The organism is Clostridium sp. 10cd* (genome assembly GCF_044336395.1).
Taxonomy (GTDB): domain Bacteria; phylum Bacillota_I; class Bacilli_A; order Erysipelotrichales; family Erysipelotrichaceae; genus Clostridium_AQ; species Clostridium_AQ innocuum.
Genome location: NZ_CP172347.1, coordinates 4262387 through 4377729 on the forward strand (window position 1 = coordinate 4262387; position 115343 = coordinate 4377729).

Consider the following 115343-nt stretch of genomic DNA (forward strand, 5'->3'; position numbering starts at 1 on the left):
TGCGGCGAAAGAAAGGTGGCTCCTGCCTGGGCAAGCATGGTGATATAGTCATCCGGATGCGTTACCATTAAATGACAGTCCAGCGGTACCCTGCTGACGCGGGCTACTGCTTTGACAAAATCCGGAGATAATGTAATATTCTTTACGAAATGACCATCCATAATGTCAATATGATAAAAATCCGCATGCAGATTCAGAACTTGAATCTGTTCTCTGATTTTCAATAAATCCATACACATGAGAGACGGACTGAACATAGGCTTCATACGTATATCCCCTTCAAGTAAACGTTTACGTATCCTCTTTTTTTAAAGCTCACCTACGTGAGCTCAGGTTGATTCCCTTACACAAAGAGAAACCGGTATGATAAATTCCTGCTTATCCAGCTCATGATGAATCCGCTTCAACAGCGCGTCTCCTGCCGCCTCCGCCATCAGCTCTGTATTTTGTGTAATCGTAGTCAGTGCCGGGTGACAGAACTGTGAAATGGAGACATTGTCAAAGCCGACGATTTTCACCTGATCGGGAACCTGAATATGCTGTGCATGCAATGCGTGCAGACAGGCCAGTGCCATATTGTCATTGGTCGCAAACACGCCGTCAAAGAAGCAGCCTTTCTGCATAAGCAGGTTAGTGACTGTTTTGAATACACTGGCATAATCGCTTTTCGTCATGATTTCCCAGGATTCCTGAAATGCTATCCCCGCTTCTTCCAGCGCTTCCAGGTAGCCGCTTCTTCTCTGCCGAATCGTGGACGCTTTCTTCTGATCTCTTAAAAACAGAATGCTGCGGCACTGCTTTTCGATCAATTCTCTGGCAGCAAGATATCCTCCCTGCCGATTATCGGAATGTACAAAGATGTGCACATCCTCCGGCTTTCGGTCAATATAGACGATCGGTATGGAAAATGCGGATTCCTGTATCGGATTTGCATTCCTTCCTGAGATATAAATGATACCCTCTACCTGCTGCTCCTTCAGATTGCGGATATGCAGCTGTTCGATTTCAATATCCTCATGGGAATCACATATCAAAACAGAATACTGATGTTTGAGAAAGAACAGTTCCAGGTAACGGATGATTCTCGCAAAAAATTCATTGGTGATATCCGGTACGATAACACCGATATTCCTGCTTCTCTGCGTCCGCAAGCCCTGTGCATTTTTATTAAGCTGAAAACCGCATTCCGCAATGACTCTGCGCACACGGGTCTCCGTTTCCTTGGAATAACCGCCCTTTTCATGCAGCACACGGGAAACTGTGGCGGTGGACACCTGCGCCAGACGTGCGATATCAATAATATTATATTTATGCTGTTCCACATCGACACCTCCTTTACGTAAACGTTTAACTAACACATGTATATCATAGCTAAAATAATAGTGGATGTCAATACAGAAGCAGCAGGAGAATGACGAAAGTACACCGCCCTTATGCTATGCGGACATATCATAAGGAAAACCGCTATATAAGAGAACATATAAACAAAGGAAGAAATGAGAGCTTGCAATATCGAGGCGTGTTTATTTCACAGCAGTATAGCCGTCGGGGTAACAAAATAGACCTGACAGACAGGATTCATCATTTTCAGCAATATGATTTACCATAGAATATCCCTGTCTGGTTTTATTTCTTGGGCTGTTTTACATGCAGTGTTTTCTGTACTAAAACAGTGCCACCAATTCTTTTTAAATGGACAGGTCGTATCATCATGAGAGCAAAAAGGAATCAGTGCATCACAAAGGATGAAACTGATCCTTTTGTCTTTGATGAAAAACAAGGTAAATAAGAACCGGAAATTGACAATAATACGGTCATGGATTTTAACGGTTGAATCTATTGCACAAAGCAGGAGCTGATTACAGTTAACACATTATACCTACTCCCGCTATTTTGTGTAGTTCAGCTCCTCTTTCTCTGCATATGCCCGGTATCCTTTATGCAGACAGCATGCATTGTTCTGCTTTCCAAGCAAAGACAGTATATTACATGAAGCAGACATATCACAGCTGCCATCAGTATCAGTAAATTCAGGCTTATCATGAACCATGCCAGGAAAAAGAGAAGCAATGCAAAAGAGAAGGCATGCAGCTTTATGCTTACCTCAATAACAGCGCACCTCTTCCAGTAGGAACGGCTGTGTGTGTCACATTTGCGAAAGATAAATTGCAAAAGCCGATCTGCACCCTTCCGGTATTGCATCAGCATCAGCTGTCCCGGAGTGAATTTCAGATTGGGAAACAGATTGCTCAAAACCATTTCCTGATGCAGCTTACGCCGCATGCATACCGGAAGGAGAATCCATAATCCGATGATGACACTCAGACAGAACAGCAATATCAACGGCCACAGAATGGCAAACGCCGCACTCCACGCTTTACCATTCAACATACAGAAGATGATAAAAACAGGAACAAGTCGCTTCGTAACATTGATAATCGTGATGGTCCCCATGGCTGCCAGATAGCCCTGTGAGGTTTTATAGCAGCCATAAAGAAAGCCTGTCAGATACAGCAGCTGTATACAGAGCAGAAAGGTGAGAAAAGGCGATGCGATTGTTTTCTGTATCACTGCATAAACACCAATACCGATAGCAGCGGCAGGGAGCTGGAACAGCAATAGTATACACAATTTGCAGAGATAGCTTTTACGGCAGGTAAGGGGAAAAGCCAGAAGCACCTGCCAGGAAAGCGGTGGTTCTTCTTCCCATGCAATCTGATAAACAATGCTGAGAAACAGAAAGGATACCAAGCATGCTGCAGCCTGTATCTGCTGATCCTGATATATACTGCCCTCTGTCACCGTAAAGCTGCTTACTCCACTGATGTAGATATAGGCAAGCAAAGCGGCAGGAATCAGATACTTCCATTTTCGGTTGCGAAGCATACGAAGCAGCTCATAGCGAATCATACAGCATCCTCCTCCGGCTGGAAATATTGCATGATTTTCCTATGGTCTTTCGTATCCAGAACCAGATGGTGACCATCCAATGCCAGCAGCCGATTCACAACAGGCAAAATGCCGGATGAGGTATGACTGGTAATCAGGAATACCGTGTTCTCACACTTTTTTGAAATCAGCTCACACAGACCTTCACTGCTTTTCGCATCTATGGCAACAAACGGCTCATCCATGATAATCATATCCGCATTGCTGAGCAGAATACAGGCAATCCCCGCCTTCTGTTCCTGTCCGGAGCTGCACTGGTCCATGCGCTGGTTTAGATAATCAATCGACAGTGCCTGCAGAACCTCCTGTACAGCTGCGTCCTGCACATCCAGATTTTTGCCATGAAAGCAGCGGTAAAAATATCGCAGATTTTCCAATACGGTTAAATGGCGATACAGAGGATGTTCATATGGCAGATATCCAATTGTCATTCCACCTCGTGAAAGGTTCCCGTAATCCGGCGGCAGAAAACCGCAGACTACATTTAACAGCGTACTCTTTCCTGCTCCGTTTTTCCCGGTCAGCAGTATACACCCGTCTCCCTGCTGTATCGTCAGATTCAAATCCTCTAAAATCCATTCCGTATCATAGGCATAGCCTACCTTATTCAGTGTGATCTGTTTCATTGCACACTCTCCTTTTTGTATACAGGGTACGTACCCTCCGTATCCCCATATAAAGCAAATAGTCCAGTGGACTTTCCAGACAGGAGGAAGCTTTCCCAATAACATAAAACACATGAACTAGCAGCATGGCACCAATCACGGCATATAACATATTTCCATTATCAAGCAGAAGCGTCGCAAGCATGACCTCCACAACAATAAATGAAGAAACATTGCGCTTATCGGGCTGCGGTTCCTGAACCTCTTCCCATGCTTCCTCCATTTCCCGATCCGCAGACTGAAGCAGCTCTGTATGTTCTTCCTCCAGTAAGGCTGCAATTCTTTGCATATAAAGATTTTGCAGCTCACACTGCGCAAGCTTTTTCTCCAGCTGTTCCTTCTGCATATCCAGCAGCTGCATATTTTTCTCCTGCAGCAGTTGTTCGATATCCGCAAGCGAAACATCCATTCTTCGCAATATTTTTATCCGCATTAGAATACGGACATGCTCCTGTGTGTAACAGCGATAGCCGTTCTCATCCCGTATAACCTGCAGCAATCCCTTTTTCTCATACAGATTGATTGCTTTTTTACTTAATCCGGTTGTATCCGCAATCTCCTGAATTCTCATATTCTATCACCTCATGTTTGAGGCTATTGTACAGCAGTCCCCAGGGGAACGGTCAATAGCTTATGCTTAATTTATACAAATTTAATAAAGTTTGCCTGAATAATTACAGAAAACAGGCATATTACCAGTAGACAGAGCGGCATCATGCAAGAATACAAAAATGTCTGTAAAAGAATCATCTCTTACAGACAACTGTGTGTTTCTCTTATAATACCAGAGAAGGTGCGCTGTATGCACGGCCAGCCATTTCATTATCCAGCATGTACAAACTCTTAGGATCTGTGCCGAATAATTCGAATTTCTTCACCATATCCTCTGCATTCTTTTCTTCCTCACCCTGTTCCTTTACAAACCAGTCCAGAAACTGCATCGTGCGATAGTCCTTCACCTCATGTGCAGCATCATAAATTGTATGAATCAGGCTGGTTACATAGCGCTCATGCTCCAACGCAAATTCCAGCGGATCCTTTAAGGCACTGCATACTTTATCCGGCTTATCCACCTGTTTCAGTGTGATGTGTTCCCCGTTATTCTGCAAATACTGCAGAAGCAGCATTGCATGATCGCGTTCCTCCTGCGTCTGAATCATGTACCAGTTGGCAAAGCCATCCAGCCCCTGCTCCTGATAATAGAGAGAGAAATCAAGATACAGATATGCGGAGTACAGCTCCTTGTTAATCTGATCATTCAGCAATTCGGATACTTTTTTATCAAGCATAATCATACCTCCTGTGTCTTATAGTATAAGTATACTCTGTATGGTTTGAATCCGGAAGTACCTTTTTACATTTTTTTACAATTTGTGACAGCTGTATGACTACTCCTTTGCGCGCTCCACCTTCAGCTTTTTGCCCTTGATGGTTTTCTGACGCAGCGCACGCAGCACCTGCAAGCCCTTACCATGCAGTATATCCACATAGGACTGATGATCCTGTACCTGGATGACGCCGATATCATCCCCGCAGACCCCTTCTATTTCGCAAATGGCACCAACGATATCCCCGGGGCGGATTTTCTTTGTCTTCCCTCCGCCAAGATACAGCTTCATCATATCCTTGCGCAGCTCCTTCCCTTTTTCCTCTTTTTGAGATTTCGGAATTCCCAGCTTTCTCAATGTCTCAGCGTCCGCAATAACAGCTTCAAGCTCACTGCTGTCATGAAACTCCAGTGCATTCCCCAGATATTCTTCCAGCTCCTGAAGGCGGAAATCATCATATTGTGAAACAAAGGATATCGCGGTACCGCTTCGATCCAGTCTTGCAGAACGGCCGATACGGTGTATGTAGGTCTCTTTTTTATTTGGCATATCGTAATTGATAATATGCGTAACATCCTGTATATCAATGCCTCTTGCGGCAACATCCGTAGCGGTTAGAATACGAAGCTTCCCTAAACGAAAGTCCTTCATATTTTCCAGTCGATCCTCCTGCAGCATACCGCCGTGCAGCTGATCGACACTGATGCCCTTATCATACAGCATACGGCATATTTCGCGAACATGCTCCTGTGTCTTTGCGAAGATGATACAGGATTCGGGAAGCTCCCTGCATAACAGCTTCAGCAGTGCCTGCGGCTTTTCGTGTTCCTTCAAACGGTATGCATAATGATGCATCTGCTCACTGACGGAGGTCTGCGACTCGATTTCCACAACTTCCGCCTGCTTCAGAAAGTCATGTGCAAGCTCCTGTATTTCCTGTGGCAGTGTTGCGGAGAACATGCAGACAGACGCGTTTTTTGGAAGACGAAAGAATATCTTCTGGACAGTTTCGATAAACCCCATATTCAGCATTTCATCCGCTTCATCGATAATGATATAGCGGATTTTTTCTGTTCGAAGGGTTCCCTGCTCCAGATGGTCAAGCACTCTTCCCGGTGTTCCTGCGACAACATGGGTCCGCTGCTTTACATCCTGTGCCTGAAAACGGAAAGGCTGCTTCCCGAATACGGCAGCCGTCTTAATGCGCTTATAGGCACCGATGTTATCAAATTCTCCCTTGATCTGCAGGGCAAGCTCTCTGGTCGGACTCAGTACCAAAGCCTGAGGTGAGCGTTCCTCCCAGATCAGGTCCTGTATGATAGGTATCGCAAAGGATGCGGTCTTTCCACTTCCAGTTCTGGATTTCACCAGAATATCCTTCTTTTCCAGCATGAGCGGTATGACAGCCTCCTGTACCGGCAGCGGACTTTGATAGCCCAGTGTATGCAGAGCCTCACAGATGGAGGCATCCAGCTTATAATCTTCAAATTTCATGTTTATCACCTATATGTTTCAGCTTTCCTACCTATTATACGGGATAACGTATGGAAACGCAAAGACAGTCTGCAGGAAATATTACAAAACTGTAATCTTGCTGTAAGCAGAAACACACGACAAACCAGTGTGCATACGATATAATGCAGATAGAAAGAAGGAGGAGATGGAGATGAAAAAGCTGTTGAGCTGGATTGGCACTGCACTCTGTTTGGCATTCTTTGGATATCATGCCTGAACATCTGATTTGACATCTTTCCTTTTTCATTGCAATAGGCGCCAAGAGGCGCTTTTTTTTGCTTACCTGTTTTCAGCCTTAATCAAATGAAGCAACAACCACGGCAGCTATGTAAAAGGAGAATGGCTGCGGATACTCATGTTGCTTTCTGATTCTGAATGAAATGCACAGGATTTTATATAAGATGTAAGGAACAGTATGATTATTGGTATTTGCTTAACAATAAAATCAGAATATGATGTTGTCTGTATGCGACGTTATACAGAACGAAATAAACGATTAGCCTGTCAATCAGCTAACAGGATTGTAAGCAAAGTGTAAGTAAATTCACACGACGAAGCAAAGTTCTTCCGGTATACTATAGGTGTAAGACAGGAGGGACGCTACCATGAATAAATTCATAGAAATTGCAGAAGCTATCGCATGTATCCTGTTTCTGGGATACCGTGAGGAAAACTTTATCCGATAACTTCCCACAGCAGTATCGCGCTGTGTAATATAGATCAGGCACCCTGCTGTTGCATGGGTGCCCTTTATATTTCTTTTACAGTTTCTTCTGAAGGCTGTATCTTTTCTGTTTCTGTAAGAATCGCGGAGTGCTCCCAGCGATGTCTGAGATAAATGGCTTGTGCCAGTATACATTCAAAGATATTGCTGAGCAGCATTGCCAGCCATATTCCTGTAATGCCAAGGCTCGTAAAGCGATGAAACAGCAGAATCATCGGAATGCGGAATGCCCAAAGACGCATCATGGATAAGATAAAGGTATAATTCGTATGACCGGAGCCATTGAACACGCCATCATTCAGGTTGATATACCATCCCATGAAAACACCGCACAGCAAGGCAAAAAATGCATATTCCTGTGTTAGCTCCATAAGCTGCGTAGATGCGTTTGGTACAAACAAGTGTATAAACGGTGTGATTACGAGCATTCCGATAATGGTCAGAGTAGATGAGAAAAGTGTTGACAGCTTCATCGCTGTATGAAATGCCTTTCGTGCACGCTCTGTATTGCCGGCTCCCAGATTCTGACCGACAAAGGTTGCCAGTACAGCTCCGATCGACATGACGGGAATATAGGCAAGCGTCACCATTTTTGCGCCGACACCGTATGCCGATATGGCAACAGCACCATAGTAGACGATATATTTGTTCATGATGACAAAGCCCAGATTTTCAAGAAACTGACCGCTTGCGGCAGGTATACAAAGCTTCAGTATGATTTTTCCATCCGCTGCATGAAACGGATATGCCCGAAAATCGATATGTACAGGAAAGGCTTTATCATGCAGACGCCGCCATGCAATCGGTACCATAACCAGCTTGGATACAACCGTGGCAATCGCAGCACCAAGGATACCGAAGTGAAAAACAAAAATGAATATCGGATCCATAATAGCATTCAGCAGGGAAGCGCACATATTCAGCTTTACACCGGATCGGCTGTCCCCCGCACTCTGTCGCATTGCCATATAGAGGTTCAGCATAAGAAGGCCGATATAGTCAAAGGAAATTCCGAGCAGATATTGATAACTGGCATCATAAATTTCCTTCGGGGTATCCAGCCAGCTTAGAATCGGATGCAGCAGAAGCAGTGTTCCTATGCTCAGTACAATGGCAAAGCCTATCGCAAAGTATAGAAGAGCAGTAGCGAAACGACAGGCATCCCCCTTTTGATTGGCCCCAAGCCGTGTGGATAGTAAAGCAATCGCAGCCGCACTAAGCCCCATGGCAACACTTTGTGCACACCACATAATAGGACCGACAAGCGAAACGGCGCCAACCTGAAGCTCACCAAGCTGTCCGACCCAGAAGGTATCAATGATATTGTAGAGGGAGTTGACCAGATTCAGCACGAACAGCGGTACAGCCATGCGCAGCAATGCCTTTGTCAGATTTCCCTGTAATATACCCTTTTCCTGCATCGGTATCTCCCCTTTCTGTATTGTTATATCATAGCATATTTTCTACCCTTCGCCTATAGATATAGAGGGGTGAAAAAATAAGAAGACGGTGTGTTTCATTCTTTTTCATAAATAAATGTTAAACAGTATGCTGCATGTGATATCCTTATAATGCGAGGTGAGTATATGAAAAAGGGTTATAGAAATAAGATAACGGATGTTAAAGGCGTCCGTGTCGGACATAAAACAATAGCGGCGGATAACGTACAGACCGGTGTTACGGTAATCCTGCCGACAGAGGGTGATATTTTTCGTGAGAAGCTGACAGCTTCATGCCATGTGATCAATGGCTTTGGAAAGACCGGCGGATTGATACAGCTGGAGGAGCTTGGTGTACTGGAAAGTCCGATCGCATTGACAAATACGCTGTGTGTGGGGACTGTTCAGCAGGCATTGGTGCGCTATATGCTGCAGGATCATCCGGAAATCGGTACGACGAGCGGCACTGTGAATGTAGTGGTTGGGGAATGCAATGACGGATATCTGAATGATATACGGGCATGCAGCATTCAGGAGTCAAATGTATATGAGGCGATTGCGGATGCAGGGAAGGATTTTGCACTTGGGGCTGTGGGAGCAGGTCGCGGTATGAGTTGCTTCGAAATGAAGGGAGGTATCGGTTCCGCGTCAAGAGTGCTGGAATTGAATGGAGAAGAATATACGGTGGGGCTTCTCGTCTTATCTAATTTCGGATTAAAGAATGATTATATCAAGGAAAACGTATCCTTTCATGATTCTGTGAAGGAACAGGTGGAGCAGGGCAGTATTATAATAATCCTGGCAACAGATATACCAATGTCCGACAGACAGCTGAAGCGTGTATGCAAACGTATGCCGGTGGCACTCGCCCGCCTTGGTTCACATCTGGGAAATGGCAGTGGCGATATTGCGATTGCCTTTTCCACAGCAAATAAAATTCCTCATTCCGCTGATTGCTCATTTATATCGCAAACTATTCTTCATGAGCAGCAGATTGACAAGGTTTTCCGTGCTGGCATCGAAGCCTGTGAGGAAGCGATACAAAGCTCTCTGGACGCTGCGGAAACGGTAGTCGGAAGAGAGGGCCATTGCAGGTATAGCTTAAAGGATACTGTAGCAAAAATGAAGAAAGGATAAGACCGTTAGTAAACAGTATCAAGAATGAGAAAGGGTGATGCCTGAAATTGCTTCACCCTTTTTGACTATGCATCTGCTATTGACATTTTGATGTACTTTTGCAGTTCTGAATCACAGCAATAGATATAGCACCCCTTCATCCCTCTTGTCATCAACGTGTAATACGTATTCAGTATAATCTGTCGTTCAATATGTTTTGCCTTCTCCGGATTCTCACGATACAGCTTTTTCAGCCCCTTTACAGAAGAATCCGTTTTCGCTCTTTGCCTGTAGTCAGTCACAAGCTCATTGTTTTCATAGCGAAGATCTTCACCAATAATAACTCCTACATAATCAAATTCAAGCCCCTGTGTAGTATGAATGCACCCTACTTGATGAACAGATCCCTGACTTATTGCATATGGATCACCAGCATCCAGATTCCAGCTCATTTTGAAATCACCAATTACAATGTCATCGTGATTCGGATCACTTCTACCGGCTTTTTCCCACTCCCAGCAGTATCCCGCCAATATTCTGGCTTTCCCTGATTCATCATTTTTTTCATAAATCATAGCTCTTAATTCATTTGGATCATCAATGACACGAAAATCAAAGCTGATATCCTTGAAATTGAAATTTGCTGTTTCTTCCAGCTGCAGCATATTTCTTATCCAGGCAAGATATCCATCCGATCCGTTACAGCGAAACTGTGAATGTAATTCATATTGTATAACCTCTGCATTTTGTAGCTGTGCCTGTTTCTGAAACTCGGAGATACTTCCAAAATCACGAAAATGAACACGCTGATAGGGATCGATAAAGAAAACGGTAAAGAGTGATGAACTTATCAGCTCCTGTATCTGGTTTTCACCTTTTTGAAACATACCTGATTTTTCTCGTAATCTATGCGCTTCATCCACAATCAAAAAATCATAATCATTTGGTTGCTGCTGATAAAATTTATCCGGTGCAGCGAACAGTGATTTGATTTTGTTTTTCTTCATTTTACCAGCAAGTCTATCTATATACACGTTGCGTGGAGCCGCATTCTTTGTTATATATTGTCCAAACATGTCTTCCTTCAGCAGATTCACCATCGCATTTACAGCAATCACGGACTTCCCTGTTCCTGAGCCGCCTTTTGCAATCATTACCCGTTTCCTTTTATCCTTTTGACACAATTTAGCCATATAAAGGATTTCTTCATAGACCACTTTCTGTGTATCTAGCATCGTAAATACCTGATTACCATCCAGCATAGAAGAAATGCAGTCCTGAAGGCTCTTGGAGGGTCGAATTCTGCCATTCTCTATTAGAAACAGCACCTCCTTACGATCCCCTTGTTTTAAATGCTTTTTGATAAATTCCCGCAGTCTAGGAATTTCTCCCTGTGTGAATAATGGTGATTTCTCAATACATGTATTGTAAATTGGATTTATGATATTTTGCTCTTTCTTTAAATCATAGTTATGCAGATATGCACAAGGGTACAGCTGTATGTCTTTTTTCCCTACTTCTTCGATATAATCATTCATATGCTGTACATAGGACCAGGCCTGATAACAGGGATGTACAACACGATGCACTCCTTTTCCCAGCGCTGTCATTACCTCGGTATTTATCAAATCCTCGCGGTTGAATACCGTTTCCACACGCTCCCATTGCTTTAGCTCGATGATAATAGCACTTGCCTTCCCATCATGATTATATCCGGACATAATAAAATCCACACGCTTGTTTGTTTTTGGAATATTATATTCAATAGCTACTCCGCAGGTATCCGGTATAGTAGGGTCATTCAATACCTTGTACATATATTGAAGTGAATTTTTCCACGAGGTTACTTCTTTTTTACTCGTATGGATGTGCATACGCTCATAAAGCTTTTCCTCTAAAAGATGAGGTATTTTATCAAGGTCCATATCCATTTTGAAATCATATTTTGTCCCTTCGTATATTAACATATTTAATTACCTCCATAAGTACAGGCTATTTTACCATTCTCTTACATTATACCTTAGTTATCAATTTATTCAATGAAACATTGATATTGACACGCCTTCATGTAAGCGCTATTATGGAATAGACAGGGGTGGGAGCATGAACATATTGGCACATATAAATAGCAATCAGGAAATGCAGTCATTACAGGAGCACAGCGAACATACCTTTACAGCGATTAAAGAATATGCAGCTGCAAGAGGTCTGACAAATTGCATGAAGCTGACTGCTTTTTTGCATGATTGCGGCAAGGCTTCCAGGGAATTTCAGAAGTACATAACAAAAGCAGCAATGGAAAATATATTTCTTCCCAAGGTTAATCATTCATCAGCCGGCGCGCAGATTCTGCTTGAGGTGTGCAGATCTTACAGTGATATGAGTGAGTGTCTGGTAAAACTCATGTTAGCAAATGCAATTGTTTCTCATCATGGGTTATGTGATTTCATAAATGTGCATGGTGATAATGCCTTGCGCAGCCGGTGTTATCCGAAAAAAGCATTGGATATGGAACACATTACCGCCTTTATGAATGACTTTATTTCCACAGAGGAATTGGAAAATCTTTTCCGTGCAGCGCATAAGGAACTTTCGGTCTATCTTGCAAATTTCATGAAGCAAAAAACGGCTCAAGATGCGAAGGACTATTATTTTTATATTGGAGCTTTACAACGACTTCTCATGTCTTTACTAATTCATGGAGATCGTGAAGATACTCGCAATTTCATGGAACACACACAAACAATCGTTTATACAGAAGATACTATATGGCAAGCAGCAACAGATAAGCTTGAGAGTCATTTAGCTGAGATAACTGCAAATTCCTCTTTCAATCCAATCAATGAATTGCGTGCCAGTATCTCTGATCAGTGTAAAGCATTTAGCAGCCATTCTCCTGGTATTTATCGTCTGTCCTGTCCAACTGGCTCAGGTAAAACGCTCGCATCACTTCGTTATGCTCTACATCATGCGAAAAAATACCATAAGAAGCATATCATTTATGTTGCACCCTTTAAGACCATATTGGAACAAAATGCGGAAGTGATGAAGCAATTTTTCAATGAAGATCTTGTTTTGGAGCATCATTCCAATATTATCCCATCTCAATATACAGATTATGATTACTACAGTTCCTCCTGGAATAAGCCCGTAATTTTGACGACAGCAGTTCGTCTGTTCGATGTGATGTTTAAAGATCGAACAACGGATGTACGCAGGTTTCATCAGTTAGCCGACTCTGTACTCATTATAGATGAAGCTCAGAAAATACCAGTTCAAACAATATCGATGTTTAATGAAATGATGAACTTTCTTGCTTATAATTGTAATACTACGGTGGTATTATGTACGGCAACACAGCCATTATTGGAAACTACCACCTATCCTATCAAGTTGGCTTCAGAATCTGAAATTGTAAAACAGACAAAGGAAATGCAGGAACAATTTAAGCGTGTCCATATAGAAGATGCCTGTCGCAGGGGCGGCTATTCAATTGCTGATTTATCAGATTTTATATTTCAAAAGCTGCAGCCCGGCTGCAGCATGCTGGTGATTGTCAATACAAAAGCAGAGGCACTAAATTTATATCGAGCTTGTGAGCAGCATCATGAAATAGACGGACTTCATCTATATCATTTATCTACTAGCATGTGTCCGGAGCATCGCCATCTTACATTGGAGGATTTAAAAGAGCATATGGAACAAAAAGATACTGTGTTGTGTATAGCGACTAATCTGATCGAAGCAGGAGTCGATATAGATTGTGATGTTGTCATACGTTCCCTATGCGGACTTGATAGTATTCTTCAGGCTGCTGGCAGATGCAATAGAAATGGTAAAAATTCAGAGTTAGGGACTGTCTATCTCATCAATTCCAATGAAGAACATATCGAAAAACTTAAGGATGTAAGAAAAGGACAGAATGAAACAGATATTTTATTATCACAACTACATGCTTCCAAAGAGGGAAACCGTGTGGATGAGCTTTTAACACTCCCCTTCATACGTCAGTATTATGATTCCTATTTGTTTGATCGCAGACAGGATACGGAATATTCAACAAAGATTGAGAATCGTAAAGTTTCCTTATTTGATCTATTTTCGCGAATAGGGAGTAAAAAGGAATCTGATGATCTTGCTCATCCTTGTCTGGGGCACGCATTAAAGAGTGCGGGAGAAAAATTTGAAATGATTGATTCTCAGAGTATTGGTGTTTTGGTTCCGTACAAAGATGGCGAGAAATTGATTAATCAGCTGAATAGTTCCATTAGCAATGCAGAAAAGTATGGACTGCTTGATAAGACACAGCGCTTTATGGTGAATGTTTATGAACACAAGTATAAGGAGCTGGAGAAGGAAGATATGATTTATCAGCTTGAGTTTAACGGCATGCTGGTTTTGAGGGATGGGTTTTATAAGAAGGATACAGGGTTGGAGGTTAGGAAGGAGTTAGAGGATATGTTTGTGTAAATAGAAAAAGGCATTTAGCCTTTCCTAAAACATAAATCATAAATACACAAATAAATTTAAATCCACAGTTTATAACTGACATACTTATTATATGGTCAATAATTTAATAAGTCAAAGAAAATAAAAACATAACAACATATCAAAAAATTACGAATCATTTCATATTTTCTTACATATATTTTCATCTTCTTATTAGTATAATTATTTGTTATAATAATGCCATAGGAAGCATGTAAGGGCTTTCTATATCCTGTGTTCAATCAAGATTTTTATTACAAATTAGGAGGTGTGAATCGTAAATCATGAAGAACTCTTGTAAAAGAAGAGATGAAGATGATGGCTATGTGCTACTACATAAAGGTTTTATGAATATAACCTTTAGAATCATTTATTGTTTAGTTGTTGCTCTCATCTACGTACTTTTTAAACTGCTTTAGATTTTAAATACAATATGATGTTATTTCATACATCATATTGTATATAAAATAAATTTATTAGAAAGAAGGTGAAAAAAATGGAAAAGAAAAACGAAATCACATTCTGCGTAAAAAGTAAATATGCTCTTTTTTCCGACCCGCTTAACCGTGTATCAGGAGAAAAGGTTTCTTATCAAATCCCAACATATGAAGCCTTAAAGGGAGTGGTTAAAAGCATTTACTTTAAGCCGACATTCAGCTGGTTTATTGATGAAGTTCGCATTATGAATGAGATTCAATTCACAACAAAAGGTATTCGACCAATCAATTACCACGGAGGTAATACTCTCTCCTACTACACCTATTTAACAGATGTTGAATATCAGGTAAAAGCACACTTTGAATGGAATCTACACCATGAAGAATTAGAACAAGATCGTAATGAGAATAAACATTGGTTAATCGCAAAGCGCATGGTAAATCGTGGTGGACGAAGGGATATATTTCTTGGTACGCGTGAATGTCAGGCGTATGTAGAACCATGTGAATTTGGTGAAGGAAAAGGTTTTTATGATGACCATACCATAGTGCCTTTCAGTACTATGGTTCATGGATTTATCTACCCAGACGAATGGGTTTGTGAAGAAGAAAAAGGCAAGCTGATTGCGACTTTTTGGACACCAGTCATGAAAAAAGGTATTATTACATTCATCCGACCTGAACAATGTGCAATCAGGCGTATTGTAGGAACCGGCGATATCAAGAGATTTGAAAAAGATATCAATTTTAAGAGTGTTGAACATGAGGAAGGAGGTGAATTGCATGAGTTGGGCGAGTAAATTACTAGAAACCTATGATATATGTCAGAGTGAAGTGGGCAAGGAAAGTGAAACAGGGATGTTATTACCGCTTAGCCACCTAACTACAAAAGCACAGATTGAAGTTGTTTTGGATGAAAACGGAAAATTTATCCATGCAATAGAAATCCCTAATGATGATGCCGTCACTGTCATTCCTGTGACTGAGGATTCAGCGAGTAGATCAAGCGGTATTACGCCTCATCCTTTACACGATAAGCTAATTTATATCTCAAAAGATTATGCAGAATATACTGGAAAACGAAACGATCCGCATGTTCTTGCACACCAAAGTCTTCTAAAACAATGGATAGATTCTTCTTACACCCACTCTAGCATTATACCAATCTATCAATATCTTGAACAAGGTACACTCATCTCTGACTTGATCTCCTGCGATATCTTAAAATTGAATGGAGAACAATTGGATAAGAAATATAAAATCCAGAAAACAGTTGTTCAAACAGAAGCTTTTGTCCGCTTTAAAATCAGAGGTATACAAAAACGAATTGTTGAACCATGGTGTGACAAAATGTTATTCGATGCCTACCACAATTTCTATACCAGTCAACATACCGACGAGGATCTCTGCTATATAACTGGTAAAATGATGTATTGCACAGAAAAACATCCTGCTAAACTTCGTCAAGGAAAAGATAAAGCTAAGTTAATTTCTACTAATGATGCAAACGGTTTTACATATCGCGGCAGGTTCGTTTCTAAAAAAGAAGCGATTTCCGTTGGATATGAAACATCTCAGAAAATTCATAATGCTTTGCGATGGTTGATACAAAAACAGGCATATAAGCAAAATGGACAAACGATTTTGGTATGGAATGCACACTGTGATAACATTATGACGGCATTCGCATTAGACGAAAGCTTATTTCCTGCTTTACCGGACAAAGTAGATACAGAAGAAGATTACGCACAACGTGTAAACAAAGCAATTGACGGTTATAGGCAGAATATCAGCGATCATAATGATAACATCGTCATCATGGCAATGGACGCTGCTACGATTGGTAGATTTTCAATAACCTATTATCAGGAGATAGATGCTTCTACATACTACAAACATCTACAGAACTGGTTCACATATTGTAGCTGGCCTCAATACTCAAAAGCTGATCATATGAGCGATGTAATGACTCCAATTCCCAGAGAAATCATTTCTTGTGCATATGGTACACTGCGTGGTGCATTCTTTGAAGTGGATGATCAGTTGATGACGCTGCAAATGGGACGCCTACTGCCATGTATTTCTGAAGGGAAACCTATTCCGGATGATTTTATCATTCGACTTAACAATCAGATAAAGACCATGTCAACGAATACGAAGTATAACTGGAATAAATGTATCGGTATACTGTGTGCAGTATTCAAAAAATACTGTTACGATAGAGAAGGAGTGAATTGGAGTGTGAATATTATGGAAAACAAAAAATTAGCTAAATCAAATATCCCCTATTTATTAGGAAGAATTCTTGCAATATATGATGCAATTGAACAATATGCTTTAAACATTCAAAAGGAAGATCGTCCAACAAATGCAATGCGTTTATACGCACCATTTCAAGAGCATCCGTTTGTAACGCTTACTACGCTAGATAAGAAAATCAGACCTTATGTTGAGAAACTAGGGAGAAAATGTGATTATCTTCTTTCAATGAAACAGGACTTAATGGAAGAGTTATATACAGAAATGGATATAGAAGCTGTAGAACACATCCAAAACTTAAATGCATATTTTGTCATTGGTTTTGATTGTCAGAGAAATGAAATCAAACGAATCAATACTGAAAGAAAAGAAAAAAATAAACAAAAGGAGGAGTCTAAATTATGACAGCATTCACAAACAAAGTAGATTTCGCAGTTATTTTCACAGTTAACAAAGCTAACCCGAATGGTGATCCACTTTCTGGCAATCAACCTAGAATTGATTTTAAGGGATTTGGAGAAGTATCTGACGTATGCATTAAACGGAAAATTAGAAACCGTCTGCAGGATATGGGAGAAAATATCTTCGTCCAATCTGATGAAAGAAGCAATGATGGATTCAAGAGCTTAAGTGAACGTGCTTCCAATAATAAGGAATTAAAAGCGGTTTTAAAGGATCGTGAAGCTTATGCTTCAGCTGCCTGTAAACAATGGACTGATGTCAGAGCATTTGGGCAGGTCTTCGCATTTAAAGCGAATAATGTTTCTGTAGGTGTAAGAGGTCCTGTTTCTATAAGAACTGCAGAAAGTATCAATCCAGTTGTAACAACCGATATGCAGATAACAAAGAGTGTAAATAGTGAGCCATCCGAAAAGCGTTCCTCTGACACTATGGGAATGAAGCACCGTGTTGATTTTGGTTTATATGTATGTAAAGGAAGTATCAATCACCAGCTGGCAGAAAAAACAGGCTTCAGTGAAGAGGATGCTGAGAAAATCAAAGAAGCTTTATGTTCCCTGTTCATGAACGATGCCTCCAGTGCAAGACCGGAAGGAAGCATGGAAGTTTGTAAGGTATATTGGTGGAAGCATAATTGTTTAGCAGGACAATACAGTTCAGCTAAAGTACACAATTCTTTAAAGGTTGAGGTAAAAAATGATGTGGATACGCCAAATTGCTTTGAAGATTTCACAATCACGTTATCTCCATTAGAAGATCTAGAACCAGAAATTTATGACGGAATATAGTGAAGACGAATTTTTAATGCTTTCAGGTATACAACATTTTGCGTTTTGCCGCCGTCAATGGGCACTCATACATATTGAACAACAGTGGGCAGAGAATTACCGTACGATAGATGGTCAGATTTTTCATGAGAATGCACATAATGGTGCATTCTCTGAAACAAGAAATGGAATACTCATTCGTAGAGGACTCTCTGTATTTTCAAGGACTATGGGTATTAGTGGTAATTGTGATATTGTAGAATTTCATCCATCAGAAGAAGGCATTTCTATTTCAAAAGATTCTAAGCGCTATCTCCCTGTTCCTATTGAATATAAAAGAGGAGAGCCTAAACAATATCAAGCTGATGACTTACAGTTATGTGCACAGGCAATGTGTTTAGAAGAAATGCTTTTGTGTAAGATTGAAAAGGGCTATCTATTTTATGGAGAAACAAGACGAAGAACTGAAGTGTTATTTTCTTCTGACATGCGCAGTACAGTCAAAGCATTTTGTGAAGAAATGCATAAACTGTATTTAAAGCAATATACTCCTAAAGTAAAAATATCTAAAAAATGCAATGCATGTTCTTTAAAAGATATCTGTCTTCCTAAACTGAATCAAAATCCTTCTGTTGATAAATACTTTGATAAATATTTAGGAGATAAAGGTATATGAAAAAACTTTTGAACACATTGTATATAACAACACCTAGGACTTATTTATCATTGGATGGTGAAAACATTATCGCCGCAAAAGAAGATAAATCTGTGTCGAGGTTTCCCTTACATAACATTGAAGGGATTGTTGGATTTGGTTTTACAGGCGTAAGTCCTGCTCTTATGGGTAAATGTGCAGATATGGGAATATCGTTAACATTTATGACGATGCATGGAAGATTTCTTGCTAGAGTTGTTGGAGAGGAACGTGGAAATGTCCTGTTGCGGAAAGAACAATTCAGAATATCTGAATCAAGCGATAAACGTCTTGCATATGCAAAAAACATGATAACAGCAAAGCTAATCAATTCCAGAAATATATTACTTCGTGCCAAACGAGATTATGGTATGAGAATAGATGTTGAAAAAATCGAAACAGCAGCTGAAGCAATCAGATTATCTGCAAATGAAGCTAGAAAAGCGGATTCTGCAGACTCTTTAAGAGGAATCGAAGGCAATGCAGCAAATTGTTACTTCCATGTATTTGATGATTTAGTTCTCCAACAGAAAAATGATTTCTATTTTCATGGTAGAAATAAACGACCTCCGCTAGATAATGTTAATGCTCTTCTTTCCTTTACCTATACACTTTTAGCAAAGGATGTCACATCAGCGCTTGAATCTGTTGGCTTAGATCCTTATGTTGGATTTTTACATACTGATCTTCCTGGACGCACCTCTTTAGCATTAGATTTAATGGAAGAATTACGCTCAATCCTGGCTGATCGTTTTGTTTTATCACTTATAAATATGAATATAGTAACTGCTGATGGATTTACAAAAACCGATAGTGGTGCTGTTTATATGGATGATACGACTAGAAAAGCGGTTCTGTCTTCATGGCAAAAGAAAAAACAGGAAACGATAAAGCATCCATTCCTTGATCAAAAGATAGAGTGGGGTTTGGTTCCTTACGTTCAGGCGCTATTACTTGCTAGAACAATTCGTGGTGATTTACCTGAATATCCACCGTTTTTATGGAAGTGATGAGAAATGCTTGTTATAATAACTTATGATGTCAACACCCAAAACAGCGCAGGTAAAAAAAGATTAAGGAACGTTGCTAAAGTATGTGTGAATTATGGTCAAAGGGTTCAAAATTCAGTTTTTGAATGTGTTATGGATCAAGCGAAATGCAGAGAGGTTAAACACAAGCTTACTGGATTAATTGATAAAGAACATGATAGTTTAAGATTTTACTATTTAGGTAACAATTACAAAAATAAAGTAGAACATATAGGAGTTAAGCCTAGCTTCAATGTTGAAGAAGATGTATTGTTTATATGAATTATTTTGCGCGAACCGTAAGCTCACATGAAACCCTTGGGAGGTTCGCGCCTTAAAATTGCGTTTTATCGCATTTTGTAACAGCTTTTTCATTTTCATAACATTCAATAGTTATGAAAAGAAATGATTTTGTTACAAACGTCTTAAAATGCAATAATTTTCACTGTCTAGCCTCCCTGAGGCTAGTGGATTTAAATTTCAATGTCAGCGATTGCTTTTTTTACAATTTTTCTGTCTAGCCTCCCTGAGGCTAGTGGATTTAAATATATAGATATGCGTAATTGTATCCATCATATTTGGTCTAGCCTCCCTGAGGCTAGTGGATTTAAATTACTTTTAGCAATCGTACAGATACCTGAATAATCTGAGTCTAGCCTCCCTGAGGCTAGACATTTTAAGCTTAGACAAAAAAAGCAAAGCACTCCTTCTAATGCTATATTTTATAAAATCCTACTTATTCTTCATATATGGTATGACTTTAGTAAATCATTGAAACCTCCAAAAAACCTTTATTTATCGTACTTTCGCAAGTTTTAAAAAGTATATACCATTGAATTTATCGTTTTCACGGAAAATTTAGTCTTTTATATGTGCCTATCTGTGAGGTGTAGTGTACCTGTATGTAATTGTATCGGATTACGAGTAAACCAACGAGGAAACGATAGAAATGAGACACTGTACATAAAGTTCCATCAATTACTGTTTTGCAAGTGAATCAGCGTTACTGCAAATTTATTAGCCATTTAAATCTGGATATTTTATTCTATAACGCATACAGTGATGAAGTACATGAAGGTTACATAAAAATATGTACAGAAAAAGAATATATTGATGTGTGTCTTCCTTTTTAAGTGCTTAAAAACTTAATGAGTGCAAAGCAGCATAAAGCTCCAATTGTACTTAATAATGTTCCTATTAAGTACTTTTCTTGAAAATGATTTTTATTATTATTGATATCCTTATATCTAACTAAAGTTTTTGCAGCAATAATAAAACCTATGGTAGAAATAGAATCAAAGATACATAATAAAAAAATTATAATTCTCTCTAAATATGCTATATACGTACCAATTTTTAACTCATGATTACTTTTCTCTTCTTTGAAGATAACTTTAAAGGCCAATGAAATCAATACGCCAGTTGGTTTCACTAATATTAATATCGCTAAAATTGATATTAAAGCCATATTGGATAATATGATTGTTAAATTCATATATGACGAACATAAATAAATAATGAATATATGTATAAACTGGTCACTGCAAAATATTAAGCACTCTTTTTCTTTGTATTTATTTTTCAGTTTAACAGAGCAAACATCGATTAACAGATGAGATAATGTGATTATTATCAATAAGGATACATTTATTTTAAAATAGATAAAAAGTAAAACAAAAGGTATTGAATAAATAATTGAATGTATCAGCATAAAAGTGTTTAAGTTTTCTTTATTCTTTGCTACTTCATCACTTTGCAAATAAAAATCTCCAACAACATGGAAAATAATAAATAATAACATATTATGCATTATCAAGTTCCTCAATCAGCCAACAAGCAACAGAAAAATCAATTTTTCTATTTTCATTTATATTTCCTAAGCGAATATGTTTATCAATATTTTGACGTGTAGTTCCTAATATATCTGAAATCTTTGTAGACATTCCCTTCTTCCATGTATTTTCCACTAACATATTACTATCCTCTAAAAGTTTGCGTAATGGCATAAAATATACTTGACCAATATCATTTGAAATAACTATGTTGTTTTTCAATTCTCCCTTAGGAGAACTTCCGATTCTTGCATAACTCAAAGACTGCACAGGTACTATATTAGCTTTCATCTCTAATATAAAATTTAATTGGTCTTTAAATTCAATGTACGAAACCATAATGTTTTCATCAAAAATTGGATATAATAATTCGGCAATTAATTTAACATTTTGTACATTCACCGATTGTTGTCTTTGAAGCAGCTGTGACGAGTATAACATTGCATTCAAATATTTATCCTTTTTTGTTTTCGTATTTATTCTAATTCCAAAACTATTTTTACCAGAAAAGCTTTCTATAGCATATCTAGCATTATGATATACTTCACCGTCTAATTCGGATGATTTCCAATTTTCATTATCAAATGCTAATTCTCCATATCCAATTCCTGCCCTAATTTTTACTGGATAACAAATCATCATGCAAAACCGAACACATAAATACGCTGCCAATGGTTCATAAAACAAGCCTTGAATTTCATCCCCTGCACTAAACATTAATGGTTTCTTTAAAGATTTATAAAATATTTTATTCAAGTACACAATAATACATTTCATAAATTCTTGGATTTCATTACGATTTTTATATTTCCTAGAATCAACTATGTCAATCATAATAGAACCATACTTTTTATTTGACAATGTCTTCACCTCTTAAATCAAGTATATAGTAAATAGACAAACAACGCAACCCAAATAGGTTGCGTTACTTTATTTATTAAGACGCATATGTGGGAACAGCAACACTTCCCGTATCGTCTGTGAATTTGTCAACAGCATCACCAGTCGGTCAATTCCCAATCCAACACCACCGGTTGGCGGCAGACCATACTCCAATGCCTCCACATAATCCGTATCCATCTCATTTGCTTCATCATCCCCCAGATCACGCAGCTTCAGCTGATTCTCAAAACGCTCTCTTTGATCAATCGGATCATTCAGCTCAGAGAATGCATTCGCATACTCATGCCCGTCAATAAACAGCTCATAGCGATCCGCAAATCTAGGATCCTGCGCATTCTTCTTCGCAAGCGGACTGATTTCCACCGGATGCCCATATACATATGTTGGCTGAATCAGCGTTTCCTCAACATACTTCTCAAAAAACAGATTGATAATATGTCCGACACTGTTATGCTTCTTCTCAACCTCAATATCATGCTCCTTCGCAATTGCACATGCATCCGCAAAGCTCATTTCCTGCCAGAAATCAACACCGCATGCTTCCTTGATACCATCCACCATATGTAATCTCTTAAACGGTGCCTTCAAAGAAATCGTCTTATCCTGCCACTCGATTTCTGTCGTTCCGCATACCGTCTCTGCCACATGATTCAACAGACCTTCCACCAGATCCATCATCCCGCTCAGATCAGAATATGCCACATAGGCCTCCACCGTTGTAAACTCCGGATTGTGTGTAGCATCCATTCCCTCATTACGGAATAATCTGCCAATCTCATATACACCCTCAAGGCCACCGACGATCAGTCTCTTCAAAGGCAGCTCTGTTGCGATACGCAGATAAAACGGCATATCCAAAGTATTGTGATGCGTCACAAACGGTCTTGCACTCGCTCCACCCAGAATCGGCTGCAGCACCGGTGTCTCCACCTCAACCAATCCTTCACCGTCCAGATAATTTTGAATAGCACGGATAATTCTAGGTCTTGTCAATGCGATACGCTTGCTGTTTTCATTGGTAATCAGGTCCACATAACGGCGGCGGAAACGCTCCTCTACATCCTGTAAGCCATGATACTTCTCAGGCAGTGGGCGCAGTGCCTTCGTCAGATGCGTATACACCTCGGCCTTTACAGAAAGCTCTCCATGATTTGTCTTCATGACCTTTCCTTCAATTCCTACAATATCTCCAAGATCCGACTTCTTGAACACCTCATAGGCCTCTTCACCGATAACATCCTTACGAACATAAATCTGAATCTGTCCGTCGATATCCTGAATATGCATGAAGCCGGCCTTTCCCTGACGTCTCTTCGTCATGATACGTCCCGCAATTTTCACTGTCAGATCTTTTTCTTCCAGCTCTTCCTTCGTACAGTCTTCATATGCTGCACGTATTTCTCCGGATTTGTGTGTTCTCTGATATGCATGCCCGAACGGCTCGATGCCCATGGCACGCAGATCTTCCATTTTCTGTCGACGGATAACTTCCTGTTCAGTTAACTTTTCCATAATCTGCTCCTTTTCTATTTCCATATAAAAAGCTCTCTTCCAACATAGGGACGAGAGCTTCATCGTGGTACCACCCTAATTCGCCGGCAGGTTTCCCCGCGCAGCCTTAGTGACTGTGTTTCAAGTCTCTTCGTAACGTGAAGGAAACGTCCTGATCGGAAAGCTCCAAGTCTTTATTTCCTGCAGGTTCCACTGCTGCACTCTCACCAAACGTGCATACTCTCTGAAAGCTTTCACAAACAGTACTCTCTTATCACAGCCATATTTACGATTATGATTATATAGACAAACCCTGCCTTTGTCAATCGAAAACTCCTTAAAATTACCGATAAAACAAGGCTTTCCATGATTCCTTCCTTATGGTGAAAGGTTTACGAATACCATGTGGATGACAAGCCCTTCAAATGCTTCAGCACTTCATACAAGCCCTTCAGCTATCGCTGTCGGCACGCCATTTCAAGAATATGCAGCTTCCCCGTTACCGGCATCAAAGTGCTTTGTCATCCACCTGATCCAGATAGCTGCGCACTGCCTTCATGACATCCTTTAAGCACCCATCCGCAAATGGAACCTTCAGATTCGCTGCCGCAACGATTTGCGTGAATGTCTTCGTTCCACCAATCTGACAGATGCGATAATAATCCTCAAATGCGTTTTCATCCTTCTGATACAGACGATACCAGAACTGCAATGCACACACCTGTGCCAGTGTATAATCAATATAATAGAACGGTGTCATAAAGATATGACTCTGACGGAACCACCATCCTCCATTCTCCAGAAATTCACAGTCCGTATAATCCTTATGCGGCAGATACTGTTTTTCCAATCTTCTCCAGGTCTGCCGTCTTTCCGCCGGTGTCATTTCCGGATGCTCATACACCTCATGCTGGAAATGATCCACCAGAACGCCGTAAGGGATGAACTTAGCGGCTCCGCCAAGATGAAGGAATCGATACTTGTCCGCATCCTCCTCAAAGAAGGTCTCCATCCACGGCCATGTAAAGAATTCCATACTCATAGAGTGAATTTCACAGCTCTCATAGGTTGGCCAGATACACTCCACCGGTCGGATTCCCATGGAAGTAAACACCTGGAAGGCATGCCCTGCCTCATGAGTGAGAACCTCCGCATCATGGCTTGTCTTATTAAAATTACTGAAAATAAACGGAGAGCGATCTTCGGCAAACACGGTGCAATAGCCTCCGCCTGCCTTTCCCTTTTTACTGTCAAGATCCAGCAGGTCATGCTCCACCATGAAATCAAAGAACGTTCCACAGCGTTCATCCAGCTCATGATACATTGTGTTTGCGCGTGCAATCATTTCCTGTGTATCGTATTTCGGTGTCGGGTTGCCGCTTGCAAATTCGTATTTTTCATCGTATACGTGCAGCCTGTCATAGCCTAAACGTTCCCGCTGCCGTTCATATAATGCATTGCATAACGGTACAACATCCTCCAGAACCTGCCGGCGGTAATTTGCCACATCCTCCTGCTTGTAATCAAAGCGGCACTGCAGCATATATGCCAGCTCAACATAATTCTTATAGCCCAGCTTTTTCGCCATGCGATCGCGTACCTTAACCATGCGGTCATATAAATCATCAATCTCATCCTGGTGTGACTGCATCCATCCCCAGTATGCCTGGGTGGCACGTTTACGAATGTCACGATCATCACATTCCATCTTTACACCAAGCTCTGATAGAGTATAGATATCACCATCGAAGGGAATCTGTGCACTGGCTATCAGCTTCTGATAACTGCTCTGCAAACGGTTTTCCTCCTGCAGCTCTTCGATTATTTCATCACAAAAGCTCTTCTGTGCAAACTCCGCAAGCAGGAAATAGGTTTCCGGAACATCCTTTTTCAATTCCTCCGCAAACGGTGAAGCCAGCACCTCTTTGTCAAACGCCGTTGTCAGGGACTTCATCTTCGGCATTGCCTCGTCCCAGTAATCGTTTTCCTTCTGATAAAAGGCATCGTTTGTATTGATCGTATAGCGGACATAACAGATATTATACATCGTATCCAGATGCTCAAATGCCCGTTTCCCCTCATCAAATGCTTTCTTGAAGCTTTGATAGTCCTTTGCTTCCTTCAGCCTGGTGCCTGCCTGCTGCATTGCCTCTGCATAAGCCTCATAGCTGTAACGCTCATAGTTATAATCCTTAAATTTCATGCTATCACCTCATCAATCATTATACGAGATATTTCATGTAAAAGATATCCAAACAATGTGAAAATATGTCTCTTTCCTTTTGTTTATTGAATATGTACACACATATACTGATCCCTTCGTGCAAATGAAGAGCGTATTGACCATGGAAAACCACGGCGGTTTTCAACAGAAAAACAGGAATACATGCTGGGACATTATTCCCATATACCTCCTGATGATAAAATTGTCAGCAACTAAGGTATATGGATAAAAGATCTGATTCTTCCATACCGCAATGTAAAAAGAAAAACCGTCTGAAACGGATGGCATAACAAAGCACAGCGATATCTACCCGGCTATGAAGCACCACCTCAACGGTTCCCCTGTTTATACTGTTCCTGTATTCTCGCATACTCTGCTTCATATGCGGATAATATGCTTTGCATTTCCTCGTAGGTTTCGATTTTGCTCAGCTGATCCTTGAGCTGATGGCTCTTTGGCAGCCCCTTCACATACCATGCAGCATGTCCGCGCATTTCTCGAATACCGACGAATTCACCCTTCAGATTACACAGGCGTTTTGCGTGCAGTCTGGCCATTGCGAACGTTTCCTCCAGCGTTACCTCCGGCATATGCTTACCGCATTCCAGATAATGGGCAATATCCTTGATCAGCCAGGGATCCCCCAAAACACCGCGGCCGATCATGACAGCATCACAGCCGGTTTCCTTCAGCATCCTCTCTGCATCCTCACCGCTTCGCACATCCCCGTTCCCCATTACGGGAATGGATACGGCTTCCTTCACCTTTTTAATATAGGACCAGTCTGCACAGCCCTCATACATCTGTTTTCTGGTTCGTCCATGCACAGCAAGTGCCTGCACTCCGACAGACTCCAGACCGCGGGCAAGCTCAAGACAAGTAATCTGATCCATATCCCAGCCAATCCGCATTTTTACGGTAACCGGTTTTTTCACACTCTGAACAACCGCCCTGCTCATTTCCACAGCATGATCAACATCCTTCATCAGGGCGCTTCCCGCAAAGGATTTCACAATTTTTGTGACAGGACATCCCATATTGATATCAATGATATCACAATCGGTTTTTTCATCCAGAAATTTTGCGGCATATACCATTGTCTCTATATCATGTCCGAAAATCTGCATGGCCAAAGGATGCTCCTGTTCCTCGACATCCGTCATACCTACTGTTTTTTCATTATCATAATACAGCGCCTTATCCGAAACCATCTCTGTATAAATAAGACCGGCACCAAATTCCTTGCAGATTACACGAAAGGCAGGATTGGATATCCCTGCCATCGGTGCGATTACCACCTGATTCGGTATTACAATATCTCTGATTTTCCAGCTGTTATTTGGCATGTGCATCCATAAACCTTTCCAGCTCCAGAAGCTCTTCCTCGCTGAATTGATATTTCTCTCCACAGAAATTGCAGGTAATCTCACAGCCGTGATCCTCTTCGATCATCTGCTGGCGTTCCTCCTTTGGAAGGGTTGTCAGAACACGCTTCATGGTTGCACGATCACATTTACAGCGGAATTCAATATCCTGTCCTGTCAGGATTCTGACATCGTCAAACAGATCACGGAGAATATCCTCCAGACTTTCATATTCCTGAATCATCGTGGACATATGCCTTAGATTTGCTACAATCTGTTCCACCTTTACGATATCCTCTTCCTCTGCATCCGGAAGCATCTGGATAATCATGCCGCCTGCGGAAAGAATGGAATTATCGGTATCAACCAGTACACCGACACTGACTGCGGACGGTGTCTGTTCACTTGCGGTAAAATAGTAGGCAAAGTCATCACCGATTTCACCACTCTGCAGAGCAACGGTACCGCTCCAGTTTTCCTTCATGTTCATATCCTTCACAACTTCCAGATATCCGTCTTTTCCCACAGCAGCTCCGACCGCCAGTTTTCCGGTATCATTGTATTGCAGCATGATATGCGGGTCACTCACAAAGCCGCGCACATGACCGTCACTGTAGGCATCTACCAGAATGGTACCGATGGGACCTCCGCCGTTGATGCGAATCGTAATCTGTTCCTGTGCTGTTTTCAGCATGCTTCCCATCATGGAACCCACAGTTAACACACGTCCCAGGGTAGCCGCACTAGTCGGCCATAAATCAAAACGTTTTCTTGCTTCCTCCGCCATATGCGTAGAAGAGCATATATAGATTCTCACATGCTCATTGCACGCAAGCGCCTTTACTAAATAATCTTTCATCATAGAAATCACTCCCTGCCTTACAGGCAACTGTAGTATACCACAAAAACCTGCAGAATGAGAAGAAAATCGACTTCGTTATACTGTTGTGTACGTTGAATGCTGCAGGCAAGGAAAAAGAGGGTGAATGTATCTGATATATAGAAAAAGGTACAGTATTATCTAATCCTGTACCCGTCGTATGCATACGTTAATCGTACGGCTTGATTTCCACTGTCTTTTTATCAAAGTCTAGGAAGATCTGAAACGCATTGCGGTTCTCATCCTCATCCCATATTTCCACGAATCGCGGGGTTACCTCAATCAGAATCTCCGTATCCTCATGGCTGTATGCATTATAGCTCTGCCACAGATATTTCTTATACAAGGCTTCAAACCTTCTTCCCGGCTCGTCCACGACAAGCCCCTTGTTTACGGCGATTCCCTCTACCTGAACGCCACCTGTGCAGAGTGCCACCTGCGGGTTTCGATACAGCTGCTGTGTCTTGCGGAAATTCTTATCGGTCTTGAAATAGATTTTTCCATCATAAAACAGACAGCTTACATTACGCACCATGACGTAATCATTAACGCTGGAGCCAAGTGCCATAATTTTGGAATCTCCCAGTTTGTGAAACAGCAATGCTACTCCTTCTTCAAATGTCATCTTCTTTTCCTCCTTACTGACGATTTGCGAATCGGTGAATCATCGGACTTATTTTCTTGTATACGGCAAAGGTAATCAGGCAGCTGATACCGTATTTTATCAGGTTAAACGGTACGATGCCCAGTATCACCATGGTAGTGACAGAATTCATCATCGAATTGACCTTGGAACAGGAAAGGATAATCTGGTCCATATTCATATCATACAGGGCAACATAGAACGGAATAATCAAATACAGATTGGTCAGCACTGCAACAAAGGTACTAACCAGAGTCCCTGCTGTCATTCCCAGCAGTGCTTCCTTTCGTGTCTTCTTGTGACGGTACAGCAAAGACGCAGGCAGTACCAGGGCAACTCCCAGCAAAAAGCTCTGCAGCTCTCCGGTAAACATGGAATTGGATCCGGAAATCACCATCTGAACCATAACACGGATAAAGACAATCAGAACACCTGCCACCGGTCCCAGAGCGAAGGCTCCGATCAGCTCCGGAATTGCGGCCAGATCAAAGCTTAGAAAGGGCGGCATAAACGGAATGGGAAAGCGAAACATCATCAGTATCGCTCCCAGTGCACCAAGCATACCGATCAGGGCAAGCCGTTTTGCACTCATGTTGTTTTTCAATTCACATCTCCTCCATTTCAAAAAAACACCTGACTACGAAAAAACTCGTCTTCAGGTGTGCGTTTACAGAAAATGTCTTTTCTCATCCGGACTTTACCGTCGGTGCCAGAATTTCGCTGGCTCAGCCGCTCATTACGCGGGTCATGGACTATCACCATCGGTAGGGAATTTCACCCTGCCACAAAGACTTGTTATTCAATTTTGAATGCAGGTCATGCGTCAACACAATCTGTATATTCATTATAGCTCATGAAACAGCATGTGTAAATAAGAAACAGAAATGTAAATTTTTTCATGTATCTGATGTAATACGCATCGCCAAGTAGAAAACAGTACAGAAAAGAAACACCGGGTTCTAGCCTGTTGCTGATAAAATATGTGAGCAACCTGCTGTTTTGTAAGGTGCTTTTCCTTTCATTCGTCTTTAGTGTATGTAGATTCCAATAAATATCAATAATTCGTGGATTATTTAGGAATTCAGCATCTTCCATACGTATATAGGGGTGTAAGGAACCCTTACAGAATGGAGGACATATAAATGTCAAATGCAATGAATCAGCTAAACTACAGTAACGATCTTTTTTTTAAGTACACCCTTTCCCGTGAGGATGAAGGCTCTGTGTACGCCCGCAACACCATTATTGAACGCGTTACCGGAATCCGGGTAAAGGAAAGCACTGTGCTCAATCCCAATCTGGATCCGGACATTATCGGAAAGAAGCGCATCATTCTGGATGTTCATGTGAAGGATGAACAAAACCGTCATTTCAATATCGAGATGCAGACCACCTACAAGGGATTAGCGGAAATGATGCGTTTTGAATTTTACGGTGCCAGAGCATTGAACAATCAGCTGAACAGCGGTAAGAAGTATAAGGATTTAAAGCCGGTATATCAGATTATTTTCATTGACGAGTATGCATGGAACAACAGAAATCTGATCAATCAGTATCAGATGCGCAATGAGCAGGGAGAGAAGGAAAGCTACTATCCGCTCATCCTTCGCACCTATATTCATATGCCGGCAATCAATGACATCGTAAGGGAGAAGGAAATACAGAGGCTGAATGACTTTGAACAGCTGGTGTATCTGTTTGAAAACAATGGAAAAAATGATATACTGAAGTCAAAGGAAAGGCTGGTGAAGGTATTCATGGACAAGTACGAGGAAATGCAGAAGGATGATGAGCTGTGGTCAACCGCAATGGCGATTCAGATGGGGGAGGCACGTTACCGCTATGGCTTGGAGGACAGCTTTGAAGAAGGAAAAAAGGAAGGAGAAGCATTGCTGTTAATAAAGCAGCTTAAAAGTAAGTATCATGAGGATTGCTCAGCCTGGCTGCTCTCTTTGAATGATGAACAGTTTGAAGCCGTATCCAACTTGATACTGGTCTGCAACACTTATCAGGAGCTGAAGAATCAGGTTATGTCAATGTAGTAATACATACAATCCCAAATAAGAAAACTGTTTTATAAGCATAAGACTTTATAAAACAGTTTTTTCATCCAACTTTCTGCCGCATCCGTATCACAGGTATTAAAAATATTGTTAAAATTACATGATGGGATGCTGCATATTTTTAACAGGTATCAGGCGCTCTGCGTTAATGCATGGAATGCTCATAGATAAGGAAATCATACACCTAGAACTCAGCGCAGAATTTGATAACATCCTTTAGGGATATGCTTTCCTTCAGCAACCCATACACTTCCTTCAGCTTATCCGCGGAGTGAAAATTCTCATACATCTTCATAAGAGTATCCGGATTGCTGTTTTCCTTCACCACAGCATACCGCATAGCCGCAGCTGCCGCAAGTAGGATATACCCGCATTTCTGTCCATATTTTTCAGCAAGCCGAAGAGGCTCATACAGCCGCTCTTCTTTGTTCAGCTTCCGTTGTGCCTGCCGCGCATTCCGATACACCGTATCATAGATTTCCCGATTACGGAATTTATGCACTGCTCGCATGGTAAAGGCAAGCTGCACATCCTGTTCCACTGCATATTCTCTTGCGATGATTGTACTGACAACCGGTACTGCTCGATCCATCAGCTCCATAATCTGCGGATCATTTGCGGCTTCTCCGTAAACCTCATATTGCAGATAATCCCCAAGATACGCAACAATCGCACTCATGAAATTATACGTATAAATTTTTCTTTGAATCAGGGATGGAAAATCTGCTTCCAGCGGCATTCCCACAATGTCTGGAATCATCCCCTTTACACTGCCGTCCACTGGCAGCTCTGCGACATCCTCGCTGATCAGTGCCAGACTTTTTTCCTTTGGCTGCAGTGTTGTACAGAAGATCACACCCTCGGAAATGCTGTCGGATATATTCGCATCCACAAGCGGCTGTTTTACGTGGACACCGTTTTCACAGCATACGATCCGCAACTGCTTTTCACCACACAGTTCAGCCGCAGCACTCAGTAGCCCTACCAGCTTCTTTATATTGCCTGCGAATACACTTGTCGTAATCAAATCTGAGTGTGCCAGCTTCTCTATGACTTCCTCATCCGCTGTCGTATAAGCATCATAGCCGGTAACAGTAACCGGCTCCTTCCCATCACCGAAGTAGTGAACGGTATAGGATTTTTCCGCATTCAGCCGGTCGATAAGCTCTTTATTTTTATCAATAAACGTAATATGATATGCATTTGTCTGCAGGATGGGTGCGATAAAGCCGCGCCCTGTCTGTCCTGCACCAATAAGTACTGCCTCTTTCATGTTCCTCCAATCTCCCATTTCTCCATGGGTCCATATCGCAAGGCGGTTGACATCTTTTTAACATGTAGAACTTGCTTTTCTACATTGCTTTTTCTACAGCCCATGCTATAGAAAAGCAAAATACCTTATGGAAAGCGGCCTGCGCTGCAGACCGCTGTACTCTTATACAAGTGGTTACATTTAACCCTTGTGCTTTCTATCCCTTGCTTTTTCCTCCGGATACCGGAATGGTGACACCGGTAATATAGCTGGCATGATCAGAAATCAGATAACAGATCAGATCCGCTACCTCATACAGATGGCCCGGTCTTCCCAGCGGTATAGAGGATTTGTAGTTTTTAAAGAACTCCTCCGGTCTGGTGTTGACATCCCAGCCGCGACCGTATGCCTGTGCTCTATATTTTTCATCATTATTGGCAGGAGTACGGTCCAGAATATCCGGTGCCACACCGACAACACGAATATTATACGGTCCCAGCTCCTTTGCCCAGGAAATTGTAAAGGCATGAATCGCAGCCTTTGTGGCAGAATAGCAGCTATGTCCTCTGGAGCCCATCAATCCTGCACAGGAGGATAGGTTGATGATAACACCCTCCTTTTTTCCATACAATACGCGTGTTACCGCCTGTGATACCAGAAAGGTTCCCTTCTGATTGACACCAACCATAAAATCAAAATCCTCTTCGCTCAGCTCATACTGCGGTTCGCTGCCATAGTAATCCACAAGGATCCTCGGTCTGGTCACACCGGCATCGTTTACCAGAGCATCCACCGTGCCGAATTTCTGTACAACGGCATCAACAGCAGCCTCAACCTCTTTTTTGTTTCGGATATCCAGATGCACATACATCCTGCGATCATCCTCAGAAAAATCCTTCGGCTTTGCCAGATCGAAGATTGCGACTCTGGCATTGCAGGCAAGCAGATCCTTTACCATGGCTTCTCCGATTCCCATCGCACCACCGGTAACTATCACAACCTTGTTATTCAAGTCAATCCATTGCTTTTGTTCCATACATGCTCCTCCTTATACGATACCGAAGAAGGAAAGTACCACAGACAGCACCAGGATGGATACCAGAATGCGCACATACTTCGGACCGCTTTTCTTAATATAGAAATAAATGCCAAACACGACGAACAGCGGCAGAATATTCGGGAAAATCTTATTCAAAACATCCTGCAGCAGCTGTTTTTCACCAACTGCATTTGCCCATGATATCGGTGTAACAAGCTTTACATAGGTGGAAGACAATGCCCCCATCATAAACAGACCAAGCACGCTGGCTGTCTTGATAAACTGATTCAGCTTACCGGATTTCAGAATGGATACCACTGATTTTCTACCCAGTGTATAGCCCTTTGTGACAAGTGTATACGCAAGAAATGTTATGGCAACACCCCAGATCAGCAGCGGTCCGACACCTGCCAGCCAGTTCCCCTCTGCGGCCAGTGGAATAAACATGGATAGCAGCAGCGGACGAAGCATTCCGTGATTGATGGTGTCTCCAATTCCTGCCAGCGGTCCCATCAGACCAACCTTCAGGTTGCTGATCATATCAGCGGAGGCCTCCAGTTCTTCACTGCCCGCCCCTTCCTGCAGCATAATCGCACGCTCCTCCTCCAAAGCACAGGTCATACCGAAAATAACGGAGCCCCAGGTTGCCTCAGAGTTGTAGAACATTAAATGACGCTGTAATGCTTTTTTGTATTCCTCCTCATCCTCCTTATACAGCTTCGCAAGAATAGCACTCATACCATAGGAGAATGCCGGAGCCGTCAAACGCTCAAAGCCGGAATTTACCTCGGCGGTAAGATAATATTTTGCCCAGCCCTTGATTACCTCATTTTTCTTCAGATTAAGTTCGCTCATATCAGAAATCTCCTTCATCATCATCCACAGCGACTGTGCTGCCTGTACTGTTGGTAAACTGCGATTGAAGAATTGCAATACAGATTGCAATTACCGCAATTCCAATCGTATTCATTCCTGTATAGGCATACATCGCAAAGCCAAGAATAAAGTATGGGATAAGCTCCTTTTTCCCAATGACCATGATAGTTACCGCAAAGCCAAGTGCAGGAAGCAGACCGCCTGCCACACTCAGACCGTTCATCGCCCATGCAGGAATCGCATTCAGGAACGCGGATACGGCATCGGTTCCAAACAGCAGTGCCAGTGTTGTCGGAAGAACACGCAGCGGAATGGAACAGAAGAACGGATACCAGAATTCCGCTCTGCCCATTGCCTTCATATCACCTTTTTCAGCTGCCTTGTCCGCAAGGTGGACAAAGTAGGAATGATAGGTACGCTTCAGATTATCCAGCAGAACTCCCAGAAGTCCTACCGGAACAGCAATGGTTACAGCGATATCCGGCTCTAATCCGGCTGCCAGTGCCACCGGAATCGTAATGCAGGATGCCAGCGCCTCATCCGCAGGCAGTGTACCTCCCGGAGCTATTGCGCCTAAATAAATCATCTGCAGAGATGCGCCGATTTTCATCGCATCCCCCAGGTTTCCCATAATAAGTCCAATCGGAACCGCCAGCACCAGTGGCTGACGGACGAGATGCAGTGTACCATACCAGAGTTTATTGGTTGCCAGCCAGTAGAGTACACCAAATACCAGGGCTAATCCTATGTTCATAAATATCTCCTTTTCATTTCATTTTATAATTCCTGAAATATGCTTTTTAATGCTCCCTCTTTGCTGTACCATGCGGTTTAAACCCTCGTTTTCACCGCATGTCAGCATTATTTCCCTCGTACTTCCTTCAAAGCGTCGTGGAGTGTGAAGGCCGGATCCTTCGGCGTTACCTGCAGCGTTACCGCTACTCCCTCATTCTGCATAGCCTCCAGCATTTCCGCTTCCTGTTCGCTTAACGACAACTCATTTGAAATCATGACCTTGTTTGTCCCGTTGCCAAGACCACCTACCTGCAGTGCCTTCATCGGAAATCCCAGATCAAAGGCCTTCTTTGCATTTTCCACAGATTTAAACAAAATCAGCAGCTTCTTATCCTTGAATACATCCTTTTTAAATGCAGCTACCGCTTTTTCAATCGGACGTATTGCCACCTTTACTCCCGGAGGCGCCGCCATCAGGAATACCTGTGCCAAAAACTTGTCTGCCGCCAGCTTATCATCCACAATCAGGATGGAATCTGCGGATACCTGCTTGATCCAGTTCGTGACAACCTGTCCGTGCATCAGTCGAAAGTCGATTCGTATCAGTTTGATTTCTGTCATGCTCTTCACCCTCTTTCTTCATCGAATGCAATTGGATTCGGCTGTATGATGGACGCTCTGGCCGCCTCAAGACCAGCCTCCATTAACTCCTGGATCGTGCATTCTTCATTGTTGCGCTTCAAGATCAGCTCTATCAGCATCGGCAGATTGATACCGCACACTACATGGAGTGAAAACTCCCGCTGCAGCATCATGCCCACATTGGAGGGAGTTCCTCCATACAGATCCGCCAACACAAGGATTTCTCCCTGAACGCCTGTTAGATAGTCTCTGACCTCCTCGTAATACTCCTCTATTGACATTCCGGACAATAGAGAAACTGCATGAATATGCTCTGTCTTTCCTGCAATCAGCTCTGCGCTTTTGATCAGCTCCTCTCCAAATCTACCATGATTCAGTATCACATACGTTATCGGCTCTATCACTTCTTCACTTCCTTTACCTAATGTTCAACGGCCTTTGAACTACACCCTTACTTTACCATTGCACGAGCCTTTTATTTTTTCTTTTATTGCACCAGCAATCGTGCAGCTTTTCCGAAGGATTGCTTTTTCCATTCTGCACGGATGCTCGTGCAATAAGATTAAAATATTTTTGAAATGGATTGGGGTATACTAGAAAATGAAACAGAGGGGGTAAGGATTGCAGGTGATAAAATGCTGACAAAGAGACAATACTCGATATTATCTTTTTATGTGGAAAACCGGGGAACGTATGTTTCATCCAATGAACTCGCTGCTATGTTTGATATCAGTGTACGGACAGTAAAAAACGAGCTGAAGATCGTCCGTGATTTTTGCGATTCCTATTCCTCATTTGTACTGGATACACTTGCAGGAAAGGGAACCAGATTATGTGTACTGGATGATGCGGCATTTGAAAAGGACATGGAGATTCTGCGCAAGAAAACGCTGCAGCTTTCCTGTAATACAAAAAACCGAGTTCACTCCGTTATGAAAATGCTGATGGATGCGACCGGCTATGTATCGAAATACACACTGACAGAGACCTTCTATATCAGTGAATCCACACTGTATCACGCACTGAACGAAATCAAAAAGCTGTTAAAGCAATACGATCTTGCACTGGTACATAAAACAAATCTCGGCTATAAGATCGAGGGCAGAGAAATTGACAAGCGGATGTGCATCGCAAAAAATGAAATCAATGATGAATCCACCGATCACTTTGCATTATCCGAGGATGTATCGAATATATACAATGTAGTGGCTGATGTGTTTTTCAAATACCATTATCAGATCAATGAACAGACCATTCAGAATATTACTGCGCATATCGCACTCACACTGCGCAGAGTCAGAAAGGGACATTTCATTGAACAGCAAATGGAACAGGATATGCCGGATTCCACAGAATATCAGATTTCCACGGAAATACTGACGCGCTTTCTTACCAGATACCGCATCAAGAAGCAATACATGATGAACGAGATCAATCTGTTGACGCAGACCATTCTGGGAAAGCTTGATTACTCCAGAAATGATCATCTACAAAAGGAGGTCAATGATTTTATCAACGATTCCTTTTTGTATATTCGCAACAAGTTCTGTGTCAACTTTGAGCCTGCGGAAAGCCTGAAGCTGTTTCTTGCACTGCATCTGGTACCGCTCATTTACCGTATCAAATCCGGAACACAGCTTAATAATATGATGGCACCGGAAATCAAACAGTCCTTTCCGCTTGCTTATGATATCGCCCTATACTTTACGCTGCTGATCAAGGAACGGTTTCATCTGAATGTTTCTGCGGATGAAATTTCCTATCTGTCCCTGTATTTCAATTACGGGCTGGAAAATATTCATCTGGGAAATTCCGCAAAGAAAATCTTGATTATCACATCGCTTCGCAAGTCGGAAACAGTCCTGCTGCGTCATAAGATTTTAACCTGGTTTCCCAATCAGATTGCAGAGATTACCTTTATCACCGGAGACAATGACGATTTCGATACCGAGGATTATGATGCTATTTTCTCCACCGATAGAAACAGTGAGAAATATAAGGGTGGTATTACACTGATCAGTATTTTCCCGGATGAGAAGGATTTTGAAAAAATCAATCTGGCAATCAACGGCTATACAGACACGGATTCCATACTGGAGAAGTTCAGTGAGGATTGTTATTTCTATGGTGAGGTGAAGGATAAGGAAGAAATTCTGGATATTATCTGTCGCAATGCCATTGAAAAATATAAGCTGGATGATGAGTTTCTGGAGGTCATTAAAGCAAGGGAACAGATTACCAGCTCTTACTTCGGTAACTGCATTGCCGTACCGCATCCGCTCACACCGTTTTCGGATGAAACCTTTGTATCTCTGGGGGTATTGAAAAAGCCCATCGCATGGGATAAGAATCACAATGTTCGTGTAGTTATGCTGGTATCCATTGAAAAGAATAATCCGAAGGCATTTCAGTTCTGGTATTATATGAGCACCTTTGTGCGCAATGAGGAGCTGCTGCAGAATTTTTTCAAAAAACCCAGCTTTCTGCGTTTTACGGAAATATTGAAAATATCACTGGAAAAGGATTTTGACTAGCCTGCTGGTTGGAATTCTTTTTTCATATAGCTGCCTTCGTTTTTACAGCTTCTGTTTCATAAAAAGACAAGCTTTAAGCTATCGATTCGATCCTGCTTACGGGGATACCTGTTTTTATTTTTGTACAGCTTTGCCGTTGCATTAGTAAAAATGACATCTGCAATCCTGTGCAAATGCCATTGTTTTGGTTATGGTAATTCAATTTTTTGATATGCTTCCATCGTATGCATCTCCAGCTGCTGTTCCTTTCTTTTGAGATCACGATAGAAAAACACCATCAGACACGGTCCCATGAGCGACCATGCAATCGGTTCCGCAAGGCACACACCGGTATAGCCGGTAAACGGGATCAAGGCAAAGGTTGCCGCTATTTTCACCGCCATTTCGATACAGCTGGAAATGATCGGACCCCTGCCGTTGCCCAGACCCTGCAAACCGTTTCGATAAATAAACAAGACAGCCAGGATGAAATAGAAGACACTGCTGATGCGGGTATAATAAGCCGCCAGAGAGATCACCTCCGTCTGCTTTGCATTGACAAGAAAGCCGATGAAGAAGTCAATGCAGGTAAAGGATAAGAGAACCACAATACACACCCACAGAAAGCTGATCCATACACTGGATTTCATACCTGCACGGATTCTGGAAAACCGCTGTGCACCGAGGTTCTGAGAAACAAAGGTCGTATCGGCAATCGCAATGCTGATCAGCGGCTGCATAAACATTTCCACTACCTTGCGGGCTGCGGTATGTGCTGCAATCGTTACTTCTCCCAGACTGTTTACCGCACTTTGCAATATGACAGAGCCTAGAGAAACGATGGAATTCATCAAGCCCATGGAAATTCCCATGGATAACTGCTTTCTCAGAATTTCACGCTCGACATGGAAATCCTCTTTTTTAACGATGAACATCGGATATTTCTTACGCATATAAAGAAAGCAGAGGATAACGCTTACCAGCTGTGCAATAACAGTAGCATATGCTGCACCAGCCACCCCCAGCTGGATGATTGCGATAAATATATAGTCAAGAGCCACGTTGAGAATGGATGCTATGATTAGAAAATACAGAGGTGTCCGACTGTCTCCGATGGAACGCATCATACTCGCCATCATATTGTATGCCATGGTCACAAACAGTCCAACGATAATAATGGTCAGATAGGAATCCGCCATCCCCAGAATGGAGGATGGTGTCTGTAACAGATACAGCAGCGGCTTTTTCAACAGGATTGCGACTACAAAGATCACAACAACACTGATCATGCAAAGCTTGATACATCCTGCCGTGGCTTTTTTCATGCCCTCTTCATCACGCGCTCCGTAATATTGAGCAATCATGATGGAAACACCCATGGAAACACCAGTGCAAAGTCCAATAACCAGATTGGAAAGCGACGCACTCGCACCGATAGCCGCAAGGGAATTTACCCCCAGAATCTGACCAACCATCATGGTATCCGCCATGGTATAGAATTGCTGAAATACATTACCAAGTAAAACAGGTATCGCAAATGCCATAATCAGCTTTGTGACATTGCCCTGTGTCATATTTTTCATTTTATCACCTACAAGGCTTCATTTTATCATATTTTTCACAATAGGAATACAGGAATAGAAAAAAAATACGGATGACAGCCTGATTCTTTTAAATCGCTAAAGTGAAATATAAAAAATGCCAGAACTATACAGAATCCGGCATTGTGTTGATTTCTTTCACAAGACTGTGTTTTATGAAAATGCTGCTTCATAGCATCAGATATGAGCATACGCAGCTTCGCACACCTCTGTTTACCTATATCCGTTTTTTACAGTTATACAATCGATTAAGAAATCTAATCTCCCCTGTATGAGCAGCGCTGCTTCCTTGTTTCAGCACAATGGTATCACCTGTACAAAGAATTCAATGATTTTCGGCAGTGATTCTCTGGACAGGTATTCCTGAAACTGCAGGTATTCCTGCGAATCCAGAAAGCAGGTATTGGAGGAGCGCAGATGGTATACGATATCCCCAACCGGATTTGTCCCCATCGCAATCTCACCATATGCAAGAGCGCCGATGGCAAATTTAAACCCGATGGAAATCGCACCGATACTGTATACACCGATAGCAATCGCACCGATGCTGATGTAGCCGATAGCCAGACAGCCAATGGCAAAGTAGGATAATGCAAGCGGACCGATGGCGAACAATAGCCCCAGTGTGAGCAGACCCAGACTGCATAGTCCCACACTTAAAAGTCCGATGGAAATCACGCCGACGGAAACATTTCCAATCGCAATAATTCCCTTGGCAACCCGCCAATAGCCTTCCTCCGTACGTCCTCTTCCAACATTGATATCCACAAGGGGAATTCCACAGATTGACAGCTTGGAGCGATACCGCTTTTCATATGTATAGCGGTTATGCACATAAATAACTTCCTTTTCCTTAACAACCTCTTTTTCCAGGGGGATTTTATTTCCCAGCAGCTCATCAATGCTGACCCGCAAGCTTCTGGAGAGTGTTTTCAGATTCTCCATATCCGGATTGGCAGTACCAGTTTCCCTTAGTTAAAGATATGAAACCTCTTTATCAGTCTACTTTTCCAATAAATCGGTAGTATATCTCTATTTCCTGTATTCTTTCGTTGTCCTCATTCGTTGTTGCTTCGTGAATGAGTATTTTTTCTATCATTGCATTTAATAACGGTGCTGTAAGTTCCTTTGGTACGGAATACTCCTTGATTAACTCAATCCACTTTTCAGCACCTATCATATCCTGTTCCATTTTACTTAATTCTTCTCTTAGGTTGGTTATCTGCTGTTCTAATTCTATCTGTTCCTTTTGATATTTCCCCGACAGCATAATGAAGTTTCGTTCTGTTATCTTCTCACAGGCTCTATCTTCATACATTTTCGCAAATAAACGGTCAATCTCATTTTGTCGGTTCTCGGCTTTCTTCAAAGCATTTGCCTTTTTCTTCTTTTCCCGTATCCGCTCTGCATTACCGACTTTCTGTATCTTATGCAATACCTTTTCTTCGTCCTGCTGTACTGCCTTAGCCCAATACTGCAATCGTTCCAATACGGCTTGATACAGCACATCATAGCGGATATAGTGCATAGAACAATAACCTTTACCAAACTGTCCGTAGAAACTGCAAGAATAATAACTATACGGTGTTTTATTTGCCTTATTTGTTGCAAATCTCATAGACCAGCCACAATCCGCACACTTGACAAGCCCTGCAAATATCGGCGTTGCCTTTTCCTTTGTCTGTCTACGCCTTGATTTTATCTGTTCCTGCACACGATAGAACATTTCCTTGTCAATAATCGGTTCGTGCGTGTTTTCTACTCAAAACCATTCGCTTTCGGGCTTTCGTACTTTCTTCTTGCTTTTGAAAGAAACGGTTGATTGTCGATTATGAACGCTGTTTCCTATATAGACTTCACTTTTTAATATTGCTTTAACATGAGCAATCGTCCACTCATAACGTTTACTTTCGGGCTTTCCCTCAAAGATATGTGCAAAAGTACCGTACCTTGTAAAATTCAACCAAGACGCTGTCGGGACTTTTTCTTCTCGCAGTATTTTTGTGATTTTTGCACTACCGTAACCTTGATAGGCTAAAGAGAAGATTTTTTCAACAATCCATTTTGTTTCCTCATCAACCAACAGTTTCCCTTTGATGTCGGGGTGTTTCTTATATCCTAACGGAGCATAAGCCCCATAATACGCACCCTCTGCAAATTTTGTCTTAAAAGCTGATTTCACTTTACGGCTCGTATCTCTTGCAACCCATTCATTGATGATATTTTTAAATGGTGCAATCTCACTTTCGCCTTTTTCGCTGTCTACACCGTCATCAATCGCTATGTAACGGACATTATGACTTGGGAAATACAATTCTGTATATTGCCCAGTCATAATATAGTTTCTGCCAAGACGGGAAAGGTCTTTCGTAACAACACAGTTGATTTTTCCTGCTTCTATATCTTCAATCATTCTTTGGAAACTCGGTCTTTCAAAATTTGTTCCCGACCAGCCATCGTCAATATATTCATCAACGACATTCAAATGATGTTCTTTCGCATAAAGACGCAACATACTCCTCTGTGTGGTAATGCTGGAACTTTCACCCTGTAATTCATCATCTCGGCTCAACCTAAGATAAAGTGCGGTATTGTAAATCTGTTGTTTCATCTGTCAGTTATCCTCCTTTATAACCAACCCATGCTTACAATACCTGCTTGCAGATAAAGTATAACATGGGTTGTTTTTCTCATTCAATCTATTTTTACAACAGCACTCTTTTTATGCGATTGTCTGCTTCGCTTTTTCTAACATGACATCAGTTAAAAGTTCTTCCATTGTTTTACCCTGTTTTGAAAAATGCTCTTTTACAACGATTTTTGTTGTTCGTCTGCTGGCAATTTTCATTGTCTGTTGATTCGTCTTTTTTTGATTTTTTACAGCATTATCAATAATACATTCCTCCTTTCTTTCGATATTTTCTAAGCAGTCAAACGGTATTTGTCATTACCCACAGGAATTTCACCTCTGCATGGTTCTCATGCAACCGTACCCATTGCGTGCGACGCTTTGAACGCTCAAACTATGGCTGTACGGGAGTATCATTATCAGACAGAACAGGTCATGGCGAAGAAAGAGGACAAATTTTTCTCATGGACGCTGACAGTGGTTCGCTCGCTTAGCTTAGATAAGGTCATGGCGTATCGGCTCCAAAGGCTCGCTGATTGTCTAACGTATCTGACTGCTTTATTCAGTTGTCAAAGAACACTGGAAAGAAGAAAATCACCTATTCCGTCATTAGTACGTATGGAACGGATAAAATGGCAATCATCAATCATTTTTCTTTCCGACCAACACTCGACACAAAAGCGTGATTTGTTGCCATTTTCAGAAAAATATAGAGATTTCCTTTCACCCACTAGCTACCCACGCAAAGCGAAATTGTTGCAGAAAATGAATATTTTCCTGTTTTTTCTTCCGCTTCATATAGGGAATGAAACGTATCATTTGTTAAGTCGGACAGATAAAAGAATGATTTTCTTCTGTATAACACTCAACACGAAACCTTGATTTGCAACTCATTTTAAAAATTTTTTCTCCATGCACTAAAAAATACCGTCATTCTCTTGTGGAACAGCGGTATCAATCCTGTCTCTTATATCTGATTTTTCTAATTGCAACAGGTGTTTATGCTTTTCTTTTAACTCTGTATGTTCAATCATATCTTGCAGTATCGTTGTATGGTTCTGCTTATCTAGTTCCGCCACCATCTTTAGCGTAGGAGCAACCTGTCTGTGTAGCCACTGCAACGCTCGTTCCAGCGTGTATGGTTCAGGCTGTGTCGTCAGTTTCAGCTTTTCCCGATTTTCCCCGATAAACCATGCCCAGTCGGCATTGAGTTTCCATTTATTCTTTGGTTTCCCGTCCTCTCTGTCCACAAAACGCAGATAGTGGTTGATGATAGAAAAAGCGGTATGCTCCACGTCACGATAAGTCAGTAAATCCATGACCGCATGAATGGCTCGGTCATCTTTCAATCGTATCTCAAAACGGTTTTTAATCTCCGTATCTTCAATATTTGCACCGTTCTTTACATACTGCTCATAATTCTTTTGATAAATGCAGGAATGGAGCTGACTGTTGGTTGAACCGAGATACAGCGTTTCCCCCGTATTCTTTGGAACATCATCACCGCATTTTTGTGAACCGCCATAGTCTTTTTGACTACGAAAGTAGGAGATACATTCGCCAGCCTTGTATTTTGCCTTTAGCGTGGGAATATCCAATATTCCTGCTTTGTCATTGATAGCGAGGTCAATCCGCTTCATTACCCCGTCAGCAGTCAGACAGTTCAGCATGAAATCATACCAGCTTTTTTCCTGTGCCAGCAGATAGCTTTCCATCTGCCGACAGCCTTTGCCCCTTAATTCAATCAGAACTCCTAACTGTATGTTTTGTGAACACAGTACCGCAATATCGCCGATAACATACTGACACTCATATCCGTATTTCCCGTAATCCTCATAGAGCATATATTTTGGATTGATATGTAAAATATTTCTTATAATCCTTAGTGCGTCTGTCGTAGGGAAACGGACACGAAAGTAATCAATCAGCTGGAACAATGGCTCTTGCGGATTGAAACGCTCGATTTCCTTTGTTAAGGTTTCCTTGAGTTTTTCTGTCAATGGAAGTTTCCCTTTTTCAATGCGGTTGTAATGCTCACGAGTGATACCGCAGGCAACCGCCAGCTTATTTTGTGATACTCCGTATTCTTCACGTTTCAGTTTTAATTCTCTGATAAAATCATCATTGTTCAATATTCATTCCTCCAATCAAAAAGGCAACTACCGCTTATGGATAATTGCCTGTGTCATAATCAATAAAAAAAGACAGCCAACTTATTAAAAATCAACTGTCTTTCATGCTACAATATTCAGTTTTCATAGTAATATCGGCAACTTTTTTATCACATCTGTTAAAATGCCGATTTACCTTGTAAATACAGCGTTTTCTGTCTGTTGTGATATACAGTTTCCAGTTTTTTGTGCCCCCCTTGTTAGATAACGGGGGCTATACAATCGCTCGCCACAGGCTCTCTCACAGATGAAGTGAACCAGCCACTTGCAAGCATGGCAGAAAAATCTTGGGATTTCCCCGCCACCGTGTCTGGTTCACTCCGTCAATGTGAGTTATGTAGCCGTTACAATCTTATTTAAAGATCTTTATCGGTTTTTCAATATTTTCTTTTTCTTCAATACAGCTAAAATGGCAATTAACAGTCCGCTCATTGCAAACAATGATAGATATAACTCTATATTTGTTTTGTCATCCGTTTTTGGAGTTTTTGGAGTGTCTGACGCGTCAGGTTTATCAGGTGTGGACGGCTTCTCTGATGTTACTTCCTTGTAGTTGATAAACTTGATATCCACATCACCATTCGCCGGAACAGTTCCCTTATCTCCTTTAGATGTCGTTACATAGCCGTCTTGGTTGGCTTCTGTTTCTTCCACGGTATATCCGATACCTGCAGGAAGTCCCGTTGCCGTTGATCTCTGTCCGTGTTTTAATGTGATTGCCGCCACGCCGTCCGTGAAGTCCATATCACCAAATTTTCCGCTGATCGTCTTATCATCGAGCGTTATCGTGAAATGGAACTCCCTGTCTTTATCGCCGTGCGTTCCTCCAACTTCTTTTGTTACTGTCAAGCCACTTGTTTCTATTTTTGCATTGACATATTTAATGGTATTAGATGGCGTTTTTTGATCTATCACGCTCACATTCTCATCCACTACAATAGTTCCAGTAACCTTTCCAGAAGCTTCGTCTTTATTTATCGTCCCACTTCCTGTAATAACAATCTCTTCGACCCCATAATTTGTGTTTTTGGCTTCTGTAATAGTATAGGTTGCCCCTTCTGGTAAATTATAAATCAGAACCTTTTCACCAGCTTTAATTGATAACACGCCTTTACCATCTTGCAATTCAATATCTGATTGTTCAACCCAGTTTGGACTTTCAATATCAGTCAAGCTTTTAAACCATGATAAAGAATTCAAAGGTGTCCCATCTGCTTTTGTGAAATAGACGTTGAAATTGAAATCCTCATCTGTTGATTCCGTACCAACAGATAATTGCTTTTCTAATTCTAACATTCCAGGTTCTTTGGCATTAATAAAACGAACATAATTGTTTTTATCAAATTCATCCTCATAACTAACACCTAATATTAAATTTTGACCTAATCCCTCTTTAATTGTTCCTGTCATAAAGGTTGTTGAATCTTTTGGAGTCAATGGAATAACTGTAACATCACCTGGGTTCAAGTCATCAGGGTATCCCTTACTAGATGAATCTATTCTTCCTAATTCTCTTACAGTATATCCATAGCCTTTCTCCAAATCCTTCTCAGTATCTTTTGGCAAATGAGAAATCAGCACTTTCTCTCCATCCTTTAAAAAGAATTTTGTTCCACTGACAATTGAAGCATTAGAAGTACTAATTTCTTTTCCATTTGCATCATATCTCTTATATGGATATTTATTAACCATAGAAATTCCATTAGGTGTCGTTAAATCCAACTGAAATGCATATACACCCTTATCTTCTGCTGAATTGCTCTTAACAATTTTCTCGATTTTAAGTTCTTGATCAAAAGTGACTGGATTTGTTGCCAGTTCTTCAAATGGAACTGTAAATCTCATATAGCATGAAGAGCCAGATGCTCCTCTTTCTGTGTAATATACAGATAAACGATATGTTTTCTTCTCACCTTCATATGGAATACCTTTGGCAATTGCATCTCCATCTTTATTTTTTATATCTTCTGCTCCATTGATAAATTCCCACAAATCTACGTACATACCTAATGACGAGTGAACTCCACCCATGTCTGCCACTTGTACACTTTTCGTATGATCAACTGTAACTGTACCATCCTCAGAAACAGTTGTTTCTGATAAGAACACTAATAAATCATCATCTCCATAAAAGAAGTAATTCAATGGTCCACAATATCCGGGTTGTAACACAAAGTCAAAATATGTTGTCATCCCAAAGTAAGAATTATGATCATTACCTTGATCATCACTTGTTGGAAGGGATCCAGATGCATCAATTCCAACAAATTTTCTAAAATCTTTGGAATTTGGATTTCCAAATTTAAGATCGTGTCCATCTGTTCCATATGAAGAAGCATAATCCATCGGCCAAAATTCATTAGAATAAATAGATGAAGCGTTTTTTGAAAATTTATCTAAATTCCTACTAACTTGGTACCCATCATTTTTCTTAACTCCAGATAAAGTATATGTACCTCCCAAACGTGAAAACTGCAAGCTATAATTTTCTTCAGAATTTTCTGTCCCATATGCACTATATTTTAAATATGCCGTTTTTCCTTGTATTCCTTTTGGATTATCTATACCATCTAAATTCAAAGTATCTGTAGCTGTTGAAAAGATTGGAGGTGCATTTACCCCCTCACTCCACCTAATGCTTCCATTTTCATTGACACCTTGAGCCAAATTAAATGTTGCCCCTCGAAGACTTGGGCCAAAGAATTTACCACCCCATCTACTGGTTCCAGCGCGATTTCCTACATTAGTCATATTTAATGATGTCTCTACACCTTCAGGATCCGTCCAAGTATTCTTTCCTAATCCAGTCCCAGCATTATCGTTGCCAAAAGCAAATTTTTGTTCTACTCCAGTAGGAAGATTATTGGGGTTATTTATACCTTGTTTTGCTGTGTTTGCATAAAATGTTACATTTTTCAATTCATCCTTGCTTTGATAAGAAGTTGGAAGTTTACCATCTACATTCCATGTACTGCCTGAAACTAATCCTTCTAAATTTTGGTTTTCTATTGCCTCATCAACCTCTTTGCTTATATTAGGTACCGCTTCACCATTTCTTGCTGAATTAACTGCACCTTCTGTAGTATAAATCCATCCATCCGTTATATCATAATCGAAAAAATTCACTGCATCATAATTATAATTTTCTTCTGTAGTTGGTTCAAAAACCAGGCGGATGACCGTATCTTCAGTAATTAAAATCGTATAACCATCGTCTTCATTTCCAACAAATTTCACACCATTATTATTTATAGTACCTTTAGACTTAAATGCCTGATTGTCTTCATAATTAGTGAAAATAAACTTAGAGGGATCATGGTGGATTCCATCATCCATAACAGGCACATTTAAAATATAAAAATCATCTTCTTCAGTACTATCTTTATCACAATCTTTTTTCAAAAGCCAAACCTGTTTTAATGTGTAATTTTTATTATAATGATTTTCACTTGCATTATTATAAAGTTTATTCATGAATCGCATTTGTGATTTTTCAAAGAAATATGTTTTCTCATCAGCGAACAATTTTCGTAATTCATTTTTTGTTTTTACTGTTCCATCATTATTTAAGTTTATTTGAGAATGTGGACTTTGTTCATATAATTCATCCACATTATGTTCTTCTCCATAACTATTTTGTTTCTTAAAATTACGTGGTAAATTGTTTTCTCGTGAAGCGTCTGTTCGCCATACAATCATCGTATCTGTCTTAGATGCTTGCTCATTTACTAAATCCATGCCTGTCTTATTATCATTATTTGGAATATCTAAAACCATTGCTGGGTAATTTAAGTAATGTTGAATGGTATATTTTGGATTATATTCACTATCTGTTATATTCCCATTCGTATTCTCTTCTGCTTTGATTTGCAAAGGCATATAATTTAATATTAAAATTACTGCAAAAACCACACGCACACATTTTGACATTATGTAACGAAAATTCTTCTTGACACTTTCTTTATACATTTTTGTACACCCCTATTCATTAGAACAAAAAAACCACTATACCTAAAAATAGATATAATGGTGTCTATGTATTTAAAATCACGATTTGATTGTACGCAAAAAAACAGACTTTCCCTTACTGTCTGTCTGTCTGTCTGTCTGTCTGTCTGTCTGTCTGTCTGTCTGTCTGTCTGTCTGTCTGTCTGTCTGTCTGTCTGTCTGTCTGTCTGTCTGTCATAGTATGCCAGTTCCTAAGCATATCTGTCAACCCCTTTATAACTAAAATTAAAAAGTAAAAAGTATTTTTCTTTTCTTTTCCTAATCGGTTTAATTTTACACTATTTTTAAGCACTTGTCTATAATATTTTCAGCATTCATCAAACATAGCAAAAACATAGCAAAAAATAAATTTGGTATGTTCGCTAACTGCCGTTTCTTTACTTTCACAGTATAGAAAAAGACACTCTATTTCAAGTATCATTTCTCCATATCTCTGTATTTCTTAAGTATTTTCGCAAGCAGGCAAACACAGGTTATTTCTTAATATCCTTTTGTTTGGGATGCTCCATTTTCCCACTTGGATATCGCCTGCCGCGATACATCACACAGTGCTGCAAGCTCTTCCTGCGACATTCCTTTTTCTTTTCTTATTCGATATAAATTGTCTTTGAATTCCATACATTTTCCTCATTTCCTGATGACTGTATTCTATCAGTTTCTATGCTGTTTTACCATACTTCATACATTCCAAATCCGCAACCACTGGTAGCAAAACCGCCTTTTGCAGTTTTTTTGGATTATAATCACCTGAAAACTTAAAGCTTTATACAAAAAGCAGACCTTCATTTTATCTTCATCCGGCCTGCTTTTCTGCATTATCTTTTCTATCCTATATCTGCATTTATCATATCTGCTACAAGGCACCTTGCTTACTGTTTGAATTATTCGATATGATATCCAATCCTCTTTCTACAGTTATCAATGCCTGTGAAGAATGCCGTCGTCTTCTATTTGTCAGCCTTAAAGCGTTCAAATGACTCATGAATTCCATATAGTCTTTTTTCTACCACTTGGCCAGCTTCAACAATCCCATGCATACCGCAAGTGTGGAGGCGATATATTGATGCCGGTTCCGTACTGCTCTCATTTTCTCATTTCTACCCATAAATACCTATGTGTGTCAATTTCCATCTATCATGTATATAAGGTGCAAATTTTTGCATTACCGGTACAGCGGCAGGCTTCCGCATAATCTGTTGATTTTCTTTTTATCACCATACAGGCCTATACCGAGGTAATGAAACTGATTCTCCGGCAGATTTTTTGCCTTCACAATCCAGTCCTCATACACATTGCAGGTTTGTGCTGCATCACTGAAATCAACGATAATGACATCTTTATATTCCTGATCAAACAGCTGCCGACGCAACTCCTGAAGCTTTTCTGTTTCCATCTTCAGAATCGGAAGCGGTATTTGCAGAATGCCCATATGTATATTTCCATCCGCATCCTGAACATCACAGCCGATGGCTTCCTTCCCCTTACTACCCAGCGTCATCCCCAGCAGTGCCGCGGTATTTGCGGCAATTCCCGGTGCCAGTGATGCATCCATCACCATGACGCATTTTCTGTTTTTCTCCATACACGTTCTCCTTTACGATTCTGCGACAGCAGAAGACCCAATACAATCATCACGATACCAAGCACACCGACGATAGTGACCGTTTCCTTCAAAATCCATACCGATGCCAGCGTAGTGACAACCGGCACAGCATAGATATACACACTTGTCTGTACAGTACCCAGAATACGTACGGCACTGTTCCAGGAAACAAAGCACATCGCACTGGCTCCCAGTCCCAGAAACAGTATATTGGCAATATTTAATCCCGTAAGCTGTTCCACCTTCGGCAGTTCCATACCGGATAGCATAATAACCGGAAGCATGCACAGCAAACCGTAAAAGAAGATTCTGCGGGTCATCGGGATGGTTGTGTATTCAAAGTTGCTTATTTTCTTTGTTATCGTAGAATATAGTGCCCATACGATGGCAGCTCCCAGCGCAAGCAGATCACCCTTTGGATTTAATGCCAAATTCTGACTTCCCTCCAGGGAAATACAGAGAATTCCAGTCATGGCAATCAAAAAACCAATGAAAAAGCGTACTCCGGGACGCGTTTGTTTTAACAGCCAGATTCCGAAAAACATAGTGAAAAACGGTGAAACAGCCACGATGATACCAACATTGCTTGCCTGTGTGTAGGTAAGTGCTATATTCTCCATAAGAAAATACAGGGTAACTCCACAGAGTCCTGCCGCAAGAAAATACAGCTCTTCCTTTTTCTCTTTAACTCTGGTCAGCCTTGGAGCGACAGCCCATAAAGCCAGATAACCGATCATAAACCGAGTGAACAGTATCTGCAAAGGTGTAAAATCCCGCAGCAGCACCTTGGTTGAAATAAAGGTGGTTCCCCATATAAGAATAGTCATACACGCAAGCATATGACCCTTGATCCGCTCATTCATCCAATTCGCTCCTTTTCTGTGTGAATATACTCTGATACTGCTTTGGTGTTATACCGATAAAGCTTTTAAAGTAGTTTGTAAAATGGCTCTGATCGGAAAACCCGCAATCCAGCGCAAGCTTACCGATTGCTTCACCCTGTTCCAGCAGACGCTTTGCTTTTGCGATCCGAATGGATTGCAGATAACGATATGGAGAAACACCAACCTCTCTGGTGAACAGACGCAGCAGCTGATAGCGGCTCATCTTGCTAATCTTTGAAAGTGTATCAAGAGAAATGGATTCTTCATAATGCGTATCCAGATATTCCTTCATAGCCTTCACCGCTTCCGTAAGCTCTCTGCTTGCCTCTACTGGAACCATATGTTCTTCCAGCAGCTGTTCAATCAGAAAGTAAAAGGCCTCCTCACGTACCAGCAGACTGCTCTGTGATACGATAACATCATACAGCTCACGAATGGACAGTGCCAGCTCTGCCTGTGGAATCAGCGTATCCTTAAACTGAAGATGGATGTGTTTCCCGGTTATCTCCTTTACTGCCTTATCCATGACATCTACAGGAACATTGATTGCACGATAATCCAGAACCTCTCCGGCTACCGGCGCACAATTATGTGTTTCACGCGGATTGAATAAAATAACATCTCCGCGCTGTGTATCATATTCCTGATTTCGACACCAGAGATGACGTTTTCCACCCTCCATAAATCCGATTACATAAAATTCATGAAAGTGAACAGGAAATTTCTGTACGATTCCACTTAAATTATACGCCTCGATCTGAAGGTCTTTATCATAATAGATGTGTCGCTGCTCCTGCAATGCTGCCATGCCCATTCCTTCTTTCTGTCGCTGTATGTATGGTAACATAAAAAAAATGATATTCTCTTGTAAGATATTGCATCCGGATAAGCGCTGTAAAAGCTGTTCGTGTGCTGAAAAGGCAGAAGTAGGATGAAACCTGTGTCCTGCATCTTGCATGATGACTTGAAAGTTTGTGTGCCAATTGCCGCAGTACCTTACGAAAAGGTTTTGCATTTATACAGACGCACTTCGCATGGTCAAAGACATTTCACTGTCCTTAAATGCTCATTGTGATTTATCAAAAGCTGAAACCTTACTATTCTCTTTTTGCGCATCTATAGTATAGCATGGCTGCGGACGCAGAAACAGCGCAATTTGCACGCAGCCATTCTGCACACTGTGAAGCTGAAATATAAAAGCATCATTATGAAAATTCCAGCGTGCTCAAAAAAACTTTTGTGAATAAAAAGGAGGAAATTCTGACAATCTCCTTCCTGTTCCTTATTCTGCCAATCCCCTACGCTGCCGGTAATGCGCAAGCGCCCCCAGCAGATTGGCATCCTGCCGATACGTACAGCATTCCAAACGCGGTGTCAGTGTTGCAAAATCCAGCCCCTTCTGCAGCTTCTCATACGCTTCCATGATTCGCTGTGTAAAATCCCTTCGTGCACTGATTGCACCCCCAAACAGAATCATTTCCGGATCCAGCATATGCTGCACATTGAAGACACCAAAGGCAAGCTCCTCATAAAAGGTCTGAATAACCTTGCTGCACAGTTCATATCCCTGCTGTGCTTCTTCAAAAATCCGCACACCATTCCATTCTTCCGCTGTCAAAGCCTCCATTTTGCGCACCATACTCGAGGTAGAGGCACACAGACTGAAATTTTGGACACTGCCGTCCGGCTGCTTTACCAGCATCATGCCAAATTCACCGCCATAGCGATGCGCTCCATGGCAAATGTTACGATTTCTTACGATTGCACCACCCACACCGGTTCCAATCACCAGAAACGCCATATCCTGTATGTTCTTCGCCTTGCCGTAAAACAATTCCGATAATGCAGCACAGTTCGCATCATTCTCTATTTCACAGCACAGTCCCAGCTCCCTCTGTATCCTTTCCTTCCACGAAAAGCCGTGGATAAAGGGAACTGCACTGCTTCCGCCGATCACGCCGCTGTCACAATTCACTGCCCCGCAGGAGCTGATTGCCACACCGGACAAGTCGACACCCTGCATGGTGATATCCTTCTTATATGCTTTCATATATGCGAGCAGTCCCTCTATGTCTGCGCTCATAGGATAGGATCTGGTATGGAAAAGCCTTCCTTCCTCATCTGCAGCTGCACATTTCAGAGAGCTTCCTCCGATGTCAAAACAAAGATACGTATCCATTAGAACCCCCGTTTCTCTGCCAGCTCGCGGAACCAGCAGCCACTTTTCTTTATCGTACGCTTTCCGGTTTCCAAATCAATAGAAATCAGTCCGTAGCGGTTTTTATATGCATTCAGCCAGCTCCAGCAGTCAATGCCCGTCCATACATGGTAGCCGATACAGTTACTGCCTTCCTCAATTCCCTTATGCAGCCAGGTAAGGTGCTCCTTATAGAAATCAATTCGGTAGTCATCCTCAATTCTGCCATCCTTGATAAACCGTGCTTCGTTTTCAACGCCCATTCCGTTTTCCGTTATCATCCATTCGATATTATCGTATTTGGTACGAATGTTGGTTGCAATATCATACATCCCCTTCGGATAGATTTCCCATCCGCGATAGGGATTGATTCTTCGGTTTGGCATTTCATAGAAATCATAGAAGCTCTCCGGCGTTATCATCGCTGCAGGGTCCACCGGTGTTTCCTTCGCTTTGACACGGATCGGCTGATAATAATTCACTCCGAGAAAATCCACGGTATTTTCCTTTATGACTGCAAGCTCTTGTTCCTCATAGTCCGGCAAAAGCGTATGCTCCTTCAACAGCTCCACCAGCTCCTTCGGATATACTCCAAGAACAGCGGGGTCAAGAAAGCTTCGAGCAGAAAACAGCTCTGCAATGCGGGATGCCTCGACATCCTCCTTTGCCTGACTGCGTGGATAATTCGGGGTCAGGTTTAAGATAATGCCGATTTTCCCATCACACATCGCATGGAAGGCCTGCACTGCTCTGGCACTGGCAAGTGCCGTATGATAAGCCACCTGTACAGCAGCCTTCATATCATGGCGGCATGGATAATGAAAGCCGTTCAGATACCCGCACTCCACATGAACGATCGGTTCATTGAAGGTGAACCAGCGCCGTACCTTTTTCCCATAGAGAGAAAAGCAGGTACGTGCATATTCCACATAGGCATCCACAACATGATCGCTTTCCCAGCCCCCCTGCTTTTGCAATTCCGCCGGCATATCAAAATGAAACAGATTGATCATGACCTCAATGCCTTCCTCATGAAAGGCATCAATGACATTATGATAATGTGCTGCGGCAAGCGGATTCAGCTCACCATCCCCTCTTGGAAACATACGGCTCCAGCTAATGGAAATCCGGCAGGAATTGTGTCCTGTTTCCTTCAAGAGTCGAATATCTTCCCGATACTGTGTATAGAATCCGGAAGCCTCCTTCGGCCCGATTCTGTCATGAAATTTCTCGGGCTCCTGTTCAAACCAGATATCCCATATATTTTTTCCTTTGCCATCAATGGCTGATGCCCCCTCGCTCTGTGTTGCGCTGGTGGCACTTCCAAAATAGAATCCTTTCGGAAATTGTAGCATAAGCTTCCTCCTTATAAAGTTATTTCTATAAAGCACTACGGCATGCGCTTCCTATATCGTAAAATTCGTTCGCTTCATAATGCGGCAATACTATGCTTCCATACCGAGAATTATCTGCATGGCATGCGATATTCCTATGTGAAAAATGCCGACTGCATCGAAGGCCCTCTCCATGGGAGAGAGCCTTTCTATGTGAAGCTGTAACAACTGCATATCTGCAGCTTTTCTATGTCTATTCCTTTCGATCCTTTAAAATCTCCTCTGTACTTGCCCAGTTTGTCAAAGCGTCGCTGTAGGTGCGTACATAATGGTAGTACAGCATATCGATCATGATTAAAATCGGTATCTGACCGGATATCATCCCGGTGGACTCCTCCCCGGACAGCGATGAGGTATACAGAACAACATCACTGAGCTTTTTCAGGCGGCTGTTCTGATTTCCCAGAATGCTTACCACAAGAATTCCCCGTAATGTCAGCTCTGCGGCAAGCTCCTCCAGATAGGTATTCCCGCGCAGGGTGAAGATAAAAACCAGATCCTGCTTCTGCAATACCCGCGAGCTCATTTTGATGGCATCCTTATCATGAATGACCTCTATAAATTTACCGAGGCGGGAAAAACGGAAACGAAAGTCCTCTGCTGCAGTAGCACTCAGTCCGAATGCAAAGATGTTGATAATGCGATGCTCATAAATATATCTGCATACCTGCTCCATCGCCTTGGCATCAAAGTTTTGATCCACCAGATGAAAGATGCGGAAATATTCACTCTGTAAATCCAATGAAATATTAGAAATCTGCGGCGCATTCTGCATATTCAGATGCTGCTCATACAGATACATCAGCTCCTTGAAATTGTTCAGTCCGATTTTCTTACAGAAGCGTGTAATGGAGGAGCTGGAAATAGAAAGCTCTCTTGCGAGCTCGTGAATCGTGAGCGGTTTTCTCCCGTCTGTGAAATATTGTGCAATCGTTTCTTCCACATAGGTGAAATTAACCTTTGCCAGATTGATTCTTAAAAGAATTTCCTTTTCCATATGCATTCCTCCATCGCTACCGGTATTATACTCTATTTCACGATGATTTTATAGGTTCTGATTTCCTCCGGCTGTATGTTTGACAGCGTCACAGGGTGTTGTTCAGCTTCACAGTCAGCGATCGGCTCATGCAGCATATTCGTCTGCTGTATGGTTTCTCCTGTATAACACAGTGAATCTTCCTTTACCATCTCATTGCGACTGTTATATACCCGCAGAATCGCCTGTTTATCATCCAGCGGATACAGGGAAGAAAATTGCAGGCAGTCACTTTTATCCATATTGAGAATAGCGCTATGCAGAGGTTTTACCGCATTCGGATACGGGTGAGTTACAAAGTATTTCTGTGTATTCACAAAGCGGTTGACCTCCTGCAGCTGATAAAACAGGACATCATTCGCATAGCGCAGCCATGTTTTCTGCACTTCCATAGCATCGTATCCATTCCGCAGGCACAGGGCAAAGGAGAAGCTCATGGTCTGCCGCAGCTCTGATTTCGGTGTCGGTATATATTTAAATTCATTTCCGCTCGCAATTCCAGGACGGCGGTTCAAATCCGGACGTCCAAGCAATGGTACGCTGCGAAACAGTGTCAGTGCGATATCGGTATGCTTCAGGATTTCATATTCCTTTATTCCCTTACAGAAACAAGTCAGCACCTGGTTTGTTCCATTCGATACATGGTGCAGCATCGGATAAATCGGCGTAGGCTCCTCACGATAGCCAGCCTCCTTCCAGTCCTCCATGTGCTTGGGATCATGTGCTCTTTGAATGGTACCGAACGGGGTGTCCGCAATACTGCAGGATGAGCTGCTTAAACCACGTAAAATCACACGCATGCGATGCTCCATCGCCGTGTTGTCAATGGTCATTTCACATTGTAATACATCTGAGGCCTGATGCAGCTGTATACAAAGCGTATATGCGATATCCTGACTGCATTTCCCATCAACACGCTCCTGCAAATTCTCGGGAAGCTGCCATGCTCCATGCAATACCAGCGTATCCGCAAGTGCTCCATGCTTCCATTCTGCCTGTGCATCCTGAAAGTGAAGCGTATAGATATGGTCATGCGCCGGCCAGGAGTAATCATAGGTATCTCCCTCATCTCCGCTGTCCTCTACATACAGGAAATCCTCAACAACTTTCCCGTTTGCTTTGTTCAGCAGTCGCAGACTGCCGTTTTCCATGGTAATCTTATAAAATGTATTTTCAAGAGCACTGCATTCCTGCAGCTGTTCCGTGTGCTCACATGCTTCCAGATGCAGTATACGCATACTCATTGGCTTCATCGTCATGGCAATACGGATATCACTCTGATAATAATACAAATCCTCATCGTATACAGACGGATCCCTGCGTATGCTTCCGCTGTATACACGCTGTGTCCCAAGACAGTCATAAACAACCTCACAGCCGGCTTCATCCACAATACGGAAGTGCCTTGCTTTCGTGGATACAGACACTTGGTATACATCATCTCTAGTATATGGCAGCGTATTATAGAACACCAGATCCTGTTCACGGATTCCCTCGATGGATTCACTCAGCTTGCGTACCTGATAATCCAAAAGCATCGAGCTCATCTGATCACAGTCCCTTAATCTTTGCAGGATGGCATCGTTGGTAGCATCACTGTTACAGCCGCAGGCACTGTCATGCGCATGGTTTAAAAGCACCTTCTTCCACAGCTTCCTCAGGAGTGAGGTTTTGGGTTTGATCCTCATCTGCATCTGCATAACCATAAATGGCTCCAGCTGATAAATCATGCGTCGTTCAATTATATCATTCAGCTGTTTATGATCATAGCGTGAGGAATAAATGGAGTGGTGAATCTTGGAAACGGAGGCATCAATAAACTCGCCCGTAATCTGCGGCAGTCCTTCCTCCTCTCGCAGCTCTTTAAAGAAGCTTTCCAAATCGCTTTCAAAATATTGAATATCATGTGTGGAGCGTTCGTTGTAATAGTTCAGACGCTCCTGCAGATTGAAATCTACATAACGCTGATCCCCTCCCAGAGGAAGCAGCTGATGGGTTGTGGAGGCACCGTTCAAAACACGGTTTTCCACCTTATCCACATCATCGGTGTAAATCAGATTTCCACCATAGAAGTATCCGTCCCGGATATGATAGCACAGCACTTCACTTCCATCAGTATTGTGCCAGTAAAATTCTCTTTGTTTACATACATCATTGGGAACTCCTCTCCAGAACAGAGCTTCGCGAATATCAAAGCCGTTATACAGCTTGGGCATATCCTTGCTTTGTCCAAAGGAATCCGGCAGATAACCGATCATCATACAGTTACCCAGTTCTCTTGCATAGCTTATCCCATACCACAGATTTCTCGCAAGGCTTTCTCCACTGATGATCAGTTCATCGCTCTGGGTATACCAGGGTCCGATCATCAGCTTTCCTTCTTCTACCAGCTTGCGTATCACAGGCTCTTTTTCAGGCATCATATGCAGATATTCCTCCAGAATACTCACCTGAGAATCCAGTAAATAGGTCTTCAGTGTTCCGCTTTCCAGTGCGGAAATCACCTCATCCATGTGATAAATCAGCTGTATGATGGATTCACTTGCGGTAAAATACCATTCATAATCCCAATGTGTATGAGAATACACATGCATTTTCTTCATAGCTATCTATCGCTTACAGCTCCACTGCAGCGATCACCTCATACAGCGCATCAACATCAGTTCCGGTTTTCAGTGCCGTTCGGAATTCCTCACTGATCATTTTGCGTGCCAGCTTGCTCAGGATACGCAGATGCACATCACCGCCATCCTCTGGAATCGTAAGCCCCAGTGCCACCTGTACAGGCTCACCATCCAGCGCATTCCATGCAATCGGGTGTTCAAATTTCACAAGGAAGATTCCCGGCTTTATGCAGGTCGCATGCTTGCTGTGCGGTATAGCGATCCCATCCTGAAAGCCGGTTGTCGCCTCTTTTTCACGCTCACACATACCTTCAAAATAAGCATTCTCATCCTTTACATAGCCTGCTTCATATGCTGCGTGTGCAATCACATGAAAGGCTTCCTTTTGTGTTTTCGCTTCTGTATCAAACTGAATATGATGCCTGTCAAATACACTCTTATCCATAACTGCCTCCTGTTACTCGTTTTCTTCTACAACCGGTTTTCGCCAGAAGCCGATAATCAATGCCGTTACCACAATCCCTGCAAGTACACAGAGAATCCAGGTGATAAAGGGTATCGGCTGTTCGATATATCCGATAAAGGTTCCCAGCGGTGATCCGATACCGCCATAAAATTTACAGCCTGTCAAAGCTACCAGACCTCCTGCCAGTGCAGAGCCTGCCACACTTGCGGTAATCATCTGTAGCGGATTGGCTGCAGCGAAGGGAATCGCCCCTTCTGTTACACCGACCATTCCCATGCCGAAGGCGCTTGTCGCAGAAATCTTTTCAGTTTTTGAGAATTTGTTTTTGAAAATCACAGATGCTAGCCAGATACCAAGCGGCGCAACGGAAATCGCTGCCTGTGTGGCACTCTGCGGCACGAAGTTGGCACCCTGTACACCGTATTTGGTCATTGTATCCGTAAATACAGCTGTTCCGAAAATCAATGCCGTCTTATTTACCGGACCGCCGAAGTCAAAGCCGACCATTGCCCCAATGATCGCCCCGATAATAAATGGAGCTGCCGCATATTGTTCATTCAGTGTTGTCAGTCCGCTGTATAATGCATCCATTGCGAATGCAATCGGCTGACCGATCAAAAACAGAACGATAATCATAATCACCAGAGTGGATACGAACGGAATAATCATAATACCGGTAAGTGGCTGCACGATTTTCGGCCAGGGAATACGCTTCATCCCCTTTACAAAATATCCTACGATGAATGCAACCAGAATCGCAGACAGGAAACCACCGCCTGTCTGTGTTCCCAGAAATTCAGGATCGTTGGCAATATAGGCACCGATCATAGCCGGAGCGATTGCCGGTTTGTCTGCGATGGATTTCGCAACAAAGCCTGCGAACAGTGGAATCATCAGCTTGAAGCCTGTCTGTCCCACCATGAACAGCTTCTGCATAAAGTAGCCCATCGCTGTTTTGTTATCAAAGCCCCAGTTTACAATTCTACCCAGATCGTCCTTCTGAAATGCAAATACATTCGCAATCGCCAGCAGTAAACCTGCGGCAATACACATCGGGACCATGTAGGAAATACCGCTCATAATGTGTTTGATAATCGGATTTTCCGTTTTCCCCAGTGTGATGTTTCCCGCCTTGCTTCCTTTTTCGCCATACAGCGTTGCCTCGTTTAATGCACGTTCAATCAATGCGTTGGCATCCTTGATTGCATCCACGCTTCTTACCTTCATGACACGTTTTCCAGCAAAGCGGGCACAATCAATATCAATATCAGCTGCCACGATGACAACGTCTGCCTGTTTGATTTCCTGTTCACTCAGAACGTTTTCCGCTCCAATGGACCCCTGTGTTTCTACACGTACAGAATCCCCACGTTTCTTCCCTGCCTGCTCCAGAGATTCCGCAGCCATGTACGTATGTGCAATACCTGCTGCACATGCTGTAATTGCTACAATATGCTTACTCATAAGTTTTCCTCCTATCAAGTTCTCGTATAGTATATCCTGTACCTTTTTTAATGTAAACACTTACAGTCCATTCAGGGTGCAGTATCCTTTTTTCGTAAACTGATGAAACTAATTTCACTGTAAACGGTTGTATTTTGTGATTTTTCATGTAAAATATCAGATAATTTGCTCAATAGAATAATTTTATGAAATTTTTGTCCATTTATTTCTACTATATGAATTTTCATTTTAATAAGTAAGGGCTATGCATACATCCTAAAGCATAGTCTGTTTCATCATTCACCATAATGTTGACGATACCGATTTTCATGCCTGCTATTTCGGGTATATCTAATTGATTGCGGGGATAAAGTTCCCCTTTCCATTCATTGGATTACCATATAATGCTAAATATAGCTTTGATTCATTGAAAAAAGTCATGGAACGTTTACCCGCTCGCATGACTCTGTTTTACTATTCCTTATGTTCGTCGTAATCGTTTTTAGTCAGCTCTTTTAAGGCTGCATCAAAATCAATATCCGGCTCCTTTGAATCCTGTACGTCTTCGTGCACTTCCTCAGCAGTATCTTCCTGTGTAATGCCTGCCTCCAGATCCTTCAGCTTCTGCTCGGCCGCTTTGGCTTTTGCTTCCGCTGCACGTACTTCATCCTCAGGAGAAATCAGCTTACCATAATTCATCAGATTGTAAATCTGTTCGCTGGTGATGGTTTCTTCCTCAATCAGCGTTTCTGCAATCAATGTCAGCAAATCCTTGTTATCCTCAATAATCTGTTTTGCACGATCGTAGCATTCATTGATAATCTTACGGATTTCCTTGTCGATTTCATATGCAATCTCACCGGAATAATTGCTTCCGCTGCCATAATCTCTGCCCAGGAATACATTTCCGGTACCATCATCATACTGAATCGGTCCCAGAGAGGACATACCCCAGCTTCGAACCATAGCCTTTGCAATTTTTGTAGCCTTCTGAATATCATTGCTTGCTCCGGCAGATACTTCATCAAACATAACCTCTTCAGCAACACGTCCACCCATTAAGCCGGTGATCTGTGCCATGAAGTCTGCCTTTGTCGGCATCATTTTTTCTTCCTTCGGTGTCATCAGGTTATAGCCGCCTGCTTCACCACGCGGAATAATCGTAACCTTTTCCACCTTGTCTGCGTCATCCAGCTTCAAGCCGATAACAGCGTGCCCTGCCTCATGGAAGGCTACCAGGCGTTTTTCTCTGTCTGTATATTTCTTGGATTTCTTGGCAGGCCCCATCATAACACGGTCAATAGCCTCGTCAAGATCCTCCATTGTAATTACCTTACGTTTATCACGTACAGCTAATATAGCACCCTCATTCAACACGTTTTCCAAATCGGCACCTGAGAAGCCCGGTGTCCGCTTTGCCAGACCCTCCAGATTTGCATTCGGCGCCAGCTTTTTGTTTCTTGCGTGTACCTTCAAAATTTCATAGCGTCCACGCTTATCCGGCAGGTTCACTGTAATCTGGCGATCAAATCGTCCGCTTCGCAGCAACGCAGGGTCCAAAACATCCGGACGGTTGGTAGCCGCAATGATTACAATACCCTTATTCTCACCCATACCATCCATTTCAACAAGCAGCTGGTTCAGGGTTTGTTCACGCTCATCGTTTCCACCGCCCATACCGGCTCCACGCTGTCTTCCGACGGCGTCAATCTCATCAATAAAGACGATACACGGTGCAGTCTGCTGTGCTTTTTTAAACATGTCACGGACACGGCTCGCACCGGTACCGACAAACATTTCAACGAAATCAGAACCGGAAATAGAGAAGAACGGTACATCTGCCTCTCCTGCTACTGCCTTGGCAAGCAGCGTCTTACCGGTACCTGGAGGACCTACCATCAGCATGCCCTTCGGAATACGGGCACCCATATCTGTGAACCGCTTTGGATCCTTCAGATAGTCGATGATTTCCTTAACCTCTTCTTTTTCCTCATCACAGCCCGCAACATCCTTGAAGCGAACCTTGATATTTCCTTCGATCTTTGCACGGGATTTACTGAATTCAAATGCCTTATTGTTTCCTCCCGCGTTCATTTTAGAGAACATGAAGAACGCCACACCTGCAATCAGCAGGAACGGGAACACATTCATCAGGAATTTCATTAACAGGCTTTCCCTGTTTGGATCGCTTACTGTTAAATTGGTACTCTTGCTTTTTTTGAATACGTCTGTCAGATAGGAAACATTCTTTTCCGTATTTGGCACACGAACGGTGAAGTTTACATCTTTGCCTTTCTCACTATACGACCCTTTTACATCAATAACGGTAGTTCCCATTGACATTTCCGCTTTGGTGAATGTCATGGTATTTGCCTTTGTCATAAATTCGTTATAGTTAAAGTTTTTTGTATTACCCTCTGATCCATAGGAAATCAGAAGCAGCATAATACCAAGGACTAAGATATAAGGTAGAAAGCTTATAAACTTTTTATTGTTCATTCAATCGTCCTCCTAACGTTTTATTTGTATACTTCAGGTTTCAGTACTCCTATATAAGGCAGATTGCGGTAATGCTGGTCATAATCAAGACCGAAGCCCACAACAAATTCGTTGGGAATCTCAAAACCTACATAATCTGCAGTTATATCTACAACACGACGATCCGGTTTATCTAACAGAGAAACGACTTTTACATCGCTTGCCCCTTTGTTTTTCAACAGACGTGTCACTTCCTTCAGCGTGCGTCCGGTATCAACGATATCCTCCACAAGCAGAATCGGTACGCCCTTTACTGAACAGTCCAGATCCTTGACAATTTTAATATCTCCGATGGACTCTGTTCCTTCATAGCTTGATACATCCATGAAGTCAAACTGGATATCCAAATCTATATGCTTAATCAGCTCTGCAAGAAAAGGAACACTTCCCTTCAGTAAGGCTACCAGCAGCGGTGCCTTCCCTGTTTTGCGGTAATCATCACTGATTTGTTTTCCTAATTCCATACTTCTTTTTACGATGTCTTCCTCGGACACCAATACTTTTTCAACTACGTCGTGCATGCAAAATCCTCCTAATACAGCTATCTACTATTTTAACACAAATAGCGTAGGATTGTTAGAAAAATGTGCAATATCACAGCCAATTTTAGGCACCAGAATCACATTTCCCGCAGCATTCACAACAACCGGCCATAATTTGCGTTCCTTTTTGGGAATTTTGCGGTCTATGAACCAGCGGTTCAGCTTTTTTACGCCGAATCGAAGCTGTATGGCGTCCTGCGGCTGTGCATTTCTTATGGTTATCGGCCAGTCTGTTGCCTGCAGAGTAACCGCCTCAACCCCTGTTCCGTGAGGAGCTGTTTCAAAGTACGGGGTTTTCTCAAATACTGCATGATCGTATACATAGGAATAGCTGATTTCCTCACTGGTATCAATTACCAGCTTTCCGTATTCACTGTATATATCATACCCGCCGGCGATATCGCGTGTCCAATAGTTTGCATTGTTCATAATCAGCTCCCGCAGCACCTGAATTTCATGCATGGACAGATAACAGCTGCATGTATCATGAATCCAGGTGATCAGCACCTGTTCCAGAAAATAGCTGTCCAGTACCCGCAGTTTTTTCAGACTTCCGTCCCAGCTGTTTAAAAACGCACGGCAATCCGCACGCAGCTGCTGCATGCGCATGTTTTCCCGGGAAATGGTTTCCATCAGCGCTTCTTTTTCCTTTTCCGACATTCTATCCACAATCTCATGCCGGATTCTGTTTCTTGCATAGTGATCCGTAAGGTTGCTTTCGTCAATTCCAAAAGGCACGGCATTCTCTCTACAGTATGCTTCCAGTTCCCGTTTGCTATACGCCATTAGCGGACGGATGATGGTACAGCCCATGATGCATGCTTCCTCCTGTATACCGAGATATTCCTTCATACTGCCGCGCTCTTTTGCCATGAGATAGGTTTCCAGATGGTCATCCAAATGATGTGCCAGCAATACGGCAGCCGCCTGATACTTCTGTAAAAGCTCGCGATACATACGATAGCGCTCTTCTCTGGCAAACGCCTGAAAGTTGCCCACACAGGGCTTTGTCTGCAGTCTCGCTTCAAAGGGAATATGAAAACGTGCACAATAGCTGCGCACCAGTTCCATATCCCGATCCGCCGTATCACGCTTCTTATAATTCATATGCGCGACTACCAGCTGGAATCCTTCTTTTCTGCACATATCCAGCAATGCCATAGAGTCCGGGCCTCCGCTGACACCGATGATATAGGTTCCTTTTTCCAGTTTCTTCATTTGTTTCATGCGGCTATTATACGGTAAATACGATCATTAGGCAATATGAAAAATAAATAGCCACGTGAATTTATCATATCACTGGTAGAAAACGAACACGTTGTCTATGAAAAAACAGATGAGGGATATTCATCATCCAACACCTGCTTTTATATCCTGAAATCTCAGACAGACTGCTATTCTGCTTTTACAATCAGACAGGATTTCTTACAAAAGACGATTCCGTATGCGACGATATCTGTATAGCCTTTCTTATACAGACCTTCCAGATACTTCCTATCTTTTATCTGCCGGCATGCCTGTTCTGCGGCTATTTCCATATGTTCCATATTTTTTACCACCTTTACTTCAAACAACAGGCCTCTTTCTTTGGCATATGCCGGAAGAACAGCAAGATCAAACCTGCCTTCTCCTGATTCCTGATTAGACACTACCTGATAGTCATTTAACATGCCTATTAAAACACCATGATAGAACCTTTCATTGTAATCAAAATAGCTGATTGACTGAAATAAAACATCGTTCAGTACTTTATTAGCCGCTTTCACATCTTCTACCATCAGCGCTTCTGCAAATTTTATACTGTTTTGCATTACCTGCTGTTCAAACCATTCACGGAAGATCATCGTATAAATCCGATTGATTTCCTTGTTTGGAATCATCAACTGGTAGATTCCCTTCTCTTGATCCGTGCATTGAACAGCTTTCAGATAACCGGTAAACAGTAAAAAGCTGTAAATATTATTAACTTGATCCAATTCCCTATACGTTATATTATCCTTGATTGTTTTTTCAATAACTCCGCCTGATGCCAGTATATCGAATTCTTCTCTCATTTTAGAGCTTGCTTCTTTTACGTAGCGATAGATAATATCATTTCCACTCGTATTCGCCCAAAAAGACTCCGGTGTTTGTTTATCCGTTTTCATCAATTTATCAAGATACATCAAAACACTCCACGGGTTAGACTCTGTCCGCTAGTAGCGTAAATTTCACAGTTTCCAAACTGATAGCCATCGCGCCATGGGCGGGCAGCGCCTACCATTCCTTTACCTGCCCCTGATATTCATTTGCCTGATAATCAAGCAACAAGGAATCGATTTCATTCTGCGTGAAGCCAAATCGCTGTTTGGAGGTCTCATCAAAAATAGAAAGTACCTTAAAATTATTCAGTCCGGTAAAAAGGCTAAAGCCCGCCTGTGGTGTCGATTCTTTCGCAATCCTTAAACAGCCTGTCAGTATCCCTTTCTCTAAGGCATTGTGTGTTTTTAAAGCAGCACTGAATACATTTCCAAGGAAAGCAACCATATCATCATAATAACCGTTCAAGTAGGCATTCTGTAAAGGGACATCACGCCATGGGCGGGCAGCGCCTATTCATCGATGAGTATGATTACCTGCTTTTGATAATGTTGTTCCAGACATCCCGAAATGAATCTTAAAGCATTTTGCAGCTCCACTTCATTTTGTGCACCACGGTATAAACTTTTCATTCGCTCCTTGTCAAATTCATTGATCCGCTCACTTGTTAGCAATTCATGATTATTTCTAATGATTTCCTGCATCAGATAGGAAAACATTGTCAGTTGTTTTTCAAAGGTATTATTTTTCATATCTTTTAAAGTAAGAAAAATAACCGGATACTGATTCTGTAGTTTCATAACCTGCGCATCTTTTGTGATATCCAATCCCTCAAACAGATAAGCGCTTTCCTTTTGTTTGATCGAAAAGAAATAATACAGCACGCCTGGGCGGGCAGCGCCTACTCATATTCAAGGTTTTTCCCGCTACTAGCGCGCCTCTTGTCGGATACCAAAGGTATCGACACTATTTCGGTGAAATCGCCTCGGTCTTGTATATAACGCTACTTTTTCATTGCATACATCTTTGATAAAGTTCGTTTTATCGACATAATAATATTGATGATCAATCATTTCTTTGAAATTTTCTATACCGATTGGCAAAGCTTTCATATTATCAGCTCCTGTCTGCATAGCTTTATTATATCATACTCTTTCTACATTATATCATGCAGGTGGGTATGAATTTCATGTATGATGAAGCCTAATACAAATTCCCTTACAACAAAGCAAAGAAGTAGATATGAAATTCAGATAGAATCAAATTCTGCATGATTTGCGTTTAGAATAGCTAAGAAAAGGAATGCCCTATTATAAGCACTCCCATACTAATTCTTTATCACGCTATGCCATGGTCACCTCAGTTATTTCGATATGGTAAGTTCCCTTATTCTGCTTCACAGCAAGTGTCATATGCTCCAGATAATGAAATATAACATCTCCATCAGGATCGTCATAGTGTACTGTGGTTATCAGCAACAAGGTATTTTCATCCTGTATCGTCAGGTTACTATCTATATTGGCGATTCCAATGTGTTTGGTATCATTCGCCAGCACGGTATTCTCCTTCATGATGGATGTAAAAACGGTGACTTCATTCTCACGATCAAGTGTTCCATCTGCGTTTATGACACAATTTCCTTCATAAGCAACACTGTATCCCTCACTCACCGGCTGCGTTAGCGAAAATGACAGTATCTGTTTATCTAATAATGCTTTCGTATGGGACTCCATTACGACAGGTTGTTGCGTTACTTCTATTTTTAGTTTCTCACCTGCACTAGAGCATCCGCATAAGCAGACCATACATATCACAGAAACCCATATTCGGAATTTTAAGTGTTTTTCTTTGTCTTCAAGCATCTTCATGCTCCTGTGCTTCAAAGCGTGAAGGTTATGTATAACCATTACTACCAACCCCTATCGTTCCTCTTACACCTATATACTATCATATAAATTTTAAAGGAAACAGGCTGGTAATATAACATTTTCGTTGTTATGATTACTTTATACAGTATTCTATAAATACAGCACTGAGCTTTAATTATCGCAAACGTAATTTCACGGAGTTTCTAATATCTTTAAGCTGGCACAGTTTCCTATACCTCATCCACTCTGGCCAGTACAATCGTAGAATCGTCCTTACGTCTTGTCTTTTTTAACAGCTCCGTAAAGCTTTCCACATCCGCCTTCACACTTGTCTGTGTCCTCTGATTGAGCCATTTATAAATCTCATTCATATATATGCCATCGGATATCATAAGGTATTCATCCCCTGCCTTTACATCAACCTGGAAGCAGTCCGGCTGCATCTGACTGATGATTCCCACAGGCAACGCACTGCCGTTAATTTCATATATCTGATCATCCCGCAGCAGAAATGTCGGACAGGCTGCGGATTTTGATATGTAGGCAACCCCCTGTGAACGGTTAAAGCAGATGACATCCAGCGTTGCATAGGTATCGCTTTGAATCAGCTTGTTTATACATTTGATGGCGCTGTCCTGTGGAATTCCACTGACCATCATACGTTGGAAAATATTCGTAATCAGGCGTGAGCTTTGGGCAGCACGCTCACCGTTTCCCATACCATCCGAAATCATGCACACCACACTCTGACGAAATCTGAAGATGGAAAAGGTGTCCCCGCTGGAGGTGTAGGAGTTTTTTACACTGTCCGCATAGGCATCAATGGCAAAGGGAATATCATCACAGACGGTGATGGAATGATAGCCGCGCATGAATTTTCGATTGCGAATGTCCGCAATCTGCAGATTGCGGTGAAGCAGGACTTCAAGCAGCGGAAGCAGCGTAGTTCGTATTTCTCCGCGTTTGATATTTGCTATTTCCACACAAACCTGTATACAGCCCTCCTTCGGTTCTTCAATACTCAGCTCACGCACATCATATTGATAGCCTTCCAGCGCCTTGGCGACACGTACCGTATCCTTTTCGTAGCCGTCTATTTTTCGTATGGCGTCTGCATTATATTGCAAAGCATTGGACATATTGGCAAGCAGTTCAGCCTGCACATCACTGATCTGTGCATAATATTCCGACAGGGATTGAAAGATATTGGCATAATTCTGCATCTGCCGCTTTAGCATACTCGTCTGAGAAAGCCGGTACTCCTGTTCATTTTGAAGCTCCGTACTCATATGCAGGGAAGCTGCATTCGCCGGTACAAGCAGAACACCGCTCATACACAGCAGCAGATATATCAAATCCTCTGTATTATCCGGATACAGGAAGCATGCCCCCAGCAACAGCAGCATGGCACTCTTGCGATCCTTTTTCAAAACACTTAAAAGAACCGTAAGGACAAGTGCCGGCAGCACACGGATATCCAGCAGGAAATATATCATCAGCGCCACAGTCACTGTGATCCATGCATTGCTTGATAAAGCAATCAGCAGCATGGTAATCATAATGACCTCCTGTGCATATACTGGTAACAGCTCCACCCCCAATAAGCCGATGGTAAACAGCAGGATCCCCCGCATGCAGGCATTATGCAGCATCCCCTTCTGAATCCACTGATAATCCGCAAACAGCTCCTGCATCAACACAAAGCTCAGTACCGGCAGAATCACAGCCGTATTGTGCAGTCCATACTGCTGGACACTGAACGCCGCACTTAACAGTGCTGTCAGATACGGCATCCACTGGTATAAATTCTGATTCATCACCTTAACCATATGAATAATCACAAAGTAACAGGCAAAGCCAAGCGCATAGCTGTACGCCGGCAGAATTCCTCTGGTTAACGAGCACAGAAGAATAAAAAATACGCTGATCATCGCTTCCCGGATTGTACGCATATAGGAATAGGATACATACAGAAATGCAAGTGTATAACTAAGCGGAGAAGCCAGTGTACCAAGAATAATTGAAATTCCGGCACAGGCCAAATCCTCCGCATGAATGGAAAATTTCCCCTTCAGTCTCTTGTTCATCACCTTTTCCAAACAAAACCACCTCTTTCATGCGTTATTGTAGAAGACATTTCGCATGGATTCTGTCATATTTTGTCTGTTCTGCAAAATTGCCTGCTTTTCCACAGCATTCTTCATCATCCTGACATTCCCTAGCTTTTCAAATTGCATTTCCCCGTCAAACAAGCGCCTTGCATTAGTCCAGACAGTTTTTCACACGGTCCTTTATTTCACGGAACAGCTCACTGTCACGCCTTAAATGTGCTTTGACATCAATAATTCTGGCAGTATTGATCCATTTTGCATCATTGATGAACAAAACCGATTCCTTATTCATTCCCTTGATTTTCCCCAGGCGCATCAAATGACGCTTCCCTTTCGGATTCTCCTTGCTGTAGGCCTGCAGATAAGCCGTATGATTCCCGCTCATCGGCACAACGAATGCCTTGTTATGAAAAATTGTTATAATCAGACCAAAATGCTGATAACCGATTTCTGCAATGTATGCTTCACCAAAATCTATATAACAGATATCACCAACACGGATATCCACACCAAGCTCACCACAGCTTCCCGCATGACGGCGTTCTCTCAGATTCTGTTCCGACACCAGCCGCGGTATCGCCTCCTTCACACTCAAAGATGCATAATCCATGCTCTTCTCCTCGATATAGCATTCCCACAGATCCTTCCAATACGCCTTCTCTCCAAGGGAACCCTCCTTCTGATCCTCATCGACCATTTCGTATAATTTTTTAACTTCCATTTTTCTCACCTCACTATATACATACGATAGAAAAAGGGCCAATTCCTAAAAAATCCTGAAAATGCGGATATTTTTTATACTTAAATCCACAAAGTTTTCATAATTAGGGAAAATGCCGTTAATGTCCCATAAAAAAGCTTTATGGCAATTCTTACAATATGGAATCATTCACAACCGCATTCCTATTGCTGTCACCTGAAAAAAAAGGAAAGTGAATTATAAAAATAATACAAAATATAACACCCTCAGTAATGGCTTTGCCTATAGGAAAAACAACAGCCATGGCTGACACCCAGCAATGAAATCGGTGTTGCTTTAACGCTATGCGAAACATAGAGGTGATTATCATACACGAGTATCAAATACAAAATGTAAATAAGAGAATCCAAGCACTGCAATCATGGTCGCAGCCCTGTATTCTCTCATTTTTTATTTTCATCCTGAATGCCAAGGATTTCTACAGCATTAGATTTGCTATTTTTCCTGTTTCGTATCCGGACTTTTCTTTGAAAATTTCCGATACAGCTTTCTGGCACGCTTCTGAATGGTATTTGCTATCGACAGCAACGGGTGATACTGCTTGGATATCATCCCGGAAAACTCGATAAACAGCTCAACAACCAGTGCGATGATAAACAGAACAAGAAATCCTGTCGCTTTATTTATTAGATAGATGTACGCTGTAAAGCCGAACAGCGCAGTCACCACATACAAAATAATGACCGTATTGCGATGTCCGAACCGCTGCATCAGCAGATGGTGCAGATGGTTCTTGTCGGCTTCCGAAAATTTATGCCCACTCAGCTTTCTTCTCAAAATTGCCCCAATGGTATCCACAATGGGAACCGCCAGCAGCAGAATCGGAAGTGCCAGTGTCATAATCGTGGAGCTCTTGAAGCCCAGCAATGAGATAGCGGATATAATAAAGCCCAGAAACAAGGCTCCGCAGTCCCCCATGAAAATACTTGCCGGATGTGAATTATACAGCAGAAACCCCATGGTTGCCCCTGCCAGAATCAAAGACATCGTCTGGATATCCAGACGTCCCTCGATCACGGAAAGACATGCAATGACAACCAGAATAATCGCAGAGATTCCCCCTGCCAGACCATCCAGTCCGTCAATCAGGTTCACCGCATTGGTGATACCGATAATCCACACAAAGGTTACAATAAAGGATACCAGTCCCATATCGATGGAAATTCCCATCGGCAGACGGATCACATCGAGTGAAACCTTTCCCACTGTCATCAAAACGATGGCGGCAGCAACTTCAAATGCAAGCTTATACTTCGGTTTCAGATTGACCATATCATCGATCAAACCGCCTATGAACATGATTGTCCCACCAATCAGAATACCGTTGATGGTCATATCCGTCTTCATAAAAACCGCCATGCACACGACAAAGGATATATAAATGGCTACACCGCCAATACGTGCGATTTTTCCCTTATGTACGGTTCGCTCATTCACCTGTGCATAAATATCCAGCCGGTAGGCGACGATTTTCAGAAAAGGAGTAATCAGTGCGGATAAGGCCAATGGAATAATCAGATATTTCAGCCAATCCATATAGATACCTCGCTTTTATTTTCTATTGTACAAGATGCAGATTCTCGAGCAGAATTCCCGTACCTTCGGCCACACAGCGAAGTGCATTCTCCGCAACATATACCGGAATGTGCAGTTCATTACGCAGCAGCTCGTCAATACCGTGCAGCAGTGCACCGCCACCGGTCAGTACGATACCTCTTGTCACAATATCACTTGCTAGCTCGGGAGGTGTCTGTTCCAGAACCGTTTTGCAGGCACGAACAACATCCTGCAGACTTTCCGCCATACTGCCCTGAATTTCCTCACTGGACAGGGTAATGGTTGTCGGCAGACCGGTTACCAAGTCACGTCCACTGACTTCAATCGTTTCATGCATGCTGCCCTTCCATGCAGTTCCGATCTGTTTCTTCACTTCCTCTGCTGTACGATCACCAATCAGCAGCTTTTTATTTTCTTTAACAAATTTGATAATATCACGATCCAGCGTATCCCCTGCAATCTTCAGGGAGGTACTGCTTACGATTTCACCTAAAGAAATCACCGCAACGTCAGTCGTACCACCACCGATATCCAGAACCATGCATCCGCTTGGCTTTCCGATATCCAGTCCGGCACCGACAGCAGCCACCTTCGGCTCCTCCTCGATATACACTTTTTTCGCACCTGCACGATAAGCCGCATCACGAATGGCATTTCTTTCCACACTGGTGATGTTGCTTGGACAGCAGATCAGAATGGTAGGACGCTTAAACATCCCCTTGATAGCCAGCTTCTTGAAAAAGAAGTTCAGCATGATTTCCGTTACCTCGAAATCCGCAATAACCCCATCCTTCAGAGGACGGATTGCCAGTACTCTGCCCGGTGTTCTTCCAAGCATGTCCTTCGCATCCTGCCCGGCAGCCAGACATTTCTTTGTTTCTGCATCTATCGCAACTACACTAGGCTCGTCAATTACGATGCCTTCACCTTTTACATACATCAGTAAGTTTGCTGTTCCTAAGTCGATTCCTACTTCTTTTGAAAACATAGTCCTTCATTCCTTTCGTGCGTTCATATTTCTTCCATAAGAATTTGATCCGCATTTTTTACAGTAGTCCGCACAGATTCTGAAATAGATAAGAAATATCCGTTTCCAAACATACCATGCGCTATTTATACTCAATTTCAAGCAATTACCATTATAACACAAAATCCGAAATGTAAAAGTGTTAATATGCCTTTCCTTTTCTTAAAATTCCGTAATATGTATGGATGGGCTTTCACATATGAAAATAGTACCGCAAGGGTACTATTTGATCTCAGCGTTCGTTTTGCCGTACATCAGCTCCGGATCTATAATCTTGCCGTTTTTCTCTACGACGATATGCAGATGATTGCCCAGCTCCTTGTTGTAAATATTGCTTCCGGCCTTTGCAATGGGATCCTTCTGATTGACCTTATCGCCCTTTTTCACAGTGATATCGGACAGGCTCTGATAGGTTATGCTCAGATCCTTGCTGGTGATTGTAACACTTTTGCCGAAGATATTATCTTCCTTCACATCACTCACCTCGCCGCTGAAGCTTGCCAGAACATCGAAAGCCTCTTTGTTGAAGGAATAGTCCATGCCCTGATTGGCTCGGTAGACGCCTTCAAACTTTGTCATACTGTCAACCTTGCTGTCCTTTCCATCAAAATAATCAAGAACGACCTCTGCCTTGACCGCAAACGGCTGGATGCCTTTTTCTTCCTCAGCTGAGCTGGGAAGCGAGAGCACCGGCGTGGTGTCTTCCTTAAACACGGAAGTGTCCTTTGCAGGATTCTTCATGGAATATTCATAAGTCAGAAAGGCAGCTGCGGCAATCAGCAGGCAGCTTAAGGAAACAATCAGTCTGCGTTTTGGAAATTTCTTTTCCTTTGTATAGCTATACATTTCATCACCTCTAGTGATGATTATGCCCGCCCCTTTTTTCTTTATACATCATTCTTTTACAATCTGTACGCCGGTATAATAATGCTTCAGTATTTCCTTGTAATTCTTTTTCTCCAGCGCCATTCCCTGCGCCCCGTACTGACTCATGCCGAGACCATGACCAAAGCCTCTGGTTGTTACCGCATAACCGCCGCTTGTTTTCTTTATGGAAAAGCAGGAGGAGCGAAGATTCAGCTTTTCACGAATCTCTCTGCCACTGAAGACAATGCGGTCAATCGTTATGGATTTTACATAGCCGGAAGCGTAATGGGAAGGCTTCCCCACTTCCTTCACCGGATTCTCAAAGCCGAGCATCGTATGAAAATCCTCCTCTGAAATAACAGCTGTTTTTTCATAGCCGTCTTCCTCTTTATCCCAATGTGAATCCACACTGCGCAGATACGGCGTCCTGCTGTCCCAGTATTCCTCACTGTTGGCTGTTTTCCCACATGATCCACTGAAAAACACAGCAGAAATCGGTTCGCCCTGATAGGTCATGATTTCCCCTTCTGTCTCCTGCAGCGCCTTAACAACCCTGGCATGCATCTTATCATAGGAACTCCCCCAGATCTGACGCATCTGCTTATCGTCGTGATAAACCTGCGTCCGTGTGGTATCATCCACCTCAAAGCCGCGCTTCGTCACAAAGGTCCTGGCAGCTACACATTGAGCCTTCAGCGCCTCCATCTCAAAGGAAGCCGGCATCTCCGAGCCAATCACTCCCTCCAGATATGTTTCCAGCGGCAGCTTCAGGCTGGTTCCGTCCTGTCTTGTAATATGTACGGTCTGTTCTTTGTCCTTCGCTTTTTCCTTATCCTTCTTTTCCTGCTCCTGCACCGATTCCTTACCCGTATTCCATAAAATCGGTGAGGATGTGCCCATATTCAGCCAGAGAAAAAAAGAGACAAGAATTATGGAGAGTACAAGGAGAAACTTCACAGCTATCTTCAAAAAAATCACACCCTCTCTACACTGTATGAAAGGGTGTGTGCACTTATTCCTCGGTATCCGGATGCAGCTTCTTTTTAAACTCACTTGGCGATACATTATAGTATTTCTTGAATACCTTGTTGAAATAGAGCTGGTCATCCATACCGACCGCCGCTGCGACATCCTTGATCATGCTGGACTCGCCGCGCAGCAGCTCCATCGCTTTTTTCATTTTCTTCTCATTGATATAGTAATTCAGATTCACGCCGGTTTCATTTTTAAACAAGCGGCTCAAAGAGCTTTCATTCATACCGATGCTGTCTGCGATTTCCTTTAGTGTCAGCTTGCGGTTCAGGTTTGCATCAATATATTCCATAACCTCCAGAATCTTGCGGCGATAGCGTCTGTTTGATTGATCCTTCATCCATGCCTCAATCTGATCAAACGAGGAGGAGACAATTTCCTCCAGCTTGTCTGCTGTTTCACACAGTCGCAGCTTTGCTGTTATCGTATCAAACGGAAAGGCCTGCCGAATCCCCCGTGCCATTTCATTTCCCTCTATATTATGGAAAATGAAGATGAAATACTCCAGTACCGCATGCGGATCAATTTCATGAAATTTCATATACTCCAGAGTTTCCTTCAGCTTGTGCTGTACCGTATCAAAATCCTTAGCAGCAACCGCGTCCAGCAGCTCCAGATGAAAGGTCACCTCATTCATATCCAGCTCCTGAAACGCGTCATGCTTCTCGCTTTGAATCAGACATCCCTCACCCACATAAAACCTTCGCTCATGTGATTTCAGAAGCAGCTCGAACTGATCGTAATATTCATCCAGTGATGCAATGATATCCGACAATGTAATGGACAGATGTATATCCAGATACTGTGTGATATTTCGAATGATGCTGTTGCATATATTCAGAATACGAAGCTTTTCTCTGCTTTCAAACATCAGGATGCCGGAATGGTTGCTCATAAAAATCAGGTGATGATGCACGGCAAGCGGCATGGATTCCCGTATTAAATCCTGCAGATGCTTATGCAGTGCCGCATGGTCCTTCAGCTTGGTTCGATACAGATGATTGATGTTATCCACGCGAAAATATGCCATCTGAAATCCCTTTTGATAGGGCTCAAACACCGGCTGTGACAGTGCTTCCTGAAATTCCTTACGGCTCAGAATATGCTCGTTCTTGGTAAGAATCAGACATTGCTGCAGCTCCTTTAACGCAGATTCATATTCCACATGGTCATTCAAACTGCTTTCCACACAGGATTCCTTCACCTGCGTGATAATGCGTTCCAGCTCCTTCTTTTCCAGCGTAACCTTTAAAAGATAATCAAACGCACCGGCCTTCATGGCATCCCGCACATATTCAAAATCGGAATAATTGCTGAGTGCAATCACCTGTGTGTTTTTATTGACCTCCTTGATTTTGGATATCAGATCAATTCCGTCCATACCCGGCATTTTCAAATCCGTAATAACGATTTCCGGCTGCATATCCGTGAAAATGTGAAATGCTTCCTCCCCATCCTTTGCTGTAGCAATTACCTCACAGTCAAGTGCCTTCCAATCGATCATGTTTTTTAATGTGATCCGGATTAAGCGCTCATCATCTGCTATCAGTACCTTGTACATGAGGCCTACCTCCCCTCTGTTTTTTTAAACGGCAGCAGCAGTGTCACAATCGTACCGGTGCCTACCACGCTTTGTATATCCATCGAATAGTCTTCTCCATACATGAGACGAATACGCTCCTGAATATTTCCAATGCCGATACCGCTCAGCTTCTTATTGCGGTTTTCCTGCATATCCAAAGCGAAGCCCTTGCCGTTGTCACCAATCTCTATTTTCAGATATTTTCCCTCCACCTTGGCGCGAATTGTCAGAATCTGATGCTCCCTGTCCTCCTCAAAGGCATGAAGAATGCTGTTCTCTGCAATCGGCTGCAGCAGAAATTTCAAAATAGCACAGCTGCGCACGTTATCATCTATATTATATACGGTTTCAAACACATCACCATAGCGAAGCTTCTGAATGATGATATAATTTTTCAGATTTTCGATTTCCTCTTCCACCGTAACAACTTCCTTGCTGTCCACAATGGTGTTGCGCAGCAGTCTGGCAAGGGCGGTGATTCCCTCACTGACCGGCTTATCCTCATTCAGGATGGCAAGGTAATGCAGTGTGTTCAGGGTATTGAACAGGAAATGCGGGTTGATCTGTGCCTGCAGCAGCTGAAACTGGGTTTCTCTTTTCTGTTCCTGCTCCTGGTGCACAGTATGCAGCAGCTCCTGTACCCGATCCAGCAGGTCATTGAAGTTGATACTCAGTTCATGAATTTCATCACGACCATCATCCTCCACACGATTCATTGCCAGATTATTCTCATCCAGTGTCCGCATGGAATACAGAATGTTATGAACCGGGTCATAGATGCTGTGATATACGAAGTAGGCAATGGCAGCCAGAAGGACAAAGAAGACGATTCCATATGCCACCAGCATATTACGGAAATTATGGATTTCCTCCAGCACATAGTTTTCATCATTCAGATAAACCACATACCAGGGCGTTCCCTCAATTTTTTTATCAGACATATAATAGGAATGCTGATTGATCTCTACGGTGGATGCCTGTAAATCAATGATTTCCTTTATATCATCCGGATTGCTTCCAAACAGAACCTGTCCGTTTGCATCAACGACAAGCATATGGCTTCCTGCCTGCGTGGATTGTGAGAGGGATGCGTTGAAGGCTTCCTGCGCAAAGCTGCAAAATACATAGCCCAGCGGCTGATCATACAAATCCCGAATTTCCCTTGTCAGCATAATCATCTGCGCTTCGTTATCATATAGCCAGTAGCCGCCCTGCTTCTGTGCCTGAATTTCTGCTTTATATGCTTTTAAATCTACGGGAAAGAGGGTTCCCTCCTCATAGAGCAGCTTCCCTGTTTCATCATACAGCTGCAGCCCCTTTCTGCCGGCAAGCAGGTCATTGTCGTGCAGATTATGAGAGAAGGCACGCCGCATTGCGGTATCTGCAGGATAGTATAAATAATTCCGCAAGTAGGTGGATGCCGCAAGATTATCGATTTGTTCATTTAATGCATTCGCATTCAAATGGAAGATTTCCTCGGACATGGTCACCATCTGTGCAGACGCCTGTTCATTTTTATCCCGTATAACAGTTGTGCTAAAGGAATAATAGATAAGAAAAAACACAATCATCAGACAAAGCGGTACAAAGATAAAGGCCAGCGTCAGTCTTGTTTTAATATCCGTTCTGCGCAGCAGATTTCTGTTTCCTCTCAGCATAGCAACCAGCACCTTTCATCATGTATCAGCTGTAGGTCCTTTTCTATCTATAGATAAAGCCTCTACAGTCCGTTGTATACGGAAATAGCAAGCAAAAACTGCGCTACGAGATATCCCAGACCCAGAGACAGCAGCAACAGCAGCAGACGCACCTGACCAGGCTTTCTCACATTTGTAAAGGTTTCAAAACGTACACAGCTCAATGCCCAGAAGCTCAGTGTAAAGGATAGTACATGAACAGCCAGATTCATTAGAAAATATTGCATATATAACCTCCATAAGTTTATTATACCTGTTTCCACATTTATAAAAGCGTGCCTGACATCCATGAGAAGGCGGTCGCAGTACGCGTTTACATAGCAAGTGCTTATCCATATATCCTACAGACAATACCGGTGCAGGCTTCACACTCCTGTTTTTTTAACCCGGATTTTTCACAGATGATTACTATTACAAGCTGTAATACTGCAATCATACAAATGCTGTGAATACGAGGGCTTCGCTTACTCAAGCCGCGCCGTCTTTAGCACCTGGTTCAAATACTCCATCCATTTGTAAAGGGAAGGATAGAAAAGAAAAGACATAAGCCGTCTTGGAAATGCTTCCTATTTTACAATCATACAAGTATAGCGACGCTGCTCATCTGTATAATTCGCCTATTTCATTCTGGTTACATTATACCATAAGATGAAATGCTCCGGCAGTTTTTCCTTATAAAATATAAGACAAGCTCCTGTCAGTTTTCAGATGATATTGTAATGTGCTATACCTGTGGGGATAAGCGTGAAAGAATAAACGAAAGGTATGAAATAATCTAATTTTCATAAAACTTTATGTTCGCGAATGGTAGAGAAATCTATGGCATATCGTTGGAAAGGCTGTCCATAGAAAGCTGCATTTTCACAGAAAATTTGTGTAATTCGCAAGTCATGTCAAGTATTTCCTAAATCTTTCCCTTATAATAGAAGCAGTATATAAATGAGGTGAAGCAATATGTATGAGTGGCAGAAGCAGATTCAGATTATTGTTGATGAAATTGACAGCTGCATAAAAAGCTATCAGGATGAAGCACTGACACTGCGAACCCTTTCACAAAAGCTGGGCTATTCTGAATATTATACAACGAGAAAGTTCAAGGAGATATCCGGTATGAAGCTTCGGGAATATCTCCGACAGCGAAAGCTGGCCTTCGCCCTGAAGGAAATCCGTGACAGTGAGAAAAGCATATTGAAGATTGCTCTTGATTATGGCTTTTCTTCTCATGAGGCGTTTACCAGAGCATTTAAAGCTGCATACGGAAGGACACCGAGTGCGTACCGGAAACAGCCCAGTCCTGTTGTTCTACGTACCAAAATCAATCCGTTTGACCGCTATCTTCTAGGTCTGGATGAGCTTGGAGAAATAAATTCAGCGAAAGCTGTAAAGACCTATTTCGTGACCATTCCCGCACATAAGTTCCTGTTTATCGAAAACCGGGAGAGTAACGGCTACTGGGATTTCTGGCAGAAGCAGAATCAGATTCCCGGCCAGGATATGGATACGGTTTGCGGACTACTGGACAGCATCAAAGGAAAGCTCGATGATAGTGGCGGGAGTGACATCAACAGCGGAGGCGGTCAGATTATGGCCTATCGCAATGATCGAAACGGCAGATTGTGTGACTGGGGATACCTGCGGACAGAGTGTTATGGTGTCCGTCTTCCTGTTCATTATACCGGAGATGTTCCACATGATATGCAGCTGCTTGATATTGCGGAAGCAGAGTATCTTGTATTTGAACACGGACCATTTGATTATGAGCAGGAGAATCGAAGTGTTGAGCATAGGATGGAGGATGCAATGACTGCATTTGATTTTACAAATACCGGCTACTGCTTTGATGATACCCCCGGCAGAATGCTGTACTTTTACTTTCAGCCGGAGCGCTGCTGGAAGTATATACGTCCGGTGAAAAAAAGGATGCAATAAACTGTGCTGTTATTTTACTTTTTCTGAAAGCTTAGAACATTTCTTATTTTGTTTAAATCAGTTAGCAGTTTTTATTCTCCTGCTGCAAATATAAAATATCTTTATTCTTTTGATAGTATACAAACAGAACCACATTTTATTTCATCATAAAACAAAAATGCTCTACTGTTCCTATTGCCATACGCTGATTCGGAAGCCTTAATAAAAAGTTATGAGAAGTGCTCTCTCCTTTTTATAGGCTGGTATGCGATAGGAGTTTTTGGCCTATGCTATACGCAAGCAGAATTCTTTTATTTCCTTTCCACATTAGAAAAGGTATAATAAATATGAAAATCATTTAAAGGTGGGTGAAAAAATGCTTTCAGAGAAAGAATTATTAAATATATTAGATAATAAAGAAAAAGTAAATGTTGAATTTAAAGAAGCTAAAAGAGGAGTACCTAAAAGTATATATGAAACTTATTCTTCTTTTGCCAATACCAATGGCGGCTTGATTATTTTAGGAGTAAAAGAAATAAAAACAGGCACAGCTGTAAATTATGAAATTAGTGGAGTAGAAAATGCAAATTCTATTATTTCTGACTTTTGGAATACGATAAATTCCGGTAAAGTAAATAGAAACATTTTAAAGGATGCAGACGTTTATTCATTAACAGTCCAGGGCTTAGAGCTTGTTATTCTGCATATACCAAGAGCCTTGTACAATCAGAAACCTATCTATATCGGCAGTAATCCTTATGCCGGTACGTTTAAAAGAAATTTTGAAGGAGATTATAGATGTACGAAGGAATCTGTAAATTCAATGATACGTGACTCTTTTCAGAACGCTGGCGATAATGAGATTCTCGAATGGTTAAATATTGGCGATATTGATAAAAACACAATTGCAGTATACAGGACACGATTTAGAAATAATAATGAAGGGCATATTTATGAAGAATTATCAGATAAAGACTTTCTAACAAAGATGGGTGCATACCGCTTTGATAAGAAAAGAAATATTGAGGGAGTTACATCTGCAGGTGTTTTGATGTTTGGGAAAACTGAAACATTTAACGAAATTTATCATAATGTCAATCTGGATTATAGAGATGAAACCAATTTGTTTGGTGATATGCGTTGGAGTGATCGAATAATAGAAAATGGTTTATGGGAGAAAAATTTATATAATTTCATTACAAAAGTGTATCCTAAACTTATTTCTGAATTCCCTGTACCATTTCAAATGAAAGATTCATTGCAAAGAAATGATGAAACAAAATTGCAGGTAGCTGCTAGAGAAGCATTAGTTAATTCAGTTATACATGCTGATTTTAAGGAAGAAAGCTGCTCAATATTGGTTATTAAAAAAGACAATTACATTTCTTATTCTAATCCAGGGTTACTAAGAATTCCTATTGAACAGATTTATCAAGGTGGAGTATCTGTTCCTAGAAATATCACATTACAAAAACTTTTCAGGTTTATTGGATTTGGAGAAAGTGCAGGATCTGGATATGACAAAATATTAGCTCCCTCCAGAGCTGAAGGCTTTCAAGTGCCTGAGTTGTATGAAAATCAAGACATGAGAATTACGAATCTTAAGTTATGGATTGTAAAGAAAGAGCATGGGGCATTAAGTGGGGCATTAAGTGGGGCATTAAGTGGGGCATTAGAAAAGCCAAATCATATATTAAATGAAAAAGAACAGATTGTTTTAAATGTTATAAGAGAATTTCCTAATCTAAATAGAAAGAAAATCTTTGAAAAAACAAAGATTCCTCTAACTAGCTTGGATCGGTATTTAGATAAACTAATAGCTTTAGATTTAATTCAGAAGAAAGGTTCACGTAAGACAGTCAGTTATAATGTCAAAAATACTGATATATAATAAAGCTTCATACATATCATGGAATCGATTCTTTGATTTATAACTGTGTAATGGACTCAACATACTATGAAACATGTAACTGATGATAACTGCGGACATCATGAAGAACAGACAGGAATTGATCCTAAAGGAAGGTATCTATAAGAAATTTAAATTCATGATAATCATGCACTGTTAAAGATTTCCAGTATAGAAAAAGGAGTGAAAGATCTATAAATCTTCACTCCTTTGTTTTACCTATATCTCAAAGTCAATTGTAATCAATTCGAAAGTGACTTACAACTGCCCCTCCTCAATCATCTGTTTAAAAGCCTCCATGGCAATTTTATAGCTGTGCTTACCCATTCCTGCAATTTGACCCAGACATTCGGATGCCGTCACAGAGATATGACGGAAATCATCCCGTCCATGGATATTGGACATGTGAACTTCAATTGCCGGTATCAGCGTATGTACGGACTCCAATGCATCCTTAATTGCATAGCTGTAATGCGTGAATGCTCCCGGGTTTAGTACCAGCGGAATCTTGCATCCACTTTTCTCCGCTTCAAAATATAAGCTCTGGAAGTAATCGATAAGTGCCCCTTCCCCATTGCTCTGAAATGCCTCAACCTCAAATCCGATGGATGCACCATATTCCTTCAGCTCTTCGATCAAATCAGCGTATAACTGATTTCCGTACTGCCCTTTGTTTCGTATTCCATAGAAATTATTATTTGGTCCGTTTACAATTACTAATTTTCGCATATTCTCTCTCCTAATCTACCCACGGCTTCTGACTTATGATCGTATGAAGTACCTCGTTGTTTCCTCTTTTTAACTCGATAACAATGCCATTCGGCATTTTCAGCCAGTTATCCCCTGCCGGAAGAACTGTGCAGCCCCATGCAAGACACTTCTCAAAAACATTCTCGTAATCTGTTGTCATAAGAGCTATGTGATCCAGTCTGCCTTCCTTTTCGTCAAAGGTGATATCCTCATTCAATTGAATCCCGGCATGCAGCCAGATTTTACGATTCGGTTTCTCACCCAGAGAAAGTCTGATCGGCATATCAAATACCTCAGTAAAGAATTTCACACACCAGTCCAGATCCTTCACCTTACATGCTGTATGCTCTACATATGTTGCCATAGCACTACCCCTTTTTCAATGACGGTTCATACTTTAAAATATACTTTTCGATTCCTTTTACGCAGGCTACCAGCGTCTGGTTCACCGGTGTTGCAATACCGTATTTTTTCCCCCATTCCACAATGGAGCCGTTGATGAAATCAATTTCTGTGGGACGCTTTAATTCCAGAGACTGCAGAATAGAGGTTTTAAACGTTCCCGGCAGTCCCTCACTTGCGGCAACCCATGGGTATTGCGGATCTTCACTCTTCAATACGACACCGGCTGCCTTTGCGACCTGAATTCCTTCCTGAATTGCGGCTACCGCTACATCCTTAATATAATCCTCTTCATACAGCGGACCGTAAGGTAAACGCGTAATTCCACACAATGCTCCTGCCGCAACATTGATCAGCAATTTATCCCAGATCAGACCCTTGATATTATCACTTACCTCACACAGCAGCCCTGCATCATTGAATACGTTGCATACCGTTTGAATGCGGTCCGTGATTTCTCCGTTCAATTCTCCGATATAGGTCCATTTCCCCTGTACGCCTGCGGAGATATAGCCCGCCTGAATCAGTCTGCCGCCAACATACGTTTTACCGCTGATGACATTTTCAGAGCCGATGACAGAAGCAATCGTTTCTTCATTGCCCAAACCGTTTTGTAAGGACATGACCAGGGTGTTCTTTCCGATAACATTCGTCTGCTTTAACTGCTCCACTGCCTGCTTTGTCGCAAAGGATTTCACAAGGACAATGACCAGATCCGCCTCACCGATCGTATCGGCAGTTGTTCTTGCGTCCACCCTGACATACCAGTCTTCTTTTTCATTTGTCATATGCAGACCGTCTTTGTTGATCAGATCCACATGCTCCTGCCACATATCAACGAAATGGACATCGTTTCCGCCCATCGCCAGAGTTCCGCCAATCGTACTACCCAAAGCACCGGCACCTAACATTACTATTTTCATATTCCGCCTCCCGGTCTACTTTTCTTCCAAAGGGAAGAACTTCAGAATATGGATGGCAAAGACAACGATTTCTCCCTTTTGGTTAAAGATTTCCAATTTTGAATACGTTTTATTTGTTTCTTCTTCGATTCTGTCAACGGTATATCTGCAGGTCAGCGTATCTCCGAAATATACCGGATTGATAAAACGCAGCTTATCGTATCCGTAGGATGCGGAAGGAACCGGTGATTTTACCTGTTCCTGAATTTTTGTGGATGCTGTACATCCGATTGCAAATGTTAAGATACCGTGTGCGATTCTAGTGCCGTACATTGTTTTCTTCATGTATTCCTCATTGAAATGCATCTGACTGTAATCGCCCGTCAAGCCGCCGAACAGTACGACATCTGTTTCCGTAATCGTTTTTTCAAATACTGCACTGTCCCCTATCTTTAAAGGGATATCCACTTTTGTGATTTCTTTTTTTTCTGCCATGTTTTTTCTCCTTTGTAATTTGTTATGTAATCAAAAACTGACTCCATCCTATGCATACCAGGCATAGAACCCGACTATGACCTCATATGACTTGCGCACAGCCCATTCATATTTACTGATTGATAAATTCGTTATAGATATTCATTTTTTCTTCCCTGAAAATACGTGCATCCATTTCCTTCAGATCCTCTGCAATCTCAGGTACAAAGCCCATCTGATCGATGACATCCTTCTGTACATCAATTCCCGGAGCGATTTCTGTAAGAACCACCTTACCGTTCATCAGCTTGAACACAGCTCGTTCTGTAATGTAGATAACTTCCTGTTTCTGCTTTTCCGCCTGTTTCGCAGAGAAGGTCACGGAGCTGACATTCTTTATCAGCTTTTCAAACCTGCCTTCCTGCTGTATTGTTATTTTTCCATCTCTGATTTCTGTTAACAGCTTACCGGCACGCAGGGTTCCGCACAGTACCACTTTTTTACTTCCTGCAACAATATTGACAAAGCCGCCGGTTCCCATAATTTTGCCATTGAAATGATGAACATTCACATCCCCGTTCTCATCCAGTTCGGCAAAGGACAGGAATGCCACATCCAGACCACCGCCGTCATAGAAGTCAAACTGTGCAGGCATATCCATCACCGCTCTTGCATTGACTGTTGCGCCAAAGAAGATTCCCTGTGCCGTAGCACCACCGACCGGCCCGGTTTCCACGGTTAACGTAAAGGCATCCTGAACACCCTCTTCACGTGCAACATTTCCGATTCCATCCGCAATTCCGACACCGACATTTCCAACATATCCCGGACGAACCTCCATCAGTGCTCTTCTTGCGACAACCTTTCGCTGATCAAGCGGCAGCATCGTCACCGCACTGTCATCGGCGATATAATCTCCCGAAAAGAACCTGTCAGAACCGTTATATAACTGTTCCTGCTTCTCCTCCACAACGATTGCATCCACCAGGAAGCCTGGAATTTTTACGCTTTTCGGATGCAGGGTACCTGCTTTTACCAGCCGTTTTACCTGCAGGATAACCGTTCCTCCGTTATTGTGAACCGCCTGTGCAAGCTGGAGAACATCGATATAGGTGATTTCCTCCTCCATGGATGCATAGCCTTCTGTATCCGCAGTCGTTGCACGTATCAGGCAAACATCCAACGGAACAACCGGATAATACAGCCATTCCTTTCCATCTACGTTCATGACCCTGATCAGGTCTTCCTGCGATACTTCATTCAGCTTACCGCCACTTACTCGGGGATCGATAAATGTCCCAAGACCCACATGGCTGAGAATTCCCGGCTGTCCTGCCGCAGCGGTTCTTGCCAGCTGTGCCATGATGCCCTGTGGAAAATTATACGCTTCAATCTTGTTCTCACTTGCCATTTCCGCAAGTCTTGGTGACTGTCCCCAATGTCCTCCGATCACACGCTTCACCAGACCTTCCAGGGCGAGTGGTGACATGCCGCGGTCATTTCGATCCCCCAATCCGGTAGAATGCCACAGCGTTAAATTTTTCGGACAGCCAGTTTCCACATACCGCTCATGCAGGGCATTGATCAGTGCATAGGGATCAACGATTCCACCGCCTGCACCGGAAACTGCCACCGTATCCTGATCCGCAATATACTCCACTGCTTCTCTGGCAGACAATACTTGCGGCTTTGTTCCATTCCTCTTGATTTTTGACATATCCTTATCCTTTCCTTTATATAGAAATTATAGGAATTGTAGGAAAAAAAAGAAACTGTCTATTCCGTTGAAATCAAAAATTATCTTGCTTGTTTTCATTCGTTTTTCTATAATAAAAGGGTAATACAGGTAACTATCCTGCTTTTTCAAAAAATTATATTGCTAAATTTGGAGGTGTCCTATGTTCTTATCTGATATTTTGAACGAAAAAAAACAATCCACCCCAGTCTTTACGAAGGAGCCGATCATATCCAGATTGTCCCATAGCTTCAATGATGCACACTGGTCCTATCCCTACCATGTACATAAACAGGAAACCGAGCTGATATATTTTTCACAGGGAAAAGCAAGCTACCAGATTAACAACGAGATTTTTCATGTTTCTGAAGGCGATCTGCTGATTGTGAATAAGGGCTGTATCCATTCCATTACATCCGATTATGAGGATCCGATTTCCTGCTGGACGTGCGCCATTACCGATTTTACAATGGCAAATGCAAAAGCTGCGGACTGTTTCTTATCACTGGATAAAAAGCCGTATGCACATACCGGAGAACATAAAAAAATCATTGCGGATATCTTTGAAACACTGGAAATGTTTTCACAACAGAAAACACAGTCCTCTGCGGCAATTTGTAACGCCTTGGCAAATGCTCTGGCACATATTTACTTTCATATCTTTCAAAATGCAGTTACGGACAGGAAGAAAAAGAAGTCAACCTTTGCCCAGGATATCCTATTCTATATAAATGAAAACTATGCTTCCGATATCACGTTAAAGGAACTGACAGAGCATTTTCACATCAGCAGTGATTATATTTCCCATAAATTCAAGGAAACCTATGGAATCTCACCAATCAATTATGTGATTGACCGACGAATCAGTGAAGCGAAATGGATGCTGATCAATACGAGTGATTCCCTGATTTCCATTTCCTCTCAGGTGGGATATGACAATACGACTCATTTTGCAAAGCTGTTTCTAAAAAGAGTCGGCTATCCCCCTCTGGAATACCGGAAGCGCTTTGGCATGAAGATAAGCAGTGAGGAATAGAAGGGCTGTTTCCTTTCGTTTTGTGGTTTATCAGAAAAGACCTTTTCTCAGATGGAAGGGAACAGGATTGGAAAAAAGATAGTATGTTCTGTTATTACTCCCATGGTGGTGGATGGCGCAATTACACACAAGAAAGCTTCATCCTAATCGTGACAGCAATCGCATGTGCCAGGGAATAGACCACGCAGTGTTCAAATATTTACATACAAAAACGGATAGGTGCCGTTGCCTGGTTCTTTCTTACTTTAGGATGTTTGCAAAAGGGAGACTTCAACTTCTATTGATAATACAATCGTGTTGAAGTCTCCCTGTTTTATGTTTACCCATAATCGGGAAAAAACCGGCGTCCCTACCTTATTCGTTTTTTATTTATGCAGCTTCTGTATGTGCTTTCTGTGCTATCGTGTTCTGTAATCATACATATCCCCGGACTGGATGTATGCACACGGGATATCTGCTTTGACAGCGGTTGGCAGATACGTTATCATATATTCCATACCCGGTTCCTCCAGATTAAAGTGTCCCATACCGATAATCGCTTTATCCATGCCCAGCATACTGCTGTCCCGAATGTATTCCGCCAGTGTAAAATCCACTACTTCCATGGTGAGATAACAGTTGATATTTTCCTGATCAGCTTCCTGAATGGAATCTCTGGCATCTCCCAGTATATGAAAGGGAATCCTTATTTTTTCTACTGTGCTGTTCTTGTTTCCTATGATTTTTACACCGTTTAGCTGCAGTTTCTGAATCAGAAAATCCGCAAGCTCTTTGACTGTTGTTTTTGGTATTGTGAAATGCAATGGATGATGAATATCCTTTGTAATATATTGCGTCCAGCCCAGTTTATCCGCCACACCATAAAAAATACCATCAGTATAGCTGCCATCTTCCATCGGTATGCCGGAATGAATATAGTCATGATCTCTCCAGACAACGATTCCCGCCTCATCGAGCAGCTTCTTCTTTGCGAGAAAGGACTGGTTGTTCTCTTCCTGCAGCCAGTCTGTATGATCTCCGTGATTCCAAAACAAGGCTTCATGTGCAATGATTAGATTTGCGCCGCGCTTTGCCGCTTCTCTTATGACATCCACACTTGCCCAGCAGGTGGTGATGATGCCTGTACATTCCTGATGAGGGTTTCCATACAGAACCTTATCCCTTGTTGTCTGCTCATCAATCTGCTTCCCTTCAAATACTCCTTTATGATACTCTTTTATATGATCAATTACCGTTTGTATCAGCATAAAATCACTCCTTTTCTATGTTTATGGTTCCAGATAACGCTTTTTTAAATTCCTGATTCTTTTCTCACTCATACCGTATTCAGCTTCAAAAAATTCCTCCCAGCCCGGATACCGCTTTTCCACCTCATCAAAGGAGGAGCGCAACAGCGATTCATGTACACTGCAGCAATGCACCAGCATATCTCTGGTATCTCCCTGAAATCCAAGCTCTTTCGCATGACGCAGAGTATCCGGTAGAATATACGCATTACTCAACAGATATTCCTGCATAATCACATCCTCTTTTACACCAAGCATTTTCTGAAGAAGTGCCGCGAGTACACCGGTACGGTCCTTGCCGGAGCTGCAATGAAGCAAAACAGCTCCATCATCCGCTTCCATCAGATTTAGCAGAAGTGCCAATGCAGGATTGTGAAACGGCAGAATCCGATATCCTTCATGTATAAAGGAAGCTGCCCTTTTTATATCCTCGACAGTTGAGTTTTTATCAATCAGCATAAAAAAATAAAAATTCTCCAGTCCGTCCCTTGTCTTTAACGCAGACATATGATGTGATACAAACGCATCGCTAAGCTGATAGGCATGGGCACAGCACTCCTCATCACTTCGCAGGTCAACGATATGACGAATACCGCATTCTCTCATTCCGTTTATATCCTGCACCGTGATCGGTATTGGAGCACCGCTTCGATACAGCATGTGATTCCTGATGTTTCTGCCATCCGCTGTTTTTCCCGCTACTCTGCGAAAATTCGGTATCGTGATCCTGTTCGCTTCCATCTGGTCAACACCCAACCTTATTCATATAATAATGAATATGAAAACCGTCATGTAACCAGACAGCTTCCGCATCCTTCATGCGCTCCTGCAGCCAGGGCACCATGGCTTTCAGTCCGGCGCGCTCCACTGCCGCATGGTTAACAACTACCATTCCAATACCATGATCCAGTGCATACTGCGCCGCATCATAGCTTGTAATCCCATCATCGCTGACAATGACCGCATCCGGGTGAAGCGGCAGCAATTCATACAAATCGGTGGCAGCACCTGTTCCGATGGCAATACGCCTTATATGCATATCCGTATTCCCGAATACATATACACCATCCTCATGATCACCATGCAATACACGGCAGGTATGCCTTGCCAGATCCTCCAGACGCATTTCAGAAATATCCGCAGCCTGATAATAGGAAGCCTGTGGACGCTGTTCAAACGGGAAGCCAAGCAGGGCCGCCCACTGATCCGCAACACCGTAGGTACGGATACAGTCCCATACATCATGACAGCGGTATACACTGATCCCGTACTGATCCAGCAGCCTGCGCTTGCTTTTTGCCGCTTCATATGCAGCCGTATGCATTTGCGTTGAGCATTGATAAAACGGGTTTTCATGCGTAATGATCATATCCGCCTTATGCCTTGCGGCTTCCTGAATCGCCTGCGTGGTCGCCACCCAGCACACGCCAACGGTATGAATCTGTGCATCTTCGCTTCCATGCAGCAGGTGGTCCCGTGTTTTAAAATCAGACCTTATCCATGTTCCTTCCTTCTCCAGCAGTTGTATAACATCCATTACCTTCATAACAAACCTCCTTTCTGAAGCCTTTCACCGTTTACCGCCCTTTTGAACAAACGCCATAACGGAAATAAAGACTCTGAAGCAGAACCTCAGAGCCGCCGGATGCTATTCATCATCACCATCCATAGTGGAAGCACAACGTAAGGCATTTACATAAACGATCTGGTTTTTGCATTCCTCAAGTATCTCGCTTATACGCTTTTCACTAAACGGCACATCCTCCTGCGCCAGAACCATGCTCATCGCCATGGGCAGATTCATCCCGCATAAAACATGCACCCGTTCACTGATATAGGGATAAAATTTCTGATACACACTTCCCCCCAGCAAATCCGTTAACACAATGACCTCATCCTGAGGATCAAATGTATCAAACAGCTCCTTTACCCTGCTTTCCAGATTCTGTTCCTTATCCTCTGCATATGCATTGATATCGTAGATCGTCTTTGCCTTATTCGTAAGAAAATCCACGGTATCCTTTAGTCCGTATGCCAGATAATGATGTGATGCAAAAATAAACCTTCTCATAATAAATCTCCTATCTCGCCAGCAATCCGTTCACTTTCCCCAACCGGTGTATTGCTTGCTTTTGTTTCGTATGTTTTTCCATATTCCTGTGCTTCCATAAAGTATCCCTGATAATCATTCGCATAGCCAATCAACAGAAAATGCTTTGTTTTACATTTTCTTCTCAGCTGAAAGCCAAAGGTGGACGCCAGCTCTCCGGGAAAGGTGACGATCGTAAGATCACCAAGATGGAGAACAACTCCACGCACATGAAATTCCACTTTCTCACATTGCAGCTTCTTTTCCAGCAGTGTTTTTTCCGAGGTGGCAAGCTTCCATTCATCCAGTGAAATATTCTTACGCGATAATACCTCTTCTGCATCCCGTATACCCTTTTGATACTCTTTAAAATACCATGTGTTATCATAGGAGACAGTGTGATCATAGCTTACTGTCTGCACATGATGCAGCCCCAGCTTTTCATATGGCCCCATATTGCGCAGAATTTCTGCAATACCGCTTCCTACACGGTCCAGCTCCGCAAAGTCATTTCCCTGCCGGTACTGACGGTTACTGATGTCTCCGCTGGCGCCGGTAAAGGTATAAGGGGTAACGCCCAGATCCTCTTTCATCAGGGAGCGCACCTTTCCCACAAGATCTGAACTCACAAGCATATTCTCCACACCCAGAACGGTTGCATGGCAGTTGAAATTGCACATGGCAGCGACAACCGTATCTCCATGTATAAATGTAATGATGGCCGCATGGTCTTCAAAGGGCAGATGTTTATCCGTCCGTTTACTGTAGTATCCGTGTACCTTTCCTGTTGTAATGTATGCCTGCACCTCACACAGCTGCTGTTCCAGATGCTGGATACTATCAGTAATTTGCTCACAGACATATGCAAAGTATTCCGGATTATCCGGTGTGCCGAACACCGTCATATCATCCAGTCCGTTTGCGCCGGAATGGGTATGAATTGCACTGATAATGATATGATCATTTTCAATTGTGAGTATTTTTTGTATCTTATCTTTTATAACTGCCGCTTTTTCTCCACCCAATGTGATGACATCAATACTGATAAAGAGTAGTCGGACACCGTCAATTTCCAGCAACAGAGAAACCGCAAGGGGATGATCATGAATCCCCTTTGCAGTATATTTCCTGGCTTCTCCGACATAACCGCATAAATGAACGGCACATTTGGGTGTGATATCAGCGACACAGGTCGCAGCCTTCAATATCAGTCCCTTCTTTCTAGGCTGTGAAGATGCCGGTGGCAGCTCCGATCATGGATGCCACGATGATGAACAGAATCATCCAGGTCATTTTCACCTTCTTCACCTTCATGAAGTAATATATAATTCCTACAGCAGCTACCGGTAAAAGTGCCGGCATAACACCGTCAATCAGCTCCTGAACCTTCATGACGACATCTCCGTTTTTAAACTGCAAACCGGTGCTGAGCTTTACGACGGTCGCAACCAGAGAGCCGACCACGGTCAGACCGAGAACGGAACAGGCTTCGGTAAAGACCGTTATCTGTTTACCGAACTTGGTGATAACATTGACACCCATACCGTATCCCCACTCATACTGAAGAATACGGACTACCAGGAACACAAAGGTAAATGCCGCCCATAGGAAGATTCCCAGTGGATTTCCCTCCATTCCCATGCTTGCCGCAATGGATCCGAAAATTGTAGGTATCATTGCCCAGCCAATGGTATCGCCGATACCGGCCAGCGGTCCCATCAGACCAACCTTGAAGTCGTTGACTGCATCCAGTGAGGAAATACCGCCTTCATCCTCAATACCCAGAGCTGCACCGATCACAAACGGTGAAATCCACGGCATGGTGTTGTAGTAACGCATATAATTCAGACAGGATTTCTTCAAATCCTCATCATCCGGATACATCTTCCGTAAGCACGGATATACGGAAAACAATGTGGAAGGTGCCAGCTGTGTTTCATAGTTGAATGTGGAAATACCAATCAGCCATCTCCATGCTGCCTTACGCAAATCCTTTTTTGTTAAAACCTTTTCCTTACTCATCTTCCAATCCTCCTGCGACAGCACCTGCAGCTGCAGTTCCCGCCTTCATCTGATTCTTGTAAATTTCATATGCCCCTGCAAGTCCGATTGCCGCAATACCAAGCACCGGAACCTTCAGATAAGCTGCCAGCACAAAGCCGACCAGCAGGAAGGACCAGTATTTTCCAAGCGGCATATACATTAACAGCATCGCCATACCGACACCGGGAAGAACACCGCCGGCGATCGTTAAGCCGGTGGTAAACCAGGCAGGCATGAAATCCAGTATCGCATTGACAACTGTAGGTCCTGCGACAATACAAACCAGAACCGGAACAGCGGAGCACAGACCGTAGAAGACCGGTGAAATTTTAATCATATTCAGCGCTGACTGGAACTTACCTTCTTCGATTAGAGATGTTTCCTTTCTCATCAGGAAGCCGTTGAAAATTTTGTAAATAACGTCAAAGTTTACCCCAAGCATGGCAACCGGAAGACCGATGGCAAGACCTGCCTCCATGCCTTTTCCTGTTGTAACCGCAATCGTTGTCGCGATGATGGCCGCAATCGGATAATCCGGCATGGAGGATCCGCCTACTGCCACAACCCCCATAGACATCAGCTGCATGGTAGCTCCGATGCTCAACCCTGTTGTCGGATCTCCCACAACCAGACCGGTGAGCCAGCCGCAGATAATCGTATTGAATGCAAACAGCTGTGTTGTTACGGTATCTGTCATTTTCAGATACGCAATCAGTGTGATAAAGACAATCTGTAGTATTGATAATTCCATCCTTTTTCTCCTCCTACAATTCCATTGCGTGTGACAGCTTTACAGCTTTATCCGTTGTTGTGAACTGCACATCCACTTCGCATCCGTTTTCCATCAGCTTCTTATAAATTGGCTTTTCCTCATCCTTCACAGAAGCTCTGGAGCTGACCTTCGTTCCGCTATCGCGATCACGGGTAATACCGATGACGATTCTCGGAATCTTCTGTCCGGCTTCCTGAAGTCTTAGAAACACCCCCGGATCCTCGCATACCACAAATACCTTGTGATCATCATACTTCCCTGCCTTGAAATTCTTCATGGCTGTTTCCTCTGTGATGATCGAGCATGCCATGCCGGCAGGCTTTCCAAGTCGCATGCTTTCCTTGATGATCGGATCATTTGCCGTACGGTCATCGATCACCATCACCCGCTGAGCGCCGGACTGCGGTGCCCACATGGTTGCCACAATACCATGCAGCAGGCGGTAATCCACTCTGCCCAATACAATACTCATTACATTTCCTCCTTCGCATGTCAGAATCCGACGCATGATGAGTTCTGCGTCTGTTCTGCTTCACCATTCCTCTAGCAATTCCCATGCCAACCTTCCAAAAGCCTTTGTTTACAGGCTTTTTCAACAATTAAGGACACTATATTTTAAAACTTAACACTAGGAGTTATCAGTAATCGCCCATGTAGGAATCAATGAAAACGGATGGAATTATCGGGACGATTACCCCTGGCGCCTACTGCATGTTTCGAATATAGATACTGATATACTCAATTTCCTCAATCGGAATGGAAACACTATAATACTTTTCCACTTTTTCAAATGCGGCTTTTATACAAAGAATAAACTCCTGCATTTCACGACTGCATTCCGCATAGCTTTTCACATAATCCTCAGCCCCCTCACGGGTTACCAGGCGTTCAATCAGACAGCAGACATGCACATAAAGACCAAAGCACATATTATAGCTGAACATCCTGTTCATTTCCTTCTGCAGTCGGTCAATCGCATCTGCGACATGCCGGAGCAGCTTATCCGGATTCAGGATGGTCAGATTTCCGATGATATTGGACAGGGAAAAATTTTTCAGGATATTTCTTCGAAACTGCTCCATTGCTTCCTCATTGAGCAGGTCTTTGAAATGAATCGTTAAAACATCAAACGAATTGTTCATAATCAGCTCTTCCACCGGTATGAATTTTATGTTGTCAATGTTGGGATTCAGTGTACCGACAATGCATACGACCTCATAGCGGTCAAAGAAATCATCCTCCATGCGGTTCTCCAGCAATGTTGAATAATCATAGGTAAGCACACGTACAGGAAGATTTTTCGGAAGGGAATCCTCCAGTATCGTTTTCAGCTTTTCCGCAGTTCCGATACCGGTGGCACAGGAACATAAAATTGCTTTTTCCCGTACCTTGCTTTCCAAAATCTCTACATGCATGTCACACGTTTCCCGGTATGCCTCAAAAATTTTCTTCAAAGGTACATCCTTACGGAGTGCGTCTCCAATCTGCAGTGCCATCCTTGTACTGACATCACTGGCAATGGCGACATTTGCCCGCGATATATCCGAAACTCCCCTGTGTATCTCCTTTAGACTGCCCATATCAACCAGCAATACGAGATCGCGATATTCTCCCCGCTTTCTCAGAAAATCATTCAGCTTTTTCACGATGGTTTCCGTAGTCGTATCCAGCGGCATATCAATGGCATCATACACATACTGATCCAGCATCTGATTTACTGCATTCGCTATGGAGGAGGCAGTCGCATAACCATGTGCCAGAATGATGCCGATACGTTTATTGATGTCTTTGCTGCGGTGATACATATGCATGATTAAGGTGAAAATCGCCGCAATAAAAGGGCGCAGTTCAATGTCAAGATGCAGCTTCAGCACCTCGCTGATTTCCGAGACAATGGCATATTCCCGCATGAATTTCTTTTCTATGATACCGGTAAAATTATCACATTCCTCAGAAAAGGTATCAAAATATTCCTCCATCTCTCTATAGGACTGCATACAGTCACGGATCATAAGGGACATGGAATATATCTCGTTCGTCTGAAAGGAATACCCGTATTTTTCCGAAATCATTTCCACAATAGCCTTCAGTGACTTCATAATATACGTATTCGTCGGGTCTTTGATATTCTGATTATCAAAAAGAACCGAATTAAAATAATGCTCCACATCCACGGTGCATTTCTCGATAAACTTCGGCATCAGAATACGGTTATTCTGTAGATCCCTGAGGTGTCCGAGCAGTGTCGCAAACAATGTGGTCTGCGGCAGACTGTCGGATGCATGCTGCTTCAGCTGATCCAGTGAAAGCATCTGATGCCTGTCGAATAAAATGCTGTTTCGATCAATGTGATGATTGGAAATAATCTTACCCGGCAGGTTCAGCGTATGAATCTCCAGCACTCCTTCTTTTTTGTTGTGAAACAGTGAATTCATACACGTTGCCTGTACAACATTAAACAGCTCACCGACATTCCCTGTATATCTGGCATTCAATAGTGCATTGAAGGCAGTATTGCTGATAGTGATATTCCTGCGCATTTTCTTCGCTTCGATATCCAGTGCCTCGACAAGGATTGAGGTCTTTTCTTTGATGCCGCGGTCCTCCAGCGACGGTATTTCTATACGTACGGGAATCCTTCGCAGCAGCGTTTTTAACAGCACCGTTTCCGGATCCTCGGTTGTCGCAAATACCAGAAGCACCGTACTGTGATACTGATGCTCGTTGTCTCCCAGCATGCGGTAATTGCCGTTATCCATAAACAGGAACAGCTTTTCCTGACATTCCGGACGCAGACAGTGTACCTCATCCAGAAACAGAACACCACCCTCCGCAGCCTTGATCATCCCTACATTATCACTTTCCGCACCGGTAAAGGCTCCCTTCTTATAACCAAACAGGTTTGCGGTTATCAGCTCCGGATTGTTTGCATATTCGCTGCAGTTCACATGAAGAAAGGCAGCGTTGTCCTTGAGGATTTTATGATTGATACCATATTCGTACATCATTGCCGCAATGCTGCTTTTTCCTGTTCCGGTCGGTCCATACAGCAGTGTCGGAAGTCCGTGCGGCGGATAGGATATACTGGCTTTGCATTTGTCCACAACATCACGCAGAGAGCCCTTCTGACCGATCAGTTTTTCAAAATCGGCTGTATTCTGTCCCTGAATGATTGTTCTTAGCTCATCAAAAGAGGTCAGCAGGTTCTTATCCACCCGTATGGAATATTTTTCTTCAAGTGCCTCCCGGTCAAGAAACACAACCGGACGGGTATTTATTTTGATAAATGTTCCATCATTATAGTATTCATTCAGATACTGTGATATCCAGTTTCTGCTGAGTCCCAGCTGTGTCCCCAGCTGAGAAGCATTGTTCAGCTTATACTTTTCATGTATCGTATTCTCTTTCACAAGCTTACGCAAATTGTCTTCCATGTTATCTACAGCTCCTTAAATGACAACAATGTATGTTGTTTCAGATATTCTTTAACTTCAGCATCACAAAGTAAGGCAGTATCCAGACAGCGGTTTACAGTCAGCGATGATGTACGGATCACATCATAATCCAGATAGCCCGGATGAAAGACAATCAGACTGATACGGTCACTGTAGTTCAGATAGGATTTAAAAAATTCCACAAAGGGCAGCTTCTGCTTATAAAACTCTGTGTTGGTGTAATCTGTCTGTATCTCCTGCCAGCGGGTATCCTCAATATGTCCTTTTATATCGATTCCATAAGCATCCGCAATATCGCAGATGGCTTTTTCTGTTGTCCCTGTGCATACTGCATGAGCATCTATATAATCCGGTAATCTGCCGCAGATGGACAAAAACTGTTCCACCTGTGCTTTCACTTCCACAACGGTATCCTCATATACGAAGTTATCTATTCCCTCTTCCATTTCTCTTCTTCTGACGCGGGAGGATAGGAACTTCCCATCCATATTCAAAAGTGAGGGAATCTGTTCCGGTCTGGCACAGGGACTTCCCAGAATCAGATTGACATGAAGTCCTAACGTGACATTTTCTTCTCTGATCATATCGAAGGCTTGTTTCGCATAAGGCATATTGCTCATCAGCCCAATGTTTTTCACAAGACCTCCCCGGAATGCCTTCAAAATACCGTAGTTTACAGCTTCACTAAATCCGAAATCATCCGCACGTATTATCATTTTCATATCCAACACCTACTTCTCTATATTAAAAATAACGCAATCCTGCATGGTTGTAAATGAAAACGAGATGGATAGATATGGAAAAATGTAGAATAGTGTTAAGCAGAGTATTGATAGTGTCGTTTTAAAATACATAGTGTCTTTATGCCTACTGTTAATCGTTAGGTACTGGTGAAATTGTTAGTATTGTATTAAATCAATTAACGATAAGCATCATAAAATCAGCGATAAACTATCTATTATTAGCGATACATAGCGATAATCTGCGATATATATAGAAATCGACGATAAATGTCGATAATCAGTGATAAATTGCCAATACATTCCATATAAATGAGGCTCGGGCACGGCAGATACTGAAAGAAATGACAGATAAGCAGCTTATTGTATCGCTCGGCTCTAATCGCAACCGGATATATCCGTTATACGAATAAAGATTGTGTCCATTCCATCATTTGCTGTATCTTATAATTTATAAAATAAGTATGTATAAACATTAGAGATGTCATACAGGTATTTAAAAATAATGGGTTTCAAACTTAATGCCGGAAATTCAGAATAGCCATATAAGATAAGATGGAAAATTCGTTTAATAATAAAATGAAAAGCGTGCCCAAATATATAATGGATATAAAAAAGAGGAATCAATGTTCCTCCTGTATATCGTATGGCTGTTCCTTGTGAAAGTACATACTGGATGCAGATAAAACTATCAAAAACAGCAGACCGGTTTGTACCCAGTAAACCGTGTAATCCAGAATACCGTGAATCAGTATGGTAAGTATGAATGCAGATATTAAAGAAAACAGTCGTAAGTCAATTCTACGCTTTAACAATAAATATACTTCTTTCAGATTACCTGCAAAGTAGATACCTGCCAGAATGACACCGATAATACCATGGCTTAAAATCGGATCCAGATAGATGCTGTGCGCATGCTGGGTTGGATGTCCGTGATACTGCTTATATATATGGAAGTAGGTCAGCGGACCCTTTCCAAGCAGCGGATGCGCCTGGATACCCTTGACTGCCGTTTCCCATATATTACTGCGTTTTGCGAAATCCTGAAAAATCGTTGCCCGCTGCATCAGCTTTGGTTCCAGCAGCAACAGCATACCGGCACCGCCAATTCCCGCCATGGATGTGGTGAAATAGATAAACCGCTTATTGATCAAAAACATAAACGGAATGGTCACCACGAAGGGAATCCATGCTGTTCTGGAGCCGCTCAGATATAGTGCGAACAGATTGCATACGATGGTAACAACGTAAAATACAATACGGCGCAGAGTCTTCACCTGCATCATTTTATAAACACAGATCAATACAATAAATTCAATCATCATCGCATAATAATTTGCATTGAAAAAGGTTGAATTGATACGGTCCTTCGGACTGTTTTCCACCTTCAGCTGAAGAAAGCTGTAATTTAAACGGTCGATGATTCTGCAATATTCCATCATCGCCCAGCCAAAACAGAAAAGGGAAATGATACAGCAGGCGTCCATCAGCAACTCGAATAAGCGCTTATTGATAACAGTGCGGAAATAAAATATAAACAGCATCAGCAGCAGGATTCCGATACCGCAGACACCGCCCAGCAGATTACCGCTGATAAATGCGATTGCAGAGGTCAGTAAGCAGAATACTATCATAAATCCTGATTTTGGCACTGCCCGAATGATTCCCTTCATCCTTCCTGTTGCACACAGGTAAAGAAGTACACCGGCAATCGCCAGCAATGGGAATTCAAACGGCAGGAATATGGAACACACAACGAACATAATAATATATTCATCCAGTGTGAAGTTATCAAGTTTACGGTGCAGAAAAGCGGAAATTCTCTCCATCTGTTTCCCTCCATTCCTAAACAAAGTAAACCTATTATAGCATTGCGGCAAAAAAATGACAATTTAATAATGACTACCTTACAAAACTGGTAGAGAAAACGATACAATTTCTCAGCCAGATCCTGAAGGAGCATACGCACAATAACAGAGGTCATGGCTGTTATATACCATAGTCAGAATTCCCTTATGCAATTGCAGAGTTGTAATGAGCAGTAACAAAAACCGGCTTATCCCGCCGGTTAGTTATATGCATTTAGTTTCGTAGTCGTATCTGCTATTTTAGATTCAAGATCAGTTTTTCTGCTTTCCAGTGAGCTGATACTGCTTTCGGCAGCACTTTTTTTCTGTTCAGCTGCCTGCGCCTTGGTATTGTAATCATTGTTTGCCTGCTGACTCTTGGTATACAGCTCATTATAACTGCTAACACTGTACTTAGCACATGCGTCATTATATGCTTTTAATGCTGTCTCATAAATTGCAACGTCGAATTTGGCTTTTTCTTCTGGATTATCACTATTCCTATAAGTATTTTGTTCATTAACTGGTGTTAATAAAGTATATAATTCCTCTGCTTGCTTTTTCAACAATACTGCATTGTTAAATAATTCCTTATACGAATCCAGTTCACTCTGCGCAGCTTCCTTATCTTTTTTTGCAGCCGCCAGATCTTTTTCCACATCCTTCAGCTGAGATTCATACTGATCCAGCTGTTTCTGCAGCTGAGCCGCTTCTGCCTGATTGGTCTTGATTTCATTCTTTTTCTCTTCATCCTCGTCATCACCCGGATTGGTATTCGTTTGCTTATTGCCTTCGTTCTGTTCCTTATCCTTTGAACCAGTACCGCTTTTATCCGTTGTCTTTTCCTTATCATCACTTCCGCCAAGGAAATTTGACAAGGCATATTTCACACCGAAAAATGCGCCGGCAATGATACAGATTCCCACGATACCGATAATTACGTAGGTGATGATTTTATTCATTTTCGCACTTTTCCCAGGATCGTCTTCATCTTCTTCCTCATCGTCATCCTCTTCATAAATTTCTTCCTCTGCATCCTCTTCCTCCACATCACTGTCATCATATTCCTGTGCGTCCATTGTGTGGAACACAGCAGTACGGTCTTCACCGAAAATCTGTGTCTGATCTGCGGAAGATGCCTTGTTTCTGTTATTCATGATAACCAGTGTTTTATCATAGGCAGGATCGTCATCAAAGCCTACCCTCGTCTGATCAAGCTGTGTGTCATCCACACGGATATCCGGAATCCCACCCTGCTTTACCGCTTCCGGCCGTTTAAAGGTACCAGTTTCGCTGATACTGTCAAAGATGCTGCTGCCTGCTGCTGAGGACTCCTGCTTGGAAGCATAGATCCTTTTCTCCTCTTCCTTCTGTTTTTTCAGCTCCTCAATCTTCTTTCTCAATTCATTATCCTGACTGTATTCATTGATCATACCGGATAAATCAATATCTTCATCATTTCCGGCTGTTCTTCTTTTATCATCCATATTTAAACCTCCAACGTACTTGTATCATTGTATATAATCTATGCGCACCGTTTTGTCGTTTTTCCTTATTTTAATGAAAGAGTGCTCATAGTTCTCCTACGAACACTCCGAATCGAATTTCTGCTTCTCAAAGGAGGAGAGAGAAATTTCGCTACGTAAGTCACATATCCTTATTTCATTGGCTAGATGAATATATGCAATCTTACGGCATAATTATAACACCTAATCACATAAACTGTCATTTTAAATCTTAAAATTAACTTAATTTTACATATTTTAAGACTATACTTTTCCACTACGTGATATTTCTATTATATGTAATATATCATACAGAAAAAAAGCAGCGCTCTGCTGCCTATGCGTGCTTAACGCGATCATGCTCCTCTGCGCGCTTTCCATTATTAAAGCGATCGACTGTCCCCACCAGGTAACCGGTAATGCGTCTTATTTTTTCAAAGCCCTCCGGCTGCAGGTGATAGCCCAATCCTACTTCCTCACCATCAAAGCTCAGCTCAACGGATGATATCTCCTTCTTTGGATTATTCTTGCGTATATAGCTGATATACGCGCGGGCTTCCTTTTCATTCACCTGTTCATTTGACTGAATTTCAATTCCATCAACCATAATCTGATATTCCATATATAAGCTCCTCCTCATAATTTTCTGATACCATTATAACGAAGCAGATGCTTCCTTACAATTATTACGCCTGACAAGTTCTTTCTTTAGATCTTGCACATAGGTCTGCTGCAGCTTGTTTAGATTCCAAGCCATGCCTGCCACCAGGCGCATAAGCGGATTATGTATCTCAATACGCTCCTCCAGGATCAAACGGCATCCTCCATGCGCAAGCTCCTCCAGAGTACCAGTCCATTCACCACTAAGCGTTTGTTTTCCATATGGAAAGCATATCGCGTAAACGGCTTTTTTTCTGTTATTGTAAATACTGTTTCATTACCATTCGGATAGATTTCACGAAAAACCATATCACTATCGGTTTCTATACATTTTAAGTCACTTCTCCATGCATACTGCGTTGTATCTGTCATAACCGCCCAGACAGACTCTGTGCTGTATGGCAGCTCTGTTCAAAATACGGAAGTTTTCATTCTGCCCCTCCATTGCGTACCATTTTTATTTTATTAAACGGAAACAGGACATAGACATCCTTTCCCCGTATATCCTCCCGCTTGAATGGCCCGACACGACGGGAATCATAAGAAACGATACGATTATCCCCCATCAGGAAATATTCATTATCCTTCAGTGTCCGCTTTGGAAAGTCCTCTGTAAAATTATTGCCATGCCTGCGAATCTGATTTGCATAAGCATTGTCAAGATAAGGCTCCTCTATCGGCATGCCATTCACATAGACCACATCATCCTTTGCATAAATCGTATCACCCGGCAGACCGATGACACGCTTTACCCAGTTTTCCTTCTTTTCTTCATTGTATACTACGACTACATCAAAGCGTTCAATATCCTGAAACTTTGCACTGAACACATTCATGAGGCCGATTTCTCCATCCTCCAGCGTAGGGTCCATGCTTCTGCCATCCACACGCACCGGCTTGACAACAAAATTGGTTAACAGAAAGATGCATCCAAAGCAGATGACGAAGGTTTTCACCAAGTCCAGCAGCTCATATTTTAAACCTTTCTTTTCTTCCTTTTTCTTTTTTGGCTTTATGTTTTCCGTTCCATCGATGACTGCCTGGAACTGTTCTTCCTTATTTTCTTTTTGATCCATGATACTCTCCTTCCTTAACGGCATGGTTTAATTATAGCACTGCTTTTTTAAAACGAAACTCTTTTTTTAAATTGTTAAGAAAACCTTTTGCCTTTCCTTTGCAGGCGGCTTCACAAAGGTGAACATTTCCATTTTTCAAAATACATAAAGAAAACCGATAATCATTTGAACTGCCCCTGTTTATCCGCTATAATGAAGTTAGATAGAAACATGTATACGGATTTATAAAAGCTGGGAAAGGAGGCGGCGCCCATGCCTGATCAGAATCAGTTCTGGGAGAGTCTGGATAAATACCGCTATATTCTCGATTCTCTTCCAAACCCTGTCATCGTCACAGATATGGACAAAATCGTACGCTATATCAATGTTGCGGCGAGAGCGATTGTTCCCCCTCCTTATGAGAAGCTGTTGAATCAGCCCTGCAGTAATTTTCATACACCCTACTGTCATACAAAAGATTGCTGTATCCAACGCTTCCTGCGTAATGAAAAGGGTGCCATCCAAAGCGGTCCCGGAGATATTATAAATCGTGTCGATATTTCCTATCTCAGAGATGCGTTGGGCAATCCCATCGGTTATATCAATGTATCCACGGATGTACGGGAGCTGATGGAGGTGCAGCGCCAGCTGAAAATCAGCCAGGAGCGCTATGAGATTGCTTTACAGCAGGCCCGCACCGCATTGTGGGAATACGATATCAGGGAGCATACCATACAGCGTATAGATAATGTCCGGGGACAATTTTCTGAAATATTTCCCAATGAAGGGGTTATTGAAGGCGTGCCGGATGCTCTTATTGCGCAGGGCATTCTATTTGAGGATTCCATCAGGGAAATCGAAGTCATGTACAGCAAGCTGAAGGAAGGCTACAAAAAAGTTTCCGGACAGCTGCATATGCGTAACAGAAATGGTGAGGAACGATGGGTGGAAATCCGCTGTACAACCATTTTCGATGAAGCGGGAAGAGCCATTAAGGCAATCGGTATTTCAAAGGATATCAGTGAACAGAAGCGCTTGGAAAGCAGCTACCAAAATGAACGGAAGCTGCAGGAAATCATGAATGCAGGATTCCTGAGTGTCTTCGAAGTAAATATAACACAAAACCGGATGATTCTGATAGATAAGGAAGCCGCGGCAAAATTGAGCAGTCCGCCGGAGGAAGGCGTGTATGATGAAATTCTGCAGGCAGCACTATCGAAAATACATCCGGACTTTCAGAAAAAGGTCTACGAAAAAATGAATTGCAGGGCACTGCATCTGGCGTATATGCGTGGCATACATACATGCAATGTGGAATACCGGCTGAAGCGAAAAGGCTGTTACCACTGGATCAATGCATCCATTCAGCTTTTGAAAAAAGATAGCAGTGCGGATATTTTCGCACGTGTTTTCCTAAAAGATATTCAGGCACAAAAAGAAAAGGAAGAAAAGCTTCAAAAAGAAGTGCACATCGATGCACTGACAGGCGCCTATAATCGTAAAGGAATTATTACACATATCGAGGAGCTGCTGCGGCAGAATCCTGAAGCGATCAGCGCATGCGTATCACTGGATATTGATAATTTCAAGGAGGTCAACGATACCTTCGGTCATTTATACGGCGATGCTGTATTATCTGAAACAGCGAAGAAAATTCAGAAGCTCTGTCGAAGTGACACGCTGATAGGACGGCTGGGCGGTGATGAGTTCGTTGCATTCTTTCCCCGTTTACAAAGCGAGGAGGTTCTCATGCATGCAGCTGAACGCCTGCAAACAGCACTTGTGAATACCTATACCTCGGGAAGTCACATGGTGAAAACAAGTGTCTCCATGGGAATTTCATTTTATCCACGACACGGCACCACCTTTACAGAGCTTTATGATAAGGCGGATATTGCCATGTATCATTGTAAGCGGAACGGGAAAAACGGATGGACGGTTTATCAGGATACGATGGAGCGCTGTCAGCAAATCATGGAAAAGCCGGATTCCGACAATATCGGCGACATGCAGCTGAATAAGCCTTTTGAGGGAAATATCGGCGAGTATATTTTCCGCATTCTCTATCGTCGGGAGAAGACGGATCCGCAAACCATGCGGACGGTACTGGAGCTTATCGCCCACCATTACGACATGCAGTATTTTTATGTTATGGATTTCAACAGGGAAACCCAAAGCATACAGCCGCTGCTTTCCTGGAGTGAATAGGATAAGAGCCTGTATGAATTGCTGCAGCTGGATGAGCAGAAAGCAGCATTGGAATTTCTGGAAACCATTCATTCTGACAATGACCGTATACTGTTTCTGGAAAATTGCGGGAAGGACTGTTTTGATAGATTTCCAAAGGAAATTCTGAACAAGCTAGCTATTTTTGCGCTGGTTCACATGAGTGTGCCGGTTTCCAATCAACACGATATCCTCATCGGTCTTGCCAATACCAGGCATACGCACAGCTTCAGTCGTAATCAGCGCACGGATATTCGGACAATTTTTGAGGTAATCGTCACCTTCCTCAAAGATCAGCAGCAGCGTGAGCAGCAGAAAAAGTATACCGACACGTTGATTTCACTTTTGAACAACCTTGGAAATTCCATATATGTCATTGATCCGCACAGTTATCAGCTGATTTACTTTAACCAGAGTCTTATGGAAATCTTTCCGAAATTGAAGACAGGTGAAATTTGTCATAAGGTCTTCAGAGAGGAAGATACACCGTGTAAGGATTGCCCGATACGTCAGCTTTCAAAGACAGTTCCCTCTGCCTCCACAGATATACATAATGCGAAGCTGAATGCGGATATTCAAACGACAGCAGCCTATGTGGAGTGGTATGATCAACAGAAATATGTTCTATTATCAGGTGTCGATGTTACAAGGTATAAGAAATGACAGTTATGAAAGAACAATTGATGAAACATACCCTGCTAGAAAAACATATTATTAAATGGATCCCATATTTCTATGATGGTCATTCTATAAAAAATATTAAATGAGTACATGAAGAAACCTCTTATTCATATTTAAGAGGTTTTTGTCAGTTGATTTATAGTTTTATTAAATTATTGATTCGCAATTCTTTGCCTGATTATCCTGTAAACTACATCATTTATTTTTCAGTTCTGTTGATATGTGCGATAAACCACATATTCGTAGTCAATAATAGAGAATCACTTATATACAATAAGATTACAATTATAAAAAAGCCGTTCTTTCATGCAAAACTGGCAGTAATACAAAGTTTCACCATATTATAATGAAAGCATTGTTCCATACATACATGAAAATTTTTAAGCTGCCTATATGACACACCACTTGTGAAGGTTCTATCATGACTATGATAAAGCCTCACTTCAAATGGCAGTTCCTTATATATCCTTTCTCAATAAGTCTATCTATGATATGGAAGCCCTGAAAGTATTATATTGACAGGTTCAGATATAAATGTTAATCACTTTACATATAGGACTATTTATTAGACATCATATTGCCTTTATTTCAGCATTTTTTATATTTCGAAAATTCATATTTGAATTCTTCGCAGAACCTGTGAGTAGGAATATGGATTTAACCTTAACAAGTCATGGTTGAATGATCAAGCTCTTTCTTACGAATATTTTGTATACTCATTATAATTACTCTTTTCTTCTGTTAGATTTTTCAGCCATGTCTTTTTACGATAAAACCATGTAGCGATAATTATTTTAAAAATACTACAGCCCTCGACAACAGCAAACAAAAATAGTATAGGCAGCGGAAACAGCCGCGCAAAGATTGTTGAAAGAAGCAGTGGCCCAAAACAGGTAAATAAACCGTCAATGTATAATACAGAACGTGTATCACCACCAGCCCTTAAAATATAGTAAATTGTTTCTGAATAGCCTTGTGTCCATGTGATACAGGACTTAATGATTAACAACCATATAGCCATCTGCAAGCTTTCTCCTTTTAAAGAAAAAAGTCTAGGAGTTATCGGACTGGTAAGTAAAATCAGAATACAGCCAATTACATAGATCATCAAACCTATTTTTATCATTTGTTTCGCATCCCTCATTGCCTGATCCAGTTTATCAGCACCCAAATCATTTCCGATAATCACGCCGGTTACTGTACTACAGCCACTAAATGCAACATAGATCATACTTGATATATTATCAACAACAGTTAAAGCAGGTATGTATTGCTCACTCACAAAACAATAATTTATAAAAATAAGTGAGAGACCCAATGACCATATAAATTCATTGCAAACCAGTGGAATCGTCTTTTTCAGTATTACTAATTTATGCCTTACATCAAAACCACCATATCGCTGAAAGAAATAAAACTCACTTTTTTTATGCATAGATACAAGAGTTAGAGAGACCGCTTCTGTTAGCCTTGCAAGAAGCGTGGCCCACGCCGCACCGGCTATTCCCATAGCTGGCAGACCGAGCCTGCCGAAAATCAGTCCATAGTTTAAAACTACGTTTAAGACAAAGGAAAGTGTCCCTGCATACATCGGTATACGGGTATGGGCAATTACACGATAGCCGACACCCAGCATTTGCGCAACAGCATAAGGTATAAAGGAAAATAAAACAATCCTGTTATATGTGTTTCCTAATGAAATCAAATTTTGATTTTTAACAAAAACTGACATCACTGCAGATGGTGATATCAGAAGAATGAACATAAAGCCACATGCAGTATATATACAAAGCCTTAATCCAAAACGCAAGGTACGATTCTCATTTTCTTTCTGTACAGCTCCATGATATTGTGAAATAAACAAACCTAATCCATTTGTAAGACCAAAGATAACCAAATTATAAATAAAGAAATATTTATTTGCCACACTTACAGCACTGATGGCCTGTTCACTAAAGGCTCCCAACATAATGGTATCACTCATTGCCAGTAAATGGGCTAATAATTGCTGCAATATCACCGGTAATGCTAAGCTTATAAAATATCTCATAAATCTGATATGCTTCATATAAAACCTCCTGATACATATTGACATTACATTAAGAAAAAGAAAGAAGCTGCTCATAAAACTGAATAATCAGATTACAAGTGCTTCTATTTTCTTATATTATTCGATTACATTTTGTGTTTCGCCTTTGACAATCGCTATCCCTGCACTGGCACCTAAAACGCTAGCTCCAGCCTTGATGAACGCCATCGCTTCCTGATAATTGTGAATACCACCAGCTGCCTTAATTTTAATATCATCATGCAGTATGCTTTTCATCAGTTTTACATCTTCCAGTTTTGCACCCGCATAGCTCTTTCCTGTTGATGTCTTTAAGAATGCCGGCTTTGCTTTATTTGCAATTCTGCAGATTTCTCTCTTCGCAGCTTCATCATTATCCAGTTTACACATTTCAACAATGGCCTTATCAAGTATTCCATGTGTTCTACAGAAATCTGCTATGCAGGACATTTCTTTCTCTATATATAAATAATCCTTTTGTTCAACAGCTTTTTGGTTTAATACATAATCAATCTCTCGAAATCCCTTTTCCGCATATGTCTTAAACATTTTCATCTTTTCATCAAGTGACAACTTTCCTTCCGGAAAATCAATTGCCCCCGCTATTATAACACTTGTATCTTTCAAATATTCAACAGCGACTGCATATGTTTCCAAATCTGCAAAAACACAACGGAAATCATAAAATTTTCCCTTATTTATATATTGCAGAAAGGTATCTTCCGGGTCATCGATATAGTCGATATATTTACTTATACGCATATATTCCTCCTGACATTTTAATACAGTAATGAATTCATCACCTTAATTGATTAGTAAACTATCCCAGGAAACCTAAGTAAACACCAACAATACCCAGAATCATAGTTCCAAATATCAACCACATAGGATTTACTTTTTTCTTTAACAGCCAGTAATAAATCCATGTTGCGCTTAATCCAAGTACACCAGGCATAATTCCATCTAAAATCCCCTGTACCGTCTGTACCTCTTCTCCCGATACACTTGCACCAATTTCAAGCGGAATAGTCGCATAGAACATATCCTTACTCATTGCCCCAATAACCATAATACCGACAATGCCGGATGCAAACATAACCTTTTCCATCAACCCACTCTTCTCAGCATTCGCAAGGAAAGAAAAGCCTAACTCATAACCTTTCACTGCACCGATAAAGCGTACCAGAAAAGCTGGGATATTATAAATCAGGAAATAAGCGATTGGTCCCATAATATTTCCGGATGCTGATAGGGAAATACCTACGGCAACAGCAATTACACGTATACATCCCAGAAAAATGGAATCGCCGATACCACTTAATGGTCCCATGAGGGCAGCTTTTACAGAATCTACCGCAGCTCCTTCCAATTCCCCTTTTGCTACACGCTCCTCCATTGAAATTGCAATACCTCCAACGAATGGAGCAAGCTGAGGTGTAATATTAAAGAATGCCACATGCCGTGTAAGAGCCTCTGCATAGCCTTCAGGATCATCTTTATACACCTTTTTCAGCATCGGATTGATCATTAAGCAGAAAGCCAAATGCATCTGCCGTGGATAATTCCAGGAGTATTCCATTCCCAATGCACCGATATTGCAAGCAGAATGTAACAAATCCTTTTTTGTAATCAGTCTGTCTTCTTTATTAGAAGTCGTCATCATCGTCTACCTCCTCAGCATTTCCTGCAAGCTGTGGTTTTCCTTCCAGAAATCCAAATTTTTCTACGGCTATAATTACTGCTATAATTGCCACACCCAGCACTGGGATATTCGCATAGGATGCCAGTACAAAGCCAAGGAAGAAAAACGGTATCAGTTTTTTATTGATAATCATTCGCATCAGCATTGCAAAACCCATTGCTGGCAGGATTCCAGCGGCAACTCCCATCCCATCCAGAATAAACTGCGGTATGAAATCCAATAGATCCTGTACTTTGTCTGCTCCGATATAAAATGCGCCAAAGGCAAGCAGGAATTTATATGAAGTAGCAAATGCTCCCATCAACCACTGCGTAAACATAATTTTAGAATCATTTCCCTGTGCAGCACCATCATCTGCAATTTTCAGACAGACAGGGGTAATAGCAGACACCAGATTTCCGATTCCTAATGATATAACTGCAATCGGCATGGCCAATGCAACAGCTGCATCAACCCCCTTTCCCATAGATATAGCAAATGCAGTAGCAAGAACCCCTCCGATATTTACATCCGGTGGTATATATGCACCTACAGAAATTGCTCCCATAAACAATAATTCCAGGCTAGCACCAATTTCTACTCCTGTTTTTACATCTCCCAAAGCAAGACCAACAAGTGGACCTAACACAATAGGTCTGAATGTATACAGGGTACCAAATGCATAATCCAAAGAACCCCAAGCTGCGATAAGACCGACTAAGATAGCTTGTACTATCATAAAATTTCCTCCTAATTATATTAGAGCATGTGCGACATTGATTTTTGAATCATCAACCAATGCACGGATCTCACACTCTACGCCTCGATTCATTAACTCTTTCAAAATAGCTTTCTCTTCATCTTCCAGAAATACCTGCTTACTAATTTGTGTTGTTGTTTTACTTTCTTTCGTATTTCCAAGATTTATACTCGTTATGCAAGGACACCCATCCGCAAGCTGTTTGGCTTCTTTGATTGTCTGTACAACAATAATCAGTTTGTATTTATCGGTAACTCCGCTGTTAATCGCTGCTATTGAATCAGCCATATTCTTAATAACCAGCTTTACCCCGCTTGGCTTTCCCAGCTTTAGTGTCGTTTTCCAGACATCATCATTCACGACGGTATCACTTGCGACTAAAATACAGTTTGCACCTACACCATTTGTCCAGGAAAAAGCAACCTGACCATGCAACAATCTATGATCTACTCTTACTAATTTAATCATTCTACATCACCTTTCTAGAAATCGTCTTCTACATCTTGTGTTTCAATCATCGAATTACAATACTTAACGTGTGTATCCTCACTATTAACAATATCAAGAATCATACGCTCCGTATTTTCTTCTGCTGATAAAAACAGCTGCATCAATAAAGGAAGATTCATTCCGGTAATCAGATATAGATTTTTGCGTGTTTTCAGCTGTTTCATAAATTCCGTGTTGACGCTGCCTCCAAAGACATCAGTACATACAATGATTTCATCTGAAGATGGAATTTTTTCCAAAGTTCCGTTTACTAATACTTCTATATCATTTTTACCATCAATGAAGGCTGTGATGATATCGACACCTGCCTGTTCCCCAATGATGATTTTAATGCTTTCATATATCCCTTTCGAAAAACCTCCGTGTGATGCGATTACATAATGTCTCATACGTATAACTCCTTCATGTACTTTTGATATTGCTGAATGGATTGTTCATCTGCTACAGACGGGTTTTCAAAATATTGTGAATTTACACATTCTACAGAAAGAACACCATGATATTCATTCTGAATGAAAACCTGTAAATCCTCTTTCATATTCCGTTCACCGTCACCCCAGGCAAGATGTGTTGTATCCGCTTTAACATCTACAAAATGGGCGTGAATAATATCATCGTGAAATACATCAAAATATTGTTGAATGGTGTTCCCAGCCATTGCCATAGCACCGGTATCAAGACAAACTTTCAAAGCATCACGCTGTACCTCCTTTAGCAGATGCTGTAATTCCTCAACACTGTTTACCAGAACAGATTCGTTACGCTGCAAAGCTTCAATCGCCAATAACATCCCTTTCTGTTCCGCATATTCACTTATTTTTTGCAGCATCTTCACACTGCGCTGATAGGCGTCTTCCCTTGGCTCATCGAGGAAAGCCCAACCGCTTGTTACTACAACCTGATTCGCTTTTATTTCTACCGCAGCATCAATAGCATTCTTGAAATAATGTTCAACCTGCAATTGCATACCTGAATCTCTGACCGCCATATTATTGGGTTTTGGATTCGTCTGTTCAGGGCAGATACCAATAATTTTTATCCCATATCGATGTTCAAGATCTTTCAGCTTGGCTATTGTTTCATAACCATGATAGTCCATGTAGAAATGTTGTGGTCCCGTCCATAATTCAACACAGGAGTAACCATTTGCTTTCGCATTGGCAAAAAATGATTCCAGTGTATAAAATCGGTGATGGCAATTCATTGCACTAAGCTTTATTTCCCTATTCATGCAGCTTCACCTTCTTGCATTATCAAATGATAGGCCTCAAGCAAATCATAAACCAGATAATCAGCCAGCGATTGATCAAATCCAAATCTTACATCGTGTTTCGCAATAACACGAATACCGGCTGCTTTAGCCGCCAGTATTCCATAAGTGGAATCCTCTATGACGATACAACGTTCTTTTGCTACATTCAGTTTTTGTAGGGTATATAAGTAAATTGAAGGATCAGGCTTGCTATAAGGAAAATCATGCCCGCTGATAATTTCATTGAAGTATCCTTTTAATCCGCACTCATTTACCATTGTGACAATCGCCTGTTTAGGCGAGGAGGATGCAATCGCAAGTTTCATACCCCTTGCCTTTAAACGTTTAAGAACATATAAAACATACGGATTCAAGATTTCCGAATAAACGATTTCCTCATCGCTGTTTGCTTCATAGAATTTTTCAAATTCCGAAGGCGTAATATCCTCTTTCCACCACGCTGACATCATTTCTAATCCAGCTTCATGACTACTCCCTGCCAGCTTCACAACTTCCTTATAAGGTACATGGATATCAAATCGACGATAGAATTCAAGTACATGATGCATATAGATGGGTTCTGAATCAATCAGAACACCATCCATATCGAATATAACTGCATCCATTGATTAGTATTCAAACTGGCGATAGTATCGGCGGTAGGCAAGATTATGCTTAGTATATGTTTCATAATAGCTTGCAAGTCTTTCTGTAACCAGCGCAGTCAGAATCATTGGTGAAACGATAAAGCGGAACTCCGGATCAAGTCCATCGATTGCATATTCTGCTGTATCAACTACAACCAGATTATCTGTGAAGCGTTTTGCGAATGCCTCTACACGGTTATCCAGCTTTCTACATTCATCTTCTCCTTTGAACAGGAATACAGGTACATCTTTTTCCACCAGCTCTAATGTTCCATGGAAGAAATCAGGCGAGGACACGGCTCTTGTACGTACCCACTGCATTTCCTCAAGAATACACATGGAGAATAAAACAGTCTCTCCCCACAATGCTCCGGAACCAACAAAGATACTGTAAGGAGCTAATGCATACTGTTTTGCAATCTCATCTGCTCTTTCATCGAATTTTTCACGAATACCAACAAGATCGTGGAAAATATTTTTTGTTTGAGCCACAAAATCATCATATTTTGGGAATTCTCCACGGCGATTGAGTAAACGCAATGCCAAGACATCAAACATCAGGTAACTATATTCACACTGTCCAGTTGTCACAGGAGCAGTAACGATCATTGTCGCAAGCTTTCCAAGTGGTGTTTCCGGTTTTGTGAATGCCATTACATCGATTCCCTCTTTAACAATCCACTCTACCGCTTCGACAATTTCTTTCGTATCGCCGGATGCGCTTGCTGTTATGACAATTGACTTTTTATTCAATCTTTTATTTCCAAGTACATTCAGCTCTGCAGCATTTGATAGATGCACTTCTACTTCAGAATATTTATTCATAATATACTGAATAGGCTCTAATTCATCATAGGTCCCCCCCATGCCAAGCAGGAATATGTTTTCATAACCTTTATCATGAATCTTATCTGCGGCAGCCTCTACATCCTTTAGCTTATCGATAACTGCATCTCCATCTTTTAAATAAGTCTCCACATTAAACTTAGGCAATACTACTTTTTCTTTTTCCATGTTCTTTTTCTCCTTCGATAACTTTCATATGCTTCCCTTTACTGAAAACTGCTCTATTGCATCATAGGTTACCATTATCAGATATAAGGAATATACAAAGCAGAATCACAGATTTCTCTTCTACAGTGTGCACCCTGTGGTTCATCATATAATCCACTTTATATATTTACTATACCAGTTGTATTAATTCTTTGCAAGCGTTTTCTTTAATATTTTCAAAAACATAATTCTTCATAAAAATATATTCACAACTAAAAAGCATACAAAAAAAACGCTAAAAAGCCTTTAAATATCGTACTTTTTGCTTATATTTTAAGCATATTATATACTAGAAATTACATAATACGAGGTTCATATATTATACCAATTATATAGATTTATATACCAGATTTATTTGACTTTACAATGTGTGTAGGAATAATAATATGACTATTCATAATTTCACAATAGAATTTTTAACTTGATATATCATAAATCTTTGATAAAAAAATAGAAAAAAAAAGATACATCGTTTCTGATCTATCTTTTAGCTCGAAATGTAAATTTTGCTTTATCGCAGCGAACATAGCTTTCCGTGTATTCAACAACATTACCTTTAGCATCTTTTCCGATATATTCAAAGTAATATAGAGGCTGTCCTTCCTGAATTTTCATCAGTCTAGCTTCTGGTTGTACTGCTTTTAATATTGTCAAGCGCTGTGAAAATACTACAGGTAGATGTCCTTTGCTTTTCATATAATCATAAAGGGATACATGTTCAAAATTATAAGAATCAATATCCTCGAACAAACGGAACGGTACATAACAATACTCTAATGCAAAGGATTCTGTTCCCATACTTCGAAGACGATGCAATACATAAACATCATCATTTTTTAAAATATGAAGTTTATTTGCCAAATATCCTCTGCATTGAATTACACCCTTTTCAAGTGTTTGATTTGTCAACGGCTTTCCACTATCCTTTAAAACAGCACCCAGTCCCCGGCCGGTATCGGTATAATTTTCGTAAAATGCAACCTTTTCAGTCTCTTTTTTTGCCACAAATGTCCCTTTACCGTGAACACGATATAGAATATTGGCTTCTACAAGAGAACTAATCGCATTTTTAACAGTCATTCGATTCACACCATAGGTATCTGCCATCTCTCTTTCACTGGGGATTTTTTCACCAGGAAGATATTCACCATCCTCAATACGTTTTATGATTATTTCTTTTAACTGCATATAAAGCGGCATTCGATAATCCATAAAAATCCTCCTAATTCACGTAAACGAAGCGTTCCATCTTCATAATACTTTCTGAATATTCAATTTGGCGATTATCATTATCATATGCCAAACCCTGCTGCAACACCATCTGTGTTCCTAATTCCACATGCAAAGCATTGGCTATATAGTTATCTGCCTCACAAATCAATATTTCCTGCTCACTGCGATTTATTGAAATATCGTATTCACTTTCCAGTATTTGATATAATGCACGGCTTTCAAAATCTTTCTTTTCCAGACCCTGCGCATATTTGATCGGCAAATAGCTAGTATCTACTGAAACAGGTTCATCGTCAATAATACGTAATCGTTGTAAGCAATATACTTTTGTTCCTAAAGGAAGACGCAGCTTTGTAGATAATTGTTTATTTGTTTCTTTTTTTTCTATATTCAAAATTTTGATTTTCATATTCAAGCCTTGCTCAAATATAGCCTCACTTGTCGATTCCAAATGAAAAACATTCTTTACTATTCTGGGCTTATTAACATAGTAACCACTCCGCTGTTTTGAGATAATAATCCCTTCCTGCATAAGGATACGTAATCCACTACGCAAAGTCAGTCGCTGAACATTTAATTTCTCACACAGCTCCCGCTCACTAGGCAGCTTGTCGCCTTCCTTT

General features: G+C 41.8%; 101 protein-coding genes, 2 pseudogenes and 1 riboswitch (2 of these 104 running past the window's edge). Of the genes and pseudogenes, 15 read left to right on the top strand and 88 right to left on the bottom strand.

Annotated elements, in window-relative coordinates; translation table 11 throughout:
* The 8 genes from alsE to ACG3M1_RS21275 all read right to left on the bottom strand — a co-directional run.
* A protein-coding gene (gene alsE, locus ACG3M1_RS21240) for a D-allulose 6-phosphate 3-epimerase (RefSeq protein WP_008816415.1) crosses the window boundary here: on the bottom strand, positions 1–266 show its 5' portion. It extends 436 nt beyond the left edge of the window; the window shows 266 of its 702 coding nt (coding positions 1–266); the start codon lies at positions 264–266; its stop codon lies beyond the left edge, outside the window.
* 63 nt (positions 267–329) lie between these two features.
* Complete coding sequence (locus ACG3M1_RS21245) at positions 330–1322, bottom strand: LacI family DNA-binding transcriptional regulator (RefSeq protein WP_008816414.1); 993 nt, start codon at positions 1320–1322, stop codon at positions 330–332.
* Positions 1323–1902: 580 nt separating this feature from the next.
* Entirely contained in the window at positions 1903–2910 is a 1008-nt protein-coding gene (locus tag ACG3M1_RS21250; protein WP_008816413.1) for a hypothetical protein, read from the bottom strand.
* Complete coding sequence (locus ACG3M1_RS21255; protein WP_009588403.1) at positions 2907–3575, bottom strand: ABC transporter ATP-binding protein; 669 nt, start codon at positions 3573–3575, stop codon at positions 2907–2909. Before ACG3M1_RS21255 ends, ACG3M1_RS21250 begins: the two co-directional genes overlap by 4 nt.
* On the bottom strand, positions 3553–4185 hold the full coding sequence (locus tag ACG3M1_RS21260; protein ID WP_008816411.1) for a MerR family transcriptional regulator: 633 nt from the start codon (positions 4183–4185) through the stop codon (positions 3553–3555). Before ACG3M1_RS21260 ends, ACG3M1_RS21255 begins: the two co-directional genes overlap by 23 nt.
* Positions 4186–4390: 205 nt before the next feature.
* The gene (locus ACG3M1_RS21265) at positions 4391–4903 is read right to left on the bottom strand and encodes a ferritin (RefSeq protein WP_008816410.1); all 513 of its coding nucleotides are present in this window, start codon (positions 4901–4903) and stop codon (positions 4391–4393) included.
* A gap of 99 nt (positions 4904–5002) precedes the next feature.
* On the bottom strand, positions 5003–6436 hold the full coding sequence (locus ACG3M1_RS21270) for a DEAD/DEAH box helicase (protein WP_009588425.1): 1434 nt from the start codon (positions 6434–6436) through the stop codon (positions 5003–5005).
* Between the two features lie 771 nt (positions 6437–7207).
* Positions 7208–8602 carry an MATE family efflux transporter gene (locus ACG3M1_RS21275; RefSeq protein ID WP_009269917.1) on the bottom strand — a complete coding sequence of 465 codons (1395 nt, stop codon included), beginning with the start codon at positions 8600–8602 and terminating at the stop codon, positions 7208–7210.
* A 165-nt stretch (positions 8603–8767) separates the two neighbouring features.
* On the opposite strand from ACG3M1_RS21275, the gene ACG3M1_RS21280 reads away from it, so the two are divergent.
* The gene (locus tag ACG3M1_RS21280) at positions 8768–9757 is read left to right on the top strand and encodes a P1 family peptidase (protein ID WP_009269918.1); all 990 of its coding nucleotides are present in this window, start codon (positions 8768–8770) and stop codon (positions 9755–9757) included.
* Between the two features lie 65 nt (positions 9758–9822).
* Here the strand turns inward: ACG3M1_RS21280 and ACG3M1_RS21285 are convergent, their stop codons facing one another.
* Positions 9823–11703 (bottom strand): DNA/RNA helicase domain-containing protein, encoded by a 1881-nt coding sequence (locus ACG3M1_RS21285; RefSeq protein ID WP_395814569.1) that lies wholly within the window; start codon positions 11701–11703, stop codon positions 9823–9825.
* A gap of 172 nt (positions 11704–11875) precedes the next feature.
* Between ACG3M1_RS21285 and cas3 the strand changes: the two genes are divergently transcribed.
* The 7 genes from cas3 to cas2 all read left to right on the top strand — a co-directional run bounded on the left by cas3 (position 11876) and on the right by cas2 (position 20150).
* Positions 11876–14206, top strand: a complete 2331-nt coding sequence (gene cas3 / locus ACG3M1_RS21290) for a CRISPR-associated helicase Cas3' (protein ID WP_227761437.1) — start codon at positions 11876–11878, stop codon at positions 14204–14206.
* A 514-nt stretch (positions 14207–14720) separates the two neighbouring features.
* On the top strand, positions 14721–15461 hold the full coding sequence (gene cas5c / locus ACG3M1_RS21295; protein WP_395814572.1) for a type I-C CRISPR-associated protein Cas5c: 741 nt from the start codon (positions 14721–14723) through the stop codon (positions 15459–15461).
* Positions 15445–17325: a type I-C CRISPR-associated protein Cas8c/Csd1 gene (cas8c, locus tag ACG3M1_RS21300; RefSeq protein WP_008816402.1), complete on the top strand. Its 1881-nt coding sequence runs from the start codon at positions 15445–15447 to the stop codon at positions 17323–17325. Before cas5c ends, cas8c begins: the two co-directional genes overlap by 17 nt.
* The gene (gene cas7c, locus ACG3M1_RS21305; RefSeq protein ID WP_008816401.1) at positions 17322–18167 is read left to right on the top strand and encodes a type I-C CRISPR-associated protein Cas7/Csd2; all 846 of its coding nucleotides are present in this window, start codon (positions 17322–17324) and stop codon (positions 18165–18167) included. The genes cas8c and cas7c overlap by 4 nt, the downstream gene beginning before the upstream one ends.
* A complete protein-coding gene (gene cas4 / locus ACG3M1_RS21310; RefSeq protein ID WP_008816400.1) occupies positions 18154–18822 on the top strand; it encodes a CRISPR-associated protein Cas4 in 669 nt (222 codons plus the stop codon). The genes cas7c and cas4 overlap by 14 nt, the downstream gene beginning before the upstream one ends.
* Positions 18819–19850 carry a type I-C CRISPR-associated endonuclease Cas1c gene (cas1c, locus tag ACG3M1_RS21315; RefSeq protein ID WP_008816399.1) on the top strand — a complete coding sequence of 344 codons (1032 nt, stop codon included), beginning with the start codon at positions 18819–18821 and terminating at the stop codon, positions 19848–19850. The genes cas4 and cas1c overlap by 4 nt, the downstream gene beginning before the upstream one ends.
* 6 nt (positions 19851–19856) lie before the next feature.
* The gene (cas2, locus tag ACG3M1_RS21320; RefSeq protein ID WP_002606249.1) at positions 19857–20150 is read left to right on the top strand and encodes a CRISPR-associated endonuclease Cas2; all 294 of its coding nucleotides are present in this window, start codon (positions 19857–19859) and stop codon (positions 20148–20150) included.
* An 847-nt stretch (positions 20151–20997) separates the two neighbouring features.
* On the opposite strand, the gene ACG3M1_RS21325 is transcribed toward cas2, so the two are convergent.
* From ACG3M1_RS21325 to ACG3M1_RS21360, 8 genes are all read right to left on the bottom strand, one after another.
* Positions 20998–21678, bottom strand: coding sequence for a DUF3307 domain-containing protein (locus ACG3M1_RS21325; RefSeq protein ID WP_008816398.1), 681 nt, complete (start codon positions 21676–21678; stop codon positions 20998–21000).
* Positions 21671–22561, bottom strand: a complete 891-nt coding sequence (locus ACG3M1_RS21330) for a SatD family protein (protein ID WP_008816397.1) — start codon at positions 22559–22561, stop codon at positions 21671–21673. The genes ACG3M1_RS21325 and ACG3M1_RS21330 overlap by 8 nt, the downstream gene beginning before the upstream one ends.
* A 69-nt stretch (positions 22562–22630) precedes the next feature.
* Positions 22631–24115: a lysine--tRNA ligase gene (lysS, locus tag ACG3M1_RS21335; protein WP_008816396.1), complete on the bottom strand. Its 1485-nt coding sequence runs from the start codon at positions 24113–24115 to the stop codon at positions 22631–22633.
* A gap of 487 nt (positions 24116–24602) precedes the next feature.
* Positions 24603–26297: a M3 family oligoendopeptidase gene (locus ACG3M1_RS21340; protein ID WP_008816395.1), complete on the bottom strand. Its 1695-nt coding sequence runs from the start codon at positions 26295–26297 to the stop codon at positions 24603–24605.
* Between the two features lie 350 nt (positions 26298–26647).
* Positions 26648–27670: a tRNA dihydrouridine synthase DusB gene (dusB, locus tag ACG3M1_RS21345; RefSeq protein WP_419895634.1), complete on the bottom strand. Its 1023-nt coding sequence runs from the start codon at positions 27668–27670 to the stop codon at positions 26648–26650.
* Positions 27654–28544, bottom strand: a complete 891-nt coding sequence (hslO, locus tag ACG3M1_RS21350) for an Hsp33 family molecular chaperone HslO (protein WP_008816393.1) — start codon at positions 28542–28544, stop codon at positions 27654–27656. Before hslO ends, dusB begins: the two co-directional genes overlap by 17 nt.
* Before the next feature lie 187 nt (positions 28545–28731).
* Positions 28732–29187: a pyridoxamine 5'-phosphate oxidase family protein gene (locus tag ACG3M1_RS21355; protein ID WP_002606309.1), complete on the bottom strand. Its 456-nt coding sequence runs from the start codon at positions 29185–29187 to the stop codon at positions 28732–28734.
* Positions 29188–29200: 13 nt separating this feature from the next.
* Positions 29201–29809 (bottom strand): ECF transporter S component, encoded by a 609-nt coding sequence (locus ACG3M1_RS21360; protein ID WP_395814575.1) that lies wholly within the window; start codon positions 29807–29809, stop codon positions 29201–29203.
* A gap of 70 nt (positions 29810–29879) precedes the next feature.
* A riboswitch (FMN riboswitch) is annotated at positions 29880–30001 on the bottom strand.
* Positions 30002–30347: 346 nt separating this feature from the next.
* Between ACG3M1_RS21360 and ACG3M1_RS21365 the strand changes: the two genes are divergently transcribed.
* On the top strand, positions 30348–31247 hold the full coding sequence (locus ACG3M1_RS21365; RefSeq protein ID WP_009269922.1) for a PD-(D/E)XK nuclease family transposase: 900 nt from the start codon (positions 30348–30350) through the stop codon (positions 31245–31247).
* A gap of 205 nt (positions 31248–31452) precedes the next feature.
* Here the strand turns inward: ACG3M1_RS21365 and ACG3M1_RS21370 are convergent, their stop codons facing one another.
* The 6 genes from ACG3M1_RS21370 to ACG3M1_RS21395 all read right to left on the bottom strand — a co-directional run bounded on the left by ACG3M1_RS21370 (position 31453) and on the right by ACG3M1_RS21395 (position 36216).
* A complete protein-coding gene (locus ACG3M1_RS21370; protein ID WP_009269923.1) occupies positions 31453–32541 on the bottom strand; it encodes a mannitol dehydrogenase in 1089 nt (362 codons plus the stop codon).
* 196 nt (positions 32542–32737) lie between these two features.
* Positions 32738–33556 (bottom strand): sorbitol-6-phosphate dehydrogenase subunit, encoded by an 819-nt coding sequence (locus ACG3M1_RS21375; RefSeq protein ID WP_008816389.1) that lies wholly within the window; start codon positions 33554–33556, stop codon positions 32738–32740.
* A 12-nt stretch (positions 33557–33568) separates the two neighbouring features.
* Entirely contained in the window at positions 33569–34414 is an 846-nt protein-coding gene (locus ACG3M1_RS21380) for a PTS system mannose/fructose/sorbose family transporter subunit IID (RefSeq protein ID WP_009269924.1), read from the bottom strand.
* A 1-nt stretch (position 34415) separates the two neighbouring features.
* Complete coding sequence (locus ACG3M1_RS21385) at positions 34416–35189, bottom strand: PTS mannose/fructose/sorbose/N-acetylgalactosamine transporter subunit IIC (RefSeq protein ID WP_002606315.1); 774 nt, start codon at positions 35187–35189, stop codon at positions 34416–34418.
* Between the two features lie 107 nt (positions 35190–35296).
* Entirely contained in the window at positions 35297–35791 is a 495-nt protein-coding gene (locus ACG3M1_RS21390) for a PTS sugar transporter subunit IIB (RefSeq protein WP_002606317.1), read from the bottom strand.
* A gap of 5 nt (positions 35792–35796) precedes the next feature.
* Positions 35797–36216 (bottom strand): PTS sugar transporter subunit IIA, encoded by a 420-nt coding sequence (locus ACG3M1_RS21395; protein WP_002606318.1) that lies wholly within the window; start codon positions 36214–36216, stop codon positions 35797–35799.
* Positions 36217–36447: 231 nt separating this feature from the next.
* Here ACG3M1_RS21395 and ACG3M1_RS21400 point away from each other — a divergent pair, with 231 nt between their 5' ends.
* Entirely contained in the window at positions 36448–38346 is a 1899-nt protein-coding gene (locus tag ACG3M1_RS21400; RefSeq protein WP_227761436.1) for a BglG family transcription antiterminator, read from the top strand.
* Positions 38347–38534: 188 nt separating this feature from the next.
* Here ACG3M1_RS21400 and ACG3M1_RS21405 read toward each other — a convergent pair whose 3' ends face one another.
* The 33 genes and pseudogenes from ACG3M1_RS21405 to ACG3M1_RS21565 all read right to left on the bottom strand — a co-directional run bounded on the left by ACG3M1_RS21405 (position 38535) and on the right by ACG3M1_RS21565 (position 78268).
* Positions 38535–39908, bottom strand: a complete 1374-nt coding sequence (locus ACG3M1_RS21405) for an MATE family efflux transporter (RefSeq protein WP_008816385.1) — start codon at positions 39906–39908, stop codon at positions 38535–38537.
* A 312-nt stretch (positions 39909–40220) separates the two neighbouring features.
* Entirely contained in the window at positions 40221–40871 is a 651-nt protein-coding gene (locus tag ACG3M1_RS21410; protein ID WP_009269926.1) for a hypothetical protein, read from the bottom strand.
* A 52-nt stretch (positions 40872–40923) separates the two neighbouring features.
* A pseudogene (locus ACG3M1_RS21415) lies at positions 40924–42537 on the bottom strand (recombinase family protein).
* Positions 42538–42648: 111 nt separating this feature from the next.
* Complete coding sequence (locus ACG3M1_RS21420; RefSeq protein WP_040014059.1) at positions 42649–42867, bottom strand: hypothetical protein; 219 nt, start codon at positions 42865–42867, stop codon at positions 42649–42651.
* Positions 42868–43472: 605 nt separating this feature from the next.
* On the bottom strand, positions 43473–44687 hold the full coding sequence (locus ACG3M1_RS21425) for a replication initiation factor domain-containing protein (RefSeq protein ID WP_009269929.1): 1215 nt from the start codon (positions 44685–44687) through the stop codon (positions 43473–43475).
* A gap of 405 nt (positions 44688–45092) precedes the next feature.
* Positions 45093–48695: a DUF7601 domain-containing protein gene (locus ACG3M1_RS21430; protein WP_009269930.1), complete on the bottom strand. Its 3603-nt coding sequence runs from the start codon at positions 48693–48695 to the stop codon at positions 45093–45095.
* Positions 48696–48810: 115 nt separating this feature from the next.
* A complete protein-coding gene (locus ACG3M1_RS21435) occupies positions 48811–48933 on the bottom strand; it encodes a glycosyl transferase (RefSeq protein ID WP_083829137.1) in 123 nt (40 codons plus the stop codon).
* Positions 48934–49214: 281 nt separating this feature from the next.
* Positions 49215–49352 carry a helix-turn-helix transcriptional regulator gene (locus ACG3M1_RS21440; protein WP_009269931.1) on the bottom strand — a complete coding sequence of 46 codons (138 nt, stop codon included), beginning with the start codon at positions 49350–49352 and terminating at the stop codon, positions 49215–49217.
* Positions 49353–49896: 544 nt separating this feature from the next.
* Positions 49897–50316: a DUF2000 domain-containing protein gene (locus ACG3M1_RS21445; protein WP_008816369.1), complete on the bottom strand. Its 420-nt coding sequence runs from the start codon at positions 50314–50316 to the stop codon at positions 49897–49899.
* On the bottom strand, positions 50286–51200 hold the full coding sequence (locus ACG3M1_RS21450) for a DMT family transporter (RefSeq protein ID WP_008816368.1): 915 nt from the start codon (positions 51198–51200) through the stop codon (positions 50286–50288). Before ACG3M1_RS21450 ends, ACG3M1_RS21445 begins: the two co-directional genes overlap by 31 nt.
* Positions 51193–52029: a helix-turn-helix domain-containing protein gene (locus ACG3M1_RS21455; RefSeq protein ID WP_002606325.1), complete on the bottom strand. Its 837-nt coding sequence runs from the start codon at positions 52027–52029 to the stop codon at positions 51193–51195. The genes ACG3M1_RS21450 and ACG3M1_RS21455 overlap by 8 nt, the downstream gene beginning before the upstream one ends.
* Positions 52030–52503: 474 nt before the next feature.
* Positions 52504–53400, bottom strand: a complete 897-nt coding sequence (locus tag ACG3M1_RS21460) for an ROK family protein (RefSeq protein WP_009269933.1) — start codon at positions 53398–53400, stop codon at positions 52504–52506.
* A complete protein-coding gene (locus ACG3M1_RS21465) occupies positions 53400–54773 on the bottom strand; it encodes a glycoside hydrolase family 1 protein (RefSeq protein ID WP_008816366.1) in 1374 nt (457 codons plus the stop codon). Before ACG3M1_RS21465 ends, ACG3M1_RS21460 begins: the two co-directional genes overlap by 1 nt.
* 232 nt (positions 54774–55005) lie before the next feature.
* Positions 55006–55809 (bottom strand): MurR/RpiR family transcriptional regulator, encoded by an 804-nt coding sequence (locus ACG3M1_RS21470; RefSeq protein ID WP_008816365.1) that lies wholly within the window; start codon positions 55807–55809, stop codon positions 55006–55008.
* Positions 55810–55841: 32 nt separating this feature from the next.
* Complete coding sequence (locus ACG3M1_RS21475; RefSeq protein WP_008816364.1) at positions 55842–58451, bottom strand: glycoside hydrolase family 38 C-terminal domain-containing protein; 2610 nt, start codon at positions 58449–58451, stop codon at positions 55842–55844.
* 13 nt (positions 58452–58464) lie between these two features.
* Positions 58465–58917, bottom strand: a complete 453-nt coding sequence (locus tag ACG3M1_RS21480; protein ID WP_008816363.1) for a PTS sugar transporter subunit IIA — start codon at positions 58915–58917, stop codon at positions 58465–58467.
* 12 nt (positions 58918–58929) lie between these two features.
* Complete coding sequence (locus ACG3M1_RS21485) at positions 58930–60402, bottom strand: PTS fructose transporter subunit IIC (RefSeq protein WP_008816362.1); 1473 nt, start codon at positions 60400–60402, stop codon at positions 58930–58932.
* Between the two features lie 453 nt (positions 60403–60855).
* Complete coding sequence (gene ftsH, locus ACG3M1_RS21490; RefSeq protein ID WP_008816361.1) at positions 60856–62880, bottom strand: ATP-dependent zinc metalloprotease FtsH; 2025 nt, start codon at positions 62878–62880, stop codon at positions 60856–60858.
* A 20-nt stretch (positions 62881–62900) separates the two neighbouring features.
* Entirely contained in the window at positions 62901–63440 is a 540-nt protein-coding gene (hpt, locus tag ACG3M1_RS21495) for a hypoxanthine phosphoribosyltransferase (protein WP_002606333.1), read from the bottom strand.
* A 27-nt stretch (positions 63441–63467) separates the two neighbouring features.
* The gene (gene tilS, locus ACG3M1_RS21500; RefSeq protein WP_022300597.1) at positions 63468–64679 is read right to left on the bottom strand and encodes a tRNA lysidine(34) synthetase TilS; all 1212 of its coding nucleotides are present in this window, start codon (positions 64677–64679) and stop codon (positions 63468–63470) included.
* A gap of 176 nt (positions 64680–64855) precedes the next feature.
* On the bottom strand, positions 64856–65626 hold the full coding sequence (locus tag ACG3M1_RS21505; RefSeq protein ID WP_008816359.1) for a PD-(D/E)XK nuclease domain-containing protein: 771 nt from the start codon (positions 65624–65626) through the stop codon (positions 64856–64858).
* Between the two features lie 91 nt (positions 65627–65717).
* Positions 65718–65987, bottom strand: a complete 270-nt coding sequence (locus ACG3M1_RS21510; protein ID WP_008816358.1) for an AAA family ATPase — start codon at positions 65985–65987, stop codon at positions 65718–65720.
* 65 nt (positions 65988–66052) lie between these two features.
* A pseudogene (locus tag ACG3M1_RS21515) lies at positions 66053–66673 on the bottom strand (AAA family ATPase).
* A gap of 210 nt (positions 66674–66883) precedes the next feature.
* A complete protein-coding gene (locus ACG3M1_RS21520) occupies positions 66884–67402 on the bottom strand; it encodes a hypothetical protein (RefSeq protein ID WP_009269937.1) in 519 nt (172 codons plus the stop codon).
* A gap of 236 nt (positions 67403–67638) precedes the next feature.
* Positions 67639–69498, bottom strand: a complete 1860-nt coding sequence (locus ACG3M1_RS21525) for a SpoIIE family protein phosphatase (RefSeq protein WP_224727289.1) — start codon at positions 69496–69498, stop codon at positions 67639–67641.
* Between the two features lie 172 nt (positions 69499–69670).
* Positions 69671–70240 carry a hypothetical protein gene (locus ACG3M1_RS21530; RefSeq protein ID WP_074747701.1) on the bottom strand — a complete coding sequence of 190 codons (570 nt, stop codon included), beginning with the start codon at positions 70238–70240 and terminating at the stop codon, positions 69671–69673.
* 474 nt (positions 70241–70714) lie between these two features.
* The gene (locus ACG3M1_RS21535; RefSeq protein ID WP_008816354.1) at positions 70715–71815 is read right to left on the bottom strand and encodes an MraY family glycosyltransferase; all 1101 of its coding nucleotides are present in this window, start codon (positions 71813–71815) and stop codon (positions 70715–70717) included.
* A 22-nt stretch (positions 71816–71837) separates the two neighbouring features.
* On the bottom strand, positions 71838–72824 hold the full coding sequence (locus ACG3M1_RS21540; protein ID WP_002606344.1) for a rod shape-determining protein: 987 nt from the start codon (positions 72822–72824) through the stop codon (positions 71838–71840).
* Positions 72825–73085: 261 nt separating this feature from the next.
* Positions 73086–73709: a M23 family metallopeptidase gene (locus ACG3M1_RS21545; protein WP_002606345.1), complete on the bottom strand. Its 624-nt coding sequence runs from the start codon at positions 73707–73709 to the stop codon at positions 73086–73088.
* 48 nt (positions 73710–73757) lie between these two features.
* Positions 73758–74699 carry a stage II sporulation protein D gene (gene spoIID, locus ACG3M1_RS21550; RefSeq protein ID WP_002606346.1) on the bottom strand — a complete coding sequence of 314 codons (942 nt, stop codon included), beginning with the start codon at positions 74697–74699 and terminating at the stop codon, positions 73758–73760.
* Positions 74700–74742: 43 nt separating this feature from the next.
* Positions 74743–76323 (bottom strand): response regulator, encoded by a 1581-nt coding sequence (locus ACG3M1_RS21555; protein ID WP_257362486.1) that lies wholly within the window; start codon positions 76321–76323, stop codon positions 74743–74745.
* A gap of 5 nt (positions 76324–76328) precedes the next feature.
* Positions 76329–78002 carry a sensor histidine kinase gene (locus tag ACG3M1_RS21560; protein ID WP_082420125.1) on the bottom strand — a complete coding sequence of 558 codons (1674 nt, stop codon included), beginning with the start codon at positions 78000–78002 and terminating at the stop codon, positions 76329–76331.
* Positions 78003–78064: 62 nt separating this feature from the next.
* Complete coding sequence (locus ACG3M1_RS21565) at positions 78065–78268, bottom strand: DUF1146 family protein (protein WP_002606349.1); 204 nt, start codon at positions 78266–78268, stop codon at positions 78065–78067.
* 727 nt (positions 78269–78995) lie between these two features.
* Between ACG3M1_RS21565 and ACG3M1_RS21570 the strand changes: the two genes are divergently transcribed.
* Together ACG3M1_RS21570 and ACG3M1_RS21575 are read left to right on the top strand one after the other, a co-directional pair.
* Positions 78996–79970, top strand: coding sequence for a helix-turn-helix transcriptional regulator (locus tag ACG3M1_RS21570; RefSeq protein WP_002606350.1), 975 nt, complete (start codon positions 78996–78998; stop codon positions 79968–79970).
* Between the two features lie 355 nt (positions 79971–80325).
* Positions 80326–81840: an RNA-binding domain-containing protein gene (locus ACG3M1_RS21575; protein ID WP_395814578.1), complete on the top strand. Its 1515-nt coding sequence runs from the start codon at positions 80326–80328 to the stop codon at positions 81838–81840.
* A 276-nt stretch (positions 81841–82116) separates the two neighbouring features.
* On the opposite strand, the gene ACG3M1_RS21580 is transcribed toward ACG3M1_RS21575, so the two are convergent.
* The 5 genes from ACG3M1_RS21580 to ACG3M1_RS21600 form a co-directional block, all read right to left on the bottom strand.
* Entirely contained in the window at positions 82117–82587 is a 471-nt protein-coding gene (locus ACG3M1_RS21580; protein ID WP_002606352.1) for a type II 3-dehydroquinate dehydratase, read from the bottom strand.
* Positions 82588–82597: 10 nt separating this feature from the next.
* A complete protein-coding gene (locus ACG3M1_RS21585) occupies positions 82598–82972 on the bottom strand; it encodes a VOC family protein (protein WP_009269942.1) in 375 nt (124 codons plus the stop codon).
* A gap of 4 nt (positions 82973–82976) precedes the next feature.
* On the bottom strand, positions 82977–83933 hold the full coding sequence (locus ACG3M1_RS21590; protein ID WP_008816346.1) for a ketopantoate reductase family protein: 957 nt from the start codon (positions 83931–83933) through the stop codon (positions 82977–82979).
* A 15-nt stretch (positions 83934–83948) separates the two neighbouring features.
* Positions 83949–84407 carry a MaoC family dehydratase gene (locus ACG3M1_RS21595; protein ID WP_002606355.1) on the bottom strand — a complete coding sequence of 153 codons (459 nt, stop codon included), beginning with the start codon at positions 84405–84407 and terminating at the stop codon, positions 83949–83951.
* A gap of 112 nt (positions 84408–84519) precedes the next feature.
* Positions 84520–86103, bottom strand: coding sequence for an acyl CoA:acetate/3-ketoacid CoA transferase (locus tag ACG3M1_RS21600; protein WP_009269943.1), 1584 nt, complete (start codon positions 86101–86103; stop codon positions 84520–84522).
* Positions 86104–86284: 181 nt separating this feature from the next.
* Here ACG3M1_RS21600 and ACG3M1_RS21605 point away from each other — a divergent pair, with 181 nt between their 5' ends.
* Entirely contained in the window at positions 86285–87157 is an 873-nt protein-coding gene (locus tag ACG3M1_RS21605) for an AraC family transcriptional regulator (RefSeq protein ID WP_008816344.1), read from the top strand.
* 398 nt (positions 87158–87555) lie between these two features.
* Here ACG3M1_RS21605 and ACG3M1_RS21610 read toward each other — a convergent pair whose 3' ends face one another.
* From ACG3M1_RS21610 to lepB, 16 genes are all read right to left on the bottom strand, one after another.
* A complete protein-coding gene (locus ACG3M1_RS21610) occupies positions 87556–88404 on the bottom strand; it encodes a Nif3-like dinuclear metal center hexameric protein (RefSeq protein ID WP_008816343.1) in 849 nt (282 codons plus the stop codon).
* 21 nt (positions 88405–88425) lie between these two features.
* Entirely contained in the window at positions 88426–89184 is a 759-nt protein-coding gene (locus tag ACG3M1_RS21615) for a tyrosine-protein phosphatase (RefSeq protein ID WP_192923766.1), read from the bottom strand.
* Between the two features lie 4 nt (positions 89185–89188).
* A complete protein-coding gene (locus ACG3M1_RS21620) occupies positions 89189–89989 on the bottom strand; it encodes a Nif3-like dinuclear metal center hexameric protein (RefSeq protein ID WP_002606360.1) in 801 nt (266 codons plus the stop codon).
* A 102-nt stretch (positions 89990–90091) separates the two neighbouring features.
* A complete protein-coding gene (locus ACG3M1_RS21625; protein WP_008816340.1) occupies positions 90092–90514 on the bottom strand; it encodes a PTS sugar transporter subunit IIA in 423 nt (140 codons plus the stop codon).
* Positions 90511–91737 carry a neutral/alkaline non-lysosomal ceramidase N-terminal domain-containing protein gene (locus ACG3M1_RS21630; protein WP_395814582.1) on the bottom strand — a complete coding sequence of 409 codons (1227 nt, stop codon included), beginning with the start codon at positions 91735–91737 and terminating at the stop codon, positions 90511–90513. The genes ACG3M1_RS21625 and ACG3M1_RS21630 overlap by 4 nt, the downstream gene beginning before the upstream one ends.
* Positions 91738–91753: 16 nt before the next feature.
* Positions 91754–92554: a PTS system mannose/fructose/sorbose family transporter subunit IID gene (locus ACG3M1_RS21635; protein ID WP_002606363.1), complete on the bottom strand. Its 801-nt coding sequence runs from the start codon at positions 92552–92554 to the stop codon at positions 91754–91756.
* Entirely contained in the window at positions 92547–93326 is a 780-nt protein-coding gene (locus ACG3M1_RS21640) for a PTS mannose/fructose/sorbose/N-acetylgalactosamine transporter subunit IIC (protein ID WP_002606364.1), read from the bottom strand. Before ACG3M1_RS21640 ends, ACG3M1_RS21635 begins: the two co-directional genes overlap by 8 nt.
* A gap of 13 nt (positions 93327–93339) precedes the next feature.
* The gene (locus tag ACG3M1_RS21645) at positions 93340–93819 is read right to left on the bottom strand and encodes a PTS sugar transporter subunit IIB (RefSeq protein ID WP_002606365.1); all 480 of its coding nucleotides are present in this window, start codon (positions 93817–93819) and stop codon (positions 93340–93342) included.
* A gap of 232 nt (positions 93820–94051) precedes the next feature.
* Positions 94052–96781 (bottom strand): sigma 54-interacting transcriptional regulator, encoded by a 2730-nt coding sequence (locus ACG3M1_RS21650; protein WP_195301602.1) that lies wholly within the window; start codon positions 96779–96781, stop codon positions 94052–94054.
* 5 nt (positions 96782–96786) lie between these two features.
* Positions 96787–97524, bottom strand: coding sequence for a ChbG/HpnK family deacetylase (locus ACG3M1_RS21655; RefSeq protein WP_395814585.1), 738 nt, complete (start codon positions 97522–97524; stop codon positions 96787–96789).
* Between the two features lie 641 nt (positions 97525–98165).
* Positions 98166–99371: an O-antigen ligase family protein gene (locus tag ACG3M1_RS21660; RefSeq protein WP_022300605.1), complete on the bottom strand. Its 1206-nt coding sequence runs from the start codon at positions 99369–99371 to the stop codon at positions 98166–98168.
* 239 nt (positions 99372–99610) lie between these two features.
* The gene (locus ACG3M1_RS21665) at positions 99611–100876 is read right to left on the bottom strand and encodes a hypothetical protein (protein ID WP_395814588.1); all 1266 of its coding nucleotides are present in this window, start codon (positions 100874–100876) and stop codon (positions 99611–99613) included.
* A gap of 355 nt (positions 100877–101231) precedes the next feature.
* A complete protein-coding gene (gene nrdD / locus ACG3M1_RS21670; protein ID WP_002606374.1) occupies positions 101232–101516 on the bottom strand; it encodes an anaerobic ribonucleoside-triphosphate reductase in 285 nt (94 codons plus the stop codon).
* Between the two features lie 33 nt (positions 101517–101549).
* Positions 101550–101708, bottom strand: coding sequence for a hypothetical protein (locus tag ACG3M1_RS21675; RefSeq protein ID WP_008816334.1), 159 nt, complete (start codon positions 101706–101708; stop codon positions 101550–101552).
* Complete coding sequence (locus ACG3M1_RS21680; protein WP_008816333.1) at positions 101705–101926, bottom strand: hypothetical protein; 222 nt, start codon at positions 101924–101926, stop codon at positions 101705–101707. The genes ACG3M1_RS21675 and ACG3M1_RS21680 overlap by 4 nt, the downstream gene beginning before the upstream one ends.
* 56 nt (positions 101927–101982) lie before the next feature.
* Positions 101983–102630, bottom strand: coding sequence for a signal peptidase I (gene lepB / locus ACG3M1_RS21685; protein WP_008816332.1), 648 nt, complete (start codon positions 102628–102630; stop codon positions 101983–101985).
* A 252-nt stretch (positions 102631–102882) separates the two neighbouring features.
* Here lepB and ACG3M1_RS21690 point away from each other — a divergent pair, with 252 nt between their 5' ends.
* Both ACG3M1_RS21690 and ACG3M1_RS21695 read left to right on the top strand, forming a co-directional pair.
* The gene (locus ACG3M1_RS21690; RefSeq protein WP_395814591.1) at positions 102883–104817 is read left to right on the top strand and encodes a diguanylate cyclase; all 1935 of its coding nucleotides are present in this window, start codon (positions 102883–102885) and stop codon (positions 104815–104817) included.
* Positions 104818–104835: 18 nt separating this feature from the next.
* On the top strand, positions 104836–105498 hold the full coding sequence (locus ACG3M1_RS21695; protein ID WP_395814594.1) for a hypothetical protein: 663 nt from the start codon (positions 104836–104838) through the stop codon (positions 105496–105498).
* 715 nt (positions 105499–106213) lie between these two features.
* Here the strand turns inward: ACG3M1_RS21695 and ACG3M1_RS21700 are convergent.
* From ACG3M1_RS21700 to ACG3M1_RS21750, 11 genes are all read right to left on the bottom strand, one after another.
* Complete coding sequence (locus ACG3M1_RS21700) at positions 106214–107584, bottom strand: MATE family efflux transporter (protein WP_009269954.1); 1371 nt, start codon at positions 107582–107584, stop codon at positions 106214–106216.
* A gap of 99 nt (positions 107585–107683) precedes the next feature.
* Positions 107684–108346 carry a deoxyribose-phosphate aldolase gene (gene deoC / locus ACG3M1_RS21705; protein WP_008816327.1) on the bottom strand — a complete coding sequence of 221 codons (663 nt, stop codon included), beginning with the start codon at positions 108344–108346 and terminating at the stop codon, positions 107684–107686.
* A gap of 58 nt (positions 108347–108404) precedes the next feature.
* On the bottom strand, positions 108405–109244 hold the full coding sequence (locus ACG3M1_RS21710) for a PTS system mannose/fructose/sorbose family transporter subunit IID (protein ID WP_008816326.1): 840 nt from the start codon (positions 109242–109244) through the stop codon (positions 108405–108407).
* Complete coding sequence (locus tag ACG3M1_RS21715; protein WP_009269955.1) at positions 109231–110004, bottom strand: PTS mannose/fructose/sorbose/N-acetylgalactosamine transporter subunit IIC; 774 nt, start codon at positions 110002–110004, stop codon at positions 109231–109233. Before ACG3M1_RS21715 ends, ACG3M1_RS21710 begins: the two co-directional genes overlap by 14 nt.
* Positions 110005–110019: 15 nt before the next feature.
* Entirely contained in the window at positions 110020–110493 is a 474-nt protein-coding gene (locus tag ACG3M1_RS21720; protein ID WP_009269956.1) for a PTS sugar transporter subunit IIB, read from the bottom strand.
* Positions 110494–110507: 14 nt separating this feature from the next.
* Positions 110508–110924, bottom strand: coding sequence for a PTS sugar transporter subunit IIA (locus ACG3M1_RS21725; RefSeq protein ID WP_009269957.1), 417 nt, complete (start codon positions 110922–110924; stop codon positions 110508–110510).
* Positions 110921–111766, bottom strand: a complete 846-nt coding sequence (locus tag ACG3M1_RS21730) for a sugar phosphate isomerase/epimerase family protein (RefSeq protein WP_009269958.1) — start codon at positions 111764–111766, stop codon at positions 110921–110923. Before ACG3M1_RS21730 ends, ACG3M1_RS21725 begins: the two co-directional genes overlap by 4 nt.
* The gene (locus tag ACG3M1_RS21735; RefSeq protein ID WP_009588415.1) at positions 111763–112413 is read right to left on the bottom strand and encodes an HAD family hydrolase; all 651 of its coding nucleotides are present in this window, start codon (positions 112411–112413) and stop codon (positions 111763–111765) included. The genes ACG3M1_RS21730 and ACG3M1_RS21735 overlap by 4 nt, the downstream gene beginning before the upstream one ends.
* Before the next feature lie 3 nt (positions 112414–112416).
* The gene (locus ACG3M1_RS21740; RefSeq protein ID WP_065530146.1) at positions 112417–113448 is read right to left on the bottom strand and encodes an SIS domain-containing protein; all 1032 of its coding nucleotides are present in this window, start codon (positions 113446–113448) and stop codon (positions 112417–112419) included.
* Between the two features lie 519 nt (positions 113449–113967).
* A complete protein-coding gene (locus ACG3M1_RS21745; RefSeq protein WP_008816318.1) occupies positions 113968–114699 on the bottom strand; it encodes a GntR family transcriptional regulator in 732 nt (243 codons plus the stop codon).
* 10 nt (positions 114700–114709) lie between these two features.
* Positions 114710–115343, bottom strand: partial view of a GntR family transcriptional regulator gene (locus ACG3M1_RS21750; RefSeq protein ID WP_008816317.1) — the 3' portion only. The gene runs 68 nt beyond the window's last position; the window shows 634 of its 702 coding nt (coding positions 69–702); its start codon lies off the right edge, out of view; it ends in the stop codon at positions 114710–114712.

Excerpts from the sequence above, each read along its gene's own strand:
- ACG3M1_RS21590 (WP_008816346.1), bottom strand. The coding sequence starts at position 83,933 with ATGAAAATAGTAATGTTAGGTGCCGGTGCTTTGGGTAGTACGATTGGC.
- ACG3M1_RS21665 (WP_395814588.1), bottom strand. The coding sequence starts at position 100,876 with ATGGATGATAAAAGAAGAACAGCCGGAAATGATGAAGATATTGATTTA.
- ACG3M1_RS21740 (WP_065530146.1), bottom strand. The coding sequence starts at position 113,448 with ATGGAAAAAGAAAAAGTAGTATTGCCTAAGTTTAATGTGGAGACTTAT.
- cas4 (WP_008816400.1), top strand. The coding sequence starts at position 18,154 with ATGACGGAATATAGTGAAGACGAATTTTTAATGCTTTCAGGTATACAA.
- dusB (WP_419895634.1), bottom strand. The coding sequence starts at position 27,670 with ATGCACATGCCAAATAACAGCTGGAAAATCAGAGATATTGTAATACCG.
- ACG3M1_RS21735 (WP_009588415.1), bottom strand. The coding sequence starts at position 112,413 with ATGGATGCAGTTATATTCGATATGGATGGTGTTCTGATTGATTCAGAA.
- lepB (WP_008816332.1), bottom strand. The coding sequence starts at position 102,630 with ATGGATCAAAAAGAAAATAAGGAAGAACAGTTCCAGGCAGTCATCGAT.
- ACG3M1_RS21365 (WP_009269922.1), top strand. The coding sequence starts at position 30,348 with ATGTCAAATGCAATGAATCAGCTAAACTACAGTAACGATCTTTTTTTT.
- ACG3M1_RS21730 (WP_009269958.1), bottom strand. The coding sequence starts at position 111,766 with ATGAATAGGGAAATAAAGCTTAGTGCAATGAATTGCCATCACCGATTT.
- cas2 (WP_002606249.1), top strand. The coding sequence starts at position 19,857 with ATGCTTGTTATAATAACTTATGATGTCAACACCCAAAACAGCGCAGGT.
- ACG3M1_RS21480 (WP_008816363.1), bottom strand. The coding sequence starts at position 58,917 with ATGGATAAGAGTGTATTTGACAGGCATCATATTCAGTTTGATACAGAA.
- ACG3M1_RS21720 (WP_009269956.1), bottom strand. The coding sequence starts at position 110,493 with ATGATTAAATTAGTAAGAGTAGATCATAGATTGTTGCATGGTCAGGTT.
- ACG3M1_RS21265 (WP_008816410.1), bottom strand. The coding sequence starts at position 4,903 with ATGCTTGATAAAAAAGTATCCGAATTGCTGAATGATCAGATTAACAAG.
- ACG3M1_RS21470 (WP_008816365.1), bottom strand. The coding sequence starts at position 55,809 with ATGGAAAAGGAAATTCTTTTAAGAATCAATCTGGCAAAGGTTAATTTC.
- ACG3M1_RS21535 (WP_008816354.1), bottom strand. The coding sequence starts at position 71,815 with ATGGATTGGCTGAAATATCTGATTATTCCATTGGCCTTATCCGCACTG.
- ACG3M1_RS21620 (WP_002606360.1), bottom strand. The coding sequence starts at position 89,989 with ATGAAGGTAATGGATGTTATACAACTGCTGGAGAAGGAAGGAACATGG.
- lysS (WP_008816396.1), bottom strand. The coding sequence starts at position 24,115 with ATGGAAAAGTTAACTGAACAGGAAGTTATCCGTCGACAGAAAATGGAA.
- ACG3M1_RS21640 (WP_002606364.1), bottom strand. The coding sequence starts at position 93,326 with ATGGAATTATCAATACTACAGATTGTCTTTATCACACTGATTGCGTAT.
- ACG3M1_RS21380 (WP_009269924.1), bottom strand. The coding sequence starts at position 34,414 with ATGAGCGAACTTAATCTGAAGAAAAATGAGGTAATCAAGGGCTGGGCA.
- ACG3M1_RS21725 (WP_009269957.1), bottom strand. The coding sequence starts at position 110,924 with ATGAGACATTATGTAATCGCATCACACGGAGGTTTTTCGAAAGGGATA.
- deoC (WP_008816327.1), bottom strand. The coding sequence starts at position 108,346 with ATGCGTATAAGTAAATATATCGACTATATCGATGACCCGGAAGATACC.
- ACG3M1_RS21475 (WP_008816364.1), bottom strand. The coding sequence starts at position 58,451 with ATGAAGAAAATGCATGTGTATTCTCATACACATTGGGATTATGAATGG.
- ACG3M1_RS21635 (WP_002606363.1), bottom strand. The coding sequence starts at position 92,554 with ATGAGTAAGGAAAAGGTTTTAACAAAAAAGGATTTGCGTAAGGCAGCA.
- ACG3M1_RS21575 (WP_395814578.1), top strand. The coding sequence starts at position 80,326 with ATGCTTTCAGAGAAAGAATTATTAAATATATTAGATAATAAAGAAAAA.
- ACG3M1_RS21595 (WP_002606355.1), bottom strand. The coding sequence starts at position 84,407 with ATGGCAGAAAAAAAAGAAATCACAAAAGTGGATATCCCTTTAAAGATA.
- ACG3M1_RS21385 (WP_002606315.1), bottom strand. The coding sequence starts at position 35,189 with ATGAACATAGGATTAGCCCTGGTATTTGGTGTACTCTACTGGCTGGCA.
- ACG3M1_RS21460 (WP_009269933.1), bottom strand. The coding sequence starts at position 53,400 with ATGGATACGTATCTTTGTTTTGACATCGGAGGAAGCTCTCTGAAATGT.
- ACG3M1_RS21545 (WP_002606345.1), bottom strand. The coding sequence starts at position 73,709 with ATGTATAGCTATACAAAGGAAAAGAAATTTCCAAAACGCAGACTGATT.
- ACG3M1_RS21645 (WP_002606365.1), bottom strand. The coding sequence starts at position 93,819 with ATGAGTATTGTATTGGGCAGAGTGGATTACCGCCTGCTGCATGGTATT.
- ACG3M1_RS21625 (WP_008816340.1), bottom strand. The coding sequence starts at position 90,514 with ATGAGAAGGTTTATTTTTGCATCACATCATTATCTGGCATACGGACTA.
- ACG3M1_RS21650 (WP_195301602.1), bottom strand. The coding sequence starts at position 96,781 with ATGGAAGACAATTTGCGTAAGCTTGTGAAAGAGAATACGATACATGAA.
- ACG3M1_RS21280 (WP_009269918.1), top strand. The coding sequence starts at position 8,768 with ATGAAAAAGGGTTATAGAAATAAGATAACGGATGTTAAAGGCGTCCGT.
- ACG3M1_RS21270 (WP_009588425.1), bottom strand. The coding sequence starts at position 6,436 with ATGAAATTTGAAGATTATAAGCTGGATGCCTCCATCTGTGAGGCTCTG.
- ACG3M1_RS21540 (WP_002606344.1), bottom strand. The coding sequence starts at position 72,824 with ATGTTTTCAAAAGAAGTAGGAATCGACTTAGGAACAGCAAACTTACTG.
- ACG3M1_RS21585 (WP_009269942.1), bottom strand. The coding sequence starts at position 82,972 with ATGGCAACATATGTAGAGCATACAGCATGTAAGGTGAAGGATCTGGAC.
- ACG3M1_RS21375 (WP_008816389.1), bottom strand. The coding sequence starts at position 33,556 with ATGGAACAAAAGCAATGGATTGACTTGAATAACAAGGTTGTGATAGTT.
- ftsH (WP_008816361.1), bottom strand. The coding sequence starts at position 62,880 with ATGAACAATAAAAAGTTTATAAGCTTTCTACCTTATATCTTAGTCCTT.
- ACG3M1_RS21260 (WP_008816411.1), bottom strand. The coding sequence starts at position 4,185 with ATGAGAATTCAGGAGATTGCGGATACAACCGGATTAAGTAAAAAAGCA.
- ACG3M1_RS21580 (WP_002606352.1), bottom strand. The coding sequence starts at position 82,587 with ATGCGAAAATTAGTAATTGTAAACGGACCAAATAATAATTTCTATGGA.
- ACG3M1_RS21325 (WP_008816398.1), bottom strand. The coding sequence starts at position 21,678 with ATGCATAATATGTTATTATTTATTATTTTCCATGTTGTTGGAGATTTT.
- ACG3M1_RS21680 (WP_008816333.1), bottom strand. The coding sequence starts at position 101,926 with ATGACAGATACAACGCAGTATGCATGGAGAAGTGACTTAAAATGTATA.
- ACG3M1_RS21520 (WP_009269937.1), bottom strand. The coding sequence starts at position 67,402 with ATGCTTGAAGACAAAGAAAAACACTTAAAATTCCGAATATGGGTTTCT.
- cas5c (WP_395814572.1), top strand. The coding sequence starts at position 14,721 with ATGGAAAAGAAAAACGAAATCACATTCTGCGTAAAAAGTAAATATGCT.
- nrdD (WP_002606374.1), bottom strand. The coding sequence starts at position 101,516 with ATGGAATATCAGATTATGGTTGATGGAATTGAAATTCAGTCAAATGAA.
- ACG3M1_RS21570 (WP_002606350.1), top strand. The coding sequence starts at position 78,996 with ATGTATGAGTGGCAGAAGCAGATTCAGATTATTGTTGATGAAATTGAC.
- ACG3M1_RS21660 (WP_022300605.1), bottom strand. The coding sequence starts at position 99,371 with ATGGAGAGAATTTCCGCTTTTCTGCACCGTAAACTTGATAACTTCACA.
- ACG3M1_RS21440 (WP_009269931.1), bottom strand. The coding sequence starts at position 49,352 with ATGGAATTCAAAGACAATTTATATCGAATAAGAAAAGAAAAAGGAATG.
- ACG3M1_RS21455 (WP_002606325.1), bottom strand. The coding sequence starts at position 52,029 with ATGGCAGCATTGCAGGAGCAGCGACACATCTATTATGATAAAGACCTT.
- ACG3M1_RS21400 (WP_227761436.1), top strand. The coding sequence starts at position 36,448 with ATGCTGACAAAGAGACAATACTCGATATTATCTTTTTATGTGGAAAAC.
- cas8c (WP_008816402.1), top strand. The coding sequence starts at position 15,445 with ATGAGTTGGGCGAGTAAATTACTAGAAACCTATGATATATGTCAGAGT.
- ACG3M1_RS21505 (WP_008816359.1), bottom strand. The coding sequence starts at position 65,626 with ATGTATCTTGATAAATTGATGAAAACGGATAAACAAACACCGGAGTCT.
- ACG3M1_RS21745 (WP_008816318.1), bottom strand. The coding sequence starts at position 114,699 with ATGGATTATCGAATGCCGCTTTATATGCAGTTAAAAGAAATAATCATA.
- ACG3M1_RS21430 (WP_009269930.1), bottom strand. The coding sequence starts at position 48,695 with ATGTATAAAGAAAGTGTCAAGAAGAATTTTCGTTACATAATGTCAAAA.
- ACG3M1_RS21370 (WP_009269923.1), bottom strand. The coding sequence starts at position 32,541 with ATGAAAGAGGCAGTACTTATTGGTGCAGGACAGACAGGGCGCGGCTTT.
- ACG3M1_RS21710 (WP_008816326.1), bottom strand. The coding sequence starts at position 109,244 with ATGACGACTTCTAATAAAGAAGACAGACTGATTACAAAAAAGGATTTG.
- ACG3M1_RS21465 (WP_008816366.1), bottom strand. The coding sequence starts at position 54,773 with ATGCTACAATTTCCGAAAGGATTCTATTTTGGAAGTGCCACCAGCGCA.
- ACG3M1_RS21275 (WP_009269917.1), bottom strand. The coding sequence starts at position 8,602 with ATGCAGGAAAAGGGTATATTACAGGGAAATCTGACAAAGGCATTGCTG.
- ACG3M1_RS21655 (WP_395814585.1), bottom strand. The coding sequence starts at position 97,524 with ATGAAAATGATAATACGTGCGGATGATTTCGGATTTAGTGAAGCTGTA.
- hpt (WP_002606333.1), bottom strand. The coding sequence starts at position 63,440 with ATGCACGACGTAGTTGAAAAAGTATTGGTGTCCGAGGAAGACATCGTA.
- ACG3M1_RS21355 (WP_002606309.1), bottom strand. The coding sequence starts at position 29,187 with ATGACATTTGAAGAAGGAGTAGCATTGCTGTTTCACAAACTGGGAGAT.
- ACG3M1_RS21250 (WP_008816413.1), bottom strand. The coding sequence starts at position 2,910 with ATGATTCGCTATGAGCTGCTTCGTATGCTTCGCAACCGAAAATGGAAG.
- ACG3M1_RS21450 (WP_008816368.1), bottom strand. The coding sequence starts at position 51,200 with ATGAATGAGCGGATCAAGGGTCATATGCTTGCGTGTATGACTATTCTT.
- ACG3M1_RS21615 (WP_192923766.1), bottom strand. The coding sequence starts at position 89,184 with ATGGAAGCGAACAGGATCACGATACCGAATTTTCGCAGAGTAGCGGGA.
- cas3 (WP_227761437.1), top strand. The coding sequence starts at position 11,876 with ATGCAGTCATTACAGGAGCACAGCGAACATACCTTTACAGCGATTAAA.
- ACG3M1_RS21405 (WP_008816385.1), bottom strand. The coding sequence starts at position 39,908 with ATGAAAAATATGACACAGGGCAATGTCACAAAGCTGATTATGGCATTT.
- ACG3M1_RS21560 (WP_082420125.1), bottom strand. The coding sequence starts at position 78,002 with ATGCTGAGAGGAAACAGAAATCTGCTGCGCAGAACGGATATTAAAACA.
- tilS (WP_022300597.1), bottom strand. The coding sequence starts at position 64,679 with ATGAAGAAACTGGAAAAAGGAACCTATATCATCGGTGTCAGCGGAGGC.
- ACG3M1_RS21700 (WP_009269954.1), bottom strand. The coding sequence starts at position 107,584 with ATGAAGCATATCAGATTTATGAGATATTTTATAAGCTTAGCATTACCG.
- ACG3M1_RS21255 (WP_009588403.1), bottom strand. The coding sequence starts at position 3,575 with ATGAAACAGATCACACTGAATAAGGTAGGCTATGCCTATGATACGGAA.
- ACG3M1_RS21445 (WP_008816369.1), bottom strand. The coding sequence starts at position 50,316 with ATGGAGAAAAACAGAAAATGCGTCATGGTGATGGATGCATCACTGGCA.
- ACG3M1_RS21555 (WP_257362486.1), bottom strand. The coding sequence starts at position 76,323 with ATGTACAAGGTACTGATAGCAGATGATGAGCGCTTAATCCGGATCACA.
- ACG3M1_RS21610 (WP_008816343.1), bottom strand. The coding sequence starts at position 88,404 with ATGCTGATACAAACGGTAATTGATCATATAAAAGAGTATCATAAAGGA.
- ACG3M1_RS21435 (WP_083829137.1), bottom strand. The coding sequence starts at position 48,933 with ATGCTTAGGAACTGGCATACTATGACAGACAGACAGACAGACAGACAG.
- ACG3M1_RS21715 (WP_009269955.1), bottom strand. The coding sequence starts at position 110,004 with ATGATAGTACAAGCTATCTTAGTCGGTCTTATCGCAGCTTGGGGTTCT.
- ACG3M1_RS21285 (WP_395814569.1), bottom strand. The coding sequence starts at position 11,703 with ATGTTAATATACGAAGGGACAAAATATGATTTCAAAATGGATATGGAC.
- hslO (WP_008816393.1), bottom strand. The coding sequence starts at position 28,544 with ATGATGAAAGATTATTTAGTAAAGGCGCTTGCGTGCAATGAGCATGTG.
- ACG3M1_RS21340 (WP_008816395.1), bottom strand. The coding sequence starts at position 26,297 with ATGAAATTTAAGGATTATAACTATGAGCGTTACAGCTATGAGGCTTAT.
- ACG3M1_RS21390 (WP_002606317.1), bottom strand. The coding sequence starts at position 35,791 with ATGACAGAAATCAAACTGATACGAATCGACTTTCGACTGATGCACGGA.
- ACG3M1_RS21600 (WP_009269943.1), bottom strand. The coding sequence starts at position 86,103 with ATGTCAAAAATCAAGAGGAATGGAACAAAGCCGCAAGTATTGTCTGCC.
- ACG3M1_RS21485 (WP_008816362.1), bottom strand. The coding sequence starts at position 60,402 with ATGAGTAAGCATATTGTAGCAATTACAGCATGTGCAGCAGGTATTGCA.
- ACG3M1_RS21565 (WP_002606349.1), bottom strand. The coding sequence starts at position 78,268 with ATGCAATATTTTCTAATGAATCTGGCTGTTCATGTACTATCCTTTACA.
- ACG3M1_RS21510 (WP_008816358.1), bottom strand. The coding sequence starts at position 65,987 with ATGGTTGCTTTCCTTGGAAATGTATTCAGTGCTGCTTTAAAAACACAC.
- ACG3M1_RS21530 (WP_074747701.1), bottom strand. The coding sequence starts at position 70,240 with ATGGAAGTTAAAAAATTATACGAAATGGTCGATGAGGATCAGAAGGAG.
- ACG3M1_RS21605 (WP_008816344.1), top strand. The coding sequence starts at position 86,285 with ATGTTCTTATCTGATATTTTGAACGAAAAAAAACAATCCACCCCAGTC.
- cas1c (WP_008816399.1), top strand. The coding sequence starts at position 18,819 with ATGAAAAAACTTTTGAACACATTGTATATAACAACACCTAGGACTTAT.
- ACG3M1_RS21690 (WP_395814591.1), top strand. The coding sequence starts at position 102,883 with ATGCCTGATCAGAATCAGTTCTGGGAGAGTCTGGATAAATACCGCTAT.
- ACG3M1_RS21410 (WP_009269926.1), bottom strand. The coding sequence starts at position 40,871 with ATGGAGAATCTGAAAACACTCTCCAGAAGCTTGCGGGTCAGCATTGAT.
- cas7c (WP_008816401.1), top strand. The coding sequence starts at position 17,322 with ATGACAGCATTCACAAACAAAGTAGATTTCGCAGTTATTTTCACAGTT.